Below are 114,644 nucleotides of genomic sequence, written 5' to 3'. Positions count from 1 at the left end.
TTTGCTCTCGTAGAGAGCCTCGTCCGCGCGAGCGACGAGCTGGCCCATCTCGCGAATCTCCTCGTCGAGCCCTGCCACGCCCATGCTCATCGTGATGGACCGGTAGGGCCAGTCCGCCCTGGCCAGCGCGGCGTGCAGGCGATCCGCCCAAAGCATCGCCTGGGGGACGTCGGTGTCCGGCAGGATCACGATGAACTCTTCGCCGCCGTAGCGCGCCGCCATGTCGGGCAGCCGGGTGGTCTCGCGGAGCACCTGGGCGACCTTGCGCAGGACGGCGTCGCCCGCGCCATGCCCGTAAGAATCGTTCACCTGCTTGAAGTTGTCGATGTCCATGACGACGAGGGTCAGCGGGCGATGCCGCCGCGCCGATTGCGAGAACTCGATGGCAAAGCGCTCCTCGAACGCCCGGCGGTTGCTCAGTCCGGTCAACGCATCGGTGACGGCAAGGTCGCGCAGCAGGCTGTTCGCACTCTCCAGCTCCGACTGAAAGAGCTTCAGCTCTTCTTCGCGAGCGACATCGCCGGTAATGTCCACGCTGACGCCTGCCACCATCTGCCGCCCGTCGCGTTCCATGAAGGGGAACTTGTGCGACCGCCAGATATAGACCTGTCCGTGCTCCAGCGAGTGCTCGGTTACTTCGCGTCCCTGCCGGCTTGCCAGGATCGCGTTGTCATTCGCGCGGAATACATCCGCAATCGCCGGAGGGAAGAGGTCCTCGCCGCACTTCCCGATCCACTCCTGCATCGCGATGCCGAATCGCTCGGCGAAGCGGCGGTTGTAGAAGACGAAGCGGCCGTCCTCATCCTTCATGTAGCTCACGAAGGGGCTGTGGTCCATGAAGAGGCGGAAGCGCTGATCGCTGGTCTGCAGCTCGGCGGCAAAGCGCTCCTTCGCCTGCAGCGCGTCTTCGAGCGCCCGGCGTTGGAGCCGGAGTTCCATACGCACCTTTACCTGGTTCGCGAGCACCAGCAGCGCCGCGGTCTGGTTGGGCGAGAGCTGTCGCGGAATCGTGTCGATGACGCAGAGCGTGCCCATGGGGTGCCCGTTGGGCGTCTGTAGCGGCATGCCGGCGTAGAAACGGATGGAGGGATCGCCGGTGACCAGCGGGTTCTGCGCGAAGCGGGCGTCCTTGCTGGCGTCCTCGACGACGAAGAGCTCCGGTCGCAGGATGGCGTGGGCACAGAAGGAGACCTCGCGCCGCGTCTCGCGCACGGAAAGGCCCATGGTAGCTTTGAACCACTGACGCTGTTCGTCGACCAGAGTGACGAGGCTGATGGGCGTCTCGCAGATGGTCGACGCGAGTTGCACCAGCTCGTCGAACTCCGCCTCGGGTTCGGTATCGAGCATGCCAAGCGAGAAAAGCGTCTGAAGGCGCGCCGCCTCGTCGAACGTACTCATGATGGAAGACATAGAACCTCGCGCAACCGGCGCCTATGCTATCTAGGCTACAGATCTTCTATGCGCTGGCAATCACTCATAGGTCGCAGATGGGTTCCGATGGCGCGCGGCTCTGGTTGCCTATCGACAGACATGGCAGAGGGGGGAGGTGTACAAGGGCCGGGAGCGCGCTGCTGTTTAGTGCTTGATGAGCCACATCACCCAGCTTGCCGCGATGGTGCCACCGACGAGCAGGGCAAAGCAGTAGGCGCCAAAACGCATCATCATCTTCGGCTCAGCTCTTTGGGTGATGCCGAAGACGACGGACATGCAAAGTGCGAACAGCAAAACTGCGGGAAAGTGGCTGAGCATCAGGAGATCTTCCTCCCATTCGCCAGCGAATGAGCATCCACCGCCGAGATGATGTTCAACAGCCCGGCGACGACGATAAACTTAGTCCCATAGTCCGCAAGCGCAATCTGAACCGACGCATGGCCCCAGTCGAACGCGCGTGCGAGCATGTAAAGAATACCCGAGCCCAGATCGCCTACGAATCCTAAAACGTCCAGCAGATCGCCCGTGTTTGGCGTATAAACTTTTCCCTGCAACTGAATGCCGATCACGAACATGATCGTGATGGACCCCAGCAGCAGCAGTCCACGGATGTACTTGCCCAGCAGCATGTGGCCTGCTCCGGGAACGAGCCAGCCCAGTATCAGCGCGGCGATGGTGATTGCGGAGGAGCGGCTTGCTGCCTGCGCAGGCGCCTGGGAGTTGGGCAGATTCGTAGTCATCCAGCAACATCATATCAGTTCGTCAGTGTTGAGCCTTCGTTCAGATACGCACTAGCTCGGTCTGAATCCGCCCGGTCACCTCGGCTCGGCCGGTGCGTGCGATCATGTTCACCTCGCTGCGGATGCCGAACTCGCCGGGAAAGTAGATGCCCGGCTCGACTGAGAAGCAGGTGTTCGGCAGGATCAGGCGCTCGTCGTGGGTTTCGAGGTTGTCCAGATGTGCGCCGCTGCCGTGCAGTTCGGCCGCGATGTTGTGTCCGGTCCGGTGCGTGAACCAGTCGGCGAAGCCCGCCTCGCGGATGACCGCGCGCGCCGCGTCGTCGGCCTGCCAGCCCGCGATGGGCGTGCCTGCTGCGTAGGCCGCCGCGACCAGGTCGGAGGCAGCGGTGCGCGCCTTTGCGACTGTCTCGAAGATGAGCTGTTCCCGCGCCGTGGGTTCGCGCCCGACGACGCCGGTCCAGGTGATGTCGTAGAAGATACTCTGGGGCAGGTCTTGTTTGCCCCAGATATCGATCAGGACGAAGTCGCCTTCGACGATCGGTCGGGAGGTCGCTTCGCTCGGCTCATAGTGCGAGTCCGCGCTGTTGGGTCCGGCGCTGACGTTCGGCCCATGCTCCCAGACCAGGCCCTGCGCGCGCATGGCGTTCTGCAGCCACGCGACCATCTCGTACTCGGACGTGCCTGCGCCACGGATGCGCCGGCCCATCTCGACCCAGGCTTCGGCGAGGATCGCGTCGATCAGCCTCTGCGCCGCGTAGTGCGTCTCCAGTTGCGCGTCGGTCAGCACGGCCTCGAACTGGCTGACGAGATCGGCCGAGCTGACGATCTCCTTGCCCATCTCGCGCAGCAGCTCGACCGTGCCGGCGTCGACCATCGACACGTACATGATGGCGTTGCGCGGGCTGTACTGCATGGCGATCTTCGTCGCGCCGGCGAGCATGGCGGTGAGTTCGCGCTCCAGCTCCTGCCAGGAGGAGTAGACGTGCTTCTCTCCAGGCACGGCGTCCAGCTTGCCGGACTCGATCCGATGCACCAGCTTGCGCGGTTCGCCCACAGCCGGGATGAAGTAGAACCAGCGACGCGTCACGTGGCCGCCCTCCTCCAGCCCAAGGATGCGGTAGCCGAGCGGATCGCGGTTGTGGTGATCGTAGAACAGCCAGCCATCGAGCTTTGCACGGGTGAGCGCGGCCTGAATCTCGGAGATCTTCATGCAGTCCAGTTTATCCCGCGCGCTTGACGAAACCTCGACTCAGGCGATGACCTCGAAAGGCCGCATCATGTCGTTCGCCTCGTGCTCCAGCACATGGCAGTGGTAGAGGTAGTTCCCGGTATAGCCTTCGAACGTGACGAGGATGCGTGTGACGATGCCGGGGCTGCACTGAACGACGTCCTTCCAGCCGGACTCATGCGCCTCCGGCGCCGTCGCGGGCGCGATGTAGTGCATGCCCTGCCGCATCTGGAACTTGTAGACGTCGAAGAGCCGGCGGTCGAGGATGCGGAAGCGAACCAGATGCAGGTGCATGGGGTGCGTATCTTCGGTCAGGTTGACGAACTCCCAGATCTCGGTCGTGTTCAGGCGGGGCTTTTCGGTGACCGGCTCGTGCCAGTGCTTGCCGTCGATCAGCATCAGCATGGGATTGCCCATGTGGTCGTGCTTTTCGCCCAGTGTGAGGGTGCGAGTGCGGATCGCGGTCGTCTCGACCGGCGGGTCGATCGTGCGGAGCTTGCTGGGAATGGAATACGCCGCCGAACCCCGCGCCTGCCCGGCGACGCGGAACTCCAGAATCTCAAGGCCGCCGTTGCGCAGATGCAGCTTCTCGCCGGCTGCATGGCTGAAGTCGATGAGCAGGTCCGCGCGTTCGGCGGGCGCCAGCAGGCTGGACTTCATCTCGACCGGCCGCGCGAGCAGGCCCTGGTCCGTGCCGATCTGGTGGAAGGGGAGTGGATCGGCGATGCCCGGTCCGGCCTTCGGGCCTGCGAGCGAGAGCTGGAAGAACCGGCTGTTCGCGACGTTCACGACGCGAAAGCGATACATCCGCGGCTCGACCTCCAGGTACGGACGGATCTTGCCGTTGACGAGGATCGCGTCGGCGTAGAACTCCGGCATCCACGGGTGTTCGGGATCGCCGGAGTCGGGGTAGAAGAGCTGGCCGTCGGCGGTGAAGTCGCGGTCGTAGAGCATCAGCGGAATCTCGTACGGCCCGCTGGGCAGGCGCAGCGCGTCCTCGGCCTCGTCGCGGATCAGCATCATGCCGAAGAGCCCGGCGTAGACGTTCAGCCGGTTCAGACCCATGGCGTGATCGTGATACCAGAGCGCCGTCGCGTCCTGCTGCAGCGGGTAGTGGCAGGTGAGGCTCTTGCCGGGGACGAACCAGTCCTCCGGATGCCCGTCGTCTTTGGGCAAAACCTTGGCCCCGTGCATGTGGGCGATGGCGCGCACGTCCGGCACGTCGCGGCCGCAGCCGTGCAGCGAGTGGTCGATGGGGAGGAAATGGTTCCCAGGCAGAGAATTGACCCACTCGATCTGCAGCGGATGATGTGCCCGCGCCTCGATCATCGGGGCCAGGGCCGTATCGCCGTAGCTCCACATGCGGGTTGGCGGCACGTCGCGGTGAACCTTGGCGTGAATCTCGCGCATGACGATGCGGAGCTTCTGCGAGCTTTTCTGCGCCTGCGCGCGCGGCGGCAGCGGGAGTGCGTCGACGAAGGGTTCCAGCTCGAGCGAGTGCAGCATCTTTGGCCGATGCGGAGCGGGGGGTTCCGCGCCGACGGTGTTTTGCGCCATGACCATGTGGTCCATCTGCAACGAAAATGCGGAACGAGTGCTCCAGAGGATGCCGCAGGAGGCAGCCTGCTGCAGAAAGGTACGGCGCGATCGAGCCAAACGAGATCTCCAGTTTGCGCAAAAAAGAGTGGGCAGCCCGGATTGCGGGCCGCCCACTCAGGTTAGGCGAATAAGATGACGCGACGGTGAATGGCGGTTAGTTGCCGCTGGTGACCTGTCCGGTGGTCGGGTTCAGGAGCACCACGTTGGGGTTGGGGACAACCGCGCCGTTCGTGAAGTTGAACATGTTGTTCAACGTGCCGGCGGTCGCATCGAAGGAACCGCCGCCGAGCCGTGCGCTCGAAAGGAAGGTGTCTTCGATGAAGCGTACGACCGAGGCCTGGTCGGTGACGGTGTTGTCGATGTAGTTCTTGTTCGCCCAGGGCGAGATGACCAGCAGCGGCAGACGCGGACCGTGGCCGCAGCGGCCCTGGACCGGCAGGCCGTTGGAGTTCGGACCGGGCAGCGCGGCGGCGGCCGCCGTGGAGCTGATGCAGACGCCCGCGCCGTTCAGCGAGTCGGAGGTGGTGGCCGAGCCGTTGATCAGGTCGGTCATGTGATCGTACCAGCCGTCGGAGTCGTCGTAGGCGATGATGATGGCCGTGCTCGACCAGAACTGCGACTGCTCGATCGCGTTGACGGTATTCACGATGAAGGTCTGCTCATCGAGAGGGTCGGAGTAGCCCGCGTGCGCGTCCTGGTAGCCAGGCGCCTTCAGGTAGCTGACGGCGGGCATGTTGCCGGCCGCGAGCGCAGCGGTAAAGTCGGTGATGTCGTACTGGTGGTTGGCGCCGCCATCGTTGTTGGTGCCGATCACCGCGGTGGAGGTGGGGCGGACGTGGCTGAGGTTCGCGGTGCTGGCGTAGTACTGGAACGGCTCATGGTGCGGGATGTAGTCGGCCTTCAGCGGATTGCCGGGGATGTTGACCGCGCCGGTGGTGCGGCCGCAGCCGGTGGTGCCGTTGGCGTTGGTGGTGGACAGGTTGAATCCGCCCGAGAACATGCCCCAGGTGACGCCGGCGGTGGTCAGCAGATTGCCGATATTCTTGCCCGACATGCTGAAGTTGGCGCTGGTGGAGGAGCAGGTGTCGCCGGTGGGGTCGGCGTCGTTGATGTCGGTGTAGCCGCCCTGGCCGTCGGCGACGATGGACGAGGCGACGTTCAGCGGGTTGATGACGCCGTTGGTCTGGCCGGAGACGACGTTGAGCGCGCCGGGCGTCGATGGGCCGAAGGTCGAGCCGAAGGAGTGGTCGTTCAGCGCATAATGCTGCGCGTAGTTCCAGAGCGCGGTGACGGTGTTGCCGTCGTAGTAGCCCATGGTCAGGCCGGTGGTGTTCGAGATCGCCGAGGCGCCGGTCGCGGTCGCGAGCGTCGTGCCGTCCGCCGTACCGACCGAAGCGGGGAAGAGGTCCATCTTGCCGTTGTCGAAGGCCGTCTGCTCCGGACCGTAGTTATGGTCCTGGTCGCCGGTGCCGGCCTGCGCGGGATCGAGGCGGTAGGGATTCGTCGCGCCGGCGCCGTTGGCGATGCTGAGGTTTGGGTTCACGGTCAGCAGGGAGGGGGTCGTGGTGTAGTTCGCGATGTTGGTCGGGGTCCCGGTCGCGGCGGTGAACTTGCTCTCGCCCGGCAGATTGGCGGCGTTGGGATAGGTGCCGAAGTAGTGGTCTAAGGAGATGTTCTCGCCGAAGATGACGACGACATGCTTGATCGCCTGGGCGCTGGTCGTGGGGGTAACGGTCGCGGGCGTGGTCGGGCCGGCCAGCGAGGTGACAGGTACATCATTGGCTGCGCAGCCGCTCAGAACGAGCGTGGCGGACATAAGGGCGGCAAGAGATTTACGGACCATGCTGGGGAATCCTCGGCTGTATTGGAGTTGCTAGCCTCGGTTGTACCGCCCAGTTTCATCGAAGGTAATCAATGTTGTTTGAATTTTCGGAGAAGATGCCGAGGCTGACGTAAACCGGGAACTATGGATCGTGTCGAAAGCTGGCGGGCGGCAAACACAACTCGCCACTGGCAGGCGCACTCCAAGCTCCAGGAGATTGTGAACAATGACCTTTGAAGACGAAAAGCCACTTTCACGCCGCCAGCTCGTCAGCGGCATCGGGGCCGGACTGGCGACTGTCGCGGCCGTCACCGCTACACCCGCCTTCGCGCAGAGCGGAACCATGGCCGGGAGCACTGCCCAGCCGATCCAGGATCCCACGACCAAGTACCCGAAGCCGCCGTTCAAGGTGCAGCCGCAGCCCTGGCCAGGCCTCGCCAGCAAGATGGAGCCGCGTCCGGATCATGGCGAGACTAGCTATAAGGGCTCCGGCCGCCTGATGGGCCGCAAGGCGCTCATCACCGGCGGCGACTCCGGCATGGGACGCGCAGCCGCGATCGCCTACGCGCGCGAGGGCGCCGATGTCGCGATCAACTACTTCCCAACCGAAGAGCCGGATGCAAAAGAGGTCGTTGCGCTGATCCGCGCCGCCGGACGCAAGGCCATCGCCATCCCCGGAGATCTGCGCGAGGAGGCCTTCTGCAAGAAGCTCGTGGCCGAGGCAGTCGCGGGTCTCGGCGGACTCGACATCGTCGTCTCGAACGCCGGACGCCAGCATTCGGTGCCCAGTATCCTCGACATGACGACGGAGCTCTTCGACTGGACGATGAAGACCAACATCTACGCGCCCTTCTGGATCATCCGCGCGGCGCTGCCGCATCTTCCGCCCGGCTCGACCATCATCGCGACCACGTCCGAGCAGGCGTACGACCCATCGCCCGATCTCTACGACTACGCCCAGACCAAGGCCGCGACGATGAACTTCGTGAAGTCGCTCGCCAAACAGCTTGGACCCAAGGGCATCCGCATCAACGGCGTGGCGCCGGGTCCGGTCTGGACGCCACTCCAGATCAGCGGCGGCGCCCAGCCGGAGAAGTACACCGTCTTCGGCGGCAACTACCCGCTCGGGCGTCCGGGAGAACCGGCGGAGCTGGCGTCGATCTACGTGCAGCTCGCCTCGCAGGACGCCAGCTATACGACAGGAAACATCTACGGCGCCGGCGGCGGTATGGGCCAGCCGTAATCGGCCGGCCTGAAGCCATGCCAAAGGGCACATCCGAGGATGTGCCCTTTGGCGTTGTTGCAGCAGGAAGTTGTTACGCGTTGACAGGAGCCGATGCAGCGGCAGCGTCGGCCTTTTCCTTCTCCGCGCGAGCGGCCTTGCGCTGGGCTTCGGTGTTGGCACCCAGCTCGTCGGCCAGCTTCTCGGTGGTGAAGGTCTCGATGATATCGCCGGCGCGGATGTCCTTGTGTCCGGCCAGATCGATACCGCACTCGACGCCCTCGCGGACCTCGGATACGTCGTCCTTCATGCGCTTGAGCGAGCTGATCTTGCCCTTCCAGACCTCGACTCCATCGCGCATCAGGCGCGCCTGCGCCGACCGCTTGATGAGGCCGTCGGTCACGCGGCAACCCGCAATCTGACCGACCTTGGTGATCTTGAAGACCTGCAGCACCTCCGCGCGCCCCGAGTAGTTCTCTTTGAACACCGGATCGAGCAGGCCGTACATCGCCTTTTCGATCTCCTCGCGGAGCTCGTAGATGATCGAGTGCAGACGAATCTGGACGTTCTCGCGCTCGGCAACCTCGGCGGCCTTGCGATCCGGACGCACGTTGAAGCCGATGATGATCGCGTTCGAGGCCGACGCCAGCAGCACGTCGGACTCGGTGATCGCGCCCACGCCGGAGTGCAGCACGCGGACCCGCACCTTCTCGGTCGACATGTGCGAGAGATCCTCGGCGATAACCTCCACCGAACCCTGCACGTCGCCCTTGACGATGATGTTGAGGTCCTTCATGCCGGCCTGCTTGATCTGCTCCGCCAGGCCTTCGAGAGAGACGCGGCTCGACTTCGCCAACTGCGCCTCGCGCTCCTTCATCTTGCGGTACTGCGCGATGCCCTTGGCCTTGTCGCGATCCGCCATGACCAGGAAGGTGTCGCCGGCGTCCGGCATGCCTTCGAGACCGAGGATCTCGACCGGGGTCGAAGGTCCTGCTTCCGTGATCGACTGCCCACGATCGTCGAACATGGCGCGAATCTTGCCGAACGTATTGCCGACGATGTAGCTGTCGCCCGTACGCAGGGTTCCGTTCTGGACGAGGATCGAAGCGACTGCGCCGCGTCCGCGATCCAGCTTGGCTTCGATGACCGTACCGACGGCGGGACGATCCGGCTGGGCCTTCTGCTCGTTCGTATCGGCGACGTAGCAGATCATCTCTTCGAGCGCGTCCAGATTCAGCCGCTTCTTCGCGGAGACCTCGACGAACTCGACATCGCCGCCCATGGTGGAGGGCTGCAGGCCGCGCGAGGCGAGCTGCATGATGACCTTCTGCGCGTTCGCTTCGGGCTTGTCGATCTTGTTGACGGCCACGATGATCGGCACCTTCGCCGCGCGTGCGTGGTCGATGGCCTCAATGGTCTGGGGCATCACACCGTCGTCGGCCGCGACGACGATGACGACGATGTCGGTCACCTTGGCGCCGCGTGCACGCATGCGGGTGAAGGCCTCGTGACCCGGAGTATCGAGGAAGACGATTTCGCGTCCGAAGGCCGGGGAGTCCGGCTTCGTGATCTTCACCTTGTAGGCGCCGATGTGCTGCGTGATGCCGCCGGCTTCGCCGCTGGCGACGTCGGTCGCGCGGATGGCGTCGAGCAGCGACGTCTTACCGTGGTCGACGTGACCCATGACCGTGACGACCGGCGAGCGGACGACCTCGACCATGCCGGAGGTGTCTTCGAGGAAGCCTTCGATGGCCTCATTCTCCAACTGCTCTTCAACCGAGATGACCTGGGCGTCGGCGCCGAACTGGCGCGCGACCTCCTTGACCAGCTCGCCCTCGAGCGACTGGTTCACGGTGACGAATACGCCCTTCATCAGCAGCGTTGCGATCAGGTCCTTACCGCGTACGTCGAGCTTTTCGGCGAGATCCTTGACGCTGATGCCCTCGGTCACCGTGATGGTCTTGGTGATCGGCATGGGCTCGCGCGAGAAGGACTGGCCGCCGTAACGCGGTGGCGGCTGGAAGCCCTTCATCGGGCCTTCCTTCACCTTCTCGTAGCGCTGACCGCCGCGGCGCTGGCCGGGACGCGCGGGACGCAGGCCGCCCGGGGTCTCACCCGGTCCAGGCGCTACGCCAGGCGCTCCACCCGGACGCGGCGGGAAGCCGGGCCGAGGCGGGAAGCCAGGGCGCGCGCCGGGGGTGAAGCCGGGACGCGGCGGTCCACCCGGACCACCGGGAGCGCCAGGGCCGCCGGGGAACGAGCGTGTCGGATGCATGGGACGCCGGGCGCCGGGTGCCATCGTCGAAGGCGGACGAGAACCCGGAGGTCCGGCAGGGAAGCCGGGACGTGGGCGCTCGAAGATCGGACGGCCACGCGGCGGCGCGCCGGGTACAGGCGCGGGAGCGGTGTAGATCGGACGCGGCCCGGTCTGCGGCATGATGACGCGGCGCGCAGGAGGACCGGCAGGCGCGGCAACCACGGGAGTCGTCTCGGTCGCCTCGGCCGCGGAGGTGTTTTCCGCGACGGGCGCCGTCTCGGCGGAAGCTGCCGGCGCCGGGACGACGGGGGCTGCTCCAGCCGGGGATGCGACGACCGGAGGCTTGGCGACGGGCGGCGCCGCAACAACGACAGGCGTTGTCGCGGCAGGCCGGCTGAGAACGCCGGGGCCGGGGTTGGTGATGGGGAAGCGTGGCGGAGCGGCCACGACGGGCCGTTCCGGCGGACGGCTCGCGATGGCAGGAGCCGTCGGAGCCGGCGCAATGATGCGGGCGCCCTGGTTCGGCAGGGGCACGATGCGGCGCGGCGCGGGAGCTCCCGTGGGAGTGACCGGCGCGGCGGCCGCGACGGGCGGAGCAGGCGGCGGGACCACCGGAGCGGCAGGGGCCACAGGAGCGGGAGCGGCAGCGGCCGGAGCCGCTACCACCGTCGCAACAGGCGCTGGAGCGATTGGAGCGGCAACGACCGGAGCCGGTGCGACAGGGGGAGCGGCAATGACGGGGGGACGAACCGGGGCTGCCGGAGCGACCGAAGCCGCAGGGCGCGCCACGGGCGGCGCCGCGACCGGCGGCACGACCGCAACCGGAGCGGGCGTAGCCTGCACGGGCCGCTGCGGCGCCTGATGGACGACTGGCGGAGCGTTCCGCGCGGCGTTCTCGGCGTTGCGACGCTCGAGAATCGCGCGCATCGCGTCGCCCGGCTTCGACGCCTGCGAGAGGTCGATCTTCGGCCGGTTGTCGTACGTCGACGAACGGCTGCTGGAGCCGGAGCCGCCGCGATTGCCGCCGTTGAAATAATTACGCACACGATCGGCCTGGTCGGGGTCGATGGAACTGGAGTGGGTCTTTCCGGTGACGCCAAGTGCTTCGAGCGCATCCAGAATCGGCCTGCTCTTTACTTCCAGTTCCCGTGCAAGATCGTTGATTCGAACTTTGATCATCCGTCCCTTTTCGCTTCCTCTGTCGTTCAGCTGTTCATGGTCAGCCTCGTGAAGTTGAGCGTTTCTACTCTATTATCACTGAAATCGCAGGTTTCGCGCTCAAATGAATGTTTGGTTGTGCGGTTGCGACCGTACCAGCCCCTGGGGCTAGCCACGGTCGTGTCCGTCCGAATCGATCCCTTCGTCCGACACCTCTTGTGCCTGGTCGACAAGTTCGTCGATAGAATCGTTATCCGCTTCGATCAACTCTTCGCGCGCATCCGCATCCGAGTTGGCGTCGCTCGCTGCATCTTCTTCAGCCTGAATGTCTTCGGTCGAGATATCGTTCGACTCGACCGCGCCCTCTTCGCTGCCGGCTTCGGCGGCGAGAATCTCTTCCGGTGTCTGTTCCACGGAACTAACCTCCACGGCAGGGCGAGCTTCGCCCTCCTCGTACTGGCCAAAGTAGTGACGTACGGCGACCGAGATCTTCTCGACCGACTTCTCGCCGATGCCGGGCACCTCGCCCAGCTCCTCGGCGGTCATGTCGGCGAGCGACTCGACCGTCGTGATGCCGGCGGCGATCAGCTTCTCGAGCACATGCTCGCCCAGCTCGGTGACCGCCTCGATCGGAGTCGAAGGTCCGCCGGACATGGCCTGCATCTGCTGCTCGACCTCCTGGCGCTTCTCCTCCTCGGACTTGATGTCGATCTTCCACTGCAGCAGCTTGGCGGCCAGACGTACGTTCTGACCCTTCTTGCCGATGGCGAGCGAAAGCTGCGTGTCGTCGACGATGACCTCGATCTGCTTCTCGGCCAGGTCCGTGATCGAGACGCGGCTGACCTTCGCGGGCTGCAGCGCTTTCTCGGCGAAGGTCGTGATCTCCTCCGAAAACTCGATGATGTCGATCTTCTCGCCGCGCAGTTCGCGGATGATCGACTGCACGCGCATGCCCTTCATGCCCACGCAGGCGCCGACCGGGTCGACGTCCTTGTCGCGGCTCATGACGGCGATCTTGGTGCGCTCGCCGGCCTCGCGCGCGATGGCGCGAATGGTGACGGTGCCGTCATAGATCTCGGGCACCTCGGACTGAAAGAGCGACTGCACCAGGGCCGGCGCGGCGCGCGAGACGATCACCTGCGGGCCCTTGGCGGCGCGGTCGACGCGCAGCATGACCACGCGAACGCGTTCGCCCACGGCAAACTGCTCCAGGCGCGACTGCTCGCGCTTCGGCATGCGGGCCTCGGCCTTGCCTACGTCGAAGATGATGTCCATCGGCTCCAGGCGCTTGACGGTCGCGTTGATGACCTCGCCGGCGCGGTGGTTGTACTCGTTGTAGACTGTGTCGCGCTCGGCCTCGCGCACCTTCTGGAAGATGACCTGCTTGGCCATCTGCGCGGCGATGCGGCCGAGCGGGGTGGTGTCTTTATAGAAGCGCAGCTCGCCGCCGACCTCAACCTCGGGGGCCAGTTCGCGCGCGGTGTCCAGCGTCAACTGGTTGATCTCGTCCTCGACCTGCTCCTGCGATTCGACGACGGTCTTATAGACATAGGCGCGAATCTCGCCCGTCTCGCGGTCCATCTCGGCGCGCACGTTCTCCTGCGTCTTGTAGTACTTACGGGTGGCGAGCGCGATGGCGTCTTCCACCGCGGCGACAACGACCTCGGGCTCGATGCCCTTGTCGCGGCTCAACGTTTCAATCGACTGGTACAGAATGCTTGCCATTGCTTCACTCGGCTTTCATGGGGTCCGTACTGCGTGTGCTGCTCAAAAAAACATCCGGAAGACCTTGCATCCGGCGGAACTAAATCTCGGCGAGCAGGTGAGCCTTCTCGACGTTGGTGAGGGCGATCTCGACGACCTGCTCCGTGCTGGCAGCCTTCTTCGGTTTGCCCTTCTGTTTGATGGCGGAAAGGTCGAGCGTGAGTAGACCGCCCTCGAATTTCGTCAACCGGCCCTGGAAGTGCCGGTTCTGGTTGACCGCGCTGAAGGTCTGGAGCTTGACCAGACTGCCGCGAAAACGCGTGTAGTCGTCGGCCTTGCCCAGCTTGCGCTCGAGTCCCGGAGACGAGACCTCGAGCGTGTACTCCGCGCCGGGAATCGCATCCTCGACGTCGAGCACCGTGCCGAAGTCCTGCGCAAACGCCACGCAATCCTCATGGGTGACGCCGGAGAGCATCTCGACCGGCACGCCCTTGGGCAGTTCGACGATGGGTTCGTCGACGCCTTCCTGAGCCTGTGCAATCTCGGCCAATTTGGCGCGTGCGGCGGCGTCCTTTTCGATGAACACACGCAGCGTACGGTGCTTGGCGCCGCCTGAAAAGTCGATCTCGACGACCTCCAGGTGGTGCGATGCCGCGACGCGATCCGCGATCGTCCGAATTGTATCCAACTGCAACGCCATACTTGACTGCACCCTCTAAATCTTTTGTTTCTATTGCTTTGCAGGCCGACGCCGAACCGTTTTTAGAGCAAATAAAAAGTGGGCTCTGGCCCACTCGTCTCTTCCGCCACATCGCCGGTCTGACCACGGCAGCTTACTTGCGGCAGAACGGATTCGTCTGCAAATTAGATTCTACGGCAGCAGGGAAGAATCTTCAAGAGGCGGCTTTCGAGCCGGAAGTGAAAACGCCGCCCAGAGGATAGCGTTGAGTTTCGCGACTGGCCTTGCCCATCGCTCTCCGTTGCGGATCGTGCGCGAGGGGCGAAAAGTGTCCGCGCGACAAGACTTTCTGCGGAGTCGAGCGGGAAGGCTCTTCTTTGGCTTCCTGCACCGTCTTCGGTGCGTTCCGCCGGCCCGCATTTGCGGTCCTACCTATACCTCTCTACAATCGATCAAACTCAGACGGCGGCGGCGACCTTAAAGCCATGCCACCGCGATTGCGAAAACTATGATTATTGATACGATTCCCGAAGCTCTGACCTTTGACGATGTTTTGCTCGTCCCCGCCTACTCAGACGTAGTGCCCACGCAGGTGAGCACGCAGACGCAGATGACCAAGACCATCACCCTGAACACGCCGCTGATGTCGGCCGCCATGGATACCGTGACCGAGTCGCGGCTGGCGATCGCCATGGCTCAACAGGGCGGCATGGGCGTCGTTCATCGAAATTTGACGATCGAGCAGCAGGCCGGCGAGATCGACAAAGTCAAACGCTCCGAGAGCGGCATGATCGTCGACCCGGTGACCATCTCGCCCGACCAGCCCATCGCGGCGGCGCTTGAGATGATGCGGCGCTTCAAGATCTCCGGCGTGCCGGTCACGCAGAACCGCAAGCTGGTCGGCATCCTGACCAACCGCGACCTGCGCTTCGTGAACGAAACCAGCCTGCTGATCGGCGAGGTGATGACCAAGAAGAATCTCATCACCGTGCCGGTCGGCACGACGCTCGAAGAGGCCGAGGCGATCCTGCATCAGCATCGCGTTGAAAAGCTGCTGGTGGTGAACGACGACTACGAGCTGAAGGGCCTCATCACGGTCAAGGACATCCAGAAGAAGCTGAAGTACCCAAACGCGTCGAAAGATGAACAGGGCAGACTGCGGGTAGCAGGGGCCATCGGCGCGACGGGCGACTTCCTCGAACGCGCCGCCGCGCTGGTTGCCGCGCGTGTCGACGCACTGGCAATCGACTCCGCGCACGGCCATTCGTCGCGCGTGCTGGAGGCGGTTTCGGAGTGCAAGAAGGCATTTCCGCACATCCCGCTGCTGGCCGGTAACGTCGCGACCTACGACGGCGCGATGGCGCTGATCGACGCGGGCGCGGATGCGATCAAGGTCGGCATCGGGCCGGGTTCGATCTGCACCACGCGCATGGTCACGGGCGCGGGCATGCCGCAGATTACGGCCATCTCCGAGGCGCACCGCGCGGCCTCGAAGCACGGCATTCCGGTCATCGCGGACGGCGGCATCAAGTATTCGGGCGATGTCACGAAGGCGATCGCGGCCGGCGCAAGCGTGGTCATGATGGGTTCGCTCTTCGCCGGCGTGGACGAGAGCCCAGGCGAGACGATCCTCTACCAGGGCCGTTCGTTCAAGGCGTATCGCGGCATGGGCTCGCTCTCGGCCATGGCGCAGGGCTCGGGCGAGCGCTACTTCCAGGGCAAGGACGACATGAACGAGATCACCGCCGGCGAACGCACCTCGCTGACCGCGCGCGAGGGCCAGACGCCGAACCGGCTGGCGAAGTTCGTTCCGGAGGGTATCGAAGGTCGCGTGCCGCATCGCGGTCCGCTGGAGGCGATGGTCTACCAGCTCGTCGGCGGTTTGCGCTCGGGCATGGGCTACCTCGGCTGCGGATCGATCGAAGAGCTGCAGACGAAGGCGCGCTTCGTGCGTATCTCGAACGCGGGCCTGAAGGAGAGCCATGTACACGACGTGGTCATCACGCGCGAGGCTCCGAACTATCACGTGGAGTAGCTGTTAGCGTAGAGCCATGCTCTCTGTTTTCTTCTACAAGCCGAACCCCGAGATGCTGCGAAGGCGCGCCTCGGGGTTTTGGAGTCTTGGGGTCTGGCTGCCGGCGATGATCGCCGCGGCCTGCATCGTGGCGGAGTCGACGAATACGTTTTCGTCCGAGAATACGAGCGACTGGCTGCGACCGGTAGTGCAGCACATCTTCGGCCCCATGAACGACGACGCATGGGCGGACGTGCATCATCTCATCCGCAAGACAGGGCATTTTCTCGGCTATGGCGCGGTCTGCCTGACGTTTCTGCGGGCTTGGCTGCTCTCCTTTGGGACCCGCGAAGCCATGAGCACGGCAAGCTGGCGCTGGCGGTCGTGCCTGGCGGCGATCGCATGTACGTTTGCGGTCGCCAGCGCGGACGAGATACACCAGACGATGATCCCCAGCCGTACGGGCCAGTTTTCGGATGTGCTGCTCGACACCTGCGGCGGCACGGTGATGTGTCTGCTGCTGTGGCTGGTGGTCTGGCGGAAACAGGCGTCATACAAGTGAACTTCCCCGGTGCCGTCGCTCTACTTTCTGAGTGCATTTCGGACGAACCATGCGCCAACGCCGAAGAGTAAAGCTGCAAAGAGACAAGCGGCCCAGCTCGCTTGTTCGATCGCAATGGAAACAAACACCACGGCCACGGCTAGGTAGGCAAGCGCAAAGATCGCGACTCCGATACGTTGAATTAGAGGAGCGTCTCTCGCACCTTTCCAAAACAACTCGTCAACAGAACGGCCACCTCGAAGCACATCGGGCCACAGAACGCTTTTTTGCTGGTCCTTTACCGCCTCGATGTACGCATCAAACTTCTTCTTACCGCCGCTTTTCGTTTCCATTTCGATAGTCCACGATCAAGATCGTAACACCCTAACGATCGCTAAAGCTGTCGAGCGGTATCCGGTGAGGTTGGCCGCCTTTATCGCGCACCATGGCGTCGAAGCGGTGTCTGGTCGTGAATCCCAGCTCCCGGTAGAGCCGGACGGCGGGTTCGTTGGCCTCGGTGACGGTCAGGGTCAGGGCGGTGTAGCCCTGCGCGGGAAGATGCTGCATGCAGTGGCGCATCAGCGTCTCGCCCAGGCGGCGGCCGCGCCAGTGGGGCGAGACGCAGAGCTGCGTGACGTGCGCGACGTTCGGCGAGATCCGCGAGCACAGGACGGAGGCGACTGGCAGGTGTGTCCGCCGGTCGCGCAGTATCCATGAAGAGGCCGCGTCGAAGACGCCGCAGCCGGGGAAGCGCACGATGTTGTGCAGAAAGCGCAGCGAGCCATGCAGCGTGCGGTACTGGTCGTTGATCTGCGCGTCGATGTGGCCTTCGTAGGCGGCGTGAATCAGCTCGGCCGTCGGCTGATAGAAGCCCGGCGCCCAGGCGCAGAGTTCGAGCTCGCCCGGCACGGCGACCGGGCTCCAGTGCGCGCGCACCATCGCGGCGATGTCCTTCAGATCGCACTCCTCGAAGAGCCGGGGGAAGATGACGAAGCCCTGCCCCGGCGCCTGTCCGGCGAAGGGCCGGGTCAGGGTTCCGGCGTCGAAGAGCAGCAACTGCGCCTCGATGCGCTCGACATCGGGCGAGGCCTCCAGCACATCGAGCAGGTGGCCGGTCAGCGCCTGGGTGGCGGCGAGTCCTGATTCGATCTCCTGTGCGACATACACGTCGCCGATGACGGCCTTGTGCCCTTCGTAGACGCAGAAGGTATAACCGCAGACCTTGCCGCGACTGAGCGCAACGAAGCCGGGCAGGATGCGCGAGTCCAGATATTGAAGAAGCAGTTCGGTGGAAGACCGGTAGTCCCAGCGCAGCCGCCGCTGCCAGAGCTGCGCCTCCTGCTCCAGCAGCGGGCGAAGCTGCTTCGCGGAGAAGTGGCGCAGGTCGAGAATCTCAAACTGGTGCTGGGTATCCGTCATCAGGGGCGCGCGTAGACCCGGTAGGCGGCGAGGCCCTGTGCGTCGTAGAGGAAGAGCGGTTCGTAGACGCGGCCGGCCAGCCAGTGCTCGAGCTGTGGCGCGTCGCTGCCGCGAATCACCAGCAGATGCTCCGCGTCCGGCACACCGTCGGGATCGTAGTGGATGATGGGCTGGTTGCGATAGAAGGTCAGGCCATAGTCGAGGTCTCGCCGCACGGACTGGGTCGCGATCAGCTTCACGCCGGGCGCCTGTTTTGCCAGCTCCGCCGCCAGCGGACGGGCCGAGTAGTTGATGTCCAGATCCTTGCCGTGAAAGCCGAGCAGAAAGACCATCGCCGCGCAGACCGGCAGCAGCGTGATCGTCCGCACCTTGGTGATGCCCCAGTAGCGAATGGTGAAGAAGACGATCGCGCCCATGACCAGCGCCGCGCCGCCCGCGATCTCAAGCCAGCCCGGCGAGGGAACCAGCGTGCCGTAGGTCATGTGCTGCGGCGCCAGCGTCAGCACGAAGACCAGGATCGCGCAGAGCGCGGCGTGCGACCAGAGCATCCAGCCCTTCATGCCGATGCGGCGGATGCGCGAGAGATAGTCGCCCGTGAGAATCGTCAGCGGCGGAATCGAAGGCAGAATGTAGCCCGGCAGCTTCGAGCCGGCGAACGAGAAGAAGAGAATCGGGAAGAGCGCCCAGAGGACGAGGAACTCCGGAAAGGCGTCACCGGCGCGCGTATGTCCAAGATAACGCTGGGGTTTGTGCCGGACCTTCCACTCCGCGATCGAGACCTGGATGGCGTCGATCAGCGCGCGGATGGCGATCACGGTCCAGGGCATCAGGCCGATGAGCAGCACGGCGAGGTAGAACCACGGCGGCTGATGGTGCTGGTAGCGGTTGGTGGCGAATCGTTCGAGGTTATGCTCGACGAAGAAGGTCCGGTAGAAGGTCGGGTTGCGCCGCTGCACGGCGATGTACCAGGGCAGCACCATCACCAGGTAGAGGACGATGCCCGGCCACCAGATCATCCGGCGCAGCATGGACCACTCTCGCCGCAGCGCGACGAAGAGCGTGATGATGGCGAAGGCCATGAACGGCGCGACCGGTCCCTTGGCCAGCGTCGCCGCCGCGCCGAAGAAGTAGAGGTCGAAGAGCCAGAATTTCTTGCCGGTCTCGTACCATGCATACCAGCCCAGCATGCCGATGCAGAATGGCGCGGCGAGCTGCATGTCCGTGCTGGCGCCGCGGGAGAAGGCGATGATGCCCACGCAGGAGGCGGTGATGAGCGCCGCGTCGAGGTGTCCGCCGGGGCGGAAGCGCCGCATATGCAGGAAGATCAGGCCGATCAGGTAAAAGGCGCCGGAGGTCGAGGGCAGCCGGGCCGCCCAGTCCGAGACGCCGAACTCGCGGAAGAACCCCATCGCGCGCCAGTAGTAGAGGGCTGGTTTTTCGAGCCAGGGATGACCGTTCAGGATCGGCGTCACGGTGCCCGCGACCGTGCAGGTGATCGAGGCATGGATGTCCGCGGCGCGCAGGCTGCGCGGCATCATCTCCGCATGCAGTGCGTCGCAGGTCCGCTCGTGGGTCTGGAGCATCTCGCGCGCGATCTGCGCATAGCGAGGTTCATCGGCGCCGACGAGGCCGAGCTGGTCGCCGCCAAAGTGTGGGACGAGCCCGAACATCATCAGAAAGACGGTGAACAGGGTGAGGACGACCACCTCGCCAGGATTGGCCAGGGCGGGCGATTTGCGCAGCTTGCGGAGCCCACTCAGCGCCCGCTCGGGCAGACCGGGGCGAGACGCTGGCTCTGGCGGCTCGGACGCGACGGGTTGTGACAGCTCATTCACAGGTTCTGTCCGTCGGGTTCAGTCGAGTCTGGCGCGAAGCCGGGAGAGAATGCTCTCGGTGGCTTCGGGGATGGGCGTGGGCAGGGTGCAGCCGCTGGCGACCCGGTGGCCGCCGCCGCCAAACTGTTCGGCGATGCGCGCAACGTCGATGGCGCTCTTGCTGCGCAGGCTGGCGCGAATCTGTTTCTCATCCGGCATCTCGCGCAGAAAGAACGCAGCTTCGATACCATCGATGCCGATGAGGAAGTTGACGATGCCTTCGCACTCGTCGGTGCTGGCGCCGGCCTCGTCCAGCTCCGGCTGGGTGACGGTCGTCCAGGCGAAGGGCCCTTCGCGCTTCAGGTTGCGCAGAGCCGTGCCAAGCAGGCGCAACTTGCTGAAAGGATTGGAGAAGTAGACGTCCCGCGCGATGCCGTGAGGCGATGCCCCGGCCTGGATCAGCTCGTGCGCGACCTCGAAGGTGCGGGCGTCGGTGGCCGCGTAGGTGAAGGAGCCGGTATCGGTCAGGATGGCGGTGTAGAGGCAGGTCGCCATGCCGGGGGTGATCACGATGCTCGGGTCTTCGGCCATGGCGGCCTGCACAATGCGGCAGACCATGGCGCCGACCGCGCAGGCGGAGTCGTCGATCCAGTTGATGGCGCCGAAGGGCCGCGCGCTGGCATGATGGTCGATATTCACGATCAGGCGGCCGTCGAGATCCTTCAGGCCGCAGCGCGCCACGTCGCATTCGAGCAGAATCGCGGGCGCTGTTGGATGGAGTGCGGCGCTTGCATGCCGGATGCGGTCGACGCCGGGCAGCGTGCGATAGATCGCGGGAATCGGGTCGGCGAAGATGCACTCGGTGGTCGCGCCCATCTGCTCCAGCAGACCCGCGAGACCCAGCACCGAGCCGATCGCGTCGCCATCGGGGCTGAGGTGCGAGGTCAGAATGAAGTGCGGATGCGCCCGAAAGGTCGCGAGCAGCGTCGCAATGGAAGCGGCTTCCGTCAGATTGGCGGCGGGAGCGGTCATGCTTTTGCAGGCTGCGCGGCTGGCTTCTCGGTCGCGGCCTGGGTCGTGGTCGTGTCGCCGGGGGCGGTTTTCTTCTCGCGCTTGCGCATGCGGCCGAGCAGCTCGTCCATGCGGCCGGTCATCTTTTCGGAGCGATCGATGGCGAAGACCAGCTCCGGTACGTGGCGTACGCCCATGCGTTCGCGGATCTGCGCGCGGATGAAGCCGCGTGCGGTGGTGAGCGCCGCAAGGGTCGAGGCCTCTTCCTCCTCGCCGCCGTGGACGGCAACGAAGACGCGCGCGGACTTGCCGCCGGGCGCGAGCACTACCTCGGTGACGACCGAGGGAAAGATGCGCGGGTCGGAGAGCTCGCCTTCGAGCATGGCGCCGATCTCCTCGGAGAAGGAGTTCGCGACGCGGTTGCGGTGGTAGGTTCTGGCGCGTGGTTCGGGCATGGTTCTCTTCTCTAAACACTCTAGCGTAACAAATTCGACGGGCTTTCGCTGGAGGAGGTTACTCTTCGAGAATTTCGGCGAAGGAGTCCTGAATCTCCGCCCCAAGCGTGACGCAGATGCGCTGGGCTGCGTCGTCGATCTCCCGAAGCTGGCCGGTGAGGTAAGAGTTCGACCCGGAGATGGCGACGATGCCGACGGTCGCGCGGTTCCAGACCGTCGCCTCGTCCAGCTCGGCGACCGAGGCGTTGAAGCCGTTGCGCAGCTTGTCCTTGAGCGAGCGGACGACCTGGCGGCGGTCCTTCAGCGACTGCGCGTGGGGGATCGAGAGTTCGAGTGTCAGTTTTCCGATGGGCATGGGTAATGGGTGACTTTATATGACCGGTTGCGGAGCCTTAGGCTTCCTCTTCTCTGAGCTTCGCGTATAAGGCTCGCTGCGCCTCGTTGATCTGACCGGGAAGACGATCGATCTCACGCCTGGACGCGGGCAGGCGATTGGCCTTGTTCTTGTAGTCGTAGTAAAGCGTTCCGTGGATGCCTTGTGCGTCGCGCTTGTGAATTGGGCGGCTCCACACGGGGGTGAGCGTCTCTCCTGCGGTTCGCTCGCCGACCCGTTCGACAAAATCTTCCACGACCTCAAGGTCCTGACCTTCTGCGGGAAAGATCAGCGCAAACTCCGAGTCTGTTGCCTGAAAGATGCTGAAGGTTGCGTTGACGGCGCCGTCGACAATCTGGACGTTCTTCATATTTGTTCAGTTTCACTTCCAGAGAAGGTAGTGAGATAGTTGCGCGGCCAACTCAAAGGCGGGACGCTCTCACGGGCATATGCGGAGGTTACAAGTTTTTCCCTGAAAAGCGAAACGCCTCGGGGTGAGAGCCCCGAGGCGATTTCTTTGAGGCGGCATGAGCCCATGAGACAACACGATTTACGGCGTATTCGACACCTGTGCCGCCGCTCCGGGTGTGTTGACCGCGCCTGCAGCCGGAAGCTGCGTGGTATCCCAGCCACCTCCCAGCGCCTGCACGAGCTGTACGGCGGCGGTCATCTCGCTCACGTGCAGAGTCACCAAGGTCTGCTGGTCGGATAGCAGTGTGTTCTGCGCGGTGATGACGTCCAGGTATGGGTCGAGGCCGGTCTCGTACCGCGCCTGCGCGATATTGAGGTAGCGCTGCGCCGCGGCGACTGCCTCCTGCTGCTTGGCGATCTGCTGCGACAGAATGCGGACCGTGGCGATGTAGTCTTCGGTCTGCTGGAAGGCGGTGAGGACGGTCTGTTTATAGGCCGCGACATCCGCGTTGTAGGTCGCCGTGTACTGCGCGACCGTGGCGCGGCGCAGTCCGGCGTCGAAGATCGTCTCGCTGGCGGTTGAGCCGAGCGACCAGAAGAACGCCGGCGCGGAGAAGAGCTTCGAGATGGTCGACGACTCGTTGCCGCCCGATCCGGTGAGCGATAGCGTCGGGTAGTAGGCGGCCTTTTCGACGCCGATCAGCGCGTTGGCCTGGGCCATGGTGCGTTCGGCGGCGGCGATGTCCGGCCGGCGCTGCAGCAGTTGCGAGGGCAGGCCGAGCGGGATCGGCGGCGCGTCGGCGGTCAGCATCCGCACGGGCAGCGAGAAGCTCGACGCCGGCTTGCCGATCAGCGTCGCGATCGCGTGCTCGTAGATGGCGCGATTGGTGGCGACGCCGATGCCGGTCTCCTCCGCGTTGCGCAGCGTGACCTCGGCCTCGGCGACGGCCTCGGGGCTGTCGATGCCGGTCTCGACCAGCGCGCGGGTTAGTTCGAGCGACTTCTTATCGGCCTCGATGGTCTTGTTCAGCACGTCCTGCAGGGCGTCCTGTCCGCGCAGCTCGAAGTAGAACTCGGCGAGGGAGGCCTGTTCGGTCAGGCGCTCGTTTTCGAGCTCGGCGGCGGAGACCTGCGTGGCGTACTGGTACTCGCGCACGGTGTTGCGCACCTTGCCCCAGAGGTCCGGCTCCCACGAGACGTCGAAGGGCAGGGACATGACGGTGGCGGTGCTGCCGCTGGTGGCGGTCGTCGAGGTCGTCGTCCCGGTCGAGCCGGTTCCGCCTGTCCCGGTTCCGGTCGAGGTTCCGCTGGTCGTCGAGACGGAGTTCCGCAGCGTGCCCGGCGTGCGCGTGCGCTGGTAAGACGGCGCGACCGAGACCGTCGGGTAGTACGCGGCGCGAGCCTCGCGGACCTGCGCGCGCGCGGCCATGAAGTTCTGGAAGTACTGGGCGATATTCTGGTTGTCGATGTTCAGGCCGTCTTCGAGCGCGTTCAGCTCGGGCTCGTGGAAGACCTCCCACCACTTGCCTTTGAGCATCGCGTCCTGCGGCGCCGCGGGCTGCCATGTCCCGTCGGGCGTGTTGGCGTATGCCGCAGGCGCGGACTCTTTGAAGGCTGGCGGCGCCGGGGTGGCGGGAGTGGTGTATTTGGGGCCTACGCGGCAGCCTGCGAGAAGTATGAGAGCTGCGGTGGCTGCGAGTTTGGCGGGGTGAGTCATATTGTTCTGATTCTCCAGGCGAACAGCGGTGTTGCGCCGAACGAAAAGCAAATACGGGGGTCCTTCGCTACGCTCAGGATGACGAGAGTGGAAGCGGCGAGCCTTCATGCGGTTACCTCTTTGTGCTCGCGGCGCGGTCCGAAGAGCCGTGCGTCCTTATCGCCCTGCACCTTCAGGCGGAGGTTATCCATAAAGAGGTAGATGACGGGCGTCGTATAGAGCGTGAGCACCTGCGACACGATCAAGCCGCCAATGATGCTGATGCCCAGCGGCCGCCGCAGCTCCGACCCGATGCCCGTGCCGAGCGCCAGCGGCACCGCGCCGAAGAGCGCCGCGAAGGTCGTCATCAGGATTGGACGGAAGCGCAGCATCGAGGCTTCATAGATCGAGTCGCGCGTGTTCTTGCCCTCATTCCGCTCGGCGTTCAGCGCGAAGTCGATCATCATGATGGCGTTCTTCTTCACGATGCCGATCAGCAAGATGATGCCGATGATACTCATCACGTCGAGCTCGGTGTTGGTCAGCACCAGCGCAAGCATGGCGCCAACCGAGGCCGAAGGCAGCGTCGAGAGAATCGTGAGCGGATGCACCAGGCTCTCATACAGAATGCCCAGCACGATGTAAACCGCGATGATGGCCGTAATCACGAGGTAAACTTCGCTGTTCAACGAGTCCTTGAAGGCCGACAACGTGCCGGAAAACTGCCCTTTGACGCCGCTGGGCACGTTCATCTTTTCAAGTAGATTGCCGATTTCCTGCGTCGCCTGGCCGAGCGACACACCCGGCGCCAGGTTGAACGAGACCGTGGCCGAGGGGAACAGGCCCGTATGGTTGATCCCCAGTGGCGAGGTCGAAGGCGCATACTTCGCGACCGAGGCCAGCGGCACCGCGCCACCCTGCGCGTTCGGGATGATCCACGTGCTCTTCAGTCCTTCGGGCGTCTGCCAATACTTCGGCGCGACCTCCATCACCACGTAGTACTGGTTCAGTTCGGAGTAGATGGTCGATACCTCGCTCTGGCCAAAGGCGCCGTAGAGCGTATTGTCGATCAGTTGCGGCGTGATGCCGAGCCGCGCGGCGGTCGGGCGGTCGTAGGTCAGCAGAGCCTGCAGGCCGAGATTCTGCTGGTCCGTGTTTACGTCCTGGAAGCCCGGCGCGTGACGCATGGCGGTCAGCAGCATCGGGCCGTACTTCTGCAGGTCCTGGGTGGTCTCGGCCTGCAGCGTGTACTGATACTGCGCGCTCGATTGCCGACCGCCGATGCGAATGTCCTGCACGGGCTGGAGGAAGGTCTGCGCGCCCTGCACACGTCCGAGCTTCGGACGCAGCCGGGCCATGATGGTTTCGACCGAATCCTGCCGGTCGTCCTTGCCCTTGCCAAGCGGCTTGAGCGCGACGAACGTGAAGCCGCCGTTCGTGGCGCCCTGGCCGCCGGTGAAGGCCATGACGTTCTGTACGCCGGGGTCGGCCTTGATGATGGCCGTGGCCTGCTGGACCGAGGCCTTCATGGCATAGAAGGAGGTGTCCTGCGGGCCCTGCATGCCGCCGGTCATGGCGCCGGTATCCTGCTGGGGGAAGAAGCCCAGCGGCACCCGCGTCAGTAGAAAACCGTTGAGCGCGATCGTGCAGAGGAAGACGATCAGGATCAGCGCGGGGTGGTTGAGCGTCCAGTTCAGCGTGCGCCGGTAGAACTTCAGGATGGCGTCGAAGACGCGCTCGCTCCAGTTGTAGAGCCTGCCGTGTTCGATGTCGTGCTCGGGGACGAGGACGCGCGAACACATCATCGGCGTCGTCGTCAGCGAGATGACCATCGAGACGACGATGGCGGTCGAGAGAGTGATGGCGAACTCGCGGAAGAGACGGCCGATGATGCCGCCCATCAGCAGCAGCGGTATGAAGACGGCGATCAACGAGACCGAGATGGAGAAGACGGTGAAGCCGATCTCCTTCGCGCCCTTGAGCGCCGCGTCGAGTGGACCGAGTCCCTCTTCCAGGTGACGTGTGATGTTCTCCATCACGACGATGGCGTCGTCGACGACGAAGCCGCTGGCGATCGCCAGCGCCATCAACGAAAGGTTGTCGAGCGAGAAGCCGCACAGGTACATGACCGCGCAGGTGCCGATCAGCGAGACCGGCACGGCGACGGCGGGGATGAGCGTCGCGCGAACGTTGCGCAGGAAGACGAAGACGACGCCGATGACAAGCAGCACCGAGATGACCAGCGTGCGTTCGATGTCCGAGACGGAGGCGCGAATGGTCAGCGTGCGATCGAGGATGATGACCAGGTGCTGGCCCTTGGGGATGGTTGCCGCAAGCGACGGCAGCGCGGCCTTGATGGCGTCGACCGTGGTGATGATGTTCGCGCCCGGCTGCCGGAAGATGAGCATGTTGACCGAGAGCTTGCCGTTCAGGAAGCCGGCCTGCCGGATGGTCTGCTGCGAGTCGACGACATCGGCGACGTCCTGCAGCCGCACCGCGCCGCCGTTGTGATAACCGATGACGAGTGGTTTGTAGGCGACGGCCTTGGTGATCTGGTCGTTCGCGAGAATGTCGATGGTCTCGTCGCCGTTCGAAAGCTGACCCTTGGCGGTGTTGGCGTTCTGTCCGGCGATGACCTGCTGGACCTGCGGCAGGCTGATGCCGTAGCTGGCGAGCTGGTTGGGATTGATCTCCACGCGCACCGCGGGCAGGGATGCGCCGACGACCGTCACCTGGCCGACGCCGGTGATCTGCGAGATGCGCTGCTCCATGACGGTCGAGGCCTCGTCATAAAGCGTGGGTACGTCGTAGACATCGGACTGCAGACCGAGCACGAGGATGGGCGAGTCGGCCGGGTTCACCTTGCGGTAGGTCGGGTTGGCGGGCAGGTTCTGCGGCAGATAGGATCGGGCCGCGTTGATGCCGGCTTCGACGTCGCGCGCGGCGCCGTCGATATTGCGCGAAAGATCGAACTGCAGCGTGACGCCGGTGGTGCCGAGCGAGCTCGTCGAGGTCATCTCGGTCACGCCGGCGATATGGCCGAACTGGCGTTCGAGCGGCGTGGCGACCGAGGACGCCATGATGTCGGGGCTTGCGCCCGGCAGGCTGGCCGCGACCGTGATCGTCGGGAAGTCCACCTGCGGCAGAGGCGACACCGGCAGCACCGCGAAGGCGATGGCGCCTGCGATGGCGACCGCGATGGTGAGCAGGATAGTCGCAACCGGGCGCTCGATGAAGACGCGCGAAAGATTGGGTCCGTCGACCGGCTCGGGATGGTGGTCGTGGTGCTCGCCGGTCGACATTATGCGGCCTCCGTCTCGGGCTGTGCGACCGTGGTCTTGCTGGGGTGCTTGGAGAAGCGCCGGCCCAGGTTGTCGAAGAAGATGTAGATGACCGGCGTGGTGTACAGCGTAAGCACCTGCGAGAAGATGAGGCCGCCGACCATCGCCACGCCGAGCGGCTTGCGCAGCTCGCTGCCGATGCCCGAGCCGAAGGCCAGCGGAATACCCGAGAGCAGCGCGGCCATGGTGGTCATCAGGATGGGGCGGAAGCGCAGCAGCGACGCCTGGTAGATCGCGTCGGTTGCGTTCATGCCGTGGTTGCGTTCGGCTTCGAGCGCGAAGTCGACCATCATGATGCCGTTCTTCTTCACGATACCGATCAGCAGGATGATGCCGATGATGGCGACGATGTCGAGGTCGAGATTGAAGAGCCGCAACGCAAGCAATGCGCCGACGCCGGCCGAGGGCAGCGTCGAAAGAATCGTGATGGGATGCACGAAGCTCTCGTACAGCACGCCCAGCACGATGTACACCGTGACCAGCGCGGCGAGGATGAGCAGACCTTCGTTCGAGAGCGAGTTCTGGAAGGCGGCGGCCGTGCCCTGGTAGTTGGCGACGACGCTCTGCGGAAACTTCGACTTCGCGATGACCTTGTCGATGGCGTCGAGCGCCTGTCCGAGCGACGTGCCCGCGCCGAGATTGAACGAGACGGTGACGGCCGGGAACTGGCCCTGGTGGTTGATCGAGAGCGCCTCGCTCTGCGTCTCGAAGTGGGTGAAGGCGCTGAGCGGAACCGGTGTCGCGGCGGTGGCGGTGTTCGAGGAGCTGCTGCCGCCGCCTCCGCCGCTGGTGGCGGTCGTGGTGGCGCCGGTGGTGGAGGTGGAGCGCGAGGTGCCGCTGGTGGAGGTGGTCGCGGCCGTGGAGGTCGCGCCGGTCGCGGTGCTGCTGTTGGTGCTCGCGCTGGTGGATGCGGCGGTCAACGCGGAGCCGGTGTTCGAGCTGGTGATGTTGTTCGTGCTGGCGGTGCTGGAGGCGAGCGAGTTCGAGCTGGTGGTGGAGACACCGTTGGTCGCGGACGCGGTCAGCGTGGAGCTGGTGCTGCTCGAAGAGCCGGAACCGGCGCCGGCGGACGAGCCCTGCGTGCTTGCGGCCGTGGCTGCGATCGTACCCGTGCTCGAACCCTGGATGTAGATGTCCTGCAGCTTGTTCGGATTGGTCTGGAAGCTGGGATCGGTCTCGAGGATCACGTGGTACTGATTCAACTGCGTGTACATCGTGTTGATCTGGCGCTGGCCGAAGGCGTCGTAGAGCGTGGCGTCGACGACCGAGGGCGTGATGCCGAAGCGCGTCGCGGTGGCGCGGTCGATGACCAACTGCGCCGCCTTGCCGCCCAGTTGCTGGTCGGTGACGACGTCCGAGAGCTCGGGCAGCTTCTTGAGTTCGGCGACGAAGTCGTGCGTCACCTGGTTCAGCTCGGCCTGGTTCGGGTCTTCGAGGGTGTACTGATACTCCGTGCGGCTGACGCGGTCGTCGACCGTGAGGTCCTGAATCGGCTGCATGTAGAGCTTGATGCCTTCAACCTTTTCGAGCTTCGGTCCGAGCCGGTCGATGACCGCGGTGGCGGAGAGATTGCGCTCGCCGTCCTTGGAGCCCAGCGGCTTCAGATTGATTTGGATGCGGCCGCTGTTCAACGTGGTGTTGGTGCCGTCCGCGCCGATGAAGGACGAGATGCTCTCGACCGCCGGATCGTCGAGCAGGACCTTCGAGATCTTCTGCTGGGCCTCGGTCATGGCTTTGAAGGAGGTTGCGGCGCCGGCCTGCGTGATGCCCTGGATGATGCCCGTATCCTGCGTAGGGAAGAAGCCCTTGGGCACGGTCATATAGAGCACGACCGTGAGGCAGAGCGTGACGACCGCGACGAGCAGCGTGATGGTCTGGTAGCCGAGCACGAACTTCAGCGTGCGTCCGTAGAAGGCGATGATGCGTTCAAAGAAGTGCTCGGTGATGTTGTAGAAGCGGCCCTGCTCGCTGGGCGGCGTGTGCTTCAACAGGCGCGCGGCCATCATCGGGGTCAGCGTCAGCGAGACGAAGGCCGAGATGACGATGGTGACCGCGAGCGTGACCGCGAACTGCCGGAAGAGACGGCCCGCGACGTCGCCCATGAAGAGCAGCGGAATGAGCACCGCGATGAGCGAGACGGTCAGCGAGAGGATGGTGAAGCCGATCTGCTCCGCCCCCTTCAGCGTCGCGGCCATCGGCGCTTCACCCTCTTCGATGTAGCGCGAGATATTCTCGATCATGACGATGGCGTCGTCGACGACGAAGCCGGTCGAGATGGTCAGGGCCATCATGGTCAGGTTATTGAGCGAGTAGCCCGCGAGGTACATCACGCCCAGAGTGCCGACCAGCGAGAGCGGCACGGCGATCGCCGGAATGATGGTCGCCGAGATCGACCGCAGGAAGATGAAGATCACCGCGATGACCAGAAAGATGGTCAGTCCCAGTTCGAACCAGACGTCCGCGACCGAGGCGCGAATCTCGCTGGTGCGGTCGGTGGTGATCTGCACATGCACCGACTTCGGCAGCGTGGCCTCGAGCGTCGGCAGCAGCTTCTGGATGGAGTCGACGACCGCGATGGTGTTCGCGCCGGGCTGGCGCTGGATGTTCAGAATGACCGCGGGCGTGTAGTTCATCCACGCGGCGAGCTGCGCGTTTTCGACGCCGTCGACGATCTTCGCCACGTCGGTCAGCATCACCGGCGCGCCGTTCTTGTACGCGACGACGACCTGCTTGTAATCGCCGCTCGAGGTGAGCTGGTCGTTCGCGTTGATGGTGTAGTCCTGCTGCGGACCGTCGAAGCTGCCCTTGGCGGAGTTGAGGCTGGTGCCGGTCAGCGCGTTGCGCAGGTCTTCGAGGTTGATGCCGTAGCTGGCGAGCGCGGTGGGGTTGGCCTGGATGCGCACGGCGGGCTTCTGTCCGCCGGAGATGCTGACCAGACCGACGCCCGAGATCTGCGAGATCTTCGGCGCGAAGCGTGTGTCGGCGAGGTCTTCGACCTGCGAGAGCGCCATCTCGTTCGAGGTGAGCGCAAGCGTCAGCACGGGCGCGTCCGCGGGGTTGGACTTCGAATAGATCGGCGGCGTGGGCAGGTTGGCGGGCAGGTAGCTCTGGCCCGCGTTGATGGCTGCCTGCACCTCCTGCTCGGCCACGTCGATGTTCAGCGAGAGCTGAAACTGCATGACGATGACCGAGACGCCGCCGGCCGAGGTCGAGGTCATCTGGCTGAGGCCGGCGACCTCGCCGAACTGGCGTTCAAGCGGCGCCGTTACGGCGGAGGCGACGACATCGGGGCTGGCGCCGGGGTAGTACGTCAGCACCTGGATGGTAGGGTAGTCGACCTCGGGCAGCGCCGAGACCGGCAGTTGGAAGTACGAGACGCCGCCGGCGAGGAAGATCGCCACCATCAACAGGGCGGTGGCGACCGGGCGCAGAATAAATGGCTGGGAAGGATTCATCGAGACGGAGCACCCGTGGCGGTCGCGGAGGGCTTGCTGTCGGCGCCCTTCTGGCCTGCTTGTTTGGTCGTGACCTCGGCGCCGTTCTCGAGCCTGTCGAAGCCGCTGGTGGCGAGCGTGGTGTTGGCGTCAAGACCCGTCACGGCGGTGTTGTTCGCGTCGTTGCTCTGCGTGGTGATGGGCTGCACGGCGACGGTGGGGCCCTTGCCGTCCGCGCCCGCCTTCACGACGTAGACGAAGGCCGCGGTGCCGTTATGCTGCACGGCGACCGTGGGGACGAGCGTCACGGACTTCAGCGTGTTGACCAGCAGGCGCGCGTTGACGAACTGGTTGGGGAACAGCGTCAGGTCGGCGTTCTGGAAGCTCGCGCGGAACTTGATCGTACCGGTGGTGGTGTCGATCTGGTTGTTCAGCGAGTTCAGCGTGCCGGCTTCGAGCTGGTTCGCGTTCGAGCGATCGAATGCGTCGACCTCCAACTGGCGCTTGCCCTTCAACTGCGCCTGCACCGCGGGCAGGTCGTCTTCGGAGACGTTGAAGACGACGGTGATGGGGCTGACCTGCGTGATGACCGCGAGCGTCGAACCCGTGCCCGAGAAGACCGTGTTGCCCGGGTCGACCAGCCGCAGGCCGACGCGGCCGGTGATCGGCGAGACGATGTGGCAGTACGAGAGCTGCACCTGGTCGTAGAGCACCGTGCCCTGGTCGGTCTTCACCGTGCCTTCGTACTGCTTCACCGCCTGCTCCTGGTCGTCGACCTGCTGCTTGGCGATGGCGTTGCGGGCGTAGGCGGCCTTGTAGCGGTCGTAGTCGATGCGCGCCTGCGCAAGCACGGCGAGGTCGTGTTCGAGCGTGCCCTCGGCCTGGCGCAGCGTAGCCTCATACGGCGCGGGGTCGACGTCGATCAGCGGCTGGCCCTTGCGTACGAGCTGGCCCTCCTGATAATGAACCGAGAGCACGCGGCCGGTGATCTGACTGTAGACCGTAACGGTGTTGGTCGGCGTGACGGTGCCAAGCGCGTTGATATAGACGGGCATGTCGCCGGTCTTCGACTCCGCGGTGGTGATGGCGGGCGGACCCTGCTGGCCTCGTCCGCCGCCTGCCTTGCCGCCTGCCGCGCCGGCGCCCGCGCTCTTGTCGTCCTTGTTGCGGCGAAGGAAGAAGACGGCCGCGGCGATGAGAAGGATCAGCAGGATCCAGATCCAGGCGTGGCTCTTCTTGTCGACGACCTCGTGCGCCAGCTTCGCGTTGCGCTCCTCGAAGGCGCGGCCTTCGCGGCCGCCGTAGGATTCTGAGTTGTGAGCCTCAAACGACGCGCCCAGCTGGGCTCCGTCCTGAACGCCTGGCTGACGTTCGCCCCGACTGTACTCCTGGCTCATGTTGTTGCCCTTTTCAGCACGAATGGACGTGCGAATGATGCTCTAATGTGATTCCATGTTGGAACTAACGTGTTGGATGTTTAGACGGAAGTCGCGCTTCAGGAGTTTGATGGCCGATGCGGAAAACAGGCATTTTGGGTAACTCTTAACGCGGTCCCGGTGTATTATCCGCTTTGCGGCAGAAAGATGTCGAAAGATCATGGTGGGGATGCAACTTAATCCGGCGACGATTCGTCTACAGCCAGCGCTCGACGACCTGGTGCGGCTGGTCGACGCCGTCGAGTCGTTCGCCGCCGAGCATGGTCTGCGCCCGGCCGACGCGCATGCGCTGACGCTCGCCGCCGAGGAGCTCTTCGCCAACACGGTGAAGCACAGCCAGCCACCCGCAGGCTACGTCGAGTTCACGCTCGGCCTGGCGGACGGCGTGGTGACCGCCGTTTATATCGACGACGGTGCTCCCTTCGACCCGACCGCTCGCGCGGCGCCCGACACCACCCTGCCGGCGGAGCTGCGGCCCATCGGCGGGCTGGGAATCTACTTCATTCAGCGCACCATGCAGAGCTTTGCCTACGAGCGGCTGGACGGGCGCAATGTTCTGCGTTTCACCCGAAAGCTGGCCTGACCGCAGAACGAAGACCTGACCACGGAATCGGATTTGTTGCGGGACGGTTACAAAGAAAAGAAGACGACGCAAATCCATCGGCCGGATGATATGTTTTTTGCAGCCATGAATGTAGCTATCGAGTATGTGAACGACCTCCCCATCGTCATCGTCAACGGCCGGCTCGACACCGTGACCGCGCCTGCGTTCGATGCACACCTTGGGCCTTTTCTCGCCACGCCGCGTCCGCGCATCCTGCTCGATCTTTCGCAGGTCGGCTATATCAGCAGCGCCGGGCTGCGTTCGGTGCTGCAGTTGGTGAAGCATACGGCGGCGAAGGGTGGCCGGCTGGGCCTCTTCGGCGCGCAGCCGGCGATCATGGAGGTCATCGAGATCTCCGGCTTTCCGACCCTGGTGGACCTGTATCCCGACCGAGAGGCAGCCCTGGCCGCGTCGAAGGTCGAATCCAAGGGCGCATGATCGGGCGCGCGCTGGCTGGGCTCCGGCTCTCGCTGCGTCAGCAGATCACGGCGCTGGCGGTGCTGGCGGCGCTGTTTGCGACCTGCACGGTCTCCGTGCTGGTGCTGATGAACGAACGCATCGCCAGCAAGCTGGTGGGCGGCGAGGTGACCTCCTTCACCGAAGAGCGCGTGGCGCGCAGCGCGCAGAAGGCCTACTACACCTGCCACCTGGCCGAGGACTTCATCCAGAAGTCGGTGAACACGAACCTGAACGTCGCGCGCACGGCGCTGGCGCAGGCCGGCGGCGTGCATCCCACCGGGCAGACGACCACGTGGAACGCGTTGAACCAGTACTCGCTCTCGCGCACGTCGATTGCGGCGCCGTTGTGGAGTCTGGGCGGACGGTCGCTGACCGGCGACCGCAGCTTTCAAAATCACCTGCCCGTCATCGACGACGTGACCGCCCAGACCGGCGACACGGTGACGCTCTTCCAGCGCGTGAACGCGGGTGACATGCTGCGCGTGGCGACCAGCGTGGTCGCGGCCGACGGTCAGCGCGCCATCGGCACCTACATTCCGCAGACGATGCCCGACGGAACGCCGAACCCGGTCATCAAGACCGTCCTGAGCGGTCAGACCTACCGGGGCAAGGCCTACGTGGTCAACGCCTGGTACATCACGGCGTATGAACCGCTGCTCGACGCGAAGGGCGCGGTCATCGGCATGCTCTATGCCGGGGTGAAGCAGGAGGGCGTGGGCACGCTGCGCGAGGCGCTCGACACCTCCTCGAAGAGCGGCGAGCATAGCTCGGTCGCGGTCTACTACGGCAAGGACAGCCAGAACTTCAGCAATAAGGCGCTGATCGAGCCGAGCGGCCTGTCGGCGGCGACGAAGGATCAGTGGCTGCCCGTGGCGCTTGCACAGGGTCCGAAGCTGCCCGAGGGCGCGACCGGCGGGCTGACCGTGACGGACGCGGCGACCGGCGCGCGGTCGATCGTGCACTACATCTACTACAAGCCGTGGGACTGGATCATCGTCGTGGCGGCGGACTCGCGCGACTTCCAGAGCGCGACCGACCGGGTACGCACGCAGTTCTACAACCTGCTGTGGCAGAGCGTCGTCGGCGGGCTGCTGGCGCTGATCCTTGGCGCCATGGTCGCGTACCTGATCAGCAAGCGCATCACCGATCCGATGGCCGACCTGAGCATCCACCTGACCTCGAACGCCACGCAGATCGCCTCGAGCGCGATCCACCAGCAGGCGAACGTGGCGACGTTCATGGCGTCGAGCAACCAGATCGCCTCGGCCGTCAAGGAAATCTCCGCTACCTCGCAGGAGTTGCTGCGCGCAATGGTCGAGATCGCCGACGCGGCAGAAAAGACCAGCGGCCTGGCGCGCGAGGGCCGGCAGGGGCTGCGCGGCATGGAGACCTCCATGCAGGTGCTCTCGAACGTGACCGGCTCAATCTCGTCCAAGCTGACGGCCATTCGCATGAAGGCCGCGCGCATCAACTCCGTCGTGACGACGATTACGAAGGTGGCGGATCAGACGAATCTTCTCTCGCTGAACGCGGCCATCGAGGCGGAGAAGGCGGGCGAGGCGGGCGCCGGGTTCGCGGTCGTCGCGCGCGAGATTCGCCGGCTGGCGGATCAGTCCGCCATCGCCACGCTCGACATCGAGCGCATGGTCGAGGAGATGCAGGAGGCGGTGACCGGCGGCGTGGAGGAGATGCGCGACCTGGCCGGCGCGGTGAAGGGCGGCAACGACGCGGCGGAGGCCATCCGCGGCCAGTTCGGCGAGATCATCGAGCGCGTGGAGTCGATCGCCCCGCGCTACGAGACCGTCCACCAGGGCATGCAGAACCAGAGCGAGGGCGCCCAGCAGATCAGCGAGGCGATGTGGCAGTTGACCGAGACCGCCCGCCAGACCTCGGACTCCGTCAACGACCTGAACGACGTCAGCCGGCAGTTGCACGAAGCCGTGCGCGTGCTGAAGGAGCGGATCTTCAAGATGGAAGTGAAGAAGTTGCGAACGGTGGATGTGAAGGATTGAAGCGGCGTCGGTGGAAGCATGGGGCTTCAGCCCCTTGAATGAAGCTGCAAGAAGGACGGGGCTTTAGCCCTGGGTTGTCACTGCCGCCCGCGTTCTTGCTTCCAGGTAGGCCAAGGCTTTAGCCTTGGCATCCAAAGCCTGAGCGACGGGGGCGTTAGCCCCTGGGGTATGTCTTCCTGTCCGAGTCGCCGTGGGCTGGGGGAAGGAAGTGCAGAAGCAGATCCTCCGCGAGGATGACAAACAAGAGAAGCAACGACGACGACAGAAGCAGATTCCCTTCGGGAATGACACACAAAGGACAAGCAACGGCAGGACAAGTGCAAAGACGAAATACAGGGGTCCTTCACTGCGTTCAGAATGACGGGCTTTTTGCAGGGATTGAGAGGCGAAGCATTGACCACCGCAGCACAGCACCGCATCGGACTCCGGCTGAAGCTGGACTCCGGCGTGTGCTCGATTCCGCTGCACCGGGTGCATCACCTGGCGGGCTTTGCGACGCTCACGGGCGAGCCGGACGATTATTTCCTCGGCTGGCTGCGCTTTCATGGCGAGCGTGCGCCGGTCTTCGACCTGAACCGCGTGGTCTGCGATGCGCCGACGGCGGAGTCCTTTGGCAGTCGTATCATCCTGCTCGAAGCCGCGGCTGGCGCGGCGACACGCTACATCGGGCTGCTGGCCGCCGGGGTGACGGACACCGCCGCCGACCTGCCGGAGCTTGAACTCGACGACTATCTGCCCATGCTGTACACGCTGATTCCAGAGCCTCCGGCGGAGGACGCATGAGGCCCGACTCGATCTTCCTGACGCGCATCGCGGAGCGGCTGGCCGGGGTTCTGGGCATGGAGCCGCGCGCGCTCGAAGAGAAGCGGCTGCGGTCGATGGTCGCCACGCGCTGCCGTGTGCTCGAACTCGCCGACCCGGCCGCCTACGCCGAATTCTTCGAGAGTTCGGCGGACGAACAAGCCGCGCTGATCGACGCCGCCGTCATCCGCGAGACGCGCTTCTTTCGCGATCCGGCGGTCTTCGCCCAGATTCAGACGGCGGTCGTCAGATTGGCGGCGCTCGCCGGACCGGGTCCGTTGCGTGTGCTCTCCGCGCCGTGCAGCACCGGGCAGGAGACCTGGTCGCTGGCCGCCACGCTGGTCGAGGCGGGCCTGCCGCCGGGGCGATTCGAGATCGACGCCTGCGACATCTCCCCCGCCGCGCTGGCCGCGTCGGACGCCGCCTGGTACGCCGAAGACGCGCTGCGCCACCTGACGCCCGAGCAGCGCGCGAGCCTCGGCGCGCCGGATGCCGGGGGCTGGCGCGTTCACGAGACGCTGCGCGAGCGGGTGCGCTTCACCCGTCGCAATCTTGCCGAGTCGGGCGCGCTTGCGGGCGAGGCGTACCACCTGATCCTGTGCCGCAATCTCTTCATCTACCTGGCGCAACCCGCGCGGGAGACGCTGGCCCGGTCGCTGGCGGCGGCGCTCGCGCCCGGCGGACGGCTGGTGATCGGCACGGCCGATCGCGTCGAGGAGCTGAGCGCGCTCTTCACGCCGCTGAAGCCCGCGTCCTCCTTCGCCTTCGTACACCGCGATCTGGCGATTCCCATCGCGCCTCCACGGCCTCTTCACTCGCGTCCGGCGGCGGTTGCGCCTGTACCGGCTGCACGGCCGCAGGCGGCGCCGACCGCGATCGAGGAGGCGTTGCCCGCGACGGCGACCGGCCTCTACCTGCGCGCGGTCGAGGCGCACCAGCACGGCGAGCTGCGCAAGGCGGAGCGGCGCTGCCGGCAGGCGCTCTACCTCGACGGCAAGCATCTGCCGTCGCTCGAGCTGCTGCAGTCGATCTGGCGGCAACAGCCCAGTCTGAGGCTGCGACGCGCGCTCGACGCCCGCATTCACCGCGTGAAGGCCGACGCCCTGCGCACGGAGGAGACCGTATGAACCCGGCTTTGCCCGTGACCTTATTCGACCGCCCGCTGCCCGAGGGCTACCGCGACGAGCTGCAGGCGCTGGTGGCGGAGCGGCCCGCCGACCCGGCCCGGCAGGCGGGTTCGATGCTGCTGTTTCAGATCGGCGGCCTGCGTCTGGCTCTGCCGACGCGGCTGGCGTCGGCGGTGGCGCCGGTGCTGCATATTGCGCGCATTCCGCATCGCAGCGGCACGGTGCTGCTGGGTCTGGCCGCGTTTCGTGGGGAGATTCTGCCATGCTGCTCGCTGGCGCGCCTGTTGGATACGCCCGAGACCCAGACGAGCACGCCGCGAACGCTGATCCTCGAAGAGTCGCCCGGCCGGCTGTGGGCCGTGCCGATCGACGCCGTGCTGGGGGTGCGTCTGGCGGGCGCCGCGTCGGCCGAGCGCGCGCCGATCGCCGCGCAGTGGGTGAAGGAGAGCTTCGCGGATGAGGGTGGGGCTTATCATTTGCTGGACCACGAGGTTCTGTTCCGGCAGATTGGATTGGCGACGGCTTGATGTCTTGGTTGTGTTAAGGGCACGGCTTCAGCCGTGCCGTCGGCGGCTGGTGAAGGGCGGCTTTAGCCGCTGAGGTACGGTTTTTGGTGGCGTGTCGCGGGTGTTGGAGTAAGACAGAAGCAGATCCTCTGCGAGGATGACAAACAAAGGTACAAAGCAAGAGAAGCAATTGCAGAGACAACAGGAACGACCAGCATGAGCAGCGGCCTCGACGATTTCTCGCTCTTCGAACTCTTCCGCATGGAGGCGGAGGAGCAGGTGCGCGTGCTGCAGACCGAGCTGCTGCAGGTGGAGTCCGGCGCTGCGACGGCCGTGGCGCTGGAGGCGCTGATGCGCGCCGCGCACTCGCTCAAAGGGGCTGCGCGCATCGTCGGCCTCGATACGATCGTGCAGCTCACGCACGCCATGGAGGACCGCTTCGTCGCGGCGCAGGCGGGCGCGACGCTGGACTCGGCCGACGTCGACCGCATGCTGACCGCGACCGACTGGCTGGCGCGTCTGCAGGCCGTGCCGGACGCCGAGACCGAGGCCTGGCTCGCGGAGCAGGGGCCGGCCATCGTCGCCTTTGCGCAGACGTTTCATGAAGCGTCCGCGCACGTTGAGACCGCGCCTCCCGCGGAGACGACAGACGCGGCGCCGGTCGAAACGCCCGCCGCCGCGCCCATTTCGAAGCCGGCCCACGCGCCGAAGGTACAGGCGCACGAGCCGGAGGAGGACATCTTCGGCTCCCACAGCGCGCAGGAGCACGGCTCGCGCGAGCGCAACGTCCGAATCGCCGCCGAGCGCTTCGACCAGATCCTTTCGCTGACGTCGGAGGCGCTGGTCGCCTCGCGTACGCTCGCGCTGCAGGGCGATGTGCTGGAGCGCAACCGCCGCGCCATCGCCAGGGCTCTGCATGTGCTCGAAGACGGCGAGTCGACCGGCGCCGCGAAGACCGCCGCGCTGCGCGAGATCGACCGCCAGACGGCCGGCTTCGCCGCGCATATCGCCGAGCTGGACCTGGTCTCGCGCGCCAATGAGAGATCGGTGGAGCGGCTCTACCGCACCGTCCTGGCGGGGCGCCTGCGGCCGTTCTCGGACGGCATCGCCGGCGTGCAGCGGCTGGTGCGCGACACCGCGCGCGACCTCGGCAAGCAGGTGCGGCTGGAGGTGCTGGGCGAGCGCACGCGCGTCGATCGCGACATCCTCGAGCGGCTCGAAGCGCCGATTCAGCACCTGCTCAGCAACGCGATCGACCACGGCATCGAGACGCCCGCCGAGCGCGTTGCGGTGGGCAAACCCCCGGAGGCGCATCTGCGCCTGCATGCCCGGCACGAGAACGGCCGGCTGGTCATCACCGTGCGCGACGACGGCCACGGCATCCATCGCGATCTGCTGCTGGAGCGCATCGTCGCGCGCAACCTCGTCTCGCGCGAGACGGCGACGGGGCTTTCGGACAAGGAGCTGCTGGAGTTCCTCTTCCTGCCCGGCTTCAGCACGCGGGAGTCGGTCTCGGCGGTCTCCGGCCGCGGCGTTGGGCTGAACGTCGTGCAGACGATGGTGCAGGAGGCCGGCGGCTCGGTGACGGTGACGAGCGATCCCGGCGCCGGCTCGGTCTTCCGGCTCACGCTGCCGGTCACGCGGTCGGTCATCAAGGTCATCCGCCTGCAGGTGGAGGGCGAGCACTACGCCGTGCCGCTGGTCCGGATCGACCGCGTCGCCCACCTCGAACCGACGCCTGGCGAGCGCGGCGGCCCGCCGACGGTGGAGGCCGACGGCGAGCGTCTGCCGGTGGTCACGCTGGGTTCGTTGCTGGGATTGTCGGACCGCCCGCTGGCTGGCGGCTCGATCCCGCTGCTGATCTCCGGCGGCGTGGCCTTCGCGGTGGACAAGCTGGTCGACGAGACCGAACTGCCCGTCCGCCGGCTGGACCCGCGCTTTGGCAAGATTCCCGGCGTCAGCGCCGCGTCGATGGACGAGAACGGTCTGCCGCTGCTGATCCTCGACATGGAGGACCTCATCCAGACCGCGCATGGCCGCGCGGGCGCCTCGCCCAGCACGTTGGCCTACGGGCTGCTCGGCGTGCCGCACATCCTGGTCGTCGACGACTCGCACACCGTGCGCGAGATGGAACGGCGGCTGCTCGTACGCGCGGGATACGAGGTCACCACCGCGCAGAACGGCCAGGAGGCCTGGAACCTGCTGCGCCTGAACGACTACGACCTGCTCATCAGCGACGTCGACATGCCGCAGATGAACGGCATCGAGCTGGTGATGAAGGTGCGGGACAACGCGCGGATGGCGCGCATGCCGGTCATCATCCTCTCGTACAAGGACCGCGACGAGGATCGCCGGCGCGGTCTGGACGCAGGCGCTGACTTCTACCTGACCAAGGGCGCGTTTCAGAACGACAGCTTTCGCCAGGCGGTGGAGGACTTGATCGGCCCGGCCGATGCGCCGATCATCGACGTGGGGGGCGCGGCTTGAAGGTTGCCATTGTGAACGATTCGAGGACCGCGGCGGAGGTGCTGCGCCGCATCCTGGCCGAGCTGCCGGAGTTCGAACTGATCTGGACCGCCTATTCCGGCGAAGAGGCGCTGCGTCTCGCCGCGGACAAGCGCCCGGAGATCATCCTGATGGACCTCATCATGCCGGGCATCGACGGCGCCGAGACGACCCGGCGGATCATGCAGACGACGCCTTGCGTGATTCTCGTCGTCACCGCGACGACGGTCGGCAACCGCAGCCTCGTCTTCGAGGCCATGGGCTATGGCGCTCTCGATGCCGTCAACACACCCGTCATGGGCACGGCCGGCGACATGGCCGGCGCGGAGCCGCTGCTGCAGAAGCTGCGCATGGTGGCGAGGCTGGTCGGGCCGGGACGACATACGGACCGCCCGTCTTCTCCGGCCGGCGCTCAGGCTGGGTTGATCTCGCGCATCACGCCGCCGTCGAATCTCGCCATTGTCGCCATCGGCTCTTCGACCGGCGGGCCGCAGGCACTGGCGCAGTTGCTGGGCGCGCTGCCTGGGAACTTTCCCGCGGCGGTGCTGGTGGCGCAGCATGTGGACGAGCAGTTCGCGCCGGGGCTGGCGGCATGGTTGCAGCACCATGCGCCGATGCCGGTCAGCATCGGGGTGGACGGCGAACGGCTTGTTGCGGGTCACGTCTATCTGGCGGGTTCGAACGACCACATGATCCTCGAACGCAGCGGCGAGGGCGGTGTGCTGCGCTACACGCCGCATCCGCGTGAGACAGCGTATCGGCCGTCGGTGGATGCGCTCTTCAGCTCGCTGGCGCACTCGCATCGCGCGCCGAGGGTCGGCGTGCTGCTGACCGGGATGGGCCGCGACGGCGGCGAGGGGCTGCTGGCGATGCGGCAGGCCGGGGCGTACACGATCGCGCAGGATAAGGCGACGTCGATCGTCTACGGCATGCCGAAGGCCGCGGCCGATCTGAAGGCGGCGATGGAGATTCTGCCGCTCGGCCAGATCGGCGCGCGGGTGAGGGACGCGATTCTGGCGGGAAAGGTACGGACAGCGGACCCTCTGCGAGGATGACGGGCAGGGAAGACAGAGACAGAAGCAGATTCCCTTCGGGAACGACAAACAAAGGGAATGACAAACATAGGGACCGGGACGGACAAAAAGAGGACGCGATGACCACACCTGCAATCACGCTTACCGAACACCACATCAAGGTTCTTCTGGTCGACGACCAGCGGATCGTCGGGGAGACGATCCGGCGCATGCTGCTCGACATCCCGGGGCTCGAATACCGCTTCTGCATCGATCCGACGCTGGCGCTGGCCGAGGCCGAGAGCTTCGGCCCGACCGTCATCCTGCAGGACCTCATCATGCCCGGCGTCGATGGTATCGACATGGTGCGGGCCTTCCGCGCGCAGGCCTCGACCGCCTCCACGCCGCTGATCGTGCTGTCTTCAAAGGAAGAGGCGACGACCAAGGCCGACGCCTTCAACGCCGGCGCGAACGACTATCTCGTCAAGCTGCCGGATAAGCTGGAGGTCGTCGCGCGCATCCGCTACCACTCGGCGGCGTACATCCTTCGCCTCCAGAGAGACGAGGCCTTCAAGGCGCTCGAGGCCCAGCAGCGCGTCATCGCGCAGGAGCTGGCCGACGCGGCGGCCTATGTGCGTTCGCTGCTGCCCGCGCCGATGGCCGGCGGCTCGCCCGTGCCGTCGGACTGGCGCTTCATCACCTCGACGGCGCTCGGCGGAGACTCGTTCGGCTACCACTGGCTGAATCCGGACCAGCTTGCCATGTACCTGCTCGACGTCTGCGGCCACGGCGTCGGCTCGGCGCTGCTCTCGGTCTCGGCCATCAACACGATCCGCAACTTCACCCTGCCGGATACGGACTTCGCCGTGCCTTCGCAGGTGCTCTCGGCGTTGAACAAGGCCTTTCCCATGGGCGAGCAGGACGGCAAGTACTTCACCATGTGGTACGGCGTTTTCACACCCTCAACGCGCGAGCTGCGCTGGGCCTCGGGCGGCCACCCTCCGGCGATCGCCATCGCACCGGACGGCTCGTCCACGCTGATGAGCTCGACCGGCATGATGATCGGCGCGTTCCCGTTCGCGGTGTTCGGCGACCTTTCGGCGACGATCGCGGCAGGCACGAAGCTCTACGTCTACAGCGACGGCTGCTACGAGGTCTCGAACGCGGACGACGTGATGATGAACGTCGGCGACTTTACGAAGGTGCTGGCCGGCGCAGCGCCGCATGCCGACGCACTCGACAAGGTCGTCGACGCCGCGCGGGCCTGGCAGGGCAAGGCCGAGTTCGAGGACGACTTTTCGCTGGTCGAGTTCAAGCTGTAGGTCTTCGAGAGCTGTCAGCTTAAAGCGATCAAGCTAACAGCTCCAGACCCACCGTTCTCGCTTCACGCGGTCGCCTTCGTATCTTCTTTCAGCCACAACGCCAACTGCCTGAGCAGCCAGACATTTCTCTCGAACAAGGTTGTCGCATAGTGCAGCGCGGCGACATTGCCCACATCTTCACTGCCGTCGACGCCGATGCGTCCGCGCAGCCGTTCCATCATGCCGCCGCGGTCGTCGGTCAGCTTCATCAGCATGTCGAGGTCCATCTTGTCCTGGCTGTGGAGCGCGTCGATGGCGGTCAGGACGATGGTGTCGAGCGCCTCCACCAGCCGGTTGGCCATGGCGGCCGCGCCGGTCTGGTCGTGCAGCGTCTCGGCGAAGAGGTAGACGTTGTCCTCGAGCGCGCGGATCGTCTCCTCCTTGCGTTGGAACGAGATCACCCGGCTGGCGAGCTTCCCCGAAAGTGGCTTGCCGACCAGCGCGTCCAGGAATTCGGTGATCTTCGTGCCCAGTTCGTTGGCTGCGCCGTGCAGCGACTCCAGCTCGAACGTGCTTTCACCGCGTGCGATCTCGAGGTAGCGCTGCAGTCCACGCACCAGCCGAACCTGTTCGAGCGCGACCAGGTCGAGCGCCGTCTCGGGCGAACGCAGCGCCTCGGTCTGCAGGTACATCGGCCGGGAAAGGTCCTGCTCGGGCGTCGGCGGGCACAGCCGCTCCAGCCAGCCCGGCGCCCAGGGCAGCACGGCCAGCGAGAGCAGCATGATCGTCGCGTTGAAGCAGAAGTACATGATCGCCATGCGTCCGCTGACCGAGGGACTGAGGTGGTCGACGCCCGCGATGAGCAACGGCTCGCGGGTGATGCGTTCGGCGATAAAGACCGCGGCGAAGAGCACGCCCGCGACGACGTTGGTTCCGGCCTGGAAGAGCGCGATCTGCCGGGGCACGCCGCGCAGGTTGCTCGAAAGCAGGTAGGTTGCGATGGCGGTGCCGACGCCGAGTCCGGCCATCGACATCATGGACTGGAACTCGGCCAGGAAGCCGCCCTTGTTCAACGTGATGCCGATGGCCTCGACCGCCGCGGAGGAGTGGATGACCGTCCGCATGAGCATGCCGACGAAGAAGGCGGCGTCCGGCCAGTAGTCGAAGAAGCCGCTGACAGTGGCGAAGCCGGGCGCGGAGGAGAGCGGCTTGAAGACCTGCTTCATCATATCCAGCCCGAAGAAGACGAGGCCGATCGAGAGCACGCCGCCAAAGGCCGGCTTCCATTTATCCCACAGCTTGAACGCGAGGATGAGGCCGCTGATGCCGATCAGGTAGAGGATCGGCATGTGCAGGTCCAGCGTGGCGATGAAGACCAGCGCCGCCGTGCCCAGGTTCGCCCAGGCCAGGACCATCAGCGCGCGCTGCATGGGCAGCAGACCGCTGGCGGTCATGCCGGAGAGCACGAAGGCGACCACCGAGGTGCTCTGCGTCACCAGCCCCAGCGCCGTGCCCAGCAGGCCGGCCAGCAGAGGATGGTGGGTCGCGCGCGACAGCCATTGGCGAAAGCGTTGGCCGCTCAACTGCCGCAGGTTGTCCGATATGCCGGAGACGCCGGTGAAGAAGAAGCTAAGCCCGGCGAGATAAAGCGCTAAGAGTAGAGTCATCGCCGGTGCAGTTGTCCCCTGGTGTCCCAATCCTCGAAGCCTCCACAGTAACAAGTCTATGTGAATGGTTTATGCATCTCAGGTTTCTGGGACACAAAAGGGGCAACATTGGCAAAGACTTCATCACCCAGGACCAAGGCGCAGCGGGATGCGATCCTCCGCGAGCGGCAGCAACTCAAGATGGCGGCCTCGGCCCACGCCTATGTGCGCGGCAGCACGGTTCGGTTTTACGACTGGCTGCGCAGCGACGCCGTGCAGGCGACCGTGCCGGCCGGGCCGGATATCTGGATCTGCGGCGACTGCCACACCGGCAACCTCGGCCCGGTCGCCGACGTGGAAGGCAATATCGACATTCAGATTCGCGACCTGGACCAGACCGTCATCGGCAATCCTGCGCACGACCTGCTGCGGCTGGGACTCTCGCTGGCGATGGCCGGTCGCAGCTCCGACCTGCCCGGCGTGACGACGGCGCTGATGCTCGAAGCGATGATCGGCGGCTACGGGGCGGCCCTGGCCGGTCGCGCCGACCGCGTCTTGCCGGAGGAGATCGAGCCTATCCGCAAGGTCATGCGCGAGTCGAAGAACCGCCGCTGGAAGCACCTGGCCGAAGAGCGCATCGAGGACGTCAAGCCGACGATTCCTCTGGGGTCGAAGTTCTGGGCTCTCAACGCCGACGAGCAGAAAGAGCTGGAGACGCTCTTCGACGAGGAGGGCCTGCATCAGCTCGTGCAGAAGATCGGCAACGACGCGGAGCCGCAGCAGGTTCGTCTGCTGGACGGAGCCTACTGGATGAAGGGTTGCAGCTCGCTGGGCCGTCTGCGCTACGCGGCGCTGGTTGGCGTGGGCGAAAAGAAGCGCCACGAGTACCGGCTGCTCGACCTGAAGGAGGCTTCGCGCGCCGCCGCGCCCTGCACCAAAGGCAAGGAGATGCCGTCGAACGACGCCGAGCGAGTGGTGGCGGGCGCCCGGGCGCTTTCGCCGTTCCTCGGCGACCGTATGCTGCCCGCGAAGATCGCCGGCCGGCCGATCGTGGTGCGAGAGCTTCGTCCGCAGGATCTGAAGTTCGAACTCATCGGACTCCGGCAGGCGGATGCGATCGCCATCGCGCGTCTGATGGCCGGCGTCGTAGGCCGCGCGCATGGGCGGCAGATGGATCGGGTCACAAGGCAATCCTGGGCGAAGGACCTGAAACGCCGCAACGGCAAAGGCCTGGACGCGCCGCGCTGGCTCTGGAGCAGCGTGCTGGACCTGGTGGCGCTGCACGAGGCGGCGTATCTGGAGCACTGCCGCCGATATGCGATGGGCGCCGCTTAGCAGGGAACTATCTGCCCTGGTAGCGCCGCAGCACATCGGCCTGCGTCAGCGTGCCTTCGAGCGCGCCGCGCATGGCGCGATTCGAGACCGGCAGCAGCGGCCAGCGCTTGAAGAAGTGGAAGGCGTTCGCCAACGGCTGGTCGGGGAAGAGCAGCGGTGTGCGGTCCTTGCCCAGGCGCTCTTCGAGCGGCTGCAACGCAGTCGGGCTGGTGTCGTCGTTTCCGGTTTCGACAAAGATCGCGTCGAGCTCCGCGCGGGTGGCGGCGTACCATCCGCCGTCGGTGCACTGGATGAGTACGACCGTCGCGGCCGCCGCGCCCGATTGCTCCGGGTAGGATTCCAACGACTTCATCGCGCTCCAGATCGTATCCGAACCCTTGAGAATCGGCGCCTCGACCGGCTGCAGCGCGTCTTCGAAGCGCAGCTCGCTCTCCTCGCGCTGCTCCTCCATCGACGGCAGGAAGAGGCCGTCCTGGTGGGTGAACAGCTCGAAGATCGGCACCGGCTGCAGGCTGCGCGAGATCAGGTACGCGATCGTATTCGCCAGAATGACCGGCAGAATGACCGAGTAGTTGCCGCTCACCTCCAGCACCATGAAGACCGACGTGAGCGGCGCGCGCAGGAACGCCGCAAAGAGCACGCCCATGCCGACCAGCGCGTACGACCCAATGGAACCGGTCGCGATGCCATGCAGGTAATGCTTCTCCACCGCGCCGACCGCCGCGCCCAGCATCGCGCCGGTAAAGAGCGTCGGCGCGAACATGCCGCCGGGGGTTCCGCTTGAAAACGAGATGGTCGTCGCAATGATCTTGAAGAGGGCGAGCAGCAGCAGCATCTTGAAGGCGAACTGGCCGTGCATGGCCTCGTCGATGGCGCCATAGCCCGCGCCCATCACCTGCGGCAGGCCGAAGTATCCGATGCCGCCGACCAGCAGGCCCGCGACCGCCGGCTGGATCATCTGTGACCACTGCGGCTGCCGCCGCATCAGCGGACGCAGGTAGCCCAGCAACGCAGCGAAGACCCACGAGGCAAGTCCGCCCACGATGCCCAGCACCGCGTACGCCAGCAGCTCGCGCGGATCGCGCAGCTCGATGGACGGGATGCGGAACATGGGCTGCGCGCCCCAGAAGAAGCGCGCCACCACGACCGACGCGACGGCCGAGAGGACGATCGAGCCGAGCACGCCCGCGCTCCACTGGCCGATCACCTCCTCGATGACGAACAGGATGGCCGAGATCGGCGCGTTGAACGCCGCGGCCAGACCCGCCGCCGCCCCGACCGGGGCGAAGATACGCAGCCGCTCCCGCGACAGGCCGACGCGCCGGCTGATCAGCGAGGCGACGCCCGCGCCGATCTGCAGCGACGGGTCTTCCGGTCCCAAGGATTGGCCCGAACCGATCGCCAGCGCGGCAAGGATGAACTTGCCCACCATCGTCCGGAACGAGATGTAGCCGTTATGGATGTAGAGCGCGGCCTTGGTCTGGTTGACGCCCGAGCCGCGCACCTGCGGAAACGCAAACCGCGTCAGCAGCGCGACGACGATCCCGATGGCCGCCGGCGCGATCAGCAGCCGGACCTGGTGCGGCGCCGGGGCGGAGCCCAGCAGCAGCACGCTCAGCCACTCGATCGCCATGCGGAACGAGACCACCAGCAGGCCGGAGATGACGCCGATGAAGATCGAAAGCAGCAGAAACAGCCGCTCTTCGCGAGCCGCGGGCGCGGCGCCGGTGAGAGCTTCTCCCGCGGCGATTTTGGGTTCTACATCCATGCTTGCTTCGCTCCTCTAGAGCACATTCCTATCGCTGAACGGCAACCCGAACTGCCTGTCATTCCGAGTCGCTTTGTTGGCGTCTGTTCCTGCCTGGGACATTGCGTGATTCGCATTACTCCGGCCCCGCGAGCCGCAGCAGCAGCGCGTCGTCGCCGGTGGGCGCGCCGCAGAGCTGCGCGGTGGCGCGTTCGGTGTCGCCGATCAACTGGGCGACGGCGTCGGGCATGTCTTCATCGTGCGCGAGCGACCTGCGCTCGGCGGCTGGCGTCAGCGGCGTCCAGCGCGCGCTCAGGGCCAGCAGCGGCGCCGGCGCGCCGAGCTGCGAGGAGCATGCATCGAGACGCCGGCGCGCGATCTCGGACGCTTCCAGCAGATGCTCTACCCGCTCCCGCGCGGGCAGCGACCGCGAGAGGTCCAACTGGAGCAGGCGGCTGGAGTCGGCGATCAGCTTCGCAACCGGCGGCTGACCCTCCACCGGCAGCGCCGGTTCGCGCTCGGCGCGGGCGAGCAGATCGTGCGCCGTGGGAAAGTCGCCGGAGTCGAAGGCCAGGCGCCCGGCGCGTTCGAGCGCGGCGCGGTTGTGCGGCTGACGCGCGATCGCCTTGCGGTAGTAGGTCATGGCGTCGGCCGGGTCGGAGGCGCGCAGCAGCGCGTCGCCCAGCGTCACGGCCAGCGCCGGGTCGTCGTCGGCGTTGCTGGCCGCGATCAGCAGCTCGGCGCGGGCGGCGGCTGGGTCGTGGCGCTCGACCAGAAAGCCGGCCAGCTCCAGCCGTATCTCGCGGCGGCGCTGCACGGCCTGTCCGGGCCAGCTTCCGAAGATCGCCGCGCGGTAGTAGTCGATGGCGGCGGTGGGATTTTTGGCGCGCCGGGCCAGCCGCGCCAGTTGCAGATTGAGGTAGCCGTCGCCGGGCCGAGACTCCCACAGGCCCAGAAAGTAGGCGGTCGCCTCGTCCGTGTGGCCCGCCGCGCCAAGCGCCTCGGCCAGCAGCAGCTCATTGCCGTAGTCGCCGGGCGCGTAGGAGAGCGCGGTGCGCAACGCGACGATGGCCTCCGCCGGCTTGCCCTGCGCGAGCGCCTCGCGGCCACGCTCGGACCAGCGCACGGCCAGCTCCTCGCGATGCGATTCGAAGCTGCGAAAGAGCGTCCATGTCAGTCCGAAGAGCACCATCGTGACGCAGAGCAGCGTCAGGAAGGTGAAGCCGTCGCGCAGCAGCAACGCGCGTTTGGTGGGTACGGTCGGAAGGTCGGCGTGCGTGGCGGGTGAGGGCATTCGTTTTGGCGAGAAGACTCCTGACGCTCGAAGTTGGACCTGAATCTGTTCCGGCGGCCCCTTACCAGCTTAGACCCATCCAGGCCGTCATCTCCAGTGAGATGCCGAGTTTTGTCCCTGGCGCCGGTCGGGAGGAAGTGCGGTTTCAAGAGGCGCCATGCAGCTGCACACAATCGCTCGACCGGGGCCATTGCACTTCCGGCGTCGAACCGGTAAAATTTTGAAAGTGGGGAGACGTTTGTACGCTGACACAGTCCCGTGTTCGCGAGTTTCACCCGTACACGCCCTTGCGGCACAATGCGGAGAGATGGCAGAGCCCGGTTGAATGCACCTGACTCGAAATCAGACGTACCTTTACGGGTACCGGGGGTTCGAATCCCTCTCTCTCCGCCATTTTCCTTTTACCCATCGCGATGAGCCGTCCCGGGAGTTGGCATGAGTAAAACTCGTGGACGCGATCTGCTGAAGATCATCCCCGGTCTGCTCATCAGCGGCTTCTTTCTCTGGTTCACCTTCCACAAAATCTCCTTTGCGGAGATCCGCGAACTGCACTTTGCCAGCCCGCTGTGGATCGTGGGCGTCGTCGGCTTCACCTTTGCCAGTTACAGTCTGCGCTGCGTCCGCTGGGCCGCGATGATGCGTGGCGCCCGCGCGAGCCTGAAGACCTGCGCGCGCGTGCTGCTCGTCTCGCAGGCGGCGAACAATATTTTGCCGCTGCGTATCGGCGACGTCATGCGCTGCTTCACCTATGCGGACGACCTGGGCGCCTCGCCGTCGGTGATCCTGAGTACGGTGATCCTCGAAAAGCTGCTCGACATCTTTATCCTCGTGCTGCTGTTCGTCGCGTTCATGGGACCGGGCGTCTCGGCGCACTCGCGGGTGCTGGCGGAGACGATGCTGGGCGTCTCGGCCACTGGCCTGCTGGTGCTGCTGCTGGGCGCGCCGCGCCTCGAAGGCCCGGTGCGCGCGCTCTTTCAGCGGCTTCCTCAAACGGGGCTCTTCGCCAAGGCCGAGCACTGGCTGCTGCTCGCGATCGACTGCCTGCGCCAGATCGGCGTGCCTGGCTCGCTGCTGCTGCTGGTGCAATCGGCCGTGATCTGGGCGTGCGAGGGCATGATCTACGTCTCGGGCGCGAAGGCGCTGGGCTTCGTCACGGACAGCATCGGCGCGTGGCAGGCGGTGTCGATCGCGAACCTCTCGTACCTGATTCCCAGCTCGCCGGGCGCGATCGGCACGTTCGAGTGGGCGGTGCGCGCGGCCTACGTCAGCCATGGCGCGGAGCCGGCGCAGGCCGCGGTCTTCGGCATTGCGCTGCATGCCTGGTTGCTGGTCTCGGTCACCGGCGTTGGCGGGGTCGTCTTCCTCGCGCATCGCATCGCGACGCATAACCGCAAGCCGCTTCTGGGCGAGATCGAATCCCTGCCCCCGGAACTACCTTAGCGACAAGAGCTGCGCTGGGAACCCAGATCGGAACCCCAGGCAAGTTCGTGCGCCGGTAGACCTTTGCCTAGCATATGCTGCCAAATGAGGGTATACATCGACATGCAGACGGAAGCGATGGTTGCAGCACTGGACGCAGAGATTCTAAAGCTACAACAGGTACGCGCCATTCTGTCCGAGGTTGGCCCCAGCCTGACGGCCTCCGCCGTCAACAGCGCGGTGAAGGCGGCCAAGGCGGCAAAGCCCTCCCCCGCAGCTCCGGTAAAGCGGCAGATGTCCGCCGAGGGCAAGGCCCGGATCGTCGCCGCGCAGAAGAAGCGCTGGGCGGCGGTTAAAAAGGCTGCCCGGGTTGCGGCGAAGGCAGTGAAGACGCCGGCGAAGCAGGCCGCCAAAAAAGCAGCCAAGAAGGCCGCGCCGGTAAAGACTGCGGCCCAGTAGACGGTCCCGATGTTTAGTGGATGCAGCGCGGATAGGAGCGGAAGCCGAGCAGCTCGATTTCGGGCGAGAGGTAGCCGGACTTCACCGGTTCCTCCGCCATCAGCGCCGTGCTCAGATACTTTTTGTTGTCGTCGCAGAAGACCGTGACGACGACCGCCTCCGCGCCCAGCCGCTCCTGCGCCCGCACGGCCGCCAGGAAGTTGCAGCCGGACGAGATGCCCACTCCGAGACCGAGCTTGCCGGCCAGCTTCTGCGCCATCAGGATCGAGTCGCCATCCGAGATCGACAGCACCTCGTTCAACTGCGTGAAGTCGACGATCTCCGGAATGAAGTCGTCCGATATGCCCTGAATGCGGTGCGAACCAACCTTGTGGCCGGTCGAAAGCGTCGGGGACTCCGCCGGTTCGACCGGGTGAATCTTGATTCCGGGCGCAACCGTCCGGAGGAACTTGCCCGTACCCATCACCGTGCCGCCCGTGCCCACGCCCGCGACGAAGGCGTCCGGCGCAAGCCCCTGGCGCTGCAGTTGCATCCAGATTTCGGGTCCGGTGCCGGTGAAGTGCGCCTCCAGATTGGCCGCGTTCGAGAACTGGCGCGGCAGGAAGACGTTGGGAATCTCGCGCTTCATCCTCTCGCACAGGTCGATGCTGCCGAGGAATCCGCCCTGTTCGCGGCTGATCGGGATGATGGTCGCGCCATAGCTTTCGATCAACTGTCGCCGTTCGCGGCTCATCCAGTCCGGCATGAAGATCGACACGGGATGCCCCAGGGCGCGGCCCAGCGCGGCGCATGCGATGCCGGTGTTGCCGCTGGTCGCCTCGGCGATGGTGTCGCCGGACTTCAACGCGCCGGAGCGGTAGCCGTCGCGCAGAATGTGCATCACCATCCGGTCCTTGATGCTGCCGGTCAGGTTCATCTGCTCGGACTTCGCGTAGATGGTGCGAGACTGGCCGTTGTACAGAAAGTCGACAGCCAGAAGCGGCGTATTGCCCACGACCTGGGCGAGGCCGTCGAGACGCGCAGCGATGGCGGGGGGGATGGATGTGGTTGCGGTAACCATGTTATCTACTGTAGGCAAGCCACGAAGGTAAATACATGGGCGAAATGTTTTTGTGACGGTGAAAAGCCTTAAATTTTGCGGTGAATCGGCCTCTTTGCTTTTCTGTTTGTCATCTTCGCAAGGTCCGCTTTTTTCTTTGCGGTGCGCCTATTCCTCGCGCTGGCATGGAGAGACACAAAAGCGGACTCCCTGAGGGAGGTGACAGAAAACACACAAGCAAGAACAGACGAGCAAGAAAACTTACTCCTCCCGCGGAATCACCGGATTCCACCCGATCACCGACGCCAACACCAGGGACGTCTGCGTCGCCACGTACGGCGCCAGCGAGTCGATAATGTGCTCCAGGTGACCGATGTCCCGCGCGGCGACCTGCACCAGATACGACTCGGCGCCGGTCACACGGTGGCACTGCCGCACCTCCGGCACGCGCTTCACAATCTCGGCGAATCGCGGGAGCTGCTCGCCCGAGACCGTCACTTTGATGAACGCATGCAGAGGCAGACCTACCTGCTGCGGCGCGATCTCGGCATGGTAGCCAAGGATCACCTTCGCGTCTTCGAGCTTGCGTACACGCTCGATCACCGCGGGCGTGGAGAGGCCGACGCGGCGGCCCAGCTCCGCCATGGGAATGCGCGCATCCTGCTGCAGCGCGCCGAGGATCGAGCAGTCGATAAGGTCCAACTTCATAGACGTAAGGTACACCCCGGACGCCGGATTGCATAAAAGGTGCATGCGGAAAGCGCAGGTGCAGGAAAAACGCTCGTCCTGCAACAACCTTAGGGCAATCTCAACTTTTTGTTTGCCTGCATCGAGAATTCACGCTAGATTCAAGACAGCGCGGGAGGGTGGTTGTCCTATCCTTACCGGCAAAAGCAACGCTATCGCGGGAGAGATCGACCAGTCGACGCCGAAGGAGCAACCGCCCCGGAAACTCTCAGGCAAAAGGACCGCGTTAGCGAACACAACTTCTGGAGAGAGGCGCCGTAAGGCGTCCGCCGACGGGATAATTCTCTCAGGCAAAGAGACAGAAGGGGCGCACTTGAAAGCCGACTCGTCGGCTTCGAGAGGTATGCGTCCATGGTGGCAGGGGCTTTCACGACACAATTCGCGTTATCGCTGACTCCGGTGAAACCTGCCCGGAGCATTTGCGCATGCGCTCCTGTTTCCCGATGTTTCCAACTTACAGGGCAGAATCCGGTACAGGGTTCGCGGAAGGCAGGCTAGGCAATGGCACAGGATACGACTCAGGCTCTTAAAGCATTGGATTCCTTCGCGAAGCGGCACATCGGGCCCACGCGCACCGGCATCGAGGAGATGCTGCAGGCGATCGGCGTGGAGAGTCTCGACGAGCTGATCGCGCAGGCGGTTCCGTCGTCGATCCTGCACCCCGAGCCGCTCGACATCGGCCCGGCGCTGACCGAGCCCGAGACGCTCGCCTATCTCAGGACCGTGGCGGCGAAGAATAAGGTCATGACCTCGCTGATCGGTCAGGGCTACTACGGCACGCTGGTCCCGGGCGTCATTCAGCGCAATATCCTCGAAAATCCCGCCTGGTACACGGCCTACACGCCCTATCAGCCGGAGATCAGCCAGGGCCGCCTCGAGGCGCTCATCAACTTCCAGACCATGGTCTGCGACCTGACCGGCCTCGACATCGCCAATGCCTCGCTGCTCGACGAAGCGACCGCCGCCGCCGAAGCCATGGCGATGGCGCAGCGCGGTTCGAAGTCCAAGAAGACGGCGTTCTTCGTCGACAAAAACTGTCATCCGCAGACCATCGCGGTCATGCAGACGCGTTCGAAGCCCTTCGGCTGGACGCTCGTCATCGGCGACCCGGAGCTTGACCTCGAGCCGACCGAGGTCTTCGGCGCAATCCTGCAGTATCCCGGCACTGGCGGCCAGATCGTCGACTACCGCAAGGTGATCGCCGCCCTGCACGCGGCCGGCGCGGTGGCTGTCATGGCTGCCGATCCGCTCGCGCTGACGCTGCTGACCTCGCCCGGCGAGCTGGGCGCCGATATGGCCATCGGCTCCACGCAGCGCTTCGGCGTCCCGATGGGCTACGGCGGACCGCACGCCGCCTTCCTCGCCACGCGCGACGACTTCAAGCGCTCGCTGCCCGGCCGCCTGGTCGGCGTCTCGATCGACGCGCGCGGCAACCAGGCCTACCGCCTCGCGCTGCAGACGCGCGAGCAGCACATTCGCCGCGAGAAGGCGACCTCGAACATCTGTACCGCTCAGGTGCTGCTGGCCGTGATGGCCGGCATGTACGCGGTCTACCACGGACCGGAGGGTCTGAAGGGAATCGCCGCGCAGGTACACGGCGTGACCGCGAAGCTCGCCGCCGGCCTCGCGTCGCTCGGCGTGGCCGTTGAGACGACCGCCTTCTTCGACACCCTCACGATCAAGACCGGCGCCAGGACCGCGGATATCGTCGCCGCCGCGTTGGCCGCCGGGATGAATGTTCGCCAGTATCCGTCGGGCGACAAGATCGGCATCTCGCTCGACGAGACCACCACCCCGGCCATCGTCGAGGCGATCTGGGCGCTGTTCGGCGCGGCTCCGAAGTATGCGGACGTCGTCGCGACCGAGGCGCTGCCCGCGAACCTGAAGCGCACCAGCAAGTTCCTGACGCATCCTGTCTTCAACCAGTACCACTCCGAGACCGAGATGCTGCGCTACATGCGGCGTCTGGCGGATCGCGATCTGGCGCTGGACCGCGCGATGATTCCGCTCGGCTCCTGCACCATGAAGCTGAACGCGACGACCGAGATGATTCCGGTCACCTGGCCGGAGTTCGGCAACCTGCACCCGTTCGCTCCGGCGGACCAGGCCGCGGGCTACGCCGAACTGGCAGCGGCGCTTGAAAAGCAGCTTTGCGCCATCACCGGCTACGACGCCTTCTCCTTCCAGCCGAACTCCGGCGCGCAGGGTGAGTACGCCGGCCTGCTGGCGATCAACGCCTACCACGAGAGCCGCGGCGAGGGTCATCGCAAGATCTGCCTGATCCCGGCCTCGGCTCACGGCACCAACCCCGCCTCGGCGCAGATGGCGTCGATGGAGGTCGTCGGCGTGAAGTGCGACGAGCGCGGAAACGTCGATGTCGAAGACCTGCGCGAGAAGGCGAAGCACTACGCGGACATCCTCGCGGCAGTCATGATCACTTACCCCTCGACGCACGGCGTGTTTGAAGAACGAGTCCGCGAGATCTGCGAGATCGTCCACGAGTGCGGCGGACAGGTCTACCTCGACGGCGCCAATCTGAACGCGCAGGTCGGCGTGGTCTATCCGGGCAAGTTCGGCGCGGACGTCAGCCACCTGAACCTGCACAAGACCTTCTGCATCCCGCACGGCGGCGGCGGCCCGGGCGTTGGACCCATCGGCGTCCGCGCACACCTTGCGCCGTATCTGCCGGGTCATCCGCAGACCTCGCCCAACAGCCCGGTTGGACCGGTTTCGGCGGCGCCCATCGGTTCGGCTTCGATCCTCGTCATCTCCTGGGCGTACATTCTTCTCATGGGCGGCGAGGGGCTGACCCTTGCGACGCAGACGGCGATTCTCAGCGCGAACTACATCGCCAAGCGGCTCGAAGGCCACTACCCGACGCTCTACAAGAACGAACACGGACGCGTCGCGCACGAGTGCATTCTGGACACGCGTCCGCTCAAGGCCAGCTTCGGCGTCAGCGTCGACGATCTCGCCAAGCGCCTGATCGACTACGGCTTCCACGCGCCGACGATGAGCTTCCCGGTCGCCGGCACGCTGATGGTCGAGCCGACCGAGTCCGAGTCCAAGGCCGAGATCGACCGCTTCTGCGACGCCATGATCGCTATGCGCGACGAGATTCGCCAGATCGAGAGCGGCCGCTGGACGGCGGACGAAAGCCCGCTGCACTTCGCGCCTCACACCATTCCCGACCTGGTCGATGAGGTCTGGGACCGGGTTTACACGCGGGCCGAGGGCTGCTACCCCGCAAACACACGCAGGATGGACAAGTATTGGGCTCCAGTCAATCGCATCGATAACGCCTACGGGGACCGGAATCTCTTCTGCTCCTGCCCTCCGACGGCTGAATATTGTGAGGTGATCTCCGAATGAACGGGTCAGTTTCCATACACGCAACCACCAAGCCGGCGCTTCCTGCAGCATTAACCTTCGGGGGATCTATGGACCTTTTGGCGGAACAGCTCGAAACCTCTCGCGACATGGACTTCCTCCACGAGATCGGTCATCGCCTCGCGGCGGCGGACCCGATCGAGTCGATCATGGACCGCGTTCTCGACTTCATCGCGGACCTCGTCCGCTGCGACTCATGCCTGGTCTACATCGCACAGGGCGAAAAGCTCGTCCTGCGCGCCTCGCGCAACCCGCACTCCGACCTGCTGAACCGGCTCGGCCTGCAGATGGGCGAGGGCATCACGGGCTGGGTGGCGGAGCATCGCCAGACCGTCGCCATCGCGCGCCACGCCTGGACCGACGCACGCTTCCTGATGTTCAACGATCTGCCTGAGGATCGCTTCGAGGCCTTCCTCTCGGTGCCGATCCTCTGTCGCAGCCGCGTCGTGGGCGTCATCAACCTGCAGCACCGCCAGCCGCACCACCACACCGAGCGCGAGATTCGCGTCATCACCACTATCGGCTTCCTGGTCGGCGCGGAGCTGGAGCTGGCCCGCATCGAAAGCGAGCGCATGGAGATGCAGCGGCAGCTCGAAACCCGCAAGATCATGGAGCGGGCCAAGGGCATCATCCAGCGCCAGCTCCAGGTGGATGAGGAGAACGCCTACCTGACGCTGCAGAAGCTGAGCCGCCAGAAGCGCCGCCCCATCCGCGAGATCGCCGAGGCCATCATCCTTGGCGAAGAGCTGCGCGCTACCCCGGCGTAGCTCTCGCTTCGGCGTTTGCCTTGGCCTTGCCGCATTCTGTCCTCTGTTTGTCATTCCCGCAGGGAATCTGCTTCTGTACCTGTCTGACGCCTCTGCTTCAGCCCGTCCAGCAGCCGCATCACTGAGACATCTGTCACACTGGTTCGACGATGCGAACCGCAAATATCATCGGCTCCGGCCCGAACGGCCTTGCGGCGGCGATCACCCTCGCCGCGGCCGGGGTGCAGGTGCAAGTCTTCGAGGCGAATGATCGCATCGGCGGCGGCTGCTCCAGCGCGGAGCTGACGCTGCCGGGTTTTCGCCACGACCTCGGATCTTCAGCCTACCCGATGGGCGTGGCGTCGCCGTTCTTCCGCTCGCTGCCTTTATGTAGATACGGATTCCGCTGGATCGCTCCGGAGCTGCCGCTTGCGCATCCGCTGGAGGGCGGGGCCGCAGTCGCGCTGGAGCCTGCGCTGGGCGAGATGCCGCAGCAGCTTGGCCAGAGCGACGGGCGGCAGTGGCGCCGCCTCTTTGGTCCACTGGCGGAGGAGTGGGATCGTCTTGTGCCGGAGATTCTCGCGCCCATCGCCCACCTGCCGAGGCATCCGCTGGCGCTCGCGCGGTTCGGCCTTTCGGCGCTCGAGTCGGCGACGAATCTCGCGCGCGGCCGCTTTACCGGCGGCCGAGCCCGCGCGCTCTTCGCCGGATGTGCCGCGCACTCGGTCATGCCGCTCGACGCGCCGTTGAGCGCGGCGGTCGGGCTGGTGCTTGGCGCTGCCGGACACACCACCGGCTGGCCGGTCGCTGCCGGTGGAGCGCAGTCGCTCGCGGATGCGCTCGCCGCTCACCTTAGGACACTCGGCGGAGAGATTCACACCGGCGTCCTTGTGGAACGTCTGGACGACCTGCCGCCCGCCGACGCGTTCTTCTTCGACACCGGAGTCCCGGCCCTCGAACGCATTGCGGGGGATCGATTGACGCCGGTCTTCCGCCGCAACCTGCGCCGCTTCCGGCCCGGTCCCGGCGTGTTCAAGGTGGACTGGGCGCTGTCGGAGGCGATTCCGTGGGCCTCGCCGGTCTGCCGGCTGGCTGCGACGGTCCACGTCGGCGGCAGTATGGAGGAGATCGTCGCAGCGGAGGCAGCGTCCTTCGAAGGACGCCACGCGGACAGACCCTTCGTCCTGGTGGTCCAGCCCAGCGTCTGCGATCCCTCGCGGGCGCCGGCAGGGAAGGCCGTCGCATGGGGTTACGCGCACGTGCCGAACGGCTCGACGCTTGACCGGACGGAGGCGATCGAAGCCCAGATGGAGCGATTCGCGCCAGGCTTCCGCGACTGCATCCTTGCCCGGCGCACGCATTCGACGGCGGAGCTGGAGTCGTGGAACCCGAACCTCGTCGGAGGCGATCTCTCCGGTGGCGCGATGACCCCGGCGCAGATGCTGCTGCGCCCAACCCACCGGGCGTACGGAACGAGCGATCCGGCGATCTTTCTCTGTAGCTCGTCCACCCCGCCGGGCGGCGGCGTGCATGGCATGTGCGGCTTTCACGCCGCGCGACGCGCCTTGGCAGGCTAGGCGCCTTGCGCGAACTCCAGCCAGGCAAGCTGCGACTTCGTCCGCGGCATTCTGGCGCGAGCGATCGGGCGCCGCTCCCCCATCTTCATCTCCGGACAGGCCGGAAACGACAACGTTCCATTGCCGGTGGAGGCGCCGGTCTGGGCGCTGACCTCGTTGCACAGCACAGCGACGAAGTGCTGCATCAACGTCGCGTTCTGCGTCAGCTTCAGTGAGAATTCCACGGCCGGAATGGAGGAGATGCTACAGCTCGTCACCGCAACGACTGTGTACGGACTTGCGGCATTCATAATCGCCTGCACCGCGCCCGCATACCAGCCGGTGCTGCGCAGGCCAAGCGTCGTCTGCCGTCCTTCGTCGTCGACCACGACCAGACGCACCAACCCGCGCGCAAGCAGCGAGACCGCCCGGGGATGCGCGCCCTGCTCGACGAGCACGGTTCCGGGAGCGATTTCGAGGTTCGTGGGCATGTTCTCAAGGTGCAGAAAACACGCCTGCTCCACCTGTGCGATGGGCGGCAGGATGGGTTGCGTGAGTCTGGCCTCTTCCATGCTGCGTTCGACCATGGACAGTGCGCGGTTCTGACGGTTCATCGGTAGCTCCAATTTGCGTAGCAGCATGAAGCTCTATGTGCTCGCGGATGCAATTTGGTTACTTTTGGTTACCTGAAGAGGTTACCTTATTTGGTACATTTTTGCTTATTTTTTTCTAATTTGGGAAAGAAAAATTTTCCTACAGATTGAAGAGCTCGCGCAGGCGCTTGGTCTGGGTGCGCGCGACCGGAATCTCGGTCTTCTTCGGATCGTCCATGCGAAGCTGGTAGCTGGATTTGAACCACGGCACAACCTCGCGTATGTGCTGTATATTCACCACATACGAGCGATGCGCGCGCCAGAAGGTCTCGGGATCGAGCTGATCCATAAGATCTTCGAGGGTGCGGCAGTTCGACTGGCCCTCGATCTGTGGGGTCACGACGGAGATGGCGCCGTCGTCGATCGAAGCAAAGCAGATCTCGCGCTGATCGACCAGCAGAAGCCGGCTCTGCGCGCGGACGACCACCTTACTGCGTGGCGCGCGCGGCGCCTGCGCCTCGCCGACAAGGCGCAGAAGGGCGTCGAGCTTCGCCTCGGTCTGGGACTCGATCTGCGATTCGGTCTGAGGTTCAGCCGGATGGTCGTGCGGCGCGGCTGCCAGGGCCCGGGTGCTGGCCTTCTCGATGGTCTGCAGCACGCGTCCGCGATCGAAGGGCTTCAGCAGATAATCGACCGCGTTCACCTCGAATGCGCGCACGGCGTATTGATCGAAGGCCGTCGCAAAGACCACCTGCGGCAGTCGAACCTTGCGTTCGATGAGCATCTTGAGGACGCCGAATCCGTCGAGACCGGGCATCTGAACGTCGAGAAAGAGGACATCCGGACGGTGGATGCGGACCAGTTCCACTGCTTCGATCCCGTTGCTGCCGGTCGCCAGCACATCGACGCCGCCAGCCGACTCCAGCAGATACTGCAACTCCTGCCTTGCCAGCGGCTCATCGTCGACGATCAGGGCTCTCAGCGCCATGCTACGAGTTAATCACGAAAGAGCCTAGTCGTGAAAAGCGCGCAGCCGTGAAGGCGCCTGATCCTCGGCGAGGTCGTGGCCGCACTGCTTGCAGTAGACATCGGTGATCTCGACGCCGCGGAAGCATTGTCCGCAGACCGGCGCGAGCTGAAACTGGCACTGTGGGCAGAAGTGATACTGCGAGGCGATCTCGGACGAGCAATGCGGGCAGCGCGTCAGCATCGGCTGGCGCAACAGGAAGTAGACCACCGCGCCGATGCCGCCCGGCATGACAATCACGACGAGCATCCACAGCCCGCGCGGCATGTTGCGCCGCAGCACATCGCGGCTGACGTAGCCGACAAGGAGCACGTAGCTGGCGAAGGCCGTGCCCCAGGAGTAGCCCATGAGCAGCCGCATCGGCAGCATCTCGTGCTTGTGATGCGGCAGAACGCCGTGAAACAGGTACTGCGCGGCGGCGAATACGGCAATGGCGAGTAGAATCGCCCAGTTTGGAATCAGACCGAGGTTATCCTCGGCGTTTGTCTCAACGCGGGTCGTCGTCTCGGTGCTACGCTTCCAGGGCATCGTCATTACCGCTGCTCCTCTTCCATCTGCTGGCGAGATCTGCGAAACCACACCATGGCGAGCAAACCTGCCGAGAGCGGCAGAAACCACAACAGTAGAACCAGAATCTGCTGGCTGGCGTCTGGAATGCCCGTAGGCTCCAGCTCGTACTGATCCAGAATCGCCCATACCGCCGTACTGAGAATCAGGACGAGCGCCGAACAAATCAAAGTCGGGACCCAGAGACTGCGTACCTTGTTGCGCCGGGCCTGAATCACCAGGGCACGCTCGCGCACCACGCGATGCGTTCGGTTGACCATGGCGGCGCGCGCCATCTCGCCCGGCGTACTCGCATTCCCGGTCAGGATGCCCATATCGGAGTCCGACATGCCCGCGCTTTGCAGATCGTTCTTCCGGGAGCTGGGATTCATCGCACCCCGCCTGCAAGCGGCCGCGCACTGCGCAGCTTTTCCACCTGTGGCTTCAATGCCGCAAGACCGCGATACAGCCGCGACTTTACCGTCGAGAGCGGCGCGCGGGTGACGCCGGCGATCTCTTCGAGCGACATCTCCTCGTGAAACCGGAGCACCAGCACCTCGCGGTAGCTCGGCTCCAACTGCATCAGAACTTCGGCGACCTCGGCCTGATTTTCGCGGCTGGAAAACTGTTCGAGGGGCGAGGGCGCGTCCATGGCGATCTCAAAGGGGCGTTCGTCGTCGCCGGCGCTCGACATCTCGTCCAGGCTGGCCATGGTGCGTTTGCGCGAGAGGTCGATGACCAGGTTGCGCGCGATGGTGAAGAGCCAGGTGTCGAAGCGAGCCTTGCCGTTGTACTGCGCGCCGCGAACCAGCACGCGCATCCAGGTCTCCTGGAAGAGATCCTCGGCGACCTCGCGCTTGCCGGTCAGGAAGAGCAGGTAGCGCAGCAGGCGGTGCTGGTAGAGCTCAATGAGCTGGTCGAGCAGCTCGGGATCGTTCCGCTTCAGGCCGTCGGCGATGGCGACGTTCTCCTGCTGAACCATGTGCTGGCTCAAAGCAAGATCGCCCACCGCGGCTTGTAGCGTGATGTTCACACCCATAAAGACGCCTGTTCCTTCTTAAAAGACGCGGTGCAAAGTACAAATAGTGGAATTCATCTCATCATACATCGCGCGGACGCGACTGGAGGCAGCCGAGGCGGTAAACTGGGCTTTATGGAAGTTCTCTACGGCCTCCACCCGGTGGAAGAGGCCATCCGCTCCGGCGGCCGCCGCCTCGATCATGTTCTGCTCTCCCGCGAGCGCGGAAACCCGCGTCTGGAGCGGCTTGCCGAGCTGTGCAAAGCCGCCGGCGTACGCGTCTCGCTCGAAGGCAAAGACCAGCTTACCCGTCTTGCGAAGACCGACGCGCACCAGGGCGCGGTGGCGGCGGTGCGCGAACGCAAGTTTCTCGCGGTCGAAGATCTGATCGCCGCGCCAGCGCGCTTCGGCAGGAAGTTTTACCTGGCGCTCGACGGCGTCGAAGACCCGCACAATCTGGGTGCGCTGCTGCGCTCGGCCGATGGCGCGGGCGTGGACGGCGTCCTGTTGCCGGAACGGCGCTCGGCGCCGATCACCGGCGTGGTCGCGAAGACCTCCGCCGGAGCCAGCGAGCATGTGCCGATCGCGCGGATCACCAACCTCGTCCGCTCGCTCGAGCAGTTGAAGAAGGCGAACACGTGGGTGCTGGGACTCGACGAGCGCGGCACGCCGGACTATACGGAGTTCGACTTCGCCAGCACCGACTGCGTGCTGGTGCTGGGCTCCGAGGGCTCGGGCCTGCACGACCTGGTCAAGAAGACCTGCGACCACCTGCTGCGCATTCCCATGGCGGGCAGCGTCTCGTCGCTGAATGTGTCGGTCGCGGGGGCGGTCGTGATGTACGAAGCCCTGCGCCAGCGGCAGCGTCCTCTGACGCCAGCCCCGGTCGAGAAACCGGCGAAGCCGCGCAAGGGACTGGGCTCGTAAGACGGCTGCTTCTTAAAGGGCTTTGTCTCGGATGGCATGTTTAAGGGCACGGCTTCAGCCGTGCCCTTAACAACGCGGTCGGTGCAGGTATCCATAAGAGCGGCAAGGCTCCAACTCCGCCGTTGGGGCGTCCAATAGAAGTAAAGGAATCCGATGTCACTCCGCACGTTCGCACCAGTCTTCTCCTGCCTTCTGTTGCTCGCCTCGAACCTGGTGGCGCAGGAGACGACACAACAGCCAGGATCTCAGCCTGCCACGAACCTCCCCGCAGGCAAGGTCATCTTCTCCCGCTCCACCGACCCGGACGCCGACCCAGCCGCAGCTCCGCAGCCCGTGCCGCTCGTCAAGGCGCTTGCCGCCGGCGATGAAGCGCCCGGCACACCGGTCACGGACGCCGAGCGAGCCACAGTCTCGGTCTCCGGTTATGACCTCGACCTGCACCTCACACCCGCCGCCGCGAGGATCGAGGCGCACGCGACCCTGACCCTGCGCAACACCGGCAGCACGCCGCTCAGCCGCATTCCGTTGCAGCTTTCAAGCACGCTTCGCTGGCAGAGCTTCGCGCTGCGCACGGCGAGCGGAGCGGAGAAGCTCAACTTCACCCAGTCGCCCATCGCCACCGACGCGGACCACACCGGCTACGCGCAGGAGGCGGTGCTGACCTTGCCGGCGCCGCTCGCTCCGGGCGCAAGTCTCACTGTGACCACGTTTTACGCGGGTGAGATCAGGCAGTCCGGCGCGCGGCTGGAGATGATCGGCGCCGCCCCGGCCGTTGCGGCGCAGAGCGACTGGGACCAGATCTCAGCCGCCGAGACCGAGGCGCCCACGGCGCTGCGCGGCTTCGGCAACGTCCTCTGGTACCCATGCGCGCGGCCGGCGGCGTTGCTCGGCGATGGCAACCGGCTCTTCGCGCTGCTCGGACAGACGAGGCTTGAAGGCGCCTCCGCTACAATCCGGCTGCGGCTCACGCTGGAGTACGTTGGCGAACCGCCGGCCAACGCGATCTTCGACGGCGTGCTCAGCCCCTTCGACCACACGGCCAATACCGACGACCAGGTGATCTCGCAGACGCACGGCATCGCCACGGTCAGCTTTGCGACACGGACCATCGGCTTCCGCATTCCAGATCTGTTCGTCGTCGACAAGTTGCCGGAGACAGGAGACAACCAGCTCGTCTCCGCGATGACCGACCGGCCGGACGCGGCGATGCCCTACCAGGAGGCCGCCGTGCAGGCGGAGCCGCTTGTGGCCGACTGGCTTGGGCCGACGCCGATCAGCCCGCTGCTCCTGCTCGATCACGCCGGCCAGACCTTTGAGGATGAGGCTCTGCTGGTTACGCCGCTGCACGCCAAGGCGACGCCCGAGGAGCTGGCGCCAATCCTCGTACACGGCCTGACGCATGCGTCCCTGCGGTCGGTGCACCCGTGGATCGAGGAGGGCGTCGCGGAGTTCATGAACCTCGTCGCAACGGAACAGGCGCATGGCCGCGCCGCAGCGATTTCGCAGTTGCAGCAACAGTCGAATGTGATCGCGCTGGCGGAGCCGGATCTGAACGCGGGCTCCGATGCGGGACAGCCGCTCATCGCCGCCAGCTCGGAGATCTTCTTTCGCGCCAAGGCCGCAGCAGTCTGGTGGCAGTTGCGCGGCATCCTGGGCGACGACCTGTTGAAGCAGGGGCTGCAGGCCTACCGGCGAAGCGAGGCGCTCAATCCGGCCTTTGACCGCGAGCCGGCGGCGATGCAGAGGACGCTCGAAAAGGTCTCGCAGCGCGACCTCGCGTGGTTCTTCGACGACTGGGTGAACCGCGACCGCAGCCTGCCGGACCTGACGATCATAGGCGTGACGCCGCATCCGCTGCCGGCGATCGCAGGCAAGAATCCGGGTTATCTGGTCGCGGTCGAGGTGCGCAACGATGGTGACGCGTCCGCGGAGATCCCGGTGACGGTGCGCTCGGGCGAACTCTCGGCCACGGAGCGGCTGCGCATTCCGGCGCGGTCGTCGGCCTCCACCCGCATCCCGTTCCAGGGAACGCCGGAGTCGGTGCAGGTGAACGATGGCGGCATGCCGGAGCTGCGGGCCACGGCGCACACGCGGGAGATCAAGTTGCAGTTGAAGTAGCCGTTCCAGCCCGAAGGACTCGTCATCCTTCACTTCGTTCAGGATGACGGGATGACGGGGTAGGCTCGTCTAACGCTTCCGCTTCCCCCGCGCCTTGGGTTCAGGTGCATGCGGAGCTGCGGTGGTCGGGGTCCAGTCCTGCTTGCTACCCCACGCGCGCTCGGTGGTCAGGTCGAGGTGGAACGGCGTTTCGGCGGCAGAGTCCGGCGCGGCTGGCAGGGCGTCGGACAGGCCATCGCCGATCTGCGGGATCGCCGCGCCGAAGCTCGTCAGGCGGCTCTTCAGCACCGAACCGGAGAGGTGCAGGTTGTAGCCCGTCTCGGAGAAGCTGGCTTCGAGAGTCGCCGGCTCCTTTGCGCCGAGGTCGATGGGCTGCGGCTCCAGCGTCAGGCCCTTGGCGTCCACCCGGACGATGATCGGCGCCGTCACGAACGGCGCGCCGCCGCCCATGCTGAGGACCGCATCCGGCACGCGCAGCAGGCCGAGGTCGCTGGGGGCGTCGATGTGGTCGGCGGGGTCGGAGCCCAGCGGGTAAGCGATCTGCCCCTCGACCGTTCCGGCGAGCGAGACCTCCGCCGGAATGCGTCCGCTGGCGATGCGCAAACCTTCGAGGACGGTCGACGCCGGTACCCCGGCGATGCGCAGGATGCCCCTGGCGGTCGAGGGGTGGAGGATGTCGGGGATCGCGCCGGTCAGTTGCAGGCCGGTCTTCACGCTGCCCGCCGGCCAGGCGCAGTGGACGTTGTCCAGCACGTGGAAGAGCATCGTCGTATCCGCCTCGCAGGCCAGATCGACGTTCAGCGGGTGCTCGGGGACGAAGTCGGCGCGGCGCGAGTTCTTCAGTTGCAGCCGGGTCTTCAGGGTGTTCTGGCCGACTGTCCCGCGTGCGCTGACGTTCAGCGTCAGCTCGCCGCGGACGCCGGCGTCGCGGTTGGCGACGATCCAGCTTACGGCCCCCAGCGGCGCATTCTTCCACTCCGCGTTCAGGTCGATGGGCACGGCGGCGAGCGAGGAGGCGCGTCCGAGCGTGCCTTCGACGCGCAGCGTGCCGGTGTCGGAGACGCTGGTGTCGGTGCGTGTGGGGTGGGCTTCCAGGCGGATCTGCCAGTGTTCCGGCTCCGGCAGCCACAGGGCGAAGTCCGCGTCGGTCAACGAGATAGGCAGCTTTTCGAAGCCCTGTTTCAGATTCAGCCGTGCGCCGGTGGCTTCGATGTAGGGGAAGCGGGGCGCCTCGCCGGCGGCCTTCTGGGCGGTGGGCGCGGCCTGCATGCGCGAGGCTTGCAGCAGAATGCTTTCGAGGTTCCAGCGGCCGTCCGGCAGGTGGACGAGGTTGACGCTGGTCGTGTCGTCGAAGGCGATCTTCGAGAACTCCACCCGCCGGCGCCAGAGCGAGCTGACCCGCAGGGTGGCGCGGACGGTGTTGGCGCGGATTACTGGCTCTGAGCCGAAGGCAGGGTCTTCGCCGACGACGAAGTTCGTCAGCTCGAAGCCGGGCAGCGGCAGCATGGTCAGGGTGACGTTGTCGAGATGCACCGGCCGGCCCAGGCCCTCGCCGATGCGCTCGGCGATACGCTTCTGATAGCGGCTGACGTTCACCAGCGGCGGTACGACGATCAGCAGCACGATAGCCAGCAGAATAAAGAGGCCAAGGATGACGCGGCGCAGCGTCGAGCCGTGGAGCGGCCCGGCGTCGGTGTTATCGTCTTCCGCCAGGCGGTCGTGAATCTCCTGCATGTGAAAAGAAGTCCTTACCGGATGATGTGGAGCGTGCGCTTCCAGCGCGTCTGGTCGAAGATGTGGATGAGGATATGACCCATGAAGCCGATGCGGTCGCCGACGGAGGTCTTGTCCATCTGGTCGGCTGGCGTCTGGAAGGACCAGTAGACGAACATCGGCCGGCCCACGATATTCTCGCGCGGCACGAAGCCCCAGAAGCGGCCGTCGAGCGAGTGCGTGCGGTTGTCGCCCATGGCGAAGACCTTGCCCGGTGGCACGACGAGGTCGCCGTTCACGACGTGCGAGGGCATCTCCTCGGACCAGGTCGCGGTTGCGCCGTAGTCGGTGGATGCAGGCGTGGCGGGGAAGTCGTCGCGGAACGGCGTGTAGGCGTTCTGCGGGTCGTCGTCATCGTGCGGCATCACCGCCAGCGGCTCTTTCTGCGCGACGCCGTTCAGGTAGACGACGCCGTGATCGAGGTGGATGCGGTCGCCGGGGATGCCGATGGTGCGTTTGACGAGGAAGAGGTCCGGCTCGCCGGGCTTCAGGAAGACGATGATGTCGCCCCGCTCGATGTCGCGGTAGTGGACGAACGGCGCCCAGGCGGTCTTCGGCGCGAAAGAGATGCGGTCGACAAGGACGTGGTCGCCGATCAGCAGCGTGTTCATCATCGAGCCCGACGGAATCTCGAAGTTCTGAAAGATGAACGTCATGACGAACAGCCCTACCGCGAGCACGGTGCAGATCGACGCCAGCGATTCGAGCGGCGTCTCGGTCTGCTGCTGCGCTTCGGTTGCCGGTTGCTTTGTCTCCACTGCGTTCTCCATCGAATCCACTCTCCCGAACCTTATGCCAGTGTACCGCCTCGGCTTGGCCTGTGGGATCGCCCGTTCAGAACAAACGCGGGTCCTTCGCTGGGCTCAGAATGACAGGCGCTTGAGGTGAAACTACCGCACGACTTGAAACGTACGGCCCCAGCGGGCAAAGGCAAAAGGGTTACGGTTGGTCTTTACCGCCGGCGCCGGCTTCGGCGCGTCGTCGTCCGCGTCCTCGTCGTTCGTCTCGCGCAGGGAGAAGTAGACCAGCAGCGGCTTGCCCACGATCAGCTCGCGCGGCACGAAGCCCCAGTAACGGCTGTCTTCGCTGTCGTTGCGATTGTCGCCCATGACGAAATAATTGTCCGCCGGAACGATCAGATCGCCGTGGTCGAGCAGGCCGCGCATGCGAATCCACCACTGCGCGTCAACGGAAGGATCGGCATTCTGCATCCGCGGAAAGTTGTCGCGGAAGGCGTCCGGCGCGGACGGGCGATAGACCGCGTAGCTCTCGGCGAGCGGCGATCCGTTAATATATACCTTGTTATCATGCAGATGCAGGCGGTCGCCCGGCATGCCGACCACGCGCTTCACCAGGTGGAGCTTCGGATCCACAGGGTCGTGGAAGACGATGATGTCGCGGCGGGAGATGCCGCTCGCGGGCAGGATGCCGCCGGCGCCAGGGGCGACCGCCTCCTTATTGACCAACAGGAAGTCGCCCACCAGCAGCGTCGGTTCCATGCTCTCGGACGGAATGCGGAAGGGCTGGACGGTGAACGCCATCAGGAATAGCGCCACCGCCAGGATATAAAGCAGCGACTGCAGCGCCAGCAGCGTGCTGACCGGCGGCTGCTGCGGAGACGAGGCTGCGTTCATGCCATCGCTCCCGCATTCTCGTTTCGGGCGGTCAAAACCGCGATGGCGAGGCGCGCCGCCTCCTGCTGGGCTACTTTCTTGCTGGAGCCTTGAGCGACGGCGAGCGGCGGGCCGTCCGTTCCGTCGACCCGCACCTCCACCTGGAAGAGGCGGCGATGATCCGGGCCGGTCTGGCCGGTCAGCGCATACTTCGGCTGGCCCATGCCGGCGGCCTGCAGGTGCTCCTGCAGCGCGGACTTGTGATCGCCCACGGCGCCGCTGAAGGTGTCGCCCTCCGCCATCGCCTGTTCGAGCTGCGGCAGGGCGGGGGAGAGCACCTGGGTTTCGACGAATGCCCGCGCGACCTCGATGCCGCCGTCAAGGTAGATCGCCGCGATGAGCGCCTCGACCGCGTTCGCCAGCAGCGCCGGTTTGTTGCGGCCGCCGCTAGCCTCTTCGCCGTGGCCGAGCCGCAGCCACCGGCCCAGCTCGATGTTTCCGCCGACCACGCCGAGATGCCGGCGGTTGACGACCGAGGCGCGCAGCCGCGTCAGCTCGCCCTCGCGCGAACCCGGATAACGCCGGTAGAGTGCCTCGGCGACGAGCATGCCCAGCACGGCGTCCCCGACAAACTCCAACTGCTCGTTGTCGCGTGCCGGGTCGGCGACGACCTCGGCGGTCGACCCGGCGCCGCCACCGCCTTCGTAGGAGGCGGACCGGTGCGTCAGGGCCAGCTCCAAAAGCTCCGGCCGACGGAAGCGATGCCCGACGAGCTCTTCAAGACCGGCAAACGAGCTGCCCCCGGTTTGTGTCTTGCGCCCTGCCATCCAGACTCCCCACCTTACTGTAACGGACGGCATCGCCGCCCGTTCTGTTGTTTGTTATGAGGAACCCGCAAAGATCTGTCATCCTGAGCGAAGCCGAAGGACCTGCTTTTCGCCTGAAGCAGCATTGCCGCCACAAGCGAGAAGCGGGTCCTTCGCTCCGCTCAGGATGGCACGCGGTTGTTCAAGCGTTGAAAAGACGTCCCGACTCTCAGTTCGGCGCGTCCGGCTTGTACGAATCTTTCTCGGCCTTGCCGCTCGGGTCCAGCGGCTCTTCCTTGTCTTCCGCAGGCTGGCGGCTGGACTTCGGCAACGTGAAGGGCTTCTTCAGCCCCTCTTCGGCGGCGTACTTGGCGTCGGGCGTCAGGCCCTGCACCTTGAGCGCCTCTTTGTACTCCTGCGTCGCCTTGCCGCGATCGGGCAGCGTGTCGTAGAGCCGGCCCAGGTAGACGTAGCTCCAGGCGATGGTGTGCGGGTTCTTCGAAGTATTGATCACGTCGGCGAAGGTGCCGACCGCGTCCTGCGGCTCGCCCTCCATCAGTTGCACGCGGGCCATCACGTAGTTGGCCTCGGCGTGGTCCTGCTTCGGGTCGTCGAGCGCCTTCTTCGCGATGTCGCGCGCGCCGTCGATGTCGCCTTCGAGCATCATCTTCTCGGCCAGCATCATGCCGGTCGGTACGCGTGGCGAGCGTTTGACGAAGTCGCCCGAGGGGCCGGAGGTGGGCGGCAGGAAGACGATCTCGGACTCATGCTTCTGCTCGCGCAGCACGTCCATGCCGTAGACCATCTCGCCGATGTACTCCTTCAGGCCGATCGAATCGCGCTCCATCTTCGCCAGTTCGTCGTAGAAGTAATCGACCAGCACCCACCCGTGACGCATCTCCTGGTCGACCTGGCTGCGGCGAATCTCCTCCGCGTTGCGGTCGTAGACGGCGACCTGCGCGTCGTAGCGGATAAACTCCTGGCGGTCGCGCATGCCGGTCGGCTTCGCCGGCTTCACGATGCCGACGTCCATGGTGTGCGCCTCGATCGCCTTGATGAGGCACTCGGTCAGCAGCAGCGTGATGTCGGACTTGTAGGCGAATTCAAGCGGCGCCTGCTGGGCCGGCTTCAACAGCGGCAGCAGACGGTTCATCGCCTGGGCGCGGGCGTAGACCAGCGGCTCGACCGCATACTGCAGGTAGATGTGGCGGATCTGGTCCATGCGGATCGCGCCCCCGGCGGACGGCGAGCTGACGATGATGTAGTCCGTCGCGTAGATGCGGCCGTTCGGCTCGCGCGGCGCCAGCATCGGCTCCATCAGGACGAGGAAGCGGCGGCCATCGTAGCTGCTGACCGGCAGCCGCAGATAGACGTTCGTGTCCAGAATCATGCGCGTGACCTGGTCGTGCATGCCGTTAGTGATCGCCTCGTACTCCGGCCGGTGCTTCTGCCAGATCGCCTTCAGACCCACCTGCTCGGAGAAGGTGCGCAGCAGAGGCAGGAGATTGACGACGTTGAGCGCGTCGGGCGGCATCTCCGTCTCGTCGGCGGTGGGCTTGAGATCGGGCGTGATGTAAAGGCCGAGCGAGATGTACTGGGCGATATCCCGGCCCTTGTCGCTCAGCTCATGCTCGTGGATGTAGCGGCAGAGCGCGGCGCGGCTGGCCTTGACCTCCGGCGCGGATGCGGTCGCGGCGTCGACCTCCGCACGCACCTCGGCGCGGATCGGCGAGGAGTTCGCCAGATCGTTATCGTAGCCGCAGGCGTTCAGCGCGACAGCGATATTGAACATCGCCTCGCTGGTCTCGAGCGTGATGGCCGCTCCGCCCGCCTCGAGCGAGCTGGAATGCGGACGCCCGCTGGTGGACTCCTGCGCCTGCTGCCCCGCCGGGCTGGAAGAAGAAGACTGCGGCGCGGGTTGAGCCCCGGCCGCTATCGCCAGGGAAAGAAAGGCCGCACTGAAACTACACCATCGCTGCATCGTGGGAATCCGCCAGAGCACGTCAGAGGTTCGACGCACAACCTCCAGCATAAGAGAGCGAACCTGTGGGAGCAAGCGGTCGCAGGCTAGGCCGAGACCGAGATGCCCTCGAACGTGACGATCACGTGTCCCTTCACCGGTGTGCCGAAGACCTTGGCCGGCTCGAAGACCTCCAGCATCAACTGGTCCATCACCTGTGCCCGCGTCGCCGCATCGCTTGGTCCGGAGAGGATGTTGTAGTCGTACACCTGGCCGCGCGAGTTGACCTTCGCTTCGACCACGATCGTCGTATCCTCGCTCGTCTTGATCGCGCGCGGCGCGGAGGCCGAATAGCGATAGTGCGGCGAGGTCAGCGCGCCCAGCGGCTCGTCGTTCGCCTGCACCGCGGTTGGCGTGGCCACGACGCCGAGCAGCATTGCGAGCGTCCCGATCAGCAGCACCGCGCCTGCAAAGCCGGCCGAGGCCTGCATCAGCAGAGGACGCAACATGTTGTCCCAGCGAACGCCGATCGCGTCGTACCAGTGCGCCTGCGAACGGGCGCTCTCGTGCGAGATGGCGACCCGCAGCTTCAGGGCAAGGTCTGCCGGCATCTTCGCCGAGCCAAGGCCGGAGAGCGTGCTCTGCATGCCGCGCATCTCGGTGAACTCGCGCGAACAATCCGCGCACTTGTCCAGGTGGCCTGAGACCGACTGCATCTCGATTCCGCTGACGGCGCCGTCCAGATAGCTGGAGAAGAGCGCGCGCGTCGTGGTGCAAGCGTTTATTTCGTTCATCGCGCTACCTCCGTTCTCTGCATCAGCACCGTACCCAGACCGTCCGCCACAAGAATCTCCTTCAGGGCCATGCGGCCTCGGGTCAGGCGGCTCTTGACTGTGCCCGCGGGCACATCGAGAATCTCCGCAATCTCTTCATACGCAAAACCTTCGATCTCGCGCAATACCACTACCGTCCGATACGCCTCGGGCAGCTTTCGCAGCGCATCTTCAACGCGCGCCTTGATCTCGCCCTGCGCGGCATGATCGTAGGGCGAACAGCCTCCGTCGCGCAGCGTTGCGCCCAGGCAGAGTCCCTCGTCGCCGTCGTCGGTCTCCTGCGCGCCCAGCGGAGTGTCGATCGTCAGCTCCTGCCGTTTGTGCCGGGTCCACCAGCGGCGCTGGTTGGAGGCCTCATGCAGTGCGATCCGGTACATCCAAGTCCGCAGGCTGGAGTCGCCATGAAAGCTCTTCACGCTGCGAAAGACCTTGATGAAGACGTCCTGGGTAATATCGGCTGCGTCGGCCGGATCTTGAAGACTGCGCGCGATGAGGGAGTAAAGCGGCTGGGAGTATTCGGCGATGAGCACGCTGAAGGCCTCCTCCGATCCTGCCTTCAAGGCAGCGACCAGAGCAGCATCTTCCGTCCTGAGACCGACCGCGCTCGCCAGATTCCCCATCGCCATTCCCGCCTGCATCTTCGGGTACCCTCTAAATTACGTCTTCGACCCAACAACCTGCAACTGCGTCCCCACGAGCGGGAAGACGGAAGTCGGTAACTGCGCCGCCGGCGGCCGAGTGCTCGCTCACTCTGAAACATATAGACACCGCACAAACGCCTTTAGTTCCCGAAGATTGCCGAAGTTTTCGGCAGCCGGATGCGGCGCAGGCCGCCGCCTGCCATTGACTCGAAGCGCAATGTGCGGAATACTAATGCAAGTGGGCCTGTGGCGCAGCTGGGAGCGCGCTTCCATGGCATGGAAGAGGTCATCGGTTCGATCCCGATCAGGTCCACCAAATATCTCAACAACTTAGCGGAACCCCTCCCAAACGTTTGGCAGCAAATTGGCAGCAAATTTCAAACTGCCTTGCAGCCAAGCCATGTCAGTCGTCTCCATCTCCTCTCTGAAGCGCCATGCTTCGGCTGACTTTCTCTCTAAATTCCTATCCATCAATGCACCATCGCCGCAGATTCGGTAATGGCTGGCGGTCGCATCTTGCCCTTCGCCCCCAGCTTCTTCATCGTGCCCTGCAGCTCCCGGTGAATGGAGTCCACAGTGGCGCGCACACCTTCCGGCATCTCCTGCATATAGACGTCGGTCGTCGTCGCCACACGCGAGTGCCGCATCATCCCCTGCACGTCCTTCACTGTGCCCTTCTTCTGGGCCAGCGTTGCGATCGTGCGTCGGATGACCTGGAACGTTAGCTTCGGTAGGCCGAGCTCCGTTGCCAGTTTGTGCAGAACCCGCTTGCGGTAGTTGCTGGGGTCCATGAAGGAGCCATCCCGATTCGGAAACAGAAACGCTTCCGCATCCTCAGGCGGCAGGCCATGCTTCTTCTTTTTCTTGTCGTACTGCTCCTGACTCACTTGCCGCCAGGCAACGAGATCGTCGGAGAGGTCCTTCGCAATCGGTACCTCAGTCAGACTTCCTTTCGTCTTTCCGTAGGGCCGAATCTTTCCCTTGTAGATCGTCTCCACAATGGTGAGCGAGACCGCTTCCACGCGATGACACTTCCACCGGAACGCGAACAGCTCGCTCGGTCGAAGTGCATTCGTCATATCGAGCTTGAGCAGAATCCGGTCACGCAGGCCGAGCCTGGCCAAGGCCGCTGCGAGTTGTTCCCAACTCAGCACCGTCTTGTCCGTCTCCCGCAGGTTCGCGGGAGTCTTCAGCGTACGCGCAGGATCTTTCGGGAGAAAGTCCTGGTCGACCGCTTCAGCGAAGATTGCCTTGATGTATGCCCGAATCTGCAAGACTCTGTCTCTCGACCGCGTCTTGGCTAGCTTGTTGAGGTGAGTCTGAAGCGTGAACTTGTCGAAGTTTTCGAGCCGCACATCCCCGAACTCATCAACGAGATCAGCCTGGATGAGGTGCTTCTTTACTTTGGCAGTTTCATCGCGCCAGTCCGCCTCTTTCAGCGGCAAGTAGCGGTGCAGTACGAACCATCCGAAGGTGACAACTCCATTGACCATGGACTTGTCACCGTTGAGTGGCTGTTTCCCCAGCTTGGCGATCTCGCCCTCCAGCTTTTCCCTGGCCTGCGATTTCGACATCTCACTCTTGAATCCGAGGATCACTTGAGCGACAGCCGGTTTGGGTTCACTGGTAGATGGATCGATCTCCATGCGTCGGAAGTATCCGTACCACTTCTTTCCGCGTAGCCTGACCCACCCCTTCTGATACGAGGTTCCCATGTATTCCTCAATTTCTGTGGGCGGAATAAACGGGCTAGGCCCATTTTATCCTTTGTTTACGCGGATATTCGACAAGATTAACTACCCCTGACAACTTGGGGATCGCTGGGGGGAGTGCTTGTGGAAGCGTGCAACTATGCTCTCCGACGCAATGCCGACCTGCGTTCCTGTTCATCCACGAACGCCTCAATCCCGCTGGGCCGATAGCGCAACGTGCCGTCTCCCATCCGTATGACCGGCAAGAGTGGCTTGCGACGGGAGGAATGATCCCACACCCAATCCGTGCTGACATTGAGGCGCTTGGCTACCTCATCCGCTGTTAATAGGGGTTCGACTTCTGCGACACTCCGCGGCGGTTTGCGTGAGCCGATAGCAATCTGTGTTTCGATGGACTCATTCCTTACACCCGCTGCAGAATGATTGGCGGTAAGAACGGTTTCGGACGAGCTATTCATAAGCACCTCACGCGAACGATTCAGAGTTGAGCGTGAAGCCGTAGCGAGTTTGAGTCCAACACTTTTTATCGATTTCGCCACAGTTTTTGTCTATGGCTCCAGCGAAGTGGCATCTGCAGACGGTTACCTAGAGGAGTCCGGTCACCGTGCGGAGCCTAATTGACATTTGTGCTTTGTTGCGAAGAATAGGTTTTAGCGCAGGTTTTTCCACAGCCGATGCTTGGGCCTGTGGGATCGACGAAAGCCAAGTGGAGTACCAAGGCCGATGTCAGATTCCCTAACATTCCGTCTCCTCCGATACATCAAGGCGGCCGCAGAGACGCTGAACTTTACCCGCGCTGCCGAGCAAGTTTTCGTTGCACAGTCGTCACTCAGTTCTCAAATTGGAAAATTCGAAGACACCGTTGAGCTTCTGCTGTTCGCCCGTTTGCAGAATGGTCTTAAGCTCACCTCGGCGGGCCGCATCGTTGCGACCTTTGCAGAAAACACGCTGAAAGAGTGGGACCAAACTCTGGCAATCGCCCTCGCTGTCCAGCGTAATGAGGTGCCACCGTTGCGCCTCGGCTTCTCCTCATTCATCAACGCGAAGCTCCTTGAAAGATTTCGAGAGAACTATGAAGGGATGTTCCCGGGATGCGCCATTCAACTGTGGAGCGGCGATCCTCTGCTGTGCCTGCAACGACTCGATGCCAGGACGCTCGACTGTGCGATTCTTCCCCTGCCAGTGGATGCGACTCTGTACAACGTTCAGCAGATCGCTCAATCTCCCTTAGTGGTTTGCATGCGGTCCGATGATGTACTCGCTGACCGCGCCCAACTCGACATTCATGAAGTAGCGGAACGCATCACAATATTCCGCGACCCAGAGCTCCATCCCTCGGCACACACGCGTCTCGTAGAGATGTTTAGGGAGGTAGGCATTCCGATCCATTTAGCGTGCGCCGCTCGCACTTCCTCAGAGATTCAATGGATGGTTAAAGAGCGCTACGGTCTTGCGCTGATCGACCAGCTAACGCCTCTTGATCCTGGCTTAATTACGCGATCAATTGCGGGTATCAATTGGACGGCAGACACCGCCTTCGTTCATGCGAGCCATATGGATCATGTTGCGCTCCCATTCATCGAACGATTCTTTCAGCAGAACTGGTCAGCTTCGAGGAGAAGCAAGCGTCCGTCGAAGACGCGGCATCCCGAGCAACTAGAGTTGCTCGGTTGAGCCCGTGATGGTAGCCATAGACAAAATGTGTGGCGAAATAGATAGGAACTGTTGGACGAGACGATGAAGCGGTTTTAGGTTTCACTCATGGCGACGCGAATACGCCATCAGGAGAATGCCAATGCCACTTCGTTCATGCTTCCGAATACACAATCTTTATCGAAAACTACTCCACGCAGCGCGTGTGATGGGGCCGACGCTTGTTGCGTTCGCCTTCGCAGGTGCTGCTCACGCCCAGGGAACGATGGACTTCTCAGGAGCGCAAACGCTCATGGGAACGTTCAAGACCTTCGCAATATATGCGGGTGCCGTTATCTGCTTCGGCGGTCTGATTTTCGCCGGAATCCGCATGATGAGCGGTCGGTTTCAGGATGCCATTCCAGGGCTCTTCGGCGCGCTGTTCGGTGCCGGAGTTCTCGGTTGGGGAGCCGGATGGATAGGCAGCCTAACCGGGCAGTCGATGTAGGAGGTGCATCGACATGGCCAAGCGGGGAGAGCCGTTACCAATCAATCAAGCGCTGAATCGACCGAGAGCCAAGCTTGGTCTCGATCTTACAGCATGGATGGCGATCGTATTCGTCTGCGTAACGGTTTTCCTCGTTGGGTTTCGCTTGCTGGCAATGCTGGCCTTTCCCACGCTTGCTGTTGCTGCGTGGTTGATCGTCCGCAAACACCCGAAGATGTTCCAACTGTGGGGCCTCAGCCTCAACCAGAAGAGCTACTATGACCCGCGTAAACACTGAGCAGCTCAAACATACTCCGTGGTTCGCCAAGGCAGGAGCCGCGTGCAGCATCGTTCCGATTGCACGCTTTGTCGGACCGAATATCTTCGCGCTCAAGGGCGGCGGTTATGGATGTCTGTTCGCTCTCACGGGCATCGACGAAGAGGGCTTGACCGACCAGGAGCTTGAGTCGCGAATGCGATCCATCGAAGGCTCGCTGCGCGGCTTGCCAGAGGGATCGTGCCTTTACCAGTACACCCGTGTGATGTCGGGGTTCGATCTTCCGCGTCAGCCCAAGTACGCGAATCCCGCCACGGAGGTATTCGCGAGTGATCGCCTGACATTCCTTGAGAAGACGGCGGGCTTCCGCCTTATCGACCTGCACTGGTGCCTCACGTTGGAACCGTCGAAGGTAAAGGCGTTCGAGCGTAAACCAGACGAGAATGCCGCCGACACGTCGCGGATGCTAGCAGACCTTGAGAAGACCGCAACCATTCTTCAGGGTCACCTTGGCAGCGCCATTGGCTTGCGGCTTCTTGGTAAGGTCGAAGCCTTCCAGTTCTTCAGCTATCTATTCAACCTTGAGGAATGGGCAGAGCGTGACCAACTGCGCAGCGATACTGGCGTGGACAGGCAGATCGTGAAGACGCCGGTTGCGTGGCATAGCGATTACCTCCAGGTCGGCAAGCGCCATGTGCAGATGTTTTCGCTGAAGACGACGCCGGAGGCATCGAGGCCGTGCCTCTTCTCCGGTCTGTTGACGCTCGATTGCGATAGCGTGTTGTGCTCCACATGGAGGGTGAAATCCATCTCATCTGCCCGCAGCGAGATCGACGCGCAGGAGAAGTTCATCTCGTTTTTCAAAGTGGGGGTGCTGACCCGGGTAATGAGCGGGCGGGATACCGCATCGCTTGAGACAGGAGCCGGTGCGAAGGCTGCCAACAACAGTGTCGATGACCTGAGCGATGTCATCCGCTCCCTCGATAAGAAGGCTCAAGGGGAATACTCGCTGCGGCTGCTGCTGGCAGCGCGCAGTCAGGAGCAGTTGCGCAACACCGTCCCCGCCGTGCATCGCATCTTCGTCGATGCCCGAGCGCAGGTAATGGAAGAGACGCTGGGCAACCTGTCAGCCTTTTATGCGATGTTCCCCGGCAATCACAAGTTCAATGTCTTTCCGTTATGGCTCGCAGAGGACCATCACGCGCGGCTCTCCTCCGTGTTCGCCCCGCACATCGGTCATGCTCACTCGGAAGACCTCGACAACGAGTACCTCAATATCTTCGAGACTCGTACCCGGACGCCATTCTTTCAGGATGTGTATGTAGACGGTGTGAGGGTCATGCTCATCATCGGTCCCACAGGGTCAGGCAAAAGCGTGGTGGGTAACGCCACCGTTGCGCTGGAGCAGAAATACGGCGGTTTTACCTACATCTTTGACATAGGCGGCAGCTACGAAAGCGTTGTGGAGCTGTACGGCGGCAAGGTTGATCGTGTGGGTAAAGACGGCCCACGAGTGAATCCCTTCGCTCTGGAGCCGACCGAAAGCAACATCAAGTTCCTCTACTCGTTTATCAAACTCCTGCTCACAAATGGCGGCGCAGAGTTGGAGCCAGAAGACGACGATGTGATCCACAAGGCTGTGCAGGATATGTACCTGCTCGACCCAGAGAACCGCCGTCTGTCCAATCTGTTTTTGCCCAAAAAACTCGACCGCTACCTGTCGAAGTGGGTTGGCAAGGGCATCTATAACGCCGTCTTCGACAACGTCGAAGACAGCCTCTCGCTGTCGCGTTTGCAATGCTTCGACTTCCAGGGTGTGAACAACGAGCAATACGCCGACCTCATCGAGCCGCTGATGGTGTGGCTGCTCCGGCGCATCAACGACGTGCTTTATAACCCCGCCAATCTTGGTGTGCCCAAGCACATCCTCATCGAAGAGATCTTCTCTTCGATGAAGAACAAACAATTGCTCGATGGCGCTCTCGCTTCCATCAAGACCGTTCGCAAGAACCTTGGCGGCGTGACCATGATCGGCCAGTCCGCCGACGATCTTGGCGCCAACGCCGACAGCATCGTGAACTCCTGCACATCGTTCCTGTTCCTGAAGGACGCGACCTTCAATCGGAAGCGTTATGCAGAGCTGTTCAAGATGAACGAGCAGCAGATCGCGCTATTCGAGAGTTTGCAGGACCGCGAAGGTCTCTACATGCGACGCGACGGCATTACCAAAGTCGTCACGTTGAACCTCGACAAGCGCAGCTACGCTACGTTCTCCACCAAGCCAAAGGACCGGGTGCGACGGTCCAAGCTGATTGAAAAGTACGGACTCACTGAGGGCATCGATCGCTTTGCTCAGGGAGAGACTGTGTAACCAATTCTCAAACCAGAAAGGCCAGTGCCATGAAACCGCTTATCCCCATCGTCGTCTCCGCCGGACTCGCGCTGGCCTCTGCCCAGTGCCATGCCGCCGACACCCATCCTCTCCAACCGAATGCGCCTCGCACCGTCACCGTGTCCGAGGCGGGCACGCCTCCTGTGATTCGCGCCGGCCTGCTGCAATCGACACTGATCGTCCTTCCCGCTGAGGAGAAGGTCGCCAACGTCTTCGCAGGCGACACCGTGGATTGGGTCTTCGATGGCGGCCATGTCGCCAGCCGGTTCATCAGCGTCAAGCCCAAGGTGGCGAATGGATCGACAGACATTCACATCGTCTCCGATCACGGGAACGAGTACACCTTGCAGCTCCATGAAGTCTCCAGTGATCCGGATGCCCACTTCGATTCCAAAGTCTTTATCACTCCCGGCGACCAAGCGGCAAAAGACCGGCTGACACAGCTTCCCGTGTTCGTGCCCGCCGCCGAGTTGGACAAGGCCAAGCAGGAGGCCGCTACTGCCAAAGCAGCCCAGGCAGCGGAGCTAAAGGCCGAAGAGACGAAGGCCGAGCAATATAGGAGCCAATATCCCGGCAACCTCCACTTCGATTACACATGGGATCAATCGAAGGGAAAATCTCTTGGCCTTCAGCAAATCTGGCGCGATGACAAGTTCACCTATCTGCGCGGCCAGTTCCAGGAAACGCCTGCCCTATATGAAGTCAAGGACAAGAAGGGCTCGCTCATCAACTTCGATTTCAGCAATGGCCTTTACACCGTGCCGAAGCAGTTGGACAACGGCTATCTCGCCATCGGTAAGCAGAAGGTCGAGTTTCACCGCGTGGGAGGGGCGAACTAGCCATGACTGAGCCGAACCAGAATTCCCCCGCCACTGTCCCCGACCAGCCGGAAGCGAAGTCGCCACTCAAGAAGGGTATGCCCGTAGTGGTAGTCCTCGTTGTCATCATTGCCCTGATCGGCGTCGCCAATGTGTCGAGCCTGTTGAGCGGCAACAAGAAAGCAGCCCCGGCAAGCGCAATGACCATGCGCCCCGCTTCGCCGAATGCCCAGCAGGTAAACAGCTTTTCGACGCAGCAGCAGGTGCAGGCCCAGCGAGACGCTGAGGAGCGCCAACATCAGCAGGAGTTGGCCGCTGCGATGCAGCAACTCCAGGCCGAACAGAGTGTCCCCGGTCCAGAGGCCGCCGGGACACAGCCGATGACGGCTGCGCAGCGGGATGCGATCTATGGCAACGGCCCCAACGCGCCGCAGCACACCTCGAACATCTCGCAGGCCCAGGCAGAGGCCAAGCAAAAACAGCTTGCGAAGGATAAACAAGCACAGGACGCTATCAATAGCGATACGGTCGCTATCGACTTCGCCCACGCGGGCGCTCCTGCCGTCGTGTTACCGACAAAGACGGCTGTTCTCGGGGAGCGCGAGGAGTTATACCCGCAGGCCACCACAGAGGCCAACGGCAGTTCATCTCCCGATAGCGCAAACGAAAGGCCGGGATCTGTGCAGGTCGCGTCGAAGCAGCAGGCCAAGCCCGAGAGCAAGGCCGACGCGATGGCCGGATACGACTTCGATAGCTATCAAGGACGTCTCTATCGCATCTTCGAGGGCACGGTCTTTGAGGGCGTTGTCACCAACCACATCGACGGTGGGTTGAGCGGCCCGATCCTGGTCATGCTCACCACCGACTACTATTCGCACGACCATCAGCAGCTTCTCATGCCCCAAGGCACACGATTAATCGGTACGGTACAGAGCGTCGGCAATGCGCAGCAGCGCAAGATGTTCGTCACCTTCCATCGTGCCGTATGCCCGGATGGGTTCTCGTTGGACTTCGATAAGTACATTGGCCTTGACCCATTAGGTACGACCGGCCTTGCAACGAAGGTAGACCACGGCTACCTGATGGCCTTCGGCGCTGCTGCTGCTGTGGGCGGTTTAGGTGGTCTCGCACAGATCGGTAATAACGGCAGCGTGCTTACGGCGTCGTCTCAGATACGCAGCGGGATCTCCGAGCAGTCGGCCACTGAGGGCGAGCAGGTGTTGAACCACTTCCTGAATCGCCTGCCTGTCATCACGCTCAAGGAAGGCTCCCGCGCCCGCGTGTACGTCGGGCGCGACATCCTCATCCCGTCCTACGCAGAGCATCGCGTCGATCCAACCATGTAAGTGCCGTCGCGAAAGGCAGCCCTATGAATGCGAGCAATCCGAGATACGACCATTTGCTTCGCAAAGCGCAGGATGCCCAGCGCGGCGGTCATGATGCCTGGGCCGTACAGTCCACAGGCGAGAAGGTCGCGGTTGCCCTTGTTCTCAACCGTGCCGACTGGCTTGCATAACACGGCTACACCATCGCGGATGCCATCGAACGATCCGGTTCCGAGTGGGTTGCAATGATTCCACAGGTTGCCCGCCAGCTCGTGGATCAGGAGTAGGAGGTTGTGCTTATGACCACACTCACCATTACGAGACGTAACAAGCTCGTTCTCTCAGTCAGTGCATCCATGCTGGCTCCCGCTCTTCTCTTCTCGCCTGTCGGACGTGGCTCTGTCGTCAGCGCGTTCGATTGGTTTGCCCAGAACGTTGACGCCGTGACGGAGTTTCCATGCAAGATCGTGACCGACATCCGTCACTTTTCCCTGGACAGGTTGGACCCCACCTGCCCGCAGTGCTTCTAGCTTTTCCACCCAAAGGAGGCTGTATGAAACTCGTGATGACCAAACGCAACAAGTATCTTCTAACCGGTGGTCTGCTGCTGTTGACCGCGACACCTAGCTTTGCTCTCTTCGGGATCGGCGACATCGTATTCGACCCGACCAGCTATGCCAGTCTTGTCTCGCAGCTCACGACCCTGGAGTCGCAGTACAAGATGCTCCAGAACAACATCACACACTTCTCACTCAAGCAGCAGTGGCAGACGACCTTGAATGCCATGAAGAACGCCAACGTCGCCAATATGTTTGGCGAGACGAGCGGCATGAGCATTGCTCTCAATACGAACTCACCCAGCGCGTCGTCCACGGCCTGGACAGCCGGGACGATCAAGGTCAGTGGGAACACAACCACCTACCTGCAAGGGCAGACGCCGGGGAGCGCGCAGCTCTCGCAACTCGCCATGATCGAGGCATCGGACTCTATCTCTCCCGACTGCCTTACCGCAGTCGGCCAGTACAGGGGCGCGAGGACACAGAACGTCACCGCAAACACCACGCTCGCCTCGCAGCAGCTCGACGGCGGCGATGGCACCAACACCGAAGTCGAGCAGCTCAATCTTCTGAATGCAGCAGAAGCGCAGAAGATGTCCGAGATGCAATCGCAGGGCGTATTGCAAGCCTGCCTCGCTTCACAGATGACCGTCACGAACATGCAGCAGCGGAACGCCGCAGCGCAAGACCTGAATACCGCCGCCTTTGTTCAGCAGCAACGTTCGACCAACAACGTGAGCGCGGCGAACGAAAGCAACACCTGGCAGACCTATCTTCCCTGATTCGGAGACGCGATGCTGAAAGCGATCAACACAAAGATACTGCTTGCGATTCTTGCGGCGCTGACTGCCATCGGCAGCGCCGCGATTTACCAGAGCCATGAGGCTCACAAGGCCGCCGCTATCCTTCAGCAGCAACAGCACGATGCCGAGGAGCGCGAGCGGCAGGATGAAGCGTTTCGCAAGAAGGTAGAGCAGGACAAGAAGCGGCACAACTCTGCCGCTGGTAACGAAGGCAAGACCTGGAAGAGCTATATCCCCTGATTTCACCGGAGACCGATATGAGCATCGCCGTTCTCGCACAAGCACTGCCGTCCGCATCGTCGGGCATGGACTGGCTCTACCAGTTCACCAACAATCTGACCAACCTCACCACGCAGAATGGCGGCGCGTTGACCCAGTTCGGTTGGACGGAGCTGAGCTGCATCTCTCTTTTCACCCTTGTGAACATGGTCATCAACTGGAACACCAGCACGATGACGTTCCGGCTGCATCACCACCCCGTGCGCGCCGGCGACCTTACCCACTTCCTACTCAAGCTCATCGTGTGCAGCTTGTTGTTGAACTATTGGGTGAATCCGTTCCCAGGCGCGAGCTTCGGCATCAACCACTTCTTTTCTTACATCGCACAGGCGATGGTAGCGGCGTTCGATCAGCACTCGCTGGACCAGTTGCTCCAGCTTCTCAAGAACGCTGGTGATGGAACGTCCATGCCGTCCTTCACCGCACCCGTTCAGATCCTCTGCTATGTCCTCGTACAGATCATGCTCGGTTTGGCATCGGCCATCTTGTTCGTCATCAATTGCAGCGCCTTCATCCTTTACGGTGTGACTGCGCTCTTTGGTCCTGTCTTTGTGCCGTTGCTCATGACACAGACCTTCAAAGCAAAGTTCTTCCAGTTCCTCGATGTCCTCATCAGCTTCGCCATGATTCGTGCCGTTGCTGCGGCGTTCATTTATGTGTGGGCCGGATTCATGAACGGGTTTCTGCAGCAGACCTTCAATGGCAACTATTCCATGGACATGTGGATCGCTAATTTGATCCCTTGCTTAATGGTCTTCGTCGCTTTCATCATTAATATGCTGTTCATTCCGAGCATGACTCAGGCCATCTTTGGCGGTGCGGCTGGAATGGCAGGCAGTATGGGAGCTTTTGTCGGCAAGGTGGCTTCTTATGCCGCCATGGCGGGAGGTGTATAGCTATGTGGGAACTCTGGGGCCACCCGATTGGTGGCGCAATTGGAACAACACGAACAGCGCGACGGCTTCTAAAGCCTGTATTCAAGCTCTTTGCCATCGGTGTCTTAGTCGCTGGTCTCATTTATGCCTTTGTCGTTTTCAAAGCCGTCAAGGAAAGGAGCCAGAACCCTCATGTCCACGCACACAGCACCCATTGAAAGCCCGCTGACGCCGGAGCAAGCCCTGCTCACCGACCACATCGGAAATGAGGTCTATGCCTCCCACTATGCCGAGCGCAAAGCCTACCGTCTTGTCATCGGTTGCGGGACAGTTGTGCTACTCGGGTCGATGTGGCTCAACTTCGCTCTGGCCCACCGTCCCATTGCGAATCGCTACATCCGCATCGACGAGATGGGCCGCGCTCAGGCGATCCAGTACACCGACCTCAACTACAGCCCGCGCGAGGGCGAAGTGCGGACATATCTCACCGATTGGGCCGACTATCGCTACACCATTGGCCGGGACACCATCGCGAAGAAGTATCCGCTCAACTACTACTTCTTATCGCAGACCCTCGCCTCGCAATTGATGACTGCCGACAATGCCAATCATCTTGTCTCACAGGTGGTGGCAGGGCAGATCGAGACGAGCGATGTGCAGGTAAAGAACGTCACCATCACGTCGATGTCAGACGAGACCGTTCAGGGTACCCGCATCGCCCGCGGAACGGCCCTCGTAGCCATCGACAGGTTCTACTCTGCGCAGAACTCCCGTGAGCCCCGCACGGAGCATTGGATGCTGAGTATTACCTATTATCTGAACCCCAAGCAGGTGAGCGACCAGGCCCGCATCTTCCCGCAGTTCGAGACGATCAACCCGCTCGGATTGACCATCACGGAATTCCACGAGAACCGGCTCTCCGTCGATCCTATCGCTCCCGGAACCAGTGCAGCGTTGCCGGCAGTTCCGGCAACGTCCACCACGGGAGCAAAGCGATGAGCTATCACCTGATCCTCCCATTCTTTCCTGAGGAGCTACGAGTGCTATTGCTTGACCCGTCCATCTCCGACTTGATGATTAACGGCACCACCGGGGTCTACGCGGATCGCAATGGCGTCATCGAACATATCCCGCTGGCAACGCCCTATACGGACGATCGCCTTCAGGCTGCAATTGAGCGCGTGGCGCGTATCCTCGGACAGGACCTTACGACGCAGAATCCCATTCTGAATACTCGCTTGCCGGACGGCTCGCGCGTAGCGGTAGTCGGCGCTCCATCCTCCATCAATGGGCCGACCCTCACCATCCGCAAATTCAACCGCTGGTACACCTCCGATGAGCTGATCGCCGCTGGCAGCTTGCCGGAGCCCGTTCGCGACAAAGTAATCGGCTTCATCAATGAACGAAAGAACGGCATCATCAGCGGCGGCACCAGTTCGGGGAAGACGACCTTAATGAAGGCACTTCTTGACCACGTTCCCCAGCATGAACGTCTGGTAGTCATCGAGCAGCCCGCAGAGTTGAAGGTGAATCACGCCAACGCTGTCCGCTGGGAGGCTGTTGAAGCGATTCCGGGCCAGGTTGCCATTACGCCGAGCCAGCTTCTCGCCGCCGCTCTGCGTCATCGTCCCGATCGCATCATCATGGGTGAGATCCGCGATGAGTGCGGCTACGATCTGCTGCAGGCGATGAACACTGGGCATGGTGGAACGCTCTCCACCATCCATGCGAAGTCCGCATGGGACGCCTTGAATCGTCTCTCTGATTTGGCCCTGAGTGCGCGTGCCAATCTCAACCACGCATTCATCCGCTCGGAGACAGCGGAGGCCATCGACTTCGTTCTGTACTGCGAGCGCGATGCCGCGGGCCGCCGCCGGGTGCGCGAGCTGATTACCGTGAACGGATACACCCACGCGGACCAGAGCTTCCAGACGGAGGACATCTATCGTGCTTCCGCCGCCTGAGCATCAGGCATACAGCTAGAGAACCGAACCCGAATCGAGGTCACTCCGATGTACCGTCATGCTGCCAAATCGGCTGCACAGCCCAACTCGTCTCTAAAAGCGCCCAGCGTGGCGTTCCGGCATCGCCGAGAGCGCAACGGCGAGTGCTCTGAGCCGTACTTCTACCGAGTCCTTGTGGCGATGAGAGGGGCTGCGGTTTCGGCGAACATTCACCGCCGGGATCGAAAGTGTGACTTCGGTGCATCGGGGAGCCTTCCGCCTCGTATCCCTCCTCTACTCGGGTTCACGCTTCGGGGCCAAACCGGCGCCCTGCGGCTCGGCGTCGTTCTGCTTCGCTTGCAGCGCCCCTGCGGGGTCTCGGTTCCTCCCAGAAAAAGTTTGAAAGCCGCGGCAAAGAACACCGCTCAAACTTTTTCCGGGCCCCACCAAGAAAGCACTCCTTGGCGCTTGGGAGCCGGGCCCACTCGCTCGCTTCGCGAAGGGTGACCCGAGCAGGATACGGGAAATTCAACGAAACGGAGATCACCACCATGTACTCAAACAAAGTCACCCTCATCGGATTCACCGGCGCTGATGCAGAAGTTCGCACCAACAACGACCGCAGCCTCACCACTCTCTCGCTGGCAACCAAGTCCTCCTACAAGAAGGACGGCAAGTACATCGAGCACACCGAATGGCACCGTTGCGTGGCCTTCGGCAAGCTCGGAGAGTTCGCCGCCACGCTCAAGAAGGGCGCTCATATCCAGGTCGAGGGCGAGCTGCGCAGCCGCAGGTACGACAGCACGAAGACCGGCACGGAAGTGACGGTTTGGGAGATTCGGGTCAACTCGATTCTCAAGCTGGATCGTGCTCAGAAGGCAGCAGCGGAAGACGAAGAAGAATCCACCGAGGAAGAGGCCGCATAGGCCCTTCCTTCTCTCCGAAGAGTCCGGCATCCAGCCGGGCTTCTTCGGCTGCTAAAGGCCCCTGGCATCGCGCACACAGTACAGGTCGGATCGGAGGTATCGAGATGAATGGAACAGCCCAGGACTTTCTTACCCGTTGCTTCGCTCCGGGCGACACGATAGCTCTCTTGCTTCGCAACGAGAGCACTGCAAAGACACAGCAACGCATCGTTCCTTTGGAACGTGCGCTCACGCCCCGTTACGGGGGCTGGCTCGCTCATGAAAACCACCATGGAGCGAATATCTATGTGGCTGCCAATCCGCTGCTCTCCGGTAGCAGGAAGCGCACCAAGGATTGCATCGCTTCCATTCGCCATCTCTATATAGACATCGACGTGAACGGAGAAGCCCGGCTCGCTGCGCTACGGGCTTCAGAGCTTGTGCCGGAGCCGAACGTCATTGTCTCCACATCCGCTGGAAAATACCAGGTGTTGTGGCGCGTAGAGGATTTCGACTTCTATACGCAAGAGATGACGCTCAAGTTCCTTGCGACGGCGTTCCACGGCGACATCTCCTGCACGGACTGCAACCGGGTTCTTCGCATCCCCGGATTCAAAAACTGCAAGTACGATCCCGCGCAGCTCGTCACTGTCGAGTACCTTTCCGATGCGACCTACCAGCCGGATGACTTTCACCTCTATGTCCTGCGCGAAGCCTGCATGATTCCGCCTATCCCGCAACAGCCGATACGCCGCGATATGCAGACCAACTCCGAGCACGATTGGGCTTGGGTCTCGCGTGAGCTTACTCACGGCAAAGACGCCGTGACGCTCACTCTGGAGCTGGCTTCGCGCCGCTCCGATAAGCCCAATCCCAGCTATTACGCTCAGCGCACAGTGGACATGGCTTCGGCCCGTCTCTGGCTGATGGAAGGCAGCTCCGTCGCGGACGTAATCGCCATGCTTGAGAGCCGTAGACGGCCTGAGATTCCCGCAGCACTTTGCTCCGCTCGTGCGCGGGAGATTGCGGCCACGGCACAGCGCATGATTGCACGCAACAAGGTCGCCTGAATTTATCACCCAAAGGAGAACAGCCATGCCACTACTCGAAGTCGTCCAAACCCGTCAGGTCAGCGCCTCTATCCGGCTCACTGACTCAACCGCTACGCAGGTCGATCAGTACGCCGCTTTCATCCACGCATCCGCCGATGATGTCGTGGAACAGGCGCTCGCTTATGTGTTCCTGAAGGATCGCGACTTCCAGGACTTTCTGAAGACGCCACAAGCGAAGCAGGCCTCTTCGACGCTTCGCATTCGCAGAGCGCCAGCTACCGATGCAGCGGAACCGCCCGCAAAGAAGCCGGTATCCGCTGCATCATCGCCAGCACAACCAGCAGCATTCGTGGCGGGATCGAAAGCATGATCCCGCTGCTAATGCAGTGGCAGAGCCACTACGGTGCTGCGCACCGGAAGAAGATTGACACTTGATCCCTTCCAGGGTGGTGTTTTGAGGTGCATGGTAGACAGTCGTCTACCGCATTCAAGAGCGATGACTTACAACCCACCGGTAGACAATAGGCTACTTCGAGTCTCCTATCGTCTACCGGCCGCGAGGCAGACATGGCGCTTCAGACAATCCCAACAGCGATTGATTTCGAGAGCCGCACGAGCCGTTCCCACGGTCGTGCCGGACGAACCTATGTTGCAAGCGCGAAAGTTACTCGCAAAGAGCAAGAAGAACTAGAACACGCCGCTTACAAGAGCGGCAAATCGCTCAGCGAGTGGGCGCGTGACGTGCTCTTGCAAGAGGCACGGCGTTCCAAGGACGACGCCGTATTCACGGAGCTGGTCGCTACCCGGATGCTCCTTGTGAATCTCATCAAGCCGCTCATCCTTGGTGAGAAGGTGTCGCCCACATGGATTACCGAGGCAATGGGCATGGTGCGCCGGGAGAAGCACAAGGCCGCGCAAGAGGTCATGCAGCAGTATGCGCAAGGCGTGGCAAAGGAGTAAAGACATGGCAACGCAATGGGGTAGAAAAGAGACGATTATCTGGCCGCCGCACGCTCCGGTTATGAGCTACACGGCCATCGCAACGGCCCTGCTTTGCACGGTGCTGTTTGTCTGGCAGCGGCTTCACTTCTCGCTGCCTCCGTTGCAGCAGTCTTACATCACCGAGTACATCCGCGCCGAGGTTGGAGCCGTTGTCCATACGCACAGCTCCTACAGGCTCCTGTATCTCGGTGGCGGCAAACCCAAGCCTCGTCTCGCTCTGCCGGTAGACTTCGCCGCTGGGCAGATGACGCTTCCAGACGGCAGAGTCCTTCCGTTCACACTGTCGGAGTTGGCACAGGCCCAGGGCTACCGTTTTCCTTTTCGTGGGCCCAGCCAAAAGCTCGCGGATGCCGCCATGAATCATTGGCTACGCTATGCGATCTTCGACGGCAAGGGGCTGTTCGCCGTCTTCACTATCAGCTTCGTCGAAGGTGGCGTCTGCCTGCTGGCGATGCTCTGGTTCGCCATTCCAAAAGACCTCCAGCGGTTCCGGCAAATGAAGTATGGGCGCGTCCTGCGCGGCCCGCTCATGCTCTCGCCCAAGGAGTTCAACAAGGTACAGAAGGGTGATGGCATCGGTTTCAAGACCACGGAATCCGACAAAATGATGCGGATTCCGCTGCGGAAAGAGGCACAGCACCTTCAGCTCATGGGCGATACCGGGGTTGGGAAAACCCAATTAATAATGCAGTGCCTTCGCCAGATTCGCCAGCGTGGAGACTCAGCGATCGTCTACGACCCGGCCTGCGAATATATCCAGAGGTTTTACGATGCCGGACGCGGAGACATCGTACTAAACCCGCTGGACACCCGCTGCCCCTATTGGGGACCGGCGCAGGAGATGGAGTCGAACGCCGAGGCGGATGCCATCGCGGCCTCGCTCTACCAGCCCGCAACCGCCGACAAAGACGAGTTTTTTCACCAGACGCCCGCACAGATCTTCGCGCACCTGCTGAAGCTGGGGCCGACGCCGCATCAGCTTGCCGAATGGATGGCGAGCGATACGGAGTTGATGAAGCGGGTGGAAGGAACCGAGATGGCCTTCTATATAGATAGGAAGGCAGGACCGCAGCGCGCGGGCGTGCTCTCGTCCCTGGGCCTGGTCGCAAAATGCTTCCGCCTCTTGCCGCAAAAGGATGAGAAGCGGCCCGTCTGGAATGCCCGGACATGGGCCAAACAACGGAAAGGTTGGATCTTCATTACGTCGCGTCCGCCCGAGCGGGAAACGCTCCGTCCGTTGCATTCGCTGTGGATTGATTTGCTCGTCATGCGGTTGCTCACGGCGCCGCAGCCGGGACAGAAACCCGTCTGGTTTGTAATCGACGAGCTGGCGAGCCTGCAGAAACTCCCGCAGCTTCATACGGCCATCACGGAAAACAGAAAGTCGAAAAATCCGCTGGTGTTGGGCTTCCAGGGCAAGGCCCAACTTGAGGTCATTTACGGGCATCTAGCCGAGGTCATGCTGTCCCAGCCTGCCACCAAAATCTTTATGAAGACGGCGGAGCCCAAAGCCGCCGAATGGATCTCGGAGGCCATCGGGAAGGTCGAGATCGAGCGCCTGAAAGAGACGAAGTTCGATGGCTCCAGGTCAGGCAAGAACTTCACCGTGGAGCGTCAGATCGAACCGCTTGTAATGGGTTCGGAGATCACTGGCCTCGATGATCGTCACGCTTATTTGAAGTTAGGCAACAACGTGGCCAGGTTCGCTTTCGACTACATGGACCTGCCTACGCCGACGCCGGGATTCCTGCCGCGCAAGTCTCCGAACGGAGAGATGAGTTTCGATCCCGATACCCTCAAGCCACGCTCTCCGAAGACCGCCGACGTGGAAGCACCGTCAGAACCAGAGGCTACGGATGCATCAGAGACGGTGGCGAACGATGCGCCCTTGGCCCTCGAAAAGAATCCCATACCGTGGCCCAAACAAGATGTGAATGGGTCTTCTCGCGCCGGCGAAGTGAGCCTGCCCACGCCTGCCCCTGCTCCCATCGTGGTTGCTGATACCGACACCGAACAGGAAGAGGTGCATGGTCCTGAATACATCCGGGAGATGTAGCCATGATGACCATCCCAAAAGCGCTCAGCTCCGGCCAGGCTCAGACGTATCACAAGCTGGAGTACACCTCCGCCGCCCAGAGTTATTACAAACAGGGTGACGAGATAAAGGGAGAATGGCAGGGGCGACTCGCAACCTCGTTGGGACTCTCCGGTGAGGTCACCGCCCAGCAGTTTTCCCGTCTGTCGGAGGGCCAGCACCCGCAGACCGAGGTCCAGATGGTTCGGCACCGAGAGGCCGTGGAGTACCAGACGGTCAGCGGGAAGACCGTCAAGGCAGTCGAACATCGCGCCGGTTGGGATGCTACCTTTTCCGCGCCGAAGTCGGTTTCGCTCACGGCTCTGGTCGGAGGGGATGACCGGGTCCGTGAAGCCCACGCCGCCGCTGTCACGGTAGCACTGAACGAGCTGGAGAAGTACACCCACGCGCGCATCGGCGGCAACAACCCGGCCGAGAACACTGGCAAGTTCATCGCAGCGAAGTTTGAACACGACACTGCCCGTCCCGTCGATGGCTACGCCGCGCCCCAGCTTCATACCCATGCCGTCATCTTCAACGTGACCGAGCGGGCCGATGGTTGGACGAGGGCTCTTCAGGAACGGCCATTCTTTGAAAGCAAGCAATTTGCCACGGCGGTTTATCAGTCGGAATTGATGTATCGGTTGCGTGATCTCGGTTACGAAATCGAGCCTGGAAAGAGCGGCGCACCAGAGGTAAAGGGTTATAGCCAGTCCTATCTCGATGCGTCGAGCCTGCGGTCGCAACAGATCAGGGATGAAATGGAAAGGAGCGGCGTGAGCGGCCCAAGAGCCGCGCAGATCGCAGCTCACTCCACTCGCGACAAGAAGCTGACCCTCACGCGAGAAGAGGTCCTGGAGGCCCATCGCAACGTAGCCGCCCAGTTCGGCAACCAGCCGCGACAAGTCGTGCAGGAGGCCCGCGAACGCGCTCAGACCCAGGAACGCAATCCAGATCGAGCGACTCGCGCGAAGGAAGCCATGACCTATGCGCGGGACAGTCTCTTCGAGCGTGAGGCTGTCGCAGATGAACGGCTCATCTTCCGCGATGCGTTGCGGCGCGGCATGGGAGAGACAACCTATGCCGAGGTTCGCGCCGATTTCGAGGCTAGGCGCCAGCGCGGCGACCTCCGCTCCGTGGAGACCGCCAAATACGCTTCGGGTCGCAGCTTCACGACACCGGAAACCATCACCGCCGAACGCGCAAACATTGCCCATGTAGTTGCGGGACGCAATGCCGTCCAACCCATCATGAATGCGGAACTGGCGCAGGAGCAGGCGCGTTCACGGGGCTTCCTGAACGACACGCAGCGACGCGTGATCGAGGAAGTTCTCAATTCCACGGATCGCATTCATGGCTTGCAGGGACGCGCGGGAAGTGGGAAGACGACTGTGCTGGCTTCGATCCGTGAAGGAGCGGAAAAAAGCGGCTACATCGTCGAGGGTTTTGCCCCAACCTCCCGCGCCTCGGCGCAGCTTCGCGAGGTCGGAATCGACGCTACAACCTTACAGAGCTTTCTTGCGCGTGGCGAAAACCACCCCAGCGCGAGCCCTGAATTGCGGCACCTTTACATGCTGGACGAGTCGAGCCTCGCCAGCACTCGGCAGATGCGAGCCTTCCTCGACAAACTGAATCCCAATGACCGCGTCTTGGTGATCGGCGACACCAGCCAGCATCAGGGCGTGGATGCCGGAAAGCCCTTCGAGCAGATGCAAGATGCAGGTATGCGCACCTCGCAACTCGACCACATCATGCGACAAAAAGACTCTGAACTGCTTAAAGCCGTCGAGGAGCTTGCGAAGAACAATACCCAGCAAGGCATCAACATGCTCGCCAGCCAAGGGCGCATCACCGAGATCCCCGACAAGCAGGAACGCATCGCGGCTATAGCCAGGGATTATGCCGCGCAGCCGGAGAACACCATCGTTGTCTCGCCCGACAACCGCAGCCGCCAGCAGATCAATGAGGCCGTCCGTGCCGAGCTATTAGACAAAGGCGTTTTGGCAGCAGACGGGCAGACCTTCCGCACCCTGACCCATCGCTCCGATATGACCGGAGCCGACCGCACTTGGGCGGCGCGGTACAATCCCGGCGACGTGCTGCAATACACCACCGGCAGCAAGGCCGAGGGCATCGAGCGGGACAGTTTCGCCACCGTCCGGGCCGTCGATGCAAGAGCTAATACTCTTACCGTCGAACTTGCAAACGGATCGAGCGTGATCTACGATCCGCGACGGTTGCGTGGCGTCCAGGTCTTCCGCGAAACAGAGCGCGAATTCGCTACTGGCGATCGGATTCAAATGACCTCAACCAATAGAGAGCTCAGCGTCGCCAACCGGGATCTCGGCATCATCACCAACATTGAAAACGGTCAGATGTCCGTGCGAATGGATGGAAAGGCCGAGCCCACCATCTCATTTTATACCGCTGAGTTTCGCCAGTTCGATCATGGCTACGCCGTAACCTCGCACAGCTCGCAGGGACTCACCGCAGGCCGAGTCCTCGCTCACTTCGACACCGACGGCGCGCACGCTCTGATCAACACGAGGCTTGCTTACGTTGCCATCTCGCGGGCCTCGGACGATGCGCGTGTGTATACCAATAACGCTGAAACCCTTGGCCAACGGCTAGCGACCGATATCTCGAAGACCGCCGCTGTCGACTTCCGGCCGTCGGATTCCACGACCGAAATCCAGCAGGCCGTGGCCGCGTTTCGTGCAAACGATCCTGCGACCGGAACGGCAAAGTTACAAGAGCAAGGGCGTGTCCATGAGTATGCAAGCTCGGAACATCGACTCGCCGCCGTCGCTCTTGCTTACACTGCCCAAGAAGATCGTGCTGTTGTCATTGCACCTGATGCCGGCGAGCGACGGGAGTTGACCCGACTCATCCGGGATGAGTTGCGACAGCAGGGACGGCTTGCGCCGGAAAGCCGTTCTGTCCCCATCCTGGTTGAGCAGCACTTCGGAAATCCCCGTCTCGCTGCAAACTACGCACCGGGGGATGAGATTCACTATAAAGTTGGAAGTCTCGCCGAGCATGGAATCGCCGACAACAGCACAGCTACAGTTCTCTCCGTCGATGCTCGCGCCAATGCGCTCACTGTTGCGACTCGTGATGGCAACGAGACCTCCTACAATCCGGCGCTTCTGAAAACCCTAACCGCACAGAGTACGGTCTACCACGAGGAACAACGCGACCTTGCTCTAGGTGAGCGCATCACCCTCACCGCATCAGACCGAGATGCTCATATCCATGGTGGGGACTTCGGCACAGTAGAGCGGATCGGCGAGGACAATGCTCTCTCCGTGAGGCTTGATAGCGGTAGATCGGTCGAACTGGATTCTCATAACGCTCGACACATCGAGTACGGGTATGCCGTCGAAACAGCACAGCGAGGCTCTGTCAATCGTGTTCTTGCGACCGGTGATGCTTCACAGCTTGCCCAGCAGCAGGAGGTGCTTACGCGACTCTCTCTGCATATCCGCGATATCGCCCTGTATACGTCAGACAGCCGCGAGCTCACAGCGGAGAGAATCATTCCAGGCATCGAGATGGGACTATCGCTGGATGGGATTTCGCCCGGTCCCGCCAGTTCTTCTACACCATCCGTGCCTCAGATCGAAGTGGAAGGATTTGGCATCGGTCTCTAAGCGATAGCTGTAGGACCAATCCTCGTAACTATTACGACACTGGGCTGGTACGTAGGATTAGAGCGGTATTCTGACGTCAGGCTTCCGTCTCGCATCCAGTCGGATCTGGGATACGTCCAAGCCGAGTCCCAAGAGCGCTCTAGTGAGCGTATTGCGATGCATCTGAAGCTCTTCTGCAGTTCTCCCGAGATGTCCCCTATGCTTCGTCAGAACATGCGCGATATACCGTTCCTGGAATTGACACATTGCATCACCATAGGTAACTCCTGCGTTGCGCATCTTCCGTACTGCATCCGCTACTAAAGTCGCAATGGGGCATCGGCATGAGCTTGTTTCAACCCTGAGACCGCCGCCGCACGAGTTGGCGTCCAGCCTTCCGCGGCTGAAAACATTTGCCTTTCCTTTCGTCTGTGACCAGGGATTCCCATTTAGCGTTGAGGCGTCTCCGTTCGTGAGGCGTGGCTTAACCGAGTCGGGCTACTGCCATTGTTACCTTCTATGTTCAACGCATAACGCTGCTGTCGCTTCATACCCACCGCGGACATGATTGTCCGTAGTGACCGTGCCGTTCGCCCTTGTTTCCCAATGATCTTGCCTGCGTCAGTCAGCGCGACGTAGATGCTCAACGTGGTCACGCTAAGCGAAGCTCTATGCTCGATCAGGAGACTATCTTGCGCGACTTTGACTAATGCACAAGCGAGTGGGGCGGGGCGGCAGTCCCCTCAACGGAGGACATACACTGCTTCCAATCTCACATCCTGTACCTAGCGAAGAAGAACCAGTCCAAAAACTCGTGCTGCAGATCGTTCAGCTCTTGGTCGATGATGTGGCTTCCTCAAGAGTGGAATCCTTTGTCGAGGATACGTGAAGCGCATTTTCGATGTTCATAGAGACCGCCATAAGCGCTTCGTCCAGAACCTTCCGCGCTGAACTCGGCTGCGAACATCGTCAAGTGGGGAGCCAACGTGTCTTACTCTTCCAGTTCATCGACCGAATTCGTCCATCGTTGCAGAGCTTCTCTGGCCGCTTCAATTGCTTCCCGCTCCTCGTACATCACGACGCGCCATTCCTCTCCATGTCTGGCAAAGACGAGTCCGCATTGGGCCATCATCTCGCAGATGAGATCGTAGATAGGAGCAAAGACTTCGATGGATTCCCAGACGAACTCCCGCAGCCAAAGTTCGTGCAGGATACGTTCGAGTCGGGTTATGAGATCTTGCACCTCCGGATTCTTCTGGAAGACCTCGTCCAGCCGTGGGGTGCGATCTTTCAAATTTCGTTCCACCCCGTGGACGTACCCAAGTAGGTAGCCGGCACAAATGAATACGTCCCCGAAGATCTGCTGAAGCTCACGAAATACATCGCCTGCCCCGCGCCCTTCGCGGTGTGCCTTGATCTGTTCCTGTGCCGCTGCGAAGCTGTCTTCGATCGCCCGGCAGAGAATTCCTTCAAACTCCTCAATCGCTTCCGGGCGAAACGTCGCCGAAGACCGGCACGCAGCATATTCGCTCCAGACATCCACTGCCTTCAAGTAGGTCTGACGCGAGCGTTTGCCGCACTCCAATGGCTTTCCATAGCTGTCGGGAAACATCCGGTACAGATGGCTCTCATGTTCAACATGCGCGGCTTCGTGGGCGATGCAACCCAGCGCCAACCTTCGCATTTCTGGCTCTGGAGAAAGTGTCGACAACGCCAGGCCGCGTCGCAACACGATATGGAAACGCAGGTCTCCCTCGCGGCGGACCGCAGCCGTCCGTGCCATTTCCACGACCTCCGGTTGTGGATTCATTTCTAACGGAACCTGGCCTTGGGGAAGGTCTTGCAGGGCGCACGCAGCCGCACGGCAGTCCGAGGTGACCGTCATGCCGTCCAACGCCTGCAACTCAATCCCGGAAAACGTGACGACATAGAGTATTTCTTCGATGGCGACGGCCAGCGCGTCTTGTACCTCGGGTTCTTCAAAGCAGGAGAGATCAAGGCTGCATCGCTCCGGCAGCGGAAGCCGCCCCCCACCTTTGGGCGCGAAGGTCAGTTCGCGAATAGCGCTCATCGCTGATACCCCGTCGCTTTCGCACATGGAATTGTCATGCGCACAAAGCCATGCCTCCATCGCTTATCCAAGGGCAACACAAATCCCGGTCCCTTGGGGACCGGCAAGAACCATTTCCGGGAAATATTATGCGGGATCAGCATAATTCCTCAATCGGAAGGGTGGGAAAACGTCTGCGGTACGCCCCCGCAAACAGCCCTAGAACCCATGATCGGGGAGTTCGAAAACCGGCAAAGCACGGTTCCTATAACCTTTAGCTTTAGGGGCCTGGACATACGTTACAGGCTCCCCGACCGCAAAGGCGTAGGGATTTATCAGGCGTCCGAAGAGCGCCTAGTGCTTTGCAGGGGTTTCGACACCCCAGGACGGTGCGTTCCGTCCCACCTCCATCATCCGTCAAAGCCGATAGCGATTGCAATTGCTGGTGAATGGCAGGGTACAGAAGCGGTAGAGTGGTGCATCGAGGAGAACCATTGATGTTCACCCATTTCGAGCAACCAGGTAAATGTGAATGGCTCGGCGGAGGCCTCAACGGTTTCGTTGACCATCTCAATCGAGTCTATGGAACAGCGTATGCCCTCACACGGTGCCTCGATGTCGTTCAGATTTCAGGCGTTACAAGTAAGGAGCCCGAGGTGCTTCTCACGGATTCCGAGAATGAACAACAGATGGTGATTGAACGGAAGTCAGTCGTCTGGCCCCCCAATTACCTTCACCGACACCAGTTAGAACATGACTTCGCGAACACGGTTTGGCAGCACACGCGAGGTTCCTATCGCGACGCAACCTACGAACTGAGCTTGAATAGCCGCGAGTTTGACCAACTCGACCGAAAGCAGATCCACGACATCGCCAATCAAATTGCGGCAGCGATGGCGCGAGTTACTCCAGAACAACTTCCGATTCGTTCTCGTACACCCTTGCGCTGGTCTTTTCGGAAGGTGCCAGAGGGCGAGCAGGAGAATCAATCGCCGGGCATCATTGTCTCTCATCAGCAATCCTTGAGCTTCGATGACCCAGACGATGATAGCGCCAGGGCTGGAACAACTTCCCAAATACAAAGTCAGCTCGAAGCCGCAGCCGCTAAATTCAACAATTACTCCGAGTGTCGTCGCGTGGTCCTGCTGGATTTCTACGGCACGGAGATCGGCGAAGACGAGATCCCGGAATTGTTCAAAGACGTCACCATTCCCAACGAGATTGACGTGGTCTGGAGAACGGTACGCGACTGGACTTCCGAGGACACCTACGACATCGGTTACGATCAACTCCACGTCCGGAGTTGATCTCACGACTTGAAGATCAAGAGACGCGGCGGTAGCTCGTCTGTTTTAGCCCTACCTCTGATCTCCCGCATTCCAAATAGAAACTAAGGAGCAGAGCAGCAGTTTCGCGGAAGAGGTTCCAGTATGGAAGGAAAACCTTTAGAGGAGGCACTTGTCCGTTCCATCGAACGGGATATCGACGCCGCGTTCCGGAAAACTCTTGGAATCACAGGGCTTTGGAAGAGCACCCTGCGCAGCGCCGCGTTAGACATCATGGAGGAGTTGCTCACGGGACATGGGACGACAACCGACGCTTCATCGGTCTCTCTGAAAAGCTATTCGCTGAACGTAGTCAACGGGTGCAACGTACTCTTACGGCAAATCGAGATCCTCGGATCGGATACCAAGACAGTGCTTCCGCCGGATCTGGAGGCACGGATGAAACGAGCCATCGCAGCCTCGAGTTTGTATACCACGGTGGAAGATGCTTACACATCCTATTCGCGCGGGTACGCGAAAGCCGTTTTGCTCGCTAAGGAGAGCGTTTGCTTCGATACACCGGGCACCGAACTCGATGCCCGGCTCAGGTTTTTCGGTTCCATCTCGTCCTCTAGCGACCGCATCGCAGACAAGCAAGTTGCCCTACAGCTCCCAGACCTGATGGTGAAGGAGCATGGCGAAAAGATGGTACAGACGCTCCTCAATTCGAAAATAGAGCAAATGGGCGGATTGCAATACTCCATGGACAAGACTCTCCTGCATGACTTTTCGGAAGGCTATCGATCGTTCTTCGCAGACATCATTGAAATGCCGATGAACACGGTTTTAGGAGACACGACGTTGGACGGAGTAGTCCGTGCCTATTCCATGCTGTGCGCTGCCTCACACCTCCATAAATGGATCACCGTCCTTTCCAAGCCCCCCGAAATGCAAAGAAGCCCGAACTGGCCGAGCCTATGGCGGCAGGAGTCGGCATGGAAACAATTGCTCGCCCAGGTTTGTCCTATCGATCAGGTGGATGCGCTGGTGGACCTCTTCCTCTTCGACCCGAATCGGTTGGATGCTGATGTGTCCTTGACCCCGTTCGTGAATCTTGGCGAGGGTTATCTTGCGCTCTCCCCGACTGCGGTTCTCCGTTCCAATTTCCCACGGAATGTACTCGCCCTCTTGATACGAAAGTTTCCGAATGAATACTCCACATACACGAGTGGTCGCGAAAAGGCCCTTTTGGCTAGCGCCAAGGATGTTTTGGGCAAACACTGGATCGGCGCTGGCGTTCAGCTTCCAAAATGGAAGGGGAAACAACTACCTGATGTAGACCTGCTCCTTGGCGGACCAGACCCCGGAAAGTTCGTCGTATGCGAAGTAAAGTGGCAACTCAGCGGAAGCTCCACCCGTGAAGTCATCAATCGCGATGAATACCTTCGAAAGGGGCTCCATCAACTGGAACAGATTCGCGAATTCCTGATAGCCCATCCATCCTTCTTGAAGGATCGAGGGCTCACAAACCATGTCACCACTTCCTCCGACTTTGAGTACGTGCTGTTGTGTAAGGGACACCTGGGGTCGGAGACGGTCCAAAGTGATGGCATCTTGAAATGCGATTACGACGTTTTCTGTCGATCCGTAACAGAGCACGGCGTCTTGTCTGCGCTCACACTGGCTCGCGACAATTCATACTTGCCCAAGTTGGGCGTTGACTTCACGCTTGAGCCGATTTCAGTCAGATTTGGCAGGTGGAGGCTGTCCTGGTGGACATTACTATCAGTTGCCCTCCCCGAGGACGACGAAACAAACATGGTGACCGACTTCTACATCGATTCGGCAGAGTTCCTCCAATAAGCGCCCCCCGGTTGGAGACAACACTCAGGAAGCGCCACGCGCACGCGGCATCATTTGTTACGGGGTAGCGGGAAACCGAGAGCCCTTGACAGGACTACACATTAAGGCGAAAATAAGGCGAATAAGAGATTGTTGGCGACAGCGAAAATTCTCGTTATACTTTCCTTGGTTTCCCGTTGAGGACAACGAGATGGATGTGCAATTTCGATACACCCAAGAGCAAGCCCGCTCAGTGACCGGGATCGGCCAAGAGGCCATCAGGCATTGGCGGAAGTATGTACCTTATCTCGCGACAAAGAGCGGTAAAGCGGCGCGCTTCTCATTCGGTGATCTTGTCGGTCTGGCTGTAACGCGGGAGCTCACCGATGGTCTGGGCATAAGCATCAGTCAGGTGCATGTTGGCGTCGAATCGCTGTTTCACACTTTGGCTGCACAGACGGTGATTCGGCCCGGTAGTATTGCGCTACTCCAAAATAAGAGTTCGCTTTTGATCGGGGCCGAGAATCAACTAGGCATGCTGACCCAGACGCCGGCAGCGTTGGTCCCAATCGATCCGATCATAGAAAATCTGCGAACAAAGTTCCTCAATGGCCTGAGGCTACCTCCTCAATCCGTTTTGCCGTTCTTTGCCGAGGCGGTCTCTCAATGATGTGCAAAATTCCAATTTACGGGAAGGCATAGTGGCTTCTACCCGCCCAATCGGCTCTGATGTCTTACTGAACGCCGCGATCGTTGGTCTCGGTTTCAGTGAGGGCCAACTGTTGTCCGCAGACAAGCAGATCTCTGATGCGACTCGCGGTGACTGGGTGGAAAAAGGAGATTGGCTATCGCTGGCCAAATTTGTCGGGGCAGAGAAGGTTTTCTTCGTCGAACAGAACCCCGTCATCGTGTTTGCGCGCACGGATGCCAACGATCTGCCCTCTCTCCGGGATCTTTACAACCGTATCTGGTGCATGTCTCGACCACAGCTTCTATTTCTCGCACGCCCGGGTGAACTTTCGGTCTATGACTTGAGTAAGCCTCCCGTGGCCACCGACGAATCCTTAGAAGCCCAAGACCGACTCATTAGTGAAACAGTTCGTACGATCGCCGATGTCCAATCTGAGCTTCGAGCATTTCGAAGGGAAGAAATTGAGACAGGCAGCTTCTTTGAGACATCTGGATTCGTCCCCGGAGGGAACCGCGCCGATAAGGCTCTCATTCGCGATCTTCGAATCGTACGGCAGCAGCTACTGGACGAGGGCTTACCAGCTCGTTACGCACACTCTCTTATCGGGCGTTCGATCTTCATTCGTTACCTTGAAGACCGAGCAATTCTATTGCCCGAATACTTTGAAAATGTCGCACGGACAAATCAGAAATGGTCTCGCATCCTCCATCGAGAACTTGCCACGCCAGCGGCGAGCACTGACATGGAACAAATCCGTTATCTGCGTGTTCTGGAAGATCACGCATTCACGTATCGTTTGTTTCAGCAGCTCGCGGCCGATTTCAACGGCGATATGTTTCCCGTGGACGAAGCCGAGCAATCCAGCGTCAAGCCTGAACATCTGGCTCTTCTGCGAAATCTCTTGATTGGAAACACATCCCATCAACAGCAGCTCTTCTTTTATGCCTACAGCTTCGATGTTATCCCCATTGAGTTGATTAGCAGCATCTACGAGGAGTTTTACAACGAACAACAAGGCAAAACAAAGAACCACGGATCTCACTACACGCCGAGCGTCCTCGTCGATTTTGTTCTGACAAGAACTCTTACGGAAGACGTTCTTGCCAAAGAACCGAGAGTGATGGACCCGGCGTGCGGTTCAGGAATTTTCCTTGTGGAAGCGTATCGCCGCATCGTGCGATATCAAGTGTGGAAACAAGGAGGAAGGAGGCTCTCTCGTCCGCAGCTACGGAGAATCCTTCGCGATCAAATCGCAGGAATCGATATTAATGAAGAAGCCATAAGAGTCGCTGCGTTCAGTCTCTACCTGGCGTTCCTGCACTATCAGGAACCAAGAGAAATTAACGAACAGCGCAGACTGCCGAACTTGAAGTGGAGTCAGGCTCATCACGAGGAGAGGGACCAATACTTCAGCATTCTGCTCCACGGCAACGCCTTCGAATGCGCTCAACCCAATCGCAATGATCTGGTTGCGAAACGATTCGGCATGCGCTCCTCAGATGTAGTTCTCGGCAACCCCCCCTGGGGCTACCCTAAGGTTGATGATGCCCTTGGGAGAACCGCGCTCAAGATTACACTGACTTGGTGCCGAGACAATCAACTGACCATCGGCGACACCGAGCTATCGCAAGCCTTCCTGCATCTTTCGAACTTTCTTTTGCGAGATGGCGGCAAAGCGGGACTTTTGGTATCCACCGGCGTCTTCTTCAAACAACAAGACAAGAGTCGCCGCTTTCGGAAGCAGTGGTTGCATCAGATTCAACTCGACCATGTCGTGAACTTCGCTCAAGTGCGACATTTCTTTTTCCGCGGTGCGACGAGGAAAGCTGAAGCAATTGCTCCGTTCGCGGCGGTAGTTTTTTCTAAAAAGCCGCATGATCCGGACCATCGGTTCGCATATTGGTCAGCAAAGCGAACTGCTTTTGTGGAAAACACACAGGCCGTTGTGCTTAGCAAAGCGGACATGAATTGGATATCGCAAGGAGACTGTCTCGCCAACGAGAATCTTTGGAAAATCTTCTGGTGGGGCAGCTACCGAGACGAGGCGCTCATTCGGGCATTAGAGAGGTATCCTTCGTTCTCGCGTCTCTCGGAATCCGTCCCGGATAGCGTCGTCCATCCCGATATTGGGTTCGTCGAAGGAAAGGCCGGTCGTATACCAAGCGATTGGCTAAAGAATTTCAAAGTATTGCCCAGCTCTGCGTTTACGAGCTATGGTCCTCTGCCGGTTGGGGATTTTACTCGTGCGCCAGATTTTGTGCGTCGCCGCGGTGCAAAGAGCGCCTATCAGGGCCATCGCTTACTCGTCCGCAGGGGAATTCAAAGTCCGGGACGATTGGCGGTGAGGCTCGAAGACAAGAAGTTCGCCTTCACGCATTCAATCTTTTCTTTCGGTCTACGCGGTCTGCAGGATTGGCAAGAGAAGGTTTTACTCGGCATCTTCTGGTCTGATCTGGCGCGGTATTACTTGTTCCTCACGACCGGCTCGTGGGGTATGTGGCATGATGAGCTCTCCATGGCTTCGATCGCTCGAATGCCGATTGTCATGCCTTCGAATACGGGTATGGTCACTGACTTGATCAAGATTGTCGATGAGTTGAGAAATTCCAACTTCAATGTGGCTGTTACCTTGTTCGACGGCAATCAAACAAGCAGTTTGGAAGATTTGGTCATGCGCCTCAACAAGGCGGTGTTTGATCTTTACGAATTGAATGCCGCCGAGCGCGATCTCATCACAGATATGTGCGGGACTGGACTTGATTTTCTATATCAAAAGCAGGCGAGTGCAGCGGTTCGGCCTCTGCCCCTGCCAGCCAAGAGGATCGGCTTCGCGGGGGCTGCAACCACACCCGACACGGAGATAGAACGGTACATCCAACTCTTTCTGCGTCTCTGGTCCAGAGACTTGAGCGCCGAAGCGCGAGTCGAATGGCAGTTGTTTTCTTCTCACTCGGGTGCGCCGCTTCTGGCGTTGTTGTTCACGTTGCACGATCAACAATCCGTCACGAGAACCACACAATCTGGGGCCTTGGACAATTGGACCGACGTGCTTGAGCTTTTAGATAAGAACTCTCGCGAATCTGCAGGAAGCCGGTCGATTTATATCGACAGCTTCGTAAGGCTCGTCACCGAGAAGACCATTCTTCTCGTAAAGAGGAATGAAACGAGATTTTGGACGAGGACGGCGGCGCGGCAAGATGCCGAAGCCACCCAGCTACAGGCCATGCTGCTTCAGGAGACTCAGCGCCAGTGATGACAGCGAGCACGCCAACGTTCCTTTCAAACGATCTATGGGCAAGGCGTGAAGCTCATTTCACCAGCGTCGCTCTGCGGGCTCTCGAACTTTTGCACGAAGGTGCCCCGAGTGGAGACGAGAATGCCCTCAACCGCGAACTCTATTTTTGTATGCTGAGAGCGTCACGGGAGCTTGACCCCGAAGGCATCTATCCCGGTCCGGTGGCGGAATGCTGCAATCAACCTGATGCCGATGATGTCGCACGGGCCACTCGGGAGAGCAAGCGTCCCGATTTTACTTGGGCATATTTAGATCCGCATGAACCAGATCCTCGCAAGAGCTCTATTCAGTTGATTGTTGAATGCAAGCGCTTGGGTCTCCCCACGAATCCGCGATGGATATTGAATAACAACTACGTGGAACATGGCGTCGGTCGCTTCGTCGATCCCCAGTGGGGTTACGCCAAACGATTTCCGTCTGCGCTCATGATCGGGTATTGGCAAACCATGGATAATGAGGCGTTGCTGGCTGAGATCAATGACTACCTTCTTGCGAAGGGATTACCAGAACTTGCCCTGTCGGGGGAGGGGTGGAAGATCGCATCCATCACCCAGTTCTCTCATACCCTCGTCAGAACGTTTCCTGTATCCCCGTTCGGCTTAAAGCATCTCTGGTTGGACCTGCGGACCTAAAACCAGAGTCTTTCCAACTTGCTATTGCTCACATAGGAAGGGCCGCTCTGCTTGAAAAGATTCTTCAATAGACCTCTATAGTGAACGCCTGGGGAGTCGAACTCCCGTCCGAAGAAACCAACGACAAAGAGCGTTCATGCTTTCCCTTTGTTCATCGTTGTTTCGTCAGTGACACTTAGAACGGATAAGATCCACCAATCGGCGCCGGGATCGCGAGGAAGAGTTCAGGGAGTGATCATCTCGCGGTAGGCATACGCGATCAGATCGCGAGCCAGTTCGAGAAGTCCGCCACAAGGAAGAGCATCAAATGGGTCGCCGTGCGCCAGCAAGTTTCTGCGCTGTGCCAAGGAGGGCTCGTTCTTGCCCGTGATAAAGCCCATGGCAGAGCCACCTGAGCGCTTCACCATGGGAATCTTCGCATCGGTGAGGCCATCCTTTTTGAGACAGTGTAGCAATGCAGAAAAGTCGGGTTTGTCGCCGCGTCGCCCCTTCACTTTACTGCCGTATCGATCCCGTAGCGCCAGTTCCAGAGTGGTGAGGGCAACGAGTTCTCCCGCTTTGATCAAATCGGGATAAAGCCATGCCAGGAAGTACAGCATTTGCGCACGATGGTATTTGGCCGACACGATCTCGGGAACACCCACGGGAAGACTCAACGATAGAACGAACTGCCGCCATTCTGAAGGAGACCTAAACGACAGCAATCCAGCCGGCACGCCTTCCATTGGCCAGACAAGATCAAGCGCATGCTCGCGCTTCAACCCAGAGAGGAGTGCGATATCGAAATGTGTTGCTTCTGTCATAGGACATAGACCTAAGCGTGAAATCGATCATCGTTGTTACGCCCATCTCATTTGGAAGGTGGTAAGTTATCCGAGACTGTTGCAGCGAGCCAAGTCGAGTAAACCTTGAGTTCTTCGATGAACTGTATCAGGAGATCCGGTGTGAAATTCATCTCGTTTGCTTCATCCATCAGCCGCTGCGTCGTTTGCTCCCTGTATTCCCTCTGTGACCGTCCGTTCGGGTGCAATGCAAGATTTCGTGCAAGGGTGATCTCGCGGGCGGTTTCAAAGTTTGGACCCTTCTCGATTTCGATTGCAATATACCCCCGGTACTCTGCAATCTGACGCAGCAAACCACTTCGTCTCGCGAGCTGGGTCTGAAGAACACAGCGGCTCTTTACGGCACGCAACAGCTCTTCATGAAACGAATAAATTTCCCTCGCCAGAAGAGACAGAGCCATCGCGGAGAGCGCGGCTCTTCGTTGGCGAAATTCCTCCTCAATCCATCCCAGATATGAGCCGACGTCTTGCTCCTCAATTCCGGCGGCTCCAGATTTGAAATGATGCTGGGATCGCGCGAAGGCCTCGGAGAATCCGGCCAACCCCAACGAATAAGTAGACAAGACAATCTCGTCGAGATTCCTCCCGAACTCTTCGGCGCTCCACTTCAAGACATTGAAATTGATCCAGACCATAGCAGTATTCAGCTCTCGTTATTTCCCATTGAGCATAACGGACAGTTCCAACGTCATTGGACTCTCATTGCTATTGGCACTGCCGTACGTGCAGAAAGCGCATCCTCCGCTATGGATAGTGCAACTATCCCGCCAGTATGAACCTCTTTGCACTCGGATTGATTTTCCTGAACAATCATTCCAAGTACTGCACATTGCCCTGGAAGACGCCAATGACCACGGTCGGATCACCTTCCTCTGAACTAAGGGTGTAGCCAAACCATTCCTTCCCGTCATCGTCATACTCGAACATGGTCTAGTCCTCCTCTCGTATGACAACGCCCGAATTCTCCACAGTTGAAAAGGCGGTCACTGTGGCAGTTGCCGCATCATTTCTAGCGACTCCTGGAATTCATCGACGGATGCCGCATTCTTACCCAAATTGCATGCGAGATGGGCAAGTCGGAGATTGTCGGGACCATAATCCCCCAGGGCGCTGTCGATGCGGTCAGGGGACGGTTGGAAAAGCCGGTTTGTCGGACGAATCTGCATCGCTCCTCCGCACAGGTAGCAGAGGAGTGGATCGGCCTGCAGGAGATGATGGATGTTGGGAACGAGATCGTCCGGCGCGGTGCGCTCCGGTGCGGTGCGAGATACCGTTTCGCCCGAAATCGAGACGCGGGCAAAGATCAGGCTGGCGATTCGTCTGGCTTCGGAAAGTAAATCTGGCGGCAGCGTAGTGGCCGGACTCGCGTCCTGCTGTTCTTTTACAGGTTGAAGCACCAACGGCACGAGGCGCTGGTTGAGCAACCCGCCCAGTTCCGGCGAGGTTATTTCAAGAACATCGCCACGATGAAGACCTATCTTGGGATAGGTCACGGGGAGCGTCTCGCGGCTATATGGAAGACTGAGGAAATTCCATCCCGCATCGGCCCTGAAGCAATTCTCCCACTGGCCGGGATACCGACCGCTGGCCCACGCCCAACTTTCCTCCGGGATAAGTTCGGAAGTTGCTTGAATCTGTGTCGTGTCAATCCGCATGATCGATAAGAGGCGGCTGCGGTGCGACGGGTCTGCCGTCTTTTTGTCCCCGGTGCCGGTGTATACGATGAAGTCACGATCCGGTCGGAAGTTCGCTTGTATTCGATCTCCCACAGACCGCGAACTGAAGGCGACCACAGGCCAGTCGGTCGAAAGTGGACCGTATTCCGACTTGAGAAAGAAGCGGCTGTCTGGCTGCGCCAGGCTTGCAACGGTGATCGGTGGCGCTGGCGGGATGCGCTTCTTGGATTCAATTTCCGGCTGCGTCTCCTGGAGGTAGGAAGACCAATCGAAGCCCTTCGATCGACGGATCTCGCCGAGCCACCAGGGAATATCGCTCAATTCCCGCTTTCCGTAGAGTTTGAAATACCCTTGGCCAGGATCGCGTTCAGCGTCTCGTACAATCAACCCAGTGATCGCTGGCACATCACTCTCATGAGCCCACTGCGCAAGTGAATTCAGCCCCTGCTCTTGGAGACTTCTGCCGGGATGCCCCATGATCACACGAATTCCCAGCCGGACGTGAGCCTGGGAATACGTGATGAAGGTTCTCGGATCGTCCGGAACAACATCCTTGAGGGCGGCAACAAGGACAGTCAACAGTGCTCGAGCTTCGCGGTCTAGTTGTCGTCGCATGGATGGGAGCTTTCGATAAACAGTCTATCCTTCGTGCCATCACGTCGGGTTATTTGTTGATCCGTTTCCAATACTCGAACTCAAACACCAACCCTGCGGCATGAACAAGGAGCAGGTACCAATCCTTCAGAACCTGAATTGCCTCCTCAAGTTCCTTATTCCGCTCATTACGAAGCAGCTCGGCGGTCTCATTCCAGTTCTGACGTTGTAGTAGCGCGTTCTTCATGGAGCGGGGAACATACGGAACTTGCGTGGCCTCGACCTTTTGAGTCTTGAGGGAAGCGACTGCTTTGCTCCCCTGACGCGACGCGACGTTATGGACAATCTCATTTCGAGTCCGACGCATTTTGCCCAACGCTTCGGCGTCCTTGACCAAGGCAAGGGCGGCCCGCTTTGTCTTCTTCAACTCAGTCCCATCGTGCATGCGAAACGGTCGGGCGTAGAGTCCGTTCTTTTCATGGAGCTTTGAATACTCTTTCGCTGTTACCCCAAATCTTGCCATCACAAAGAAGTCTCGAATCCGGTCTTAGGCGATGTTCAGCCAAATCGTCGCGGATGCGCGATATTCCCAGAAGGAAAGAGTGTCGTCGAGAATGTTGTCTGGTTTTCGATGCTCAAAACTATAAAGAACCATGCCGATGGCATGTTTCGCCAATTCCATCGTTCCGATGAAATCCTCGCCCGCCTTGTAGAAGATCTCGTCCCGTTCGCTCGGCATGATGGGCGCAGTAGTGCGATCCCAAACATTCGATCTCGGCTTGAATGGAGCGTCCGTGCACCACATCGCCAGCCCGACATAGTCATCGGAAGGAGTCTCTTCATCCTGCCATGCGAAATCCAACACCGAATGGATACCCACTCGATTCAGCAGATCAGCCGTTGCGTCATGCACGGACGACAGTAAGTTCGGCGAGTTAACAGTCGTCTTGCTCATGGTCAGAATCCTTCGACGAACCGGGCTGACATATCGACGTACATCATCTCAGAAATCCGAGTCAACTAGGGATACGAGAAAACTTGTCGCCAGGCTCAGGCTGCATGTCACCCATGTGATACGCACGGTCGGCACCCATGGCTTGAGGAGCGTCAGATGTTAGATTCATGAAAGCAGCCTTCCCATGTCGCGACACATTCTTATGACACAGCTACCCGCAAGGTTATTGCAATGCTATCTCGCTGGAGCGGTGGCCCAAGCCGCTATGGAAGACCTGCGTGTAAATCGCTTCACATATACCGGGTTCCCCGCAGTAGAAATAACCTCCGGTTCGAGAAATACCTTCGACGTGAAGCTGACGTACCAAGCGTGCTACGTCGAGTTTTCACTCGCGCAACCGGAAGCGACCACAGCGGCGAAGAGATTCAAGTCGGGTGCGGCCTACGACCCTGCCATCTTTGATCAGGTCCAAAATGCGTTGGCCTCCCTCGACGCGAAGGTTACAGCAAGTCGCTCCGGTACTCCTCGCTCTGGGTCTGAAGCGTGAGCAGCCCTATGCTGCCCCCCCCGCAAACCGATAAATCCCCCTCCAGATAGCTTTCCGAATGTCCGCAACGGGAAGCTGCAATGAGCTGGGCCGAAGGATGGCTCTTCGGTTCTCAAACCGAGTTCTAATCGGAGCCTGTGTCCTCTCGCCTGACGTGAGCACACGCTTTATGCCAAATGGATCCACCCATGGACCGTTGGCCTACGTTGTGGGCAAATCCGCCTTATGTTCGAGCCCGCAAAGCCATTTCACTTAGCCTTCCGGGCTTTGTTCGCTTGCGACAACACTGAGGCTGCCACCGTCTTAGTCTCCTTTGCAAGACGACCGTCCTGGAGTGCCGACGAGGCGATCTTCTCCATCTTGGCACCGGTCTGCTTCGACATGGCGCGCTGGGATAAAGCAGAGGCCGCCAGCGTTTTTGCGATTGCCGAGGAGTTCTTGTTGTCGAGGATCTCCGCCGCAATGTGTGCGACTGCTGCAGACGTGGTCTTCTTGTTCGCTGGCATGTTGTGGGTCTCCTCTCCGGATGGAACAAATCATAGAACCGATGGACTCGGTGGCCTAGAGAAATCCGAAAGAGACGGAGATCGACTCTGTGCTGTGTTTGCGGGAGAAGCTTCGCTCCTCCCTGTCTCCAGCCGCTCGCGCGTCTTCCGCCACCCTCCTCAGCGGGGCCTGTTCCGGCCCCGCAACGCCCGCCCCTGAAGATCCTGTGCGCTGACGCGCACGTCTGCGGAAACCAAACCTCGCTGAGGGCGCCGCCCTGGCGCAGCGCAAGGGGTTTCCCAACAGTCTTCCGCGCTTCGCTTGTGCAGACCTTCGCTTCGCTCGTCCTCCGCGTTGCTCCGGATGGGAGATACCCCTCCCCTTGCGCTTTGCCGCCCCGCCTTCGCCAGGAGGCGTTCGGCATGTAGGTACATGCCACGCATGGCATGAAAAGCAAAAGCAACCGCAAAGGAGAGACACCATGAGCAGCGCAGCCACCACCATCGACAGCAAGAAGCCCACCACCAAACAGGAACTCATCACCGCCAATATCAAGCTCTTGATCGAGCAGCTAGAGGCAGGACACTCCGAAGCCCTCACCAACTACCTCACCGCCATGAGCCGTTTCCATAACTACAGCTTCGGGAACGTGCTGGAGATCGCGCGGCAGATGCCTACCGCAACCCGCGTTGCGGGGTTCTGGACGTGGAAGAACTTAGGCCGTTCCGTCAATGCAGGAGCCAAGGGCATTCGCATCCTCGCCCCGATTGTTGGCGTTCGCCGCAAGAAGGACGAAGAGGCCGAGAAGGACATTACGAAGCAAAACACCCGCACGCTTCTGGGCTTCCGCAATACATACGTCTTCGATATCTCGCAGACCAACGGCGTGGACCTGCCTGAGTTGCGCGAAGTTTCGGGCGACCCCGGCGAAAGCATTGACCGCCTCGCGGCATTCCTCAGAGCGCAGGGCATCCAGATTGTCTACAACCCGAAGATTGCCCCCGCCATGGGCATGAGCTACGGCGGACGCATCGCGGTCCTTCCCGGTCAGTCGAAGGCCGAGGAGTTCTCTACGCTGGTGCATGAAGCCGCGCACGAGATGATGCACAAGGCCGAACGGCGCACTGCGACCACGAAGACAGTACGCGAGACAGAGGCCGAAGCCGTGGCTTTTGTGGTCGGCAAGGCGATTGGCTTAGTGACTGGCAGCGCGTCAGCGGACTACATCAACCTGTACCACGGCAACGCTTCACTCTTGGCCGAGAGCTTGGAAGTCGTGCAGCAAACCGCCAACGTCATCCTCGCGGCCTTGGAGCCGCCCATCGATGACAGCGCAACAGAAGCGCAGACGACCGAGGCCGATGCAGCACTTGCGGAGGCGGCCTAATGGACACCGTTCTCCGCATCCTCCAAGCCGCAGGAGGCTGGCATCATGGCCTCTACCTTCGCATCGAGAATCCGCCGTATATGGCGTTGATTATCGAAGCGACCGATGAATCTGGACCCTGTGGTCTACCTGCAATCTCTGTCTGTCACTACGGCGAACAGAACGGCGACGCCATGCGCGATCCGGAGATGTGTTTCGAGTTGGGTTTCGCCGGAGGCGCACACCTGAACCCGTTCTACTGGTTATGTTGAGCTCAACATAACCAGTACTGTGTGAAGCGCCGGATTATGTGAAGTCGGACAGAGAAATGCAGTCAGGACGCGGGATATCAGCGTTCTGACTGCACATAGTTAGAGCGACGCGAGGAAGGCAAGGAGCCTGTCATCAGGCTTGAAGCGCTTGAATGTAGAGCTTGAGGGTGTGACCTTAGCGAGGGCTTTTTCCTTCAACGCGATGCTTGTATGGAGGTAGCCGTTGGTGGTCTCGATGCTCTCGTGTCCGAGCCAGAGTGCGATAACGGAGATGTCCACTCCCGCATCAAGGAGCGCCATAGCGGTTCCATGTCTGATCGTGTGAGGCGAGATGCGCTTCTTCTTCAAGCTGAGGCAGTGTGCCGATGCAGCAGCAACGGCCTTCTGTAGCAGGAGTCGCACGGCAAAGCGGCTCAGCGGTTCGCCGCGAACTCCCGGAAAGGCTATGCCCCCGGTGTTCTCGCGAAGCCAGTCGCGCAAGATACGTGCGGTGGACGGCCATAGCGGAATCGCACGTTCCTTGCGGCCCTTGCCGTGGAGATGGACGTAGCTGTTCTTGCCGCTGCCGATCTGATCGGCGCGCAGAGCGCACAGTTCAGAGACGCGCGCGCCGGAGTTGTACATGGTCAGCAGCAAGGCATAGTCACGCCGGCCGCACCAGTGCTTGCGATCGATGCTGTTGAGGATGGCGTCCATCTCTGTGCGAGAGACATACTCCAGAAGCCGCGTATCCGTTCGCTTCATCGGAACGGCGAGCACGCGTGTTGCTGTTCCAACGCACTCGGGATGATGGAGAGCCACCATGCGGAAGAACGACCGTATGGCCGTGAGCCGCAGGTTGCGGGACACAATAGAGTTCTTGCGCTGCTGTTCCAGGCTGTCGAGAAAGCGCAGAATGATCTCCGCATCAAGCTGTTCGATGGCAAGGTGCGAAGGCTCGATCTTCAGTTCCGACTGCACGAACTGCAACAGGAGACGGAACGTATCCCGATAGCTCGCCAGCGTCTGTGGGCTGAGTCGTCGCTGAGCGATGAGGTAGTTGGTGAAATAGCGTTGGAGAAGAGGGCCTGCAAGCATCATCGGCGGTCTCCTCTCGGCATCAGTTCTGGATCGAACAATGCACCGGCATCGCGAAGGAGATCCGGCGTAGCGCTCAGATACCAATAGGTGGTCTCCGGCCCTTGGTGACCGAGATACACAGAGAGCCATGGAAGCTGCTTCCGAATGTCGGTGCCCTCACGCTGCCAAAGCGTCAATCGCTTCACAGCGAAGGTGTGCCTGAAGCAATGCAGTGTGGGCCTGCGTTGGCCTGCAGACGGAGCGATACCGGTCTGCTTCAACAGCTGGCGGAAGGTGTATCGGAGTGGGTTATAGATCAGCGGTCGGCAGATCGTGTTGGTGAAGAATGGCTCAGCTTGGCGGCCCCGCAACGCTGTTGCTCGCGCGCTCATGTAGTGCCGCAGATGCTCCACGGTCGAGGGATGGAGCACAACGTTGCGTGACTTCCCAAACTTCGTCTCGTGGATATAAAGGTGTGCTTGCGTCCGATCGAGCCTCACGTCAGCCATCGTCAGTCTTAGAGCTTCACCGATACGAATGCCTGTGCTGGCGAGCAGGCCGATCAGAGTGCTGACCGTCGCCGCACGAAACCTGAGCGGGTTCCGTGCGGCTGCTTCCATAAGTTGATGAATCTCCTGGTCAGAGAAGATGTAGGGCGCGCGGCGCTTATACCGCCTCCGGAACTGGCTCTGCGGAACGCCCGTCTGTTCTTCGAAAGTACGAATCTGCAGCAGGAACGCGCGGATGGCAAGCAGGCGATGCTCATCGCGATAGGGCCTGCCTAGCGAAGAACCCAGCATCACCCAATCCATCGCGAACTCCGTGTGGATCGGCCAAGGACATCCGTGCTGTCGCCATCGTTCAAGAAAGCTCCGGAGCAGCGCTTCTTCATATCTGAGGCGTCTACGCTGGTCGCCTTCAAAATAAGGGCTACGCCTAGCGCGAGTCCTCTTCAGCGCAAGGAATGCTTCGAGGTGTTGGGACAGAGCTTCGAAGGTCATCGCTCACCTCCCGCCCACGGCAGAGCAACCTGAGCGAGCGCCTTCATGTCCAGCTTGGCGTAGATCAACGTCGTAGAAAGATGGCGATGGCCGAGCAGGTCCGATACATCCTTAAAGGACGCGCCATGGTTCACCATGCTGGTGGCGACGGTATGACGGAGTGAGTGCGCGGAACCTCCGATCACACCCGCTCGCTTGAAGAGGTACTTCGAGATCGCCTTGATATGCAGGCGTCTCATCTCATCAGGGAAGGTTGAACGACTGGAATCAAAAATCCAGAGCGGGACACTGGAGAAGGTTCGAAGGTAGGCGACAAGCGCCTTGCCCACATCTTCCGGCAGCGGAAGTATCCGGTCGCGTCGGCTCTTCTGGCTGCATATCCTTATAGAGCCTGCTTGCCAGTCGATATCCTGCCACTTGAGATGAGCAACTTCTTCGCAGCGCAGACCGAGCCGCAGTAACAGCAACAGTAACGCACGATCTCGGCGCGCTATCCACCTGTTGCCCTGTGATGCCTTGAATAGAGCACGTATCTGCTCACTCGAAAGCTGTCGCGGAAGATGCGCGTGACGCTTCGTCGCAGTCCTGGGAAGAGCTTCGTCCCATCCCTTCGGCACCATGTTGTTCTCTGCGAGATACCGCAGAATCGTGCGCATGCTCGTCAGCGAAGCGCGTTGCGTGCCCCGGTTGGGATAGCGCTCGAACTCGGCTGTCAGAAACCGAACGATGTCCGTGAAGCAAATGGCATCCCATGCGATCGTCCCATCGCCAAAGCAATAGCGGCAAAGTCGCCGCAGGATGCGGCGTTGAATCTCACGTGTCGATGCTGCGAGACAGCGTACCTCTCGCGCGTACAGGTCATAGCTGGCCACGCACTCTGCGAGCGATAGCTCCTTCTTCGATGACTGGTCCATAGTCTCCTCGTGCCGACCGGATGTCGGCATGAGAAGAGTCCCGAACTATGTTGAGTAGTGCAAATACAAGAGCCGCGTGAACACTGCGCCCGAGCTATGTCGCGAGACTCCGCTTCACATAATCCGGCGCTTCACACAGTACTGGTTATGTTGAGCTCAACATAACCAGTAAAACGGCTCAAGGTTTGCGCCTCCTCCGAGTCCAAGCTCGAAAGACATCTCGGGATCGCGCATGAGATCGCCGTTCTGTTCGCCGTAGTGCGCGACCGAGAGGGCAGGAAGCCCCATGGGGCCGGACTCGTCGAGGGCTTCAATGACAAGCTCCATATAGGGAGCGTTGTCGATCTTGAGGTAGAGGCCGGGGTGCCACCCACCGGCCTTTCTGAGGATGTCGAGGATGGTCTGCATTACGCCACCTCCACGAGCGCGGCGTCGGTGATGTCCTCCGTAGCAGATGCCGTGGTTTCAGTCTGCCCGGCCTCGTTTGCCTGTTCCGCGACCTGCTCCGTCTCGATAGCCGACAAGATCAGGGCGGCGGAGCGCTGGATGACTTCAAGGGATTCCGTGAGAAGGGCGGCGTTGCCGTGGTAAAGATGGATATAGTCCGCAGAAGCTCGTCCCGTCTCAAGGCCGATCGTCTGCGAGACAACGAATGCGATGGCCTCGGCTTCCGTCTCCCGAACGGTCTTGGTGGTCGCGATCCTGCGCTCTGCCTTGTGCAGCATTTCGTGCGCCAGTTCGTGAACAAGGGTGCTGAACTCCTCGGCCGGTTCTTGACCGGGGAAGATGGCAATGCGGCCGCCGTAGCTCATCCCGAGAGCCGGAGCGATGCTCTCCTTGAATTCAAGCTCGATGCCTTGTGCGGTGATGAAGTCGGTGAGGCGTTCGCGATAGGCTCCGACATCTCCCTTAACGCGTTTTTTCAGTTCGGGAAGCTCCACGCCTTCGGTCTGCGAGACATCGAAGACATAGACGGCACGGAATCCCACGAGTACAGGCTGATTGACGGCGGCGGGGTCTTTGCTGCGCTCGGCCTCGCTGTCCTTCTTCTTGCGGATACCGATGAGCGGAGCGAGGATGCGGGTACCCTTCTCGCCTCGCTTCACCTTGCGGCCAAGCTGGTTCCACGCATACAGCCCTGCAACGCGCGTGGCGTCGGGCTTCTGTCGTGCGATTTCCAGAATGTTCCCGAGGCTGTAGCTATGGAAGCGTCCCATGGCTGTGAGGTAGGCGGTGAGTCCTTCGGAGTGTCCGGCTTCCAACTGCTCGATCAGGAGCTTGACGTTGGCGGCGATGACTTCTTTCGAGGTCTGCGGCTTGGCGGTTGCGGGAAGGGAAGCGACGTTGCTGTTTTCGTTCGTGGTGGCGTTGGTGCGCATGGGGTGAGTCCTCCGTTTTTGAATGGCTGTGCTGTGTTTGCTTACAAACACGCCTTGGCCCAGGCCCACGCCTGCAGGGGCGGCAAGTGCAAGAGGTGGGTTCCCTCCCCGGAATGCAATGGAGGGCGAGCGCAGCGAAGGTCTGCACAAGCGCAGCGCGGAAGATGAGGGTGCCTCCTCTTGCGCGCGCCAGGGACGGAGTCCCTCAGGAAGGTTTGGCCTCTGCATGGGTGCACGTCAGCGCACGGGAATTGTCAGGGTCGCGTTGCGGCAGGAACAGGCCGCAGAGGAGGTGGCGGAAGACGCGCAGCGGCTGGAGACAGGAGGAGACCTCCTCCTCATCGATCGGACTGCGATGGGTTCCCCCGCGTTTCCGACGGACGCTGGAGAATGACTTCGACGGCACCACTATATTTACTGCAATTCCTATATTTACAAAACCTGTAAATATTGCGAAGATCGTGAATGGCACGAGCCGACCATCTGAATTGGATTCTCCGTTACCTGCGGCAACTCGCCTCTGTCGGGGTGAGGGAACTTGGAGAAAACGAGGAATACAGTCTGGGGATTTCCATTGAGGACGGGGGCGAACAACGGTTTGAGGTGCGCAGTTTCACCACACTCAGTCAGGAGAAAGCCAGAGACCTTGTCGAAACGTCGCGCTCGC

Annotated in this window: 97 protein-coding genes, 2 tRNA genes, 2 pseudogenes and 1 riboswitch (2 of these 102 running past the window's edge); of the genes and pseudogenes, 49 read left to right on the top strand and 52 right to left on the bottom strand. The window is 62.0% G+C overall.

All coding sequences use genetic code 11. The features are described 5' to 3' along the window. The 6 genes from CHB87_RS13995 to CHB87_RS13975 all read right to left on the bottom strand — a co-directional run. Nucleotides 1-1,410, bottom strand: partial view of a diguanylate cyclase gene (locus tag CHB87_RS13995; RefSeq protein WP_089409043.1) — the 5' portion only. It extends 51 nt beyond the left edge of the window; 1,410 of the gene's 1,461 nt are visible here — the first part of the coding sequence; its start codon is at nucleotides 1,408-1,410; the stop codon falls past the left edge of the window. A 165-nt stretch (nucleotides 1,411-1,575) separates the two neighbouring features. Then, nucleotides 1,576-1,749, bottom strand: coding sequence for a hypothetical protein (locus CHB87_RS22310; protein WP_176441765.1), 174 nt, complete (start codon nucleotides 1,747-1,749; stop codon nucleotides 1,576-1,578). Then, nucleotides 1,749-2,171 carry a DUF6677 family protein gene (locus tag CHB87_RS13990; protein WP_089409042.1) on the bottom strand — a complete coding sequence of 141 codons (423 nt, stop codon included), beginning with the start codon at nucleotides 2,169-2,171 and terminating at the stop codon, nucleotides 1,749-1,751. Before CHB87_RS13990 ends, CHB87_RS22310 begins: the two co-directional genes overlap by 1 nt. Nucleotides 2,172-2,211: 40 nt before the next feature. Beyond that, on the bottom strand, nucleotides 2,212-3,381 hold the full coding sequence (locus CHB87_RS13985) for a M24 family metallopeptidase (protein ID WP_089409041.1): 1,170 nt from the start codon (nucleotides 3,379-3,381) through the stop codon (nucleotides 2,212-2,214). Between the two features lie 39 nt (nucleotides 3,382-3,420). Continuing rightward, nucleotides 3,421-5,055 (bottom strand): multicopper oxidase family protein, encoded by a 1,635-nt coding sequence (locus CHB87_RS13980; protein WP_245817992.1) that lies wholly within the window; start codon nucleotides 5,053-5,055, stop codon nucleotides 3,421-3,423. 97 nt (nucleotides 5,056-5,152) lie between these two features. Further along, nucleotides 5,153-6,841, bottom strand: coding sequence for a phospholipase C (locus CHB87_RS13975; RefSeq protein WP_089409040.1), 1,689 nt, complete (start codon nucleotides 6,839-6,841; stop codon nucleotides 5,153-5,155). 205 nt (nucleotides 6,842-7,046) lie between these two features. On the opposite strand from CHB87_RS13975, the gene CHB87_RS13970 reads away from it, so the two are divergent. Then, on the top strand, nucleotides 7,047-8,063 hold the full coding sequence (locus CHB87_RS13970; RefSeq protein WP_089409039.1) for an SDR family oxidoreductase: 1,017 nt from the start codon (nucleotides 7,047-7,049) through the stop codon (nucleotides 8,061-8,063). 73 nt (nucleotides 8,064-8,136) lie between these two features. Here CHB87_RS13970 and infB read toward each other — a convergent pair whose 3' ends face one another. The 3 genes from infB to CHB87_RS13955 all read right to left on the bottom strand — a co-directional run bounded on the left by infB (nucleotide 8,137) and on the right by CHB87_RS13955 (nucleotide 13,861). Beyond that, complete coding sequence (gene infB, locus CHB87_RS13965; protein ID WP_089409038.1) at nucleotides 8,137-11,478, bottom strand: translation initiation factor IF-2; 3,342 nt, start codon at nucleotides 11,476-11,478, stop codon at nucleotides 8,137-8,139. 147 nt (nucleotides 11,479-11,625) lie between these two features. Next, on the bottom strand, nucleotides 11,626-13,182 hold the full coding sequence (gene nusA, locus CHB87_RS13960; protein WP_089409037.1) for a transcription termination factor NusA: 1,557 nt from the start codon (nucleotides 13,180-13,182) through the stop codon (nucleotides 11,626-11,628). Nucleotides 13,183-13,261: 79 nt separating this feature from the next. After that, nucleotides 13,262-13,861, bottom strand: a complete 600-nt coding sequence (locus tag CHB87_RS13955; RefSeq protein ID WP_089409036.1) for a ribosome maturation factor RimP — start codon at nucleotides 13,859-13,861, stop codon at nucleotides 13,262-13,264. Nucleotides 13,862-13,863: 2 nt separating this feature from the next. Between CHB87_RS13955 and CHB87_RS22475 the strand changes: the two genes are divergently transcribed. The 3 genes from CHB87_RS22475 (at nucleotide 13,864) to CHB87_RS13945 (ending at nucleotide 16,416) form a co-directional block, all read left to right on the top strand. After that, complete coding sequence (locus CHB87_RS22475; RefSeq protein ID WP_217897056.1) at nucleotides 13,864-14,103, top strand: hypothetical protein; 240 nt, start codon at nucleotides 13,864-13,866, stop codon at nucleotides 14,101-14,103. 245 nt (nucleotides 14,104-14,348) lie between these two features. After that, nucleotides 14,349-15,875, top strand: coding sequence for an IMP dehydrogenase (gene guaB / locus CHB87_RS13950; RefSeq protein WP_089409035.1), 1,527 nt, complete (start codon nucleotides 14,349-14,351; stop codon nucleotides 15,873-15,875). Nucleotides 15,876-15,891: 16 nt separating this feature from the next. Beyond that, complete coding sequence (locus CHB87_RS13945) at nucleotides 15,892-16,416, top strand: VanZ family protein (protein ID WP_245817991.1); 525 nt, start codon at nucleotides 15,892-15,894, stop codon at nucleotides 16,414-16,416. A 20-nt stretch (nucleotides 16,417-16,436) separates the two neighbouring features. Here CHB87_RS13945 and CHB87_RS13940 read toward each other — a convergent pair whose 3' ends face one another. From CHB87_RS13940 to CHB87_RS13890, 11 genes are all read right to left on the bottom strand, one after another. After that, nucleotides 16,437-16,748, bottom strand: a complete 312-nt coding sequence (locus CHB87_RS13940) for a hypothetical protein (protein WP_089409034.1) — start codon at nucleotides 16,746-16,748, stop codon at nucleotides 16,437-16,439. Between the two features lie 31 nt (nucleotides 16,749-16,779). Next, nucleotides 16,780-17,814 (bottom strand): GNAT family N-acetyltransferase, encoded by a 1,035-nt coding sequence (locus tag CHB87_RS13935; RefSeq protein WP_089409033.1) that lies wholly within the window; start codon nucleotides 17,812-17,814, stop codon nucleotides 16,780-16,782. Next, on the bottom strand, nucleotides 17,814-19,649 hold the full coding sequence (locus tag CHB87_RS13930; RefSeq protein ID WP_342743567.1) for an ArnT family glycosyltransferase: 1,836 nt from the start codon (nucleotides 19,647-19,649) through the stop codon (nucleotides 17,814-17,816). Before CHB87_RS13930 ends, CHB87_RS13935 begins: the two co-directional genes overlap by 1 nt. Nucleotides 19,650-19,667: 18 nt before the next feature. Beyond that, on the bottom strand, nucleotides 19,668-20,660 hold the full coding sequence (locus tag CHB87_RS13925) for a DHH family phosphoesterase (protein ID WP_089409032.1): 993 nt from the start codon (nucleotides 20,658-20,660) through the stop codon (nucleotides 19,668-19,670). Then, entirely contained in the window at nucleotides 20,657-21,094 is a 438-nt protein-coding gene (rbfA, locus tag CHB87_RS13920; RefSeq protein ID WP_089409031.1) for a 30S ribosome-binding factor RbfA, read from the bottom strand. The genes CHB87_RS13925 and rbfA overlap by 4 nt, the downstream gene beginning before the upstream one ends. A 58-nt stretch (nucleotides 21,095-21,152) precedes the next feature. Then, entirely contained in the window at nucleotides 21,153-21,449 is a 297-nt protein-coding gene (locus CHB87_RS13915) for a DUF503 domain-containing protein (protein WP_089409030.1), read from the bottom strand. A 37-nt stretch (nucleotides 21,450-21,486) separates the two neighbouring features. Beyond that, a complete protein-coding gene (locus CHB87_RS13910; RefSeq protein ID WP_089409029.1) occupies nucleotides 21,487-21,837 on the bottom strand; it encodes a hypothetical protein in 351 nt (116 codons plus the stop codon). A 180-nt stretch (nucleotides 21,838-22,017) separates the two neighbouring features. Then, entirely contained in the window at nucleotides 22,018-23,595 is a 1,578-nt protein-coding gene (locus CHB87_RS13905; RefSeq protein WP_089409099.1) for an efflux transporter outer membrane subunit, read from the bottom strand. A gap of 104 nt (nucleotides 23,596-23,699) precedes the next feature. After that, complete coding sequence (locus tag CHB87_RS13900) at nucleotides 23,700-26,876, bottom strand: efflux RND transporter permease subunit (RefSeq protein WP_089409028.1); 3,177 nt, start codon at nucleotides 26,874-26,876, stop codon at nucleotides 23,700-23,702. After that, nucleotides 26,876-30,370 (bottom strand): efflux RND transporter permease subunit, encoded by a 3,495-nt coding sequence (locus CHB87_RS13895; RefSeq protein ID WP_089409027.1) that lies wholly within the window; start codon nucleotides 30,368-30,370, stop codon nucleotides 26,876-26,878. The genes CHB87_RS13900 and CHB87_RS13895 overlap by 1 nt, the downstream gene beginning before the upstream one ends. Continuing rightward, nucleotides 30,367-31,746: an efflux RND transporter periplasmic adaptor subunit gene (locus CHB87_RS13890; RefSeq protein ID WP_245817990.1), complete on the bottom strand. Its 1,380-nt coding sequence runs from the start codon at nucleotides 31,744-31,746 to the stop codon at nucleotides 30,367-30,369. Before CHB87_RS13890 ends, CHB87_RS13895 begins: the two co-directional genes overlap by 4 nt. 208 nt (nucleotides 31,747-31,954) lie before the next feature. Here CHB87_RS13890 and CHB87_RS13885 point away from each other — a divergent pair, with 208 nt between their 5' ends. The 9 genes from CHB87_RS13885 (at nucleotide 31,955) to CHB87_RS13845 (ending at nucleotide 42,134) form a co-directional block, all read left to right on the top strand. Beyond that, complete coding sequence (locus tag CHB87_RS13885; protein ID WP_176441764.1) at nucleotides 31,955-32,368, top strand: ATP-binding protein; 414 nt, start codon at nucleotides 31,955-31,957, stop codon at nucleotides 32,366-32,368. Nucleotides 32,369-32,473: 105 nt separating this feature from the next. Next, nucleotides 32,474-32,827: an STAS domain-containing protein gene (locus CHB87_RS13880; RefSeq protein WP_176441763.1), complete on the top strand. Its 354-nt coding sequence runs from the start codon at nucleotides 32,474-32,476 to the stop codon at nucleotides 32,825-32,827. Next, the gene (locus tag CHB87_RS13875) at nucleotides 32,824-34,860 is read left to right on the top strand and encodes a methyl-accepting chemotaxis protein (RefSeq protein WP_089409024.1); all 2,037 of its coding nucleotides are present in this window, start codon (nucleotides 32,824-32,826) and stop codon (nucleotides 34,858-34,860) included. Before CHB87_RS13880 ends, CHB87_RS13875 begins: the two co-directional genes overlap by 4 nt. Nucleotides 34,861-35,253: 393 nt before the next feature. Next, nucleotides 35,254-35,643, top strand: coding sequence for a hypothetical protein (locus tag CHB87_RS13870; protein ID WP_089409023.1), 390 nt, complete (start codon nucleotides 35,254-35,256; stop codon nucleotides 35,641-35,643). Further along, nucleotides 35,640-36,788 (top strand): CheR family methyltransferase, encoded by a 1,149-nt coding sequence (locus tag CHB87_RS13865; protein WP_089409022.1) that lies wholly within the window; start codon nucleotides 35,640-35,642, stop codon nucleotides 36,786-36,788. The genes CHB87_RS13870 and CHB87_RS13865 overlap by 4 nt, the downstream gene beginning before the upstream one ends. Further along, nucleotides 36,785-37,315 (top strand): chemotaxis protein CheW, encoded by a 531-nt coding sequence (locus CHB87_RS13860; RefSeq protein ID WP_089409021.1) that lies wholly within the window; start codon nucleotides 36,785-36,787, stop codon nucleotides 37,313-37,315. The genes CHB87_RS13865 and CHB87_RS13860 overlap by 4 nt, the downstream gene beginning before the upstream one ends. A gap of 195 nt (nucleotides 37,316-37,510) precedes the next feature. Beyond that, nucleotides 37,511-39,781, top strand: coding sequence for a hybrid sensor histidine kinase/response regulator (locus tag CHB87_RS13855; protein WP_089409020.1), 2,271 nt, complete (start codon nucleotides 37,511-37,513; stop codon nucleotides 39,779-39,781). 11 nt (nucleotides 39,782-39,792) lie between these two features. Continuing rightward, nucleotides 39,793-40,854, top strand: coding sequence for a chemotaxis-specific protein-glutamate methyltransferase CheB (gene cheB / locus CHB87_RS13850; RefSeq protein ID WP_245817989.1), 1,062 nt, complete (start codon nucleotides 39,793-39,795; stop codon nucleotides 40,852-40,854). 98 nt (nucleotides 40,855-40,952) lie between these two features. Next, entirely contained in the window at nucleotides 40,953-42,134 is a 1,182-nt protein-coding gene (locus tag CHB87_RS13845; RefSeq protein ID WP_089409018.1) for a PP2C family protein-serine/threonine phosphatase, read from the top strand. Between the two features lie 62 nt (nucleotides 42,135-42,196). Here CHB87_RS13845 and CHB87_RS13840 read toward each other — a convergent pair whose 3' ends face one another. Beyond that, nucleotides 42,197-43,780 carry a Na/Pi symporter gene (locus CHB87_RS13840; RefSeq protein WP_089409017.1) on the bottom strand — a complete coding sequence of 528 codons (1,584 nt, stop codon included), beginning with the start codon at nucleotides 43,778-43,780 and terminating at the stop codon, nucleotides 42,197-42,199. 108 nt (nucleotides 43,781-43,888) lie between these two features. Here CHB87_RS13840 and CHB87_RS13835 point away from each other — a divergent pair, with 108 nt between their 5' ends. Continuing rightward, nucleotides 43,889-45,094 (top strand): DUF2252 family protein, encoded by a 1,206-nt coding sequence (locus CHB87_RS13835; protein ID WP_245817988.1) that lies wholly within the window; start codon nucleotides 43,889-43,891, stop codon nucleotides 45,092-45,094. 7 nt (nucleotides 45,095-45,101) lie between these two features. Here CHB87_RS13835 and CHB87_RS13830 read toward each other — a convergent pair whose 3' ends face one another. Together CHB87_RS13830 and CHB87_RS13825 are read right to left on the bottom strand one after the other, a co-directional pair. After that, nucleotides 45,102-46,862 (bottom strand): chloride channel protein, encoded by a 1,761-nt coding sequence (locus CHB87_RS13830; protein WP_089409015.1) that lies wholly within the window; start codon nucleotides 46,860-46,862, stop codon nucleotides 45,102-45,104. 115 nt (nucleotides 46,863-46,977) lie between these two features. After that, nucleotides 46,978-48,135, bottom strand: a complete 1,158-nt coding sequence (locus tag CHB87_RS13825) for a tetratricopeptide repeat protein (protein ID WP_089409014.1) — start codon at nucleotides 48,133-48,135, stop codon at nucleotides 46,978-46,980. A 301-nt stretch (nucleotides 48,136-48,436) separates the two neighbouring features. Here CHB87_RS13825 and CHB87_RS13820 point away from each other — a divergent pair. The 3 genes from CHB87_RS13820 (at nucleotide 48,437) to CHB87_RS13810 (ending at nucleotide 50,013) form a co-directional block, all read left to right on the top strand. After that, a tRNA-Ser gene (locus CHB87_RS13820) sits at nucleotides 48,437-48,528 on the top strand. Between the two features lie 42 nt (nucleotides 48,529-48,570). Further along, on the top strand, nucleotides 48,571-49,575 hold the full coding sequence (locus tag CHB87_RS13815) for a lysylphosphatidylglycerol synthase transmembrane domain-containing protein (protein WP_089409013.1): 1,005 nt from the start codon (nucleotides 48,571-48,573) through the stop codon (nucleotides 49,573-49,575). 102 nt (nucleotides 49,576-49,677) lie between these two features. Beyond that, nucleotides 49,678-50,013 carry a hypothetical protein gene (locus tag CHB87_RS13810; RefSeq protein WP_176441762.1) on the top strand — a complete coding sequence of 112 codons (336 nt, stop codon included), beginning with the start codon at nucleotides 49,678-49,680 and terminating at the stop codon, nucleotides 50,011-50,013. A gap of 13 nt (nucleotides 50,014-50,026) precedes the next feature. Here the strand turns inward: CHB87_RS13810 and CHB87_RS13805 are convergent, their stop codons facing one another. Next, nucleotides 50,027-51,073 (bottom strand): PLP-dependent cysteine synthase family protein, encoded by a 1,047-nt coding sequence (locus CHB87_RS13805; protein WP_089409012.1) that lies wholly within the window; start codon nucleotides 51,071-51,073, stop codon nucleotides 50,027-50,029. A gap of 240 nt (nucleotides 51,074-51,313) precedes the next feature. Next, nucleotides 51,314-51,760, bottom strand: coding sequence for an Lrp/AsnC family transcriptional regulator (locus CHB87_RS13800; RefSeq protein WP_089409011.1), 447 nt, complete (start codon nucleotides 51,758-51,760; stop codon nucleotides 51,314-51,316). A gap of 187 nt (nucleotides 51,761-51,947) precedes the next feature. Then, nucleotides 51,948-52,033, top strand: a riboswitch (glycine riboswitch). 267 nt (nucleotides 52,034-52,300) lie between these two features. On the opposite strand from CHB87_RS13800, the gene gcvP reads away from it, so the two are divergent. From gcvP to CHB87_RS13785, 3 genes are all read left to right on the top strand, one after another. Continuing rightward, entirely contained in the window at nucleotides 52,301-55,171 is a 2,871-nt protein-coding gene (gcvP, locus tag CHB87_RS13795) for an aminomethyl-transferring glycine dehydrogenase (RefSeq protein ID WP_089409010.1), read from the top strand. A gap of 68 nt (nucleotides 55,172-55,239) precedes the next feature. Beyond that, nucleotides 55,240-55,956 carry a GAF and ANTAR domain-containing protein gene (locus CHB87_RS13790; protein ID WP_089409009.1) on the top strand — a complete coding sequence of 239 codons (717 nt, stop codon included), beginning with the start codon at nucleotides 55,240-55,242 and terminating at the stop codon, nucleotides 55,954-55,956. A 149-nt stretch (nucleotides 55,957-56,105) separates the two neighbouring features. Further along, a complete protein-coding gene (locus CHB87_RS13785) occupies nucleotides 56,106-57,512 on the top strand; it encodes a phytoene desaturase family protein (protein ID WP_089409008.1) in 1,407 nt (468 codons plus the stop codon). Here CHB87_RS13785 and CHB87_RS13780 read toward each other — a convergent pair. The 5 genes from CHB87_RS13780 to CHB87_RS13760 all read right to left on the bottom strand — a co-directional run bounded on the left by CHB87_RS13780 (nucleotide 57,509) and on the right by CHB87_RS13760 (nucleotide 60,639). Further along, on the bottom strand, nucleotides 57,509-58,105 hold the full coding sequence (locus tag CHB87_RS13780; RefSeq protein WP_176441761.1) for a Crp/Fnr family transcriptional regulator: 597 nt from the start codon (nucleotides 58,103-58,105) through the stop codon (nucleotides 57,509-57,511). The two genes, CHB87_RS13785 and CHB87_RS13780, sit on opposite strands and share 4 nt — an antisense overlap. Before the next feature lie 139 nt (nucleotides 58,106-58,244). Continuing rightward, on the bottom strand, nucleotides 58,245-59,072 hold the full coding sequence (locus CHB87_RS13775; protein ID WP_089409006.1) for a LytR/AlgR family response regulator transcription factor: 828 nt from the start codon (nucleotides 59,070-59,072) through the stop codon (nucleotides 58,245-58,247). 24 nt (nucleotides 59,073-59,096) lie between these two features. Further along, nucleotides 59,097-59,645 (bottom strand): zinc ribbon domain-containing protein, encoded by a 549-nt coding sequence (locus CHB87_RS13770; protein ID WP_342743566.1) that lies wholly within the window; start codon nucleotides 59,643-59,645, stop codon nucleotides 59,097-59,099. Next, on the bottom strand, nucleotides 59,645-60,049 hold the full coding sequence (locus tag CHB87_RS13765) for a hypothetical protein (RefSeq protein ID WP_089409005.1): 405 nt from the start codon (nucleotides 60,047-60,049) through the stop codon (nucleotides 59,645-59,647). Before CHB87_RS13765 ends, CHB87_RS13770 begins: the two co-directional genes overlap by 1 nt. Beyond that, on the bottom strand, nucleotides 60,046-60,639 hold the full coding sequence (locus tag CHB87_RS13760) for an RNA polymerase sigma factor (protein ID WP_245817999.1): 594 nt from the start codon (nucleotides 60,637-60,639) through the stop codon (nucleotides 60,046-60,048). The genes CHB87_RS13765 and CHB87_RS13760 overlap by 4 nt, the downstream gene beginning before the upstream one ends. Nucleotides 60,640-60,810: 171 nt before the next feature. Between CHB87_RS13760 and rlmB the strand changes: the two genes are divergently transcribed. Then, nucleotides 60,811-61,602 (top strand): 23S rRNA (guanosine(2251)-2'-O)-methyltransferase RlmB, encoded by a 792-nt coding sequence (gene rlmB / locus CHB87_RS13755; protein ID WP_089409003.1) that lies wholly within the window; start codon nucleotides 60,811-60,813, stop codon nucleotides 61,600-61,602. Nucleotides 61,603-61,755: 153 nt separating this feature from the next. Continuing rightward, entirely contained in the window at nucleotides 61,756-63,720 is a 1,965-nt protein-coding gene (locus CHB87_RS13750; RefSeq protein ID WP_089409002.1) for a M1 aminopeptidase family protein, read from the top strand. A 69-nt stretch (nucleotides 63,721-63,789) separates the two neighbouring features. On the opposite strand, the gene CHB87_RS13745 is transcribed toward CHB87_RS13750, so the two are convergent. The 7 genes from CHB87_RS13745 to CHB87_RS13715 all read right to left on the bottom strand — a co-directional run bounded on the left by CHB87_RS13745 (nucleotide 63,790) and on the right by CHB87_RS13715 (nucleotide 71,325). Further along, nucleotides 63,790-65,454: an AsmA family protein gene (locus CHB87_RS13745; protein WP_089409001.1), complete on the bottom strand. Its 1,665-nt coding sequence runs from the start codon at nucleotides 65,452-65,454 to the stop codon at nucleotides 63,790-63,792. Nucleotides 65,455-65,468: 14 nt separating this feature from the next. Further along, complete coding sequence (gene lepB / locus CHB87_RS13740) at nucleotides 65,469-66,263, bottom strand: signal peptidase I (protein ID WP_089409000.1); 795 nt, start codon at nucleotides 66,261-66,263, stop codon at nucleotides 65,469-65,471. 120 nt (nucleotides 66,264-66,383) lie between these two features. Continuing rightward, nucleotides 66,384-67,127 (bottom strand): signal peptidase I, encoded by a 744-nt coding sequence (gene lepB, locus CHB87_RS13735; RefSeq protein ID WP_089408999.1) that lies wholly within the window; start codon nucleotides 67,125-67,127, stop codon nucleotides 66,384-66,386. Further along, the gene (rnc, locus tag CHB87_RS13730) at nucleotides 67,124-67,933 is read right to left on the bottom strand and encodes a ribonuclease III (protein ID WP_089408998.1); all 810 of its coding nucleotides are present in this window, start codon (nucleotides 67,931-67,933) and stop codon (nucleotides 67,124-67,126) included. The genes lepB (CHB87_RS13735) and rnc overlap by 4 nt, the downstream gene beginning before the upstream one ends. Before the next feature lie 208 nt (nucleotides 67,934-68,141). After that, complete coding sequence (locus CHB87_RS13725; protein WP_245817987.1) at nucleotides 68,142-69,932, bottom strand: tetratricopeptide repeat protein; 1,791 nt, start codon at nucleotides 69,930-69,932, stop codon at nucleotides 68,142-68,144. A 47-nt stretch (nucleotides 69,933-69,979) separates the two neighbouring features. Then, nucleotides 69,980-70,666 (bottom strand): zf-HC2 domain-containing protein, encoded by a 687-nt coding sequence (locus tag CHB87_RS13720; protein ID WP_089408997.1) that lies wholly within the window; start codon nucleotides 70,664-70,666, stop codon nucleotides 69,980-69,982. Continuing rightward, nucleotides 70,663-71,325: a sigma-70 family RNA polymerase sigma factor gene (locus tag CHB87_RS13715; protein WP_245817998.1), complete on the bottom strand. Its 663-nt coding sequence runs from the start codon at nucleotides 71,323-71,325 to the stop codon at nucleotides 70,663-70,665. Before CHB87_RS13715 ends, CHB87_RS13720 begins: the two co-directional genes overlap by 4 nt. A gap of 261 nt (nucleotides 71,326-71,586) precedes the next feature. On the opposite strand from CHB87_RS13715, the gene CHB87_RS13710 reads away from it, so the two are divergent. Then, nucleotides 71,587-71,662 (top strand) — tRNA-Ala (locus CHB87_RS13710). Nucleotides 71,663-71,816: 154 nt separating this feature from the next. Here the strand turns inward: CHB87_RS13710 and CHB87_RS13705 are convergent. Then, nucleotides 71,817-72,992 carry a tyrosine-type recombinase/integrase gene (locus tag CHB87_RS13705; RefSeq protein WP_245817986.1) on the bottom strand — a complete coding sequence of 392 codons (1,176 nt, stop codon included), beginning with the start codon at nucleotides 72,990-72,992 and terminating at the stop codon, nucleotides 71,817-71,819. Between the two features lie 789 nt (nucleotides 72,993-73,781). Here CHB87_RS13705 and CHB87_RS13700 point away from each other — a divergent pair. The 18 genes from CHB87_RS13700 to mobF all read left to right on the top strand — a co-directional run bounded on the left by CHB87_RS13700 (nucleotide 73,782) and on the right by mobF (nucleotide 93,132). Next, complete coding sequence (locus CHB87_RS13700; RefSeq protein ID WP_089408994.1) at nucleotides 73,782-74,732, top strand: LysR family transcriptional regulator; 951 nt, start codon at nucleotides 73,782-73,784, stop codon at nucleotides 74,730-74,732. A gap of 121 nt (nucleotides 74,733-74,853) precedes the next feature. Beyond that, a complete protein-coding gene (locus CHB87_RS13695) occupies nucleotides 74,854-75,198 on the top strand; it encodes a hypothetical protein (RefSeq protein WP_089408993.1) in 345 nt (114 codons plus the stop codon). 13 nt (nucleotides 75,199-75,211) lie between these two features. Then, a complete protein-coding gene (locus CHB87_RS13690) occupies nucleotides 75,212-75,475 on the top strand; it encodes a VirB3 family type IV secretion system protein (RefSeq protein ID WP_089408992.1) in 264 nt (87 codons plus the stop codon). Then, nucleotides 75,456-77,825 carry a VirB4 family type IV secretion system protein gene (locus tag CHB87_RS13685; protein WP_089408991.1) on the top strand — a complete coding sequence of 790 codons (2,370 nt, stop codon included), beginning with the start codon at nucleotides 75,456-75,458 and terminating at the stop codon, nucleotides 77,823-77,825. Before CHB87_RS13690 ends, CHB87_RS13685 begins: the two co-directional genes overlap by 20 nt. A gap of 29 nt (nucleotides 77,826-77,854) precedes the next feature. Beyond that, on the top strand, nucleotides 77,855-78,685 hold the full coding sequence (locus CHB87_RS13680; protein WP_089408990.1) for a TrbG/VirB9 family P-type conjugative transfer protein: 831 nt from the start codon (nucleotides 77,855-77,857) through the stop codon (nucleotides 78,683-78,685). Nucleotides 78,686-78,687: 2 nt separating this feature from the next. Continuing rightward, nucleotides 78,688-80,010 (top strand): TrbI/VirB10 family protein, encoded by a 1,323-nt coding sequence (locus CHB87_RS13675; protein WP_089408989.1) that lies wholly within the window; start codon nucleotides 78,688-78,690, stop codon nucleotides 80,008-80,010. A 278-nt stretch (nucleotides 80,011-80,288) separates the two neighbouring features. Next, the gene (locus CHB87_RS13665; protein WP_089408988.1) at nucleotides 80,289-80,519 is read left to right on the top strand and encodes a hypothetical protein; all 231 of its coding nucleotides are present in this window, start codon (nucleotides 80,289-80,291) and stop codon (nucleotides 80,517-80,519) included. 23 nt (nucleotides 80,520-80,542) lie between these two features. Beyond that, a complete protein-coding gene (locus CHB87_RS13660; RefSeq protein ID WP_089408987.1) occupies nucleotides 80,543-81,328 on the top strand; it encodes a hypothetical protein in 786 nt (261 codons plus the stop codon). Between the two features lie 12 nt (nucleotides 81,329-81,340). Further along, entirely contained in the window at nucleotides 81,341-81,589 is a 249-nt protein-coding gene (locus CHB87_RS13655) for a hypothetical protein (RefSeq protein WP_089408986.1), read from the top strand. A 17-nt stretch (nucleotides 81,590-81,606) separates the two neighbouring features. Beyond that, complete coding sequence (locus CHB87_RS13650; protein WP_089408985.1) at nucleotides 81,607-82,524, top strand: type IV secretion system protein; 918 nt, start codon at nucleotides 81,607-81,609, stop codon at nucleotides 82,522-82,524. Nucleotides 82,525-82,695: 171 nt separating this feature from the next. After that, the gene (locus tag CHB87_RS13645) at nucleotides 82,696-83,502 is read left to right on the top strand and encodes a VirB8/TrbF family protein (RefSeq protein ID WP_089408984.1); all 807 of its coding nucleotides are present in this window, start codon (nucleotides 82,696-82,698) and stop codon (nucleotides 83,500-83,502) included. Continuing rightward, complete coding sequence (locus tag CHB87_RS13640; protein ID WP_089408983.1) at nucleotides 83,499-84,467, top strand: TadA family conjugal transfer-associated ATPase; 969 nt, start codon at nucleotides 83,499-83,501, stop codon at nucleotides 84,465-84,467. The genes CHB87_RS13645 and CHB87_RS13640 overlap by 4 nt, the downstream gene beginning before the upstream one ends. 530 nt (nucleotides 84,468-84,997) lie before the next feature. Next, entirely contained in the window at nucleotides 84,998-85,372 is a 375-nt protein-coding gene (locus CHB87_RS13635) for a single-stranded DNA-binding protein (RefSeq protein ID WP_089408982.1), read from the top strand. Between the two features lie 104 nt (nucleotides 85,373-85,476). Further along, on the top strand, nucleotides 85,477-86,421 hold the full coding sequence (locus CHB87_RS13630; protein WP_089408981.1) for a DNA-primase RepB domain-containing protein: 945 nt from the start codon (nucleotides 85,477-85,479) through the stop codon (nucleotides 86,419-86,421). A gap of 25 nt (nucleotides 86,422-86,446) precedes the next feature. Beyond that, nucleotides 86,447-86,773, top strand: coding sequence for a hypothetical protein (locus CHB87_RS13625; RefSeq protein WP_089408980.1), 327 nt, complete (start codon nucleotides 86,447-86,449; stop codon nucleotides 86,771-86,773). Between the two features lie 197 nt (nucleotides 86,774-86,970). Next, nucleotides 86,971-87,363 carry a plasmid mobilization protein gene (locus tag CHB87_RS13620; RefSeq protein WP_089408979.1) on the top strand — a complete coding sequence of 131 codons (393 nt, stop codon included), beginning with the start codon at nucleotides 86,971-86,973 and terminating at the stop codon, nucleotides 87,361-87,363. 4 nt (nucleotides 87,364-87,367) lie between these two features. After that, entirely contained in the window at nucleotides 87,368-89,461 is a 2,094-nt protein-coding gene (locus CHB87_RS13615) for a type IV secretion system DNA-binding domain-containing protein (RefSeq protein ID WP_089408978.1), read from the top strand. Between the two features lie 2 nt (nucleotides 89,462-89,463). Continuing rightward, on the top strand, nucleotides 89,464-93,132 hold the full coding sequence (gene mobF, locus CHB87_RS13610) for a MobF family relaxase (protein ID WP_089408977.1): 3,669 nt from the start codon (nucleotides 89,464-89,466) through the stop codon (nucleotides 93,130-93,132). Nucleotides 93,133-93,189: 57 nt separating this feature from the next. On the opposite strand, the gene CHB87_RS22925 is transcribed toward mobF, so the two are convergent. From CHB87_RS22925 to CHB87_RS13595, 3 genes are all read right to left on the bottom strand, one after another. Beyond that, the gene (locus CHB87_RS22925; RefSeq protein ID WP_425432483.1) at nucleotides 93,190-93,378 is read right to left on the bottom strand and encodes a helix-turn-helix domain-containing protein; all 189 of its coding nucleotides are present in this window, start codon (nucleotides 93,376-93,378) and stop codon (nucleotides 93,190-93,192) included. Between the two features lie 182 nt (nucleotides 93,379-93,560). Next, on the bottom strand, nucleotides 93,561-93,794 hold the full coding sequence (locus CHB87_RS13600) for a KH domain-containing protein (protein ID WP_089408975.1): 234 nt from the start codon (nucleotides 93,792-93,794) through the stop codon (nucleotides 93,561-93,563). A 308-nt stretch (nucleotides 93,795-94,102) separates the two neighbouring features. Next, nucleotides 94,103-95,242 (bottom strand): hypothetical protein, encoded by a 1,140-nt coding sequence (locus CHB87_RS13595; RefSeq protein WP_245817984.1) that lies wholly within the window; start codon nucleotides 95,240-95,242, stop codon nucleotides 94,103-94,105. Between the two features lie 416 nt (nucleotides 95,243-95,658). On the opposite strand from CHB87_RS13595, the gene CHB87_RS13590 reads away from it, so the two are divergent. The 5 genes from CHB87_RS13590 (at nucleotide 95,659) to CHB87_RS21975 (ending at nucleotide 102,886) form a co-directional block, all read left to right on the top strand. After that, entirely contained in the window at nucleotides 95,659-96,468 is an 810-nt protein-coding gene (locus tag CHB87_RS13590) for a hypothetical protein (protein ID WP_089408974.1), read from the top strand. Nucleotides 96,469-96,591: 123 nt separating this feature from the next. Next, nucleotides 96,592-98,289 (top strand): hypothetical protein, encoded by a 1,698-nt coding sequence (locus CHB87_RS13585; RefSeq protein WP_089408973.1) that lies wholly within the window; start codon nucleotides 96,592-96,594, stop codon nucleotides 98,287-98,289. A gap of 190 nt (nucleotides 98,290-98,479) precedes the next feature. After that, complete coding sequence (locus CHB87_RS13580) at nucleotides 98,480-98,938, top strand: hypothetical protein (RefSeq protein ID WP_089408972.1); 459 nt, start codon at nucleotides 98,480-98,482, stop codon at nucleotides 98,936-98,938. Nucleotides 98,939-98,969: 31 nt separating this feature from the next. Continuing rightward, entirely contained in the window at nucleotides 98,970-102,212 is a 3,243-nt protein-coding gene (locus CHB87_RS13575; RefSeq protein WP_089408971.1) for an HsdM family class I SAM-dependent methyltransferase, read from the top strand. Further along, the gene (locus CHB87_RS21975) at nucleotides 102,212-102,886 is read left to right on the top strand and encodes a hypothetical protein (protein ID WP_142988354.1); all 675 of its coding nucleotides are present in this window, start codon (nucleotides 102,212-102,214) and stop codon (nucleotides 102,884-102,886) included. The genes CHB87_RS13575 and CHB87_RS21975 overlap by 1 nt, the downstream gene beginning before the upstream one ends. Before the next feature lie 224 nt (nucleotides 102,887-103,110). On the opposite strand, the gene CHB87_RS13565 is transcribed toward CHB87_RS21975, so the two are convergent. The 6 genes from CHB87_RS13565 to CHB87_RS13535 form a co-directional block, all read right to left on the bottom strand. After that, nucleotides 103,111-103,689, bottom strand: coding sequence for a hypothetical protein (locus tag CHB87_RS13565; RefSeq protein WP_089408969.1), 579 nt, complete (start codon nucleotides 103,687-103,689; stop codon nucleotides 103,111-103,113). Nucleotides 103,690-103,736: 47 nt separating this feature from the next. Then, on the bottom strand, nucleotides 103,737-104,363 hold the full coding sequence (locus tag CHB87_RS13560) for a hypothetical protein (protein WP_089408968.1): 627 nt from the start codon (nucleotides 104,361-104,363) through the stop codon (nucleotides 103,737-103,739). Nucleotides 104,364-104,711: 348 nt separating this feature from the next. Then, nucleotides 104,712-105,983 (bottom strand): hypothetical protein, encoded by a 1,272-nt coding sequence (locus CHB87_RS13555; protein ID WP_089408967.1) that lies wholly within the window; start codon nucleotides 105,981-105,983, stop codon nucleotides 104,712-104,714. A gap of 85 nt (nucleotides 105,984-106,068) precedes the next feature. After that, nucleotides 106,069-106,521 (bottom strand): hypothetical protein, encoded by a 453-nt coding sequence (locus tag CHB87_RS13550; RefSeq protein WP_142988353.1) that lies wholly within the window; start codon nucleotides 106,519-106,521, stop codon nucleotides 106,069-106,071. 24 nt (nucleotides 106,522-106,545) lie between these two features. Further along, entirely contained in the window at nucleotides 106,546-106,953 is a 408-nt protein-coding gene (locus CHB87_RS13545) for a hypothetical protein (RefSeq protein ID WP_089408965.1), read from the bottom strand. A gap of 795 nt (nucleotides 106,954-107,748) precedes the next feature. Continuing rightward, nucleotides 107,749-108,006 carry a hypothetical protein gene (locus CHB87_RS13535; protein WP_089408963.1) on the bottom strand — a complete coding sequence of 86 codons (258 nt, stop codon included), beginning with the start codon at nucleotides 108,004-108,006 and terminating at the stop codon, nucleotides 107,749-107,751. 461 nt (nucleotides 108,007-108,467) lie between these two features. On the opposite strand from CHB87_RS13535, the gene CHB87_RS13530 reads away from it, so the two are divergent. Both CHB87_RS13530 and CHB87_RS13525 read left to right on the top strand, forming a co-directional pair. Beyond that, nucleotides 108,468-109,373 carry an ArdC family protein gene (locus CHB87_RS13530; RefSeq protein ID WP_089408962.1) on the top strand — a complete coding sequence of 302 codons (906 nt, stop codon included), beginning with the start codon at nucleotides 108,468-108,470 and terminating at the stop codon, nucleotides 109,371-109,373. Next, nucleotides 109,373-109,615 (top strand): annotated as a pseudogene (locus CHB87_RS13525) (DUF6908 domain-containing protein); the annotation flags it as partial. The gene CHB87_RS13530 and the pseudogene CHB87_RS13525, both read left to right, overlap by 1 nt. Before the next feature lie 108 nt (nucleotides 109,616-109,723). On the opposite strand, the gene CHB87_RS13520 reads toward CHB87_RS13525, so the two are convergent. From CHB87_RS13520 to CHB87_RS13500, 5 genes and pseudogenes are all read right to left on the bottom strand, one after another. Then, complete coding sequence (locus CHB87_RS13520) at nucleotides 109,724-110,704, bottom strand: tyrosine-type recombinase/integrase (protein WP_089408900.1); 981 nt, start codon at nucleotides 110,702-110,704, stop codon at nucleotides 109,724-109,726. Continuing rightward, the gene (locus CHB87_RS13515; RefSeq protein ID WP_176441744.1) at nucleotides 110,701-111,495 is read right to left on the bottom strand and encodes a tyrosine-type recombinase/integrase; all 795 of its coding nucleotides are present in this window, start codon (nucleotides 111,493-111,495) and stop codon (nucleotides 110,701-110,703) included. Before CHB87_RS13515 ends, CHB87_RS13520 begins: the two co-directional genes overlap by 4 nt. A gap of 185 nt (nucleotides 111,496-111,680) precedes the next feature. After that, nucleotides 111,681-112,598, bottom strand: a complete 918-nt coding sequence (locus CHB87_RS13510) for a tyrosine-type recombinase/integrase (protein ID WP_176441743.1) — start codon at nucleotides 112,596-112,598, stop codon at nucleotides 111,681-111,683. Between the two features lie 165 nt (nucleotides 112,599-112,763). Further along, nucleotides 112,764-113,006, bottom strand: a pseudogene (locus CHB87_RS13505) (DUF6908 domain-containing protein); the annotation flags it as partial. After that, the gene (locus CHB87_RS13500) at nucleotides 113,006-113,977 is read right to left on the bottom strand and encodes an ArdC-like ssDNA-binding domain-containing protein (RefSeq protein ID WP_089408961.1); all 972 of its coding nucleotides are present in this window, start codon (nucleotides 113,975-113,977) and stop codon (nucleotides 113,006-113,008) included. The pseudogene CHB87_RS13505 and the gene CHB87_RS13500, both read right to left, overlap by 1 nt. 465 nt (nucleotides 113,978-114,442) lie before the next feature. Here CHB87_RS13500 and CHB87_RS13490 point away from each other — a divergent pair, with 465 nt between their 5' ends. Continuing rightward, on the top strand, nucleotides 114,443-114,644 hold the beginning of the coding sequence (locus CHB87_RS13490) for a hypothetical protein (protein ID WP_089408959.1). The gene runs 881 nt beyond the window's last position; 202 of the gene's 1,083 nt are visible here — the first part of the coding sequence; the start codon lies at nucleotides 114,443-114,445; its stop codon lies off the right edge, out of view.

Source organism: Granulicella rosea (assembly GCF_900188085.1).
Taxonomy (GTDB): domain Bacteria; phylum Acidobacteriota; class Terriglobia; order Terriglobales; family Acidobacteriaceae; genus Edaphobacter; species Edaphobacter rosea.
This window is presented reverse-complemented; position numbering and strand designations above follow the sequence as displayed.

What these genes read in the sequence shown, in the direction of transcription:
- CHB87_RS22310 (WP_176441765.1), bottom strand. Translation starts at nt 1,749, where the DNA reads ATGCTCAGCCACTTTCCCGCAGTTTTGCTGTTCGCACTTTGCATGTCC.
- CHB87_RS13990 (WP_089409042.1), bottom strand. Translation starts at nt 2,171, where the DNA reads ATGACTACGAATCTGCCCAACTCCCAGGCGCCTGCGCAGGCAGCAAGC.
- CHB87_RS13985 (WP_089409041.1), bottom strand. Translation starts at nt 3,381, where the DNA reads ATGAAGATCTCCGAGATTCAGGCCGCGCTCACCCGTGCAAAGCTCGAT.
- CHB87_RS13975 (WP_089409040.1), bottom strand. Translation starts at nt 6,841, where the DNA reads ATGGTCCGTAAATCTCTTGCCGCCCTTATGTCCGCCACGCTCGTTCTG.
- CHB87_RS13970 (WP_089409039.1), top strand. Translation starts at nt 7,047, where the DNA reads ATGACCTTTGAAGACGAAAAGCCACTTTCACGCCGCCAGCTCGTCAGC.
- infB (WP_089409038.1), bottom strand. Translation starts at nt 11,478, where the DNA reads ATGATCAAAGTTCGAATCAACGATCTTGCACGGGAACTGGAAGTAAAG.
- nusA (WP_089409037.1), bottom strand. Translation starts at nt 13,182, where the DNA reads ATGGCAAGCATTCTGTACCAGTCGATTGAAACGTTGAGCCGCGACAAG.
- CHB87_RS13955 (WP_089409036.1), bottom strand. Translation starts at nt 13,861, where the DNA reads ATGGCGTTGCAGTTGGATACAATTCGGACGATCGCGGATCGCGTCGCG.
- guaB (WP_089409035.1), top strand. Translation starts at nt 14,349, where the DNA reads ATGATTATTGATACGATTCCCGAAGCTCTGACCTTTGACGATGTTTTG.
- CHB87_RS13945 (WP_245817991.1), top strand. Translation starts at nt 15,892, where the DNA reads ATGCTCTCTGTTTTCTTCTACAAGCCGAACCCCGAGATGCTGCGAAGG.
- CHB87_RS13940 (WP_089409034.1), bottom strand. Translation starts at nt 16,748, where the DNA reads ATGGAAACGAAAAGCGGCGGTAAGAAGAAGTTTGATGCGTACATCGAG.
- CHB87_RS13935 (WP_089409033.1), bottom strand. Translation starts at nt 17,814, where the DNA reads ATGACGGATACCCAGCACCAGTTTGAGATTCTCGACCTGCGCCACTTC.
- CHB87_RS13925 (WP_089409032.1), bottom strand. Translation starts at nt 20,660, where the DNA reads ATGACCGCTCCCGCCGCCAATCTGACGGAAGCCGCTTCCATTGCGACG.
- rbfA (WP_089409031.1), bottom strand. Translation starts at nt 21,094, where the DNA reads ATGCCCGAACCACGCGCCAGAACCTACCACCGCAACCGCGTCGCGAAC.
- CHB87_RS13915 (WP_089409030.1), bottom strand. Translation starts at nt 21,449, where the DNA reads ATGCCCATCGGAAAACTGACACTCGAACTCTCGATCCCCCACGCGCAG.
- CHB87_RS13910 (WP_089409029.1), bottom strand. Translation starts at nt 21,837, where the DNA reads ATGAAGAACGTCCAGATTGTCGACGGCGCCGTCAACGCAACCTTCAGC.
- CHB87_RS13905 (WP_089409099.1), bottom strand. Translation starts at nt 23,595, where the DNA reads ATGACTCACCCCGCCAAACTCGCAGCCACCGCAGCTCTCATACTTCTC.
- CHB87_RS13900 (WP_089409028.1), bottom strand. Translation starts at nt 26,876, where the DNA reads ATGTCGACCGGCGAGCACCACGACCACCATCCCGAGCCGGTCGACGGA.
- CHB87_RS13895 (WP_089409027.1), bottom strand. Translation starts at nt 30,370, where the DNA reads ATGAATCCTTCCCAGCCATTTATTCTGCGCCCGGTCGCCACCGCCCTG.
- CHB87_RS13890 (WP_245817990.1), bottom strand. Translation starts at nt 31,746, where the DNA reads ATGAGCCAGGAGTACAGTCGGGGCGAACGTCAGCCAGGCGTTCAGGAC.
- CHB87_RS13885 (WP_176441764.1), top strand. Translation starts at nt 31,955, where the DNA reads ATGCAACTTAATCCGGCGACGATTCGTCTACAGCCAGCGCTCGACGAC.
- CHB87_RS13880 (WP_176441763.1), top strand. Translation starts at nt 32,474, where the DNA reads ATGAATGTAGCTATCGAGTATGTGAACGACCTCCCCATCGTCATCGTC.
- CHB87_RS13875 (WP_089409024.1), top strand. Translation starts at nt 32,824, where the DNA reads ATGATCGGGCGCGCGCTGGCTGGGCTCCGGCTCTCGCTGCGTCAGCAG.
- CHB87_RS13865 (WP_089409022.1), top strand. Translation starts at nt 35,640, where the DNA reads ATGAGGCCCGACTCGATCTTCCTGACGCGCATCGCGGAGCGGCTGGCC.
- CHB87_RS13860 (WP_089409021.1), top strand. Translation starts at nt 36,785, where the DNA reads ATGAACCCGGCTTTGCCCGTGACCTTATTCGACCGCCCGCTGCCCGAG.
- CHB87_RS13855 (WP_089409020.1), top strand. Translation starts at nt 37,511, where the DNA reads ATGAGCAGCGGCCTCGACGATTTCTCGCTCTTCGAACTCTTCCGCATG.
- CHB87_RS13845 (WP_089409018.1), top strand. Translation starts at nt 40,953, where the DNA reads ATGACCACACCTGCAATCACGCTTACCGAACACCACATCAAGGTTCTT.
- CHB87_RS13840 (WP_089409017.1), bottom strand. Translation starts at nt 43,780, where the DNA reads ATGACTCTACTCTTAGCGCTTTATCTCGCCGGGCTTAGCTTCTTCTTC.
- CHB87_RS13830 (WP_089409015.1), bottom strand. Translation starts at nt 46,862, where the DNA reads ATGGATGTAGAACCCAAAATCGCCGCGGGAGAAGCTCTCACCGGCGCC.
- CHB87_RS13825 (WP_089409014.1), bottom strand. Translation starts at nt 48,135, where the DNA reads ATGCCCTCACCCGCCACGCACGCCGACCTTCCGACCGTACCCACCAAA.
- CHB87_RS13815 (WP_089409013.1), top strand. Translation starts at nt 48,571, where the DNA reads ATGAGTAAAACTCGTGGACGCGATCTGCTGAAGATCATCCCCGGTCTG.
- CHB87_RS13810 (WP_176441762.1), top strand. Translation starts at nt 49,678, where the DNA reads ATGCAGACGGAAGCGATGGTTGCAGCACTGGACGCAGAGATTCTAAAG.
- CHB87_RS13805 (WP_089409012.1), bottom strand. Translation starts at nt 51,073, where the DNA reads ATGGTTACCGCAACCACATCCATCCCCCCCGCCATCGCTGCGCGTCTC.
- CHB87_RS13800 (WP_089409011.1), bottom strand. Translation starts at nt 51,760, where the DNA reads ATGAAGTTGGACCTTATCGACTGCTCGATCCTCGGCGCGCTGCAGCAG.
- gcvP (WP_089409010.1), top strand. Translation starts at nt 52,301, where the DNA reads ATGGCACAGGATACGACTCAGGCTCTTAAAGCATTGGATTCCTTCGCG.
- CHB87_RS13790 (WP_089409009.1), top strand. Translation starts at nt 55,240, where the DNA reads ATGGACCTTTTGGCGGAACAGCTCGAAACCTCTCGCGACATGGACTTC.
- CHB87_RS13785 (WP_089409008.1), top strand. Translation starts at nt 56,106, where the DNA reads ATGCGAACCGCAAATATCATCGGCTCCGGCCCGAACGGCCTTGCGGCG.
- CHB87_RS13780 (WP_176441761.1), bottom strand. Translation starts at nt 58,105, where the DNA reads ATGAACCGTCAGAACCGCGCACTGTCCATGGTCGAACGCAGCATGGAA.
- CHB87_RS13775 (WP_089409006.1), bottom strand. Translation starts at nt 59,072, where the DNA reads ATGGCGCTGAGAGCCCTGATCGTCGACGATGAGCCGCTGGCAAGGCAG.
- CHB87_RS13770 (WP_342743566.1), bottom strand. Translation starts at nt 59,645, where the DNA reads ATGACGATGCCCTGGAAGCGTAGCACCGAGACGACGACCCGCGTTGAG.
- CHB87_RS13765 (WP_089409005.1), bottom strand. Translation starts at nt 60,049, where the DNA reads ATGAATCCCAGCTCCCGGAAGAACGATCTGCAAAGCGCGGGCATGTCG.
- CHB87_RS13760 (WP_245817999.1), bottom strand. Translation starts at nt 60,639, where the DNA reads ATGGTTCAGCAGGAGAACGTCGCCATCGCCGACGGCCTGAAGCGGAAC.
- rlmB (WP_089409003.1), top strand. Translation starts at nt 60,811, where the DNA reads ATGGAAGTTCTCTACGGCCTCCACCCGGTGGAAGAGGCCATCCGCTCC.
- CHB87_RS13750 (WP_089409002.1), top strand. Translation starts at nt 61,756, where the DNA reads ATGTCACTCCGCACGTTCGCACCAGTCTTCTCCTGCCTTCTGTTGCTC.
- CHB87_RS13745 (WP_089409001.1), bottom strand. Translation starts at nt 65,454, where the DNA reads ATGCAGGAGATTCACGACCGCCTGGCGGAAGACGATAACACCGACGCC.
- lepB (WP_089409000.1), bottom strand. Translation starts at nt 66,263, where the DNA reads ATGGAGAACGCAGTGGAGACAAAGCAACCGGCAACCGAAGCGCAGCAG.
- lepB (WP_089408999.1), bottom strand. Translation starts at nt 67,127, where the DNA reads ATGAACGCAGCCTCGTCTCCGCAGCAGCCGCCGGTCAGCACGCTGCTG.
- rnc (WP_089408998.1), bottom strand. Translation starts at nt 67,933, where the DNA reads ATGGCAGGGCGCAAGACACAAACCGGGGGCAGCTCGTTTGCCGGTCTT.
- CHB87_RS13720 (WP_089408997.1), bottom strand. Translation starts at nt 70,666, where the DNA reads ATGAACGAAATAAACGCTTGCACCACGACGCGCGCGCTCTTCTCCAGC.
- CHB87_RS13715 (WP_245817998.1), bottom strand. Translation starts at nt 71,325, where the DNA reads ATGGGGAATCTGGCGAGCGCGGTCGGTCTCAGGACGGAAGATGCTGCT.
- CHB87_RS13705 (WP_245817986.1), bottom strand. Translation starts at nt 72,992, where the DNA reads ATGGAGATCGATCCATCTACCAGTGAACCCAAACCGGCTGTCGCTCAA.
- CHB87_RS13700 (WP_089408994.1), top strand. Translation starts at nt 73,782, where the DNA reads ATGTCAGATTCCCTAACATTCCGTCTCCTCCGATACATCAAGGCGGCC.
- CHB87_RS13695 (WP_089408993.1), top strand. Translation starts at nt 74,854, where the DNA reads ATGCCACTTCGTTCATGCTTCCGAATACACAATCTTTATCGAAAACTA.
- CHB87_RS13690 (WP_089408992.1), top strand. Translation starts at nt 75,212, where the DNA reads ATGGCCAAGCGGGGAGAGCCGTTACCAATCAATCAAGCGCTGAATCGA.
- CHB87_RS13685 (WP_089408991.1), top strand. Translation starts at nt 75,456, where the DNA reads ATGACCCGCGTAAACACTGAGCAGCTCAAACATACTCCGTGGTTCGCC.
- CHB87_RS13680 (WP_089408990.1), top strand. Translation starts at nt 77,855, where the DNA reads ATGAAACCGCTTATCCCCATCGTCGTCTCCGCCGGACTCGCGCTGGCC.
- CHB87_RS13675 (WP_089408989.1), top strand. Translation starts at nt 78,688, where the DNA reads ATGACTGAGCCGAACCAGAATTCCCCCGCCACTGTCCCCGACCAGCCG.
- CHB87_RS13665 (WP_089408988.1), top strand. Translation starts at nt 80,289, where the DNA reads ATGACCACACTCACCATTACGAGACGTAACAAGCTCGTTCTCTCAGTC.
- CHB87_RS13660 (WP_089408987.1), top strand. Translation starts at nt 80,543, where the DNA reads ATGAAACTCGTGATGACCAAACGCAACAAGTATCTTCTAACCGGTGGT.
- CHB87_RS13655 (WP_089408986.1), top strand. Translation starts at nt 81,341, where the DNA reads ATGCTGAAAGCGATCAACACAAAGATACTGCTTGCGATTCTTGCGGCG.
- CHB87_RS13650 (WP_089408985.1), top strand. Translation starts at nt 81,607, where the DNA reads ATGAGCATCGCCGTTCTCGCACAAGCACTGCCGTCCGCATCGTCGGGC.
- CHB87_RS13645 (WP_089408984.1), top strand. Translation starts at nt 82,696, where the DNA reads ATGTCCACGCACACAGCACCCATTGAAAGCCCGCTGACGCCGGAGCAA.
- CHB87_RS13640 (WP_089408983.1), top strand. Translation starts at nt 83,499, where the DNA reads ATGAGCTATCACCTGATCCTCCCATTCTTTCCTGAGGAGCTACGAGTG.
- CHB87_RS13635 (WP_089408982.1), top strand. Translation starts at nt 84,998, where the DNA reads ATGTACTCAAACAAAGTCACCCTCATCGGATTCACCGGCGCTGATGCA.
- CHB87_RS13630 (WP_089408981.1), top strand. Translation starts at nt 85,477, where the DNA reads ATGAATGGAACAGCCCAGGACTTTCTTACCCGTTGCTTCGCTCCGGGC.
- CHB87_RS13625 (WP_089408980.1), top strand. Translation starts at nt 86,447, where the DNA reads ATGCCACTACTCGAAGTCGTCCAAACCCGTCAGGTCAGCGCCTCTATC.
- CHB87_RS13620 (WP_089408979.1), top strand. Translation starts at nt 86,971, where the DNA reads ATGGCGCTTCAGACAATCCCAACAGCGATTGATTTCGAGAGCCGCACG.
- CHB87_RS13615 (WP_089408978.1), top strand. Translation starts at nt 87,368, where the DNA reads ATGGCAACGCAATGGGGTAGAAAAGAGACGATTATCTGGCCGCCGCAC.
- mobF (WP_089408977.1), top strand. Translation starts at nt 89,464, where the DNA reads ATGATGACCATCCCAAAAGCGCTCAGCTCCGGCCAGGCTCAGACGTAT.
- CHB87_RS22925 (WP_425432483.1), bottom strand. Translation starts at nt 93,378, where the DNA reads ATGTGTCAATTCCAGGAACGGTATATCGCGCATGTTCTGACGAAGCAT.
- CHB87_RS13595 (WP_245817984.1), bottom strand. Translation starts at nt 95,242, where the DNA reads ATGGAGGCATGGCTTTGTGCGCATGACAATTCCATGTGCGAAAGCGAC.
- CHB87_RS13590 (WP_089408974.1), top strand. Translation starts at nt 95,659, where the DNA reads ATGTTCACCCATTTCGAGCAACCAGGTAAATGTGAATGGCTCGGCGGA.
- CHB87_RS13585 (WP_089408973.1), top strand. Translation starts at nt 96,592, where the DNA reads ATGGAAGGAAAACCTTTAGAGGAGGCACTTGTCCGTTCCATCGAACGG.
- CHB87_RS13580 (WP_089408972.1), top strand. Translation starts at nt 98,480, where the DNA reads ATGGATGTGCAATTTCGATACACCCAAGAGCAAGCCCGCTCAGTGACC.
- CHB87_RS21975 (WP_142988354.1), top strand. Translation starts at nt 102,212, where the DNA reads ATGACAGCGAGCACGCCAACGTTCCTTTCAAACGATCTATGGGCAAGG.
- CHB87_RS13565 (WP_089408969.1), bottom strand. Translation starts at nt 103,689, where the DNA reads ATGACAGAAGCAACACATTTCGATATCGCACTCCTCTCTGGGTTGAAG.
- CHB87_RS13560 (WP_089408968.1), bottom strand. Translation starts at nt 104,363, where the DNA reads ATGGTCTGGATCAATTTCAATGTCTTGAAGTGGAGCGCCGAAGAGTTC.
- CHB87_RS13550 (WP_142988353.1), bottom strand. Translation starts at nt 106,521, where the DNA reads ATGGCAAGATTTGGGGTAACAGCGAAAGAGTATTCAAAGCTCCATGAA.
- CHB87_RS13545 (WP_089408965.1), bottom strand. Translation starts at nt 106,953, where the DNA reads ATGAGCAAGACGACTGTTAACTCGCCGAACTTACTGTCGTCCGTGCAT.
- CHB87_RS13535 (WP_089408963.1), bottom strand. Translation starts at nt 108,006, where the DNA reads ATGCCAGCGAACAAGAAGACCACGTCTGCAGCAGTCGCACACATTGCG.
- CHB87_RS13530 (WP_089408962.1), top strand. Translation starts at nt 108,468, where the DNA reads ATGAGCAGCGCAGCCACCACCATCGACAGCAAGAAGCCCACCACCAAA.
- CHB87_RS13520 (WP_089408900.1), bottom strand. Translation starts at nt 110,704, where the DNA reads ATGATGCTTGCAGGCCCTCTTCTCCAACGCTATTTCACCAACTACCTC.
- CHB87_RS13515 (WP_176441744.1), bottom strand. Translation starts at nt 111,495, where the DNA reads ATGGATTGGGTGATGCTGGGTTCTTCGCTAGGCAGGCCCTATCGCGAT.
- CHB87_RS13510 (WP_176441743.1), bottom strand. Translation starts at nt 112,598, where the DNA reads ATGGACCAGTCATCGAAGAAGGAGCTATCGCTCGCAGAGTGCGTGGCC.
- CHB87_RS13500 (WP_089408961.1), bottom strand. Translation starts at nt 113,977, where the DNA reads ATGCGCACCAACGCCACCACGAACGAAAACAGCAACGTCGCTTCCCTT.